The sequence below is a fragment of the Youngimonas ophiurae (nom. illeg.) genome (assembly GCF_049803795.1).
Taxonomy (GTDB): Bacteria; Pseudomonadota; Alphaproteobacteria; order Rhodobacterales; family Rhodobacteraceae; genus Thalassobius.
Genome location: NZ_JBNAGJ010000004.1, coordinates 278,808 through 365,000, shown reverse-complemented (window position 1 = coordinate 365,000; position 86,193 = coordinate 278,808). Strand labels below are relative to the sequence as shown.

Genomic DNA, 86,193 nt, shown 5'->3' with positions numbered 1-86,193 from the left:
CCAGAACAGAAACGTCGCCCAGGCCGCGCCGCCAAGATAGATCAGCCAGGGCGGCACAGTCCGCAGCATCCCAGTTACCTGTTGCATCCTGCCTCAGAAATTCCGTTTCAGGTCCATGCCATCATAAAGACCGGCCACCTGATCCGCATAGCCATTGAACATCAAAGTGTCCTGACGACTGGCGAACAGCCCGCCTCCGATCTTGCGTTCGGTTGCCTGAGACCAGCGCGGATGATCCACCTGCGGGTTCACGTTACTATAGAACCCATATTCGGACGGGATAAGCTTGTTCCAGCTGGTGGGCGGCTGTTTATCGGTCAGGGTAATACGCACCACGGATTTGATGGATTTGAACCCATATTTCCACGGCACCACCAGACGTAGAGGCGCGCCGTTCTGGTTGGGCAGGTCTTTGCCATACAGCCCCGTCGCCATGATCGTCAGCGGATGGCGGGCCTCGTCCAGGCGCAGACCTTCGACATAGGGCCAGTCCAGAATGGCGCTGCTTTGCCCGCGCATTTCCGCAGGCCGGTACAGAGTCTCAAAGGCAACGTATTTCGCGCCGTCCTGCACACCGGCCAGATCCAGCAGATCGGACAGTTCAAACCCGTTCCAGGGCACGACCATGGACCAGGCCTCGACGCAGCGGAAACGGTAGATGCGTTCCTCGATCGTCATTTGCGGCAGAATATCGGCCAGATCGTAATCACCGGGTTTATCCACCATCCCGTCGATCTTCAGCGTCCAGGGCGTCGTGGTCAGAGCCTTGGCATAGCGGGCCGGGTCATCCTTGCCGGTGCCGAATTCGTAGAAGTTATTATATGAGGTGATGTCTTCCCAGCTGTTCGGCTCCAGCGTTTCGGCCCGTGCGGCCCCTGCGGCGCCGGCCAATCCCATCCCGGCCAACCCCGCCATGATCTGGCGGCGGTTCATATATATGGGCTGGGGCGTGACATCGTCCCCAGTCAGATCGTTTTTCCAGCGATTGGCCATCTTGTCCCCTCTCATGAGCATTTAAGAGAAGATAGGCCGGACACATCTGCCCGGCCTAACAACATTATCTCACGATGGCGTGCCCTGACTGTAACTTGGGCGGATTTTGTTGAGCGGGATCGAGTCCCCGTTCCCCTGCACGATCCGCACATGCCGCCGCCGCATCTGGCGCGGCTCGGCCACGCCGACGGAATGCGCGATCATTTCCACCTCTTTGGTGATGGATTTGGCATAGTTGGCGACCTTCAGCCATTTATCCTCGACCACCAGGCCGCGTTGCAGACTGGGATCATGGGTGGTGATCCCGGTGGGGCAGGTGTTCTTGTTGCATTTCAGCGCCTGGATACAGCCCAGAGAGAACATGAACCCCCGCGCCGAGGCCACGAAATCCGCCCCCGCGCAGATTGCCCAGGCCACATCGCCCGGATTGACCAGCTTACCGCTGGCGATGATGCGGATACGATCCTTCAGCCCATAGCGATCCCGCAGATCGACGATCCGCAGCAGCGCCTCGCGCAGGGGCATCCCGACCAGATCAATCAAGGGCATGGGGGCCGCGCCGGTGCCGCCCTCGCCGCCATCAATGGCGATGAAATCCGGCGCGCTGTCGGCTCCGCGTTCCTCAATCAGCTGGAACAGTTCCTCCCACGCGTCGGACGAGCCGATCACCGTCTTGAACCCGCACGGTTTGCCCGAAACCCGACGGATGTGCCCGATCATATCCAGCAGATCCCCGAAGTCGTCGATCTCGGCGTGGCGATTGGGCGAGATACTGTCCCGCCCCACCGGAATGCCCCGGATCGCGCTGACCTCTTCGTCCACCTTTTCCCCCGGCAGGATGCCGCCCTTGCCGGGTTTCGCGCCCTGGGCCAGTTTCAGCTCGAACATCTTCACCTGAGGGTGTTCGGCCATCTTGCGCAGCTTTTCGTCGTCCAGCCCGCCATGTTCATTGCGCACCCCATATTTGGCCGTGCCGATCTGATAGACGATATCGCAGCCGCCCTTCAGATGATGCGGAGCCAGCCCGCCCTCGCCCGTATTCAGCCAGATACCGGCACGCGCGGCGCCGCGGCTCAGCGCCTCGATCGCCGGACGCGACAGCGCGCCATAGCTCATACCCGAAATGTTGAAAATCGACTTGGCACTATAAGGGATCGCCGCCGTCGGCCCGATGATCATCGGCTGAGTCGTGGCGAATTCATCATCCAGAGGCGGAAAGCACGCATTCACGAAAATCGGCGTGCCAGGAATAGATAGGTTCCGGGTGGACCCAAAAGCCACCGTATTCCCCTTGCCGCTGGTCGAATGATACACCCAATCACGCTGCGCCCGGTTAAAGGGCATTTCCTCGCGGTCCATGGCAAAGAAATACTGCCGGAAAAACTCGCCCAAAGTGGTGAACAGGTGCCGGAAACGACCGATCACCGGATAGTTGCGCCGCACCGCATCGCCCGTCTGCGTCCGGTCCACCAGATACAGCAACACCGCAATCAAAGCGGCCGCCCCCAGTGCAAATACAAAAAGAAGCGCCAGAACGATCAACACATTCAAAGCGAAGTCCATCACATATTCCTTTTGATATATATCAAGATTTGCTGCAAAGCTTCGTGTAGGATTTAACTTTGCAGCGTGCTCGTATGATGCGCACGACCCTAGCACCCGGAGGAGAATATACAATGAAAGCTCTTGCACTTGCGGCAGGAATTGCGCTGGCCGCAGGCAGCGCCCTGGCGGAGGATCTGATTCGCTATACAACGGACGAAAGCTTTGACGATGTGGTGTTCGGCCTGGAAAGCGCCATTCTGGATCAGGGTCTGGTGGTCGATGGCACCTCGCATGTTGGCGAAATGCTGGAACGCACCCGCGCCGATGTCGGATCCGAGATCACGGTGTTTCTAAAGGCCGATGTCTATTCCTTCTGCTCGGCGAAACTGTCGCGCAAGGTGATGGAGGCCGATCCGATGAATATCCGCTTCTGCCCCTATGACATATTCGTCGCGCAAATGCCCGACCGCCCGGATGAAACCATCATCGGCTATCGCGCCTTCCCCGAGGGCCCGATGCAAGAGGTTCAGGCCCTTCTGGATACCATTGTCCGGTCGGCCATCGGGCTGGACTGACCCCTGCCACCAGAAGGCCGGATACGGCTCCGCGCCTTCTGGTTTTTCGGCTTTTGCCCGGCGGATCAGGTGCCTGAGATCATCGCCGCCACATCCACCGCATAACGATCCGTCATCCCTGACACGAAATCCGTCAGGGAATGCAGCGCGGTATAGGCATCCGTCACCCCGCGCAGATCCAGATCCACGGCGCGCGCCAGCTGCCGTTCATAAGTGGGCAGGGCGTCCTCTTGCCATCCCTTAACCGCCAGAGCCTGATAAACCGGCAGCAGCCCGTTCAGCACCGTATGGGTCACGTTGCGCCCACGCACCTCCAGCTTGGTCTTGCGCGGCGCGGTGAAAAGCTGGTTATGCGCGATCCGTTCGATGGCCGCAAATTCATCCGCCTTCGAGGACGCCGCCACCAAAGAGCCCGAAAACTGCCCCGTCATGATGGCCTGGTAATTGTCCTTGAAGGCCTGAACGCAGGCCTGAATCGCGGCACCGATGCTGCGGGCGCGCAGATAGGCGATTTGCTCTTGCTGGGTATAGCCGGACTGATCCTGATTGGGCTTACCGCCCAAGGCCTCCAGACAGCCGATGACCTGCTCAAAGCTCAAATCGCCCGCGGCGAACCCGTCTTCCAGATCAACGATATTATAGCAAATGTCATCCGCGGCCTCGACCAGAAAGACCAGAGGATGCCGCCGCCACCAAGCCTCCTGCGCCGTGCCTTCCCGCAACAGGCCCAGCCGCGCGGCGATCTGTGCGAAATATTCGGCCTCGCTGTGAAAGACGCCGAATTTCTTTAGGCCGCAATAATCAGCGCCGCTGTTCACCTGCACATGCGCCGTCACCGGATATTTCGAGAACGCCCCCAACACCCCCAAAGACAGCCGCATCCCGCCCGCGCCGCGATACATCTCTAGCCGGGTCAGAATGCGGAACCCCTGAGCATTGCCTTCGAAATCGCGGAACTCGGCCTGCAAATCCCGGTCAACATCCGCGAAAATGCCCTGCCCCCTGTCGAACCGATCCGCGAACCAATGGCCAATCGCCTTTTCGCCGGAATGGCCAAAGGCAGGATTGCCGATGTCATGCGCCAGGCAGGCGGCGCTTACCATACCGGCCAGTTTATGCTGTTCGCCCGGTGCGATTGCCTTGGTTTCCTCCAGCCAGTGCCCCACGGCCATCCCCAGGGAACGCCCGGCGCTGGCCGTTTCCGCGCTGTGGATCAGCCGGTGATGGATATGGTCATGGCTGGACAACGGATGCACCTGAGTTTTATTCGCCAGCCTGCGAAACGGGGCCGAGAACACGATCCGGTCCGCGTCCTGCACATAGATCGGCCGGTGCGGCTGTTCGGCATAGTCTTTGTCACCGAACCGGACCGAACTCAGCAGCCGCGCCCATTCCATTTCACTCATGACATCTCTCCTGCACTCTGAACCCTGTATGGCGCGCGTGGCGGGCGCCGCTTCATAAAGAAAAGCCCGCCGTTTCCAGCGGGCTTTGATGTTAATGCACAACCGTGTCCTGCGGCGGTTCCTGGTTGGTATTGCCGACACGTTCACCGATGATCAGCCCCTCGGGGCCTGCGGTGACGGGTACGGCGGTCCCGTCCTTGATGTCACCCGCCAGCAGCAGCTCGGCCAGAGGATCCTGCAAGGCGCGCTGGATCACCCGTTTCAGCGGGCGGGCCCCGAACACCGGGTCGTACCCTTCATCCGCCAGCCATTTGCGCGCGGGTTCGTCCAGAGCCAAGCTGATCTTGCGCTGCGCCAGACGTTTGCTCAGCAGACCCAGCTGGATGTCCACGATCCCGTCCATATCCGCGCGGGCAAGGCGATCGAAGATGATCAGCTCGTCCAGGCGGTTCAGGAATTCGGGGCGGAAGTGCGCCCGAACGGCATCCATCACGTCGCGTTTGGCATCCGCACTGTCCGCGCCTTCGGGCAATTGGCTCAGCGCCTGCGCCCCAAGGTTCGAGGTCAGGATGATCAGCGTCTGCTTGAAGTCCACCGTGCGGCCCTGACCATCGGTCAGAACGCCGTCATCCAGCACTTGCAGCAGCACGTTGAACACGTCGGGGTGGGCTTTTTCCACCTCATCGAACAGCACCACCTGATAGGGGCGGCGGCGCACGGCCTCGGTCAGGACACCGCCTTCGTCATAGCCGACATAGCCCGGAGGCGCCCCGATCAGACGCGCGACCGAGTGTTTCTCCATGAACTCGGACATATCAATGCGCACCATGGCGCTGTCGTCGTCGAACAGGAACTCGGCCACGGCTTTGGTCAGCTCGGTTTTCCCCACGCCGGTCGGTCCCAGGAACAGGAAACTGCCCAGCGGACGGTTTTCATCGTTCAGCCCGGCGCGCGCCCGGCGCACCGCGTTGGCGACAGCCCGTACAGCGGCATTCTGGCCGATGACGCGCTTGTGCAGGCCGTCCTCCATGGACAGCAGCTTCTCGCGCTCGCCTTCCAGCATTTTTGCCGTCGGGATACCCGTCCAGCGTTCCACCACCTGAGCGATCTGCTCGGGGCGGACGGCCTCTTCGACCATAACGCCTTCTTCCTCGGCGGCTTCGGCCTCGGACAGCTGTTTTTCCAGATGCGGGATCACGCCATAGGACAGCTCGCCGGCCTTGGCCAGATTGCCCTCGCGCTTGGCGATTTCCAGATCGGCGCGGGCCTTGTCCAGCTGTTCCTTCAGATCACGCGCGCCAGCGAGTTTATCGCGTTCTGCCTGCCATTTGGCGGTCAATTCGGCACTGCGGTCTTGCAGATCGGCCAGTTCCTTTTCCAGCGTCTCCAGACGGTCCTTGCTGGCGGCGTCATCCTCCAGCTTCAGGGCCTCCACCTCGATCTGCATTTGCAGGATGTTGCGGTCCAGCTGGTCCAGCTCTTCGGGTTTGCTGTCCACCTCCATCCGCAGACGGCTGGCGGCCTCGTCCACAAGGTCAATCGCCTTATCCGGCAGGAAACGGTCGGTGATATAGCGATGGCTAAGCGTCGCCGCCGTCACCAGCGCCGAATCCGAGATTCGCACCCCGTGGTGCAGCTCGTATTTTTCCTTGATGCCGCGCAGGATGCTGATCGTGTCCTCGACCGTGGGTTCCTCGACCACGACGGGCTGGAACCGGCGGGCCAGGGCCGCGTCTTTTTCCACGTATTTGCGGTACTCATCCAGCGTGGTCGCGCCGATACAGTGCAGCTCACCGCGGGCAAGCGCCGGTTTGATCAGGTTGGCCGCGTCCATCGCACCGTCGGTTTTACCCGCGCCCACCAGAGTGTGCATCTCGTCGATGAACAGGATGATTTCCCCGGCGGCCTCGGTGACCTCGGTCAGGACGGCCTTCAGGCGCTCTTCGAATTCGCCGCGATATTTCGCCCCGGCGATCAGCGCGCCCATGTCCAGCGCCAGCAGTTTCTTGTTGCGCAAAGATTCAGGCACGTCACCGTTGACGATCCGCAGGGCCATGCCCTCGGCAATCGCGGTCTTACCCACACCGGGTTCGCCGATCAGCACCGGGTTGTTCTTGGTCCGACGGCTGAGCACCTGCATCGAGCGGCGGATTTCCTCGTCCCGGCCAATGATCGGGTCGATCTTGCCCTGCTCGGCCGCTTCGGTCAGATCGCGCGCGTATTTCTTCAGCGCGTCATAGCCTTCCTCGGCCGAGGCACTGTCTGCCGTCCGCCCCTTGCGGATGTCATTGATCGCGCCGTTCAGCTTCTGAGGCGTCACGCCCCCGGCCTCCAGCGCGTCCTTGGCCTTGGATTTGACCATGGCCAGCGCCATCAGCACACGCTCCACCGGAACAAAGCTATCGCCGGCTTTCTTGGCGATACCTTCGGCCTCGGCCAGAACCTTGCCGGCCAGATTATCCAGATAGACCTGCCCGGCGTCACCGGACACTTTGGGCAGTTTTTCAACGGCGGCATTCACCGCCTCAATCACCGCAGCGGCATTCCCGCCCGCGCGGTTGATCAGATTGGCGCTAAGCCCCTGATCGTCGTCCATCAGCGCTTTGAGTATATGTTCGGGCAGCAGGCGTTGATGGCCTTCGCGCATGGCGATCGTCTGAGCAGCCTGAATGAAGCCGCGCGACCGCTCCGTGAACTTGTTCAAGTCCATGGTTCTCTCCTTCTCATAAGCGTCCGGCTTGTGATGCCCGCCCATGCGGCACATCCAGTTTCGGACCTTATCGTTAAGGTGGCAATCGGCCTGCGCCGCTTCAAGCCCTGCACCGCCCAAAATAGTGAAAATTTTCGGGGCCACGGATTTGGAAACCGGCTGTTAAAGTCCGGCCCCTAAAACAAAGGCACAAAGCAAGGGGGCACGGCATGGATGTAATCGAAGTTAGCATTTCCCAGATGCGCGAAACACCTGCCTGCCGGCGGGTCTGTGGTGTCGTGTCCCTTGTCAGCGGCGGCCGGAACATCGTACTGCAATGCGATGCGCCGATCCCGGACACCGGGCGCAGCCGGGCCGCATTGTTGCGTGATGCCTTTCGCCAGTTGGACCGGATGCCCGAGCACCGCAATCAGGCCCAGCGGCCACAACGCAAGCTGATCGCCGCACCGCAGATGTCGCGGGATGCTTGACGCTTCGGGGGGATATCGCGAAAAGGGCACAATTCAATCGTAGGAGCTGCCCATGTCCCCCCGCCAACCCGATGACCGCCTGATCGTTGCCCTGGACGTCCCCAATGTCGTGGCGGGGATGGAATTGGCCGAGACGCTGAATGATGCGGTCTCTTTTTACAAAATCGGGCTGGGGATGCTGACCGGCGGCGGTCTGGCTCTGGCGAACGAGCTGAAGCAGGAACACGGCAAGCGTATTTTTCTGGATATGAAGTTCTTCGATATCGGCGCCACGGTCGAGCGCGCGGTGCGGGGCGTTGCGCAGTTCGATCTGGATTTCCTGACGGTCCACGGCGACCCGCACGTCGTCCGCGCCGCCAAAGAGGGTGCTGCGGGCAAAGATCTGAAAATTCTGGCGGTGACCATCCTGACCTCGCTGGACCGGGACGATCTGGATGCCGGGCTGATCAAACCCGGTGAAATGAAGGATCTGGTTCTCGAACGGGCGGCAAATGCGCTCGAGGCCGGGGCCGATGGCGTAATCGCCAGCCCGCAAGAGGCCGCTTTGATCCGCGCCCTGCCCCAGGCTGAAAATCGCCTGATCGTCACCCCCGGCGTGCGCCCGGCGGGCGCAGCCCTGGGCGATCAGAAACGCGTCGCGACCCCGGCGCAGGCCCTGCACGATGGTGCCGATCACATCGTGGTCGGCCGCCCGATCTATGCCGCCGAAGACCCGCGCGCCGCCACGCAGGCCATCCTGTCCGAAATCGCCAAAGTCTAAACCGCGGCCTGGGCCAGATACATTTTCACCCGCGCCGCAAAATGAGGGATGGCGCGGGGATGATCGAAATAGGCCTGCGCCGGCATCAGCTGCCAGTATTGCCCCTCATCCCCCAGCCGTATCTCTGCGGCCCGCGCCTCGGGCAGGTGTGCGGCAAAAAACCAGACCGGCTCTCCGGTGCTGGCACGGAAACAGCGTTTCCAGACAAGATCCTGATCAGAAAGGGTGATTCCCAGTTCCTCGCGCGTTTCACGCAGGGCGCAGGCCTCGGGGGTTTCGCGCCCCTCGCGCCCGCCGCCGGGCAGATCCAAATGGCCAGCCCAGACCAGACCGGGCCGATCATCGCGCATGATAACCGCCAGTTTCGACCCAACAAACAGCGCCAGTTTCGCGCCCCGGAATTCTGTATTTTCGCTCATGCCTGAGATATAATCCCGCGTATGTGACTTGCCCATGATCCTCACGAAACTCTGATCCATGCCCGCCCTGTGCCGAGATTGCCTGACCCGTTTCGAAACGGGCACCCGCTGCCCCGAATGCGGGCGCCCACGCGTGATTGCGCATCCGGAACTGTTCGATTTGTCCATCGCACATATGGATTGCGATGCCTTCTATGCCAGCGTCGAGAAACGTGAAAATCCCGAACTGGCGGACAAACCCGTCATTATCGGAGGCGGCAAACGCGGGGTGGTGTCCACGGCCTGCTATGTGGCGCGCATTCGCGGGGTGCGCTCGGCGATGCCAATGTTCAAGGCGCTGAAACTGTGCCCCGACGCGGTGGTGATCGCGCCCCGGATGCAGCTGTATGTCGAAGTCAGCCGCGCCATTCGCGCCATGATGGAGGAACTGACGCCCTCGATTCAGCCGCTCTCGCTGGACGAGGCTTTTATGGATCTCAGCGGCACCGAACGCCTACACGGGGCCCCACCCGCAGTGATGCTGGCCCGGCTGACCAAACGCATGAAGGATGAATTGGGGGTGACTGGCTCGATCGGGCTGAGCCACAACAAATTCCTGGCCAAGGTTGCCTCGGATCTGGATAAACCGCACGGGTTTTCCGTGATTGGCCGGGCCGAAACCGCCGATTTCCTGCACGATAAGCCCGTGCGGATGATCTGGGGCGTCGGCCAGGCCACGCAATCGGCGCTGGAAAGGGCCGGCATTCGCACCTTCACCGATTTGCTGCGCTGGGATCGCAAAGAGCTGCATCACAGATTCGGAGGCATGGGCGACAGGCTGTATTTTCTGGCCCGCGGGCAGGATCGGCGCGCGGTGTCCGCCCATGACCCGATCAAATCCATCTCGAATGAAACCACATTTTTCGAGGACACCGCCAATCCCGACATTCTGGATGGCCATCTGTGGCGCCTGTCCGAAAAAGTCGCCGACCGCGCCAAGGCACGGGGGCTGGCCGGGCGGGTGGTGTCGCTGAAACTGAAACGCGCCGATCACAGCCTGATTTCCCGCCGCCAAAGCCAGCACGAACCCGTCCAACTGGCCGACCGCATCTATCGCGTGGCCCGCGCCTTGTTCGACCGGGTGCCGGGGGATGGCCCCTACCGTCTGATAGGCGTCGGCCTGTCCGAACTGCACCCCGAAACGGAAACCGAACTGGCTCCGGACCTGCTGGACCCCGACGCCCGGACCCGCAGCCGCGCCGAACGCGCCACCGATGAGATTCGCAAAAGATTCGGCAAGGATGCCATCGTCAAAGGGCGCGCCCTGCGCTGATCACTCGGCCGCCAGTTTGCGCTGCGACGCGCCGAAATCCGTGATTTTGGCCACCACCCGCGTGATCAGTTCCTGCATCTTCTGGAAATTATTGTTCGGCCGGATCAGCGCCTCGTTCATATAAAGCGAGCGGTCAATCTCAACCTGAATCACATGCTGGCGCCGCGACGGACGCCCATAATGCTGCGCCGTATATGCCCCCGCAAAGGGCACGTTGCGCGATACGTTCAGCCCCTCATCCACAAAGGCCTGTTCGATCACATCCATCACCAAAGACGCCGAAGCCGCGCCGAATCTGTCGCCCAGCACCACCTCGGGGCGGCGTGTGCCGGTGCGAACCAGCCCGTCCAGCGCCTCGTGCGGCATCGAGTGACAATCGACCAGAATCGCCTCGTCGAACTGATCATGCGATTCGGACAGAAGCGATTGCAGACAGGCATGATAGGGATACCAATAGCCATCCAGGCGAGCGCGGACCTCGGACATATCCAGTTTTCCGCGATAAATGCAGCGCGAATTGGCCACCACGCGCGGCACCACCCCCAGGCCGGACACGATTCGCGGGTTATAGGTTGTGGTCTTCAGTCCGCGAATCAACGCGGGGTCCAGCTCATCCGGGCTGCGATTCATGTCGATATAGGCCCGCGGGGCGCCTGCCTCCAGAAAAGGTGCCCCATGATCGGGCACGGCCTGGAACAATTGATCGACAAAAGCATCCTCGGATGAGCGAATCATATGTTCATCCAGCACCGATTGCCGCAAAAAGCGGGCAGGATAGGCCCGACTGCTATGAGGAGACGCGAAAATCACGCTGGTCGTGCGTGTTTTCGGCATCATCAGGCGAAAGGCGGGCTGGGACATTGTCACTCCTGTTACAGGAAATATCATAGACTGAATATTCTTGTGACCAAAAGCCCTTGATCCCCCCGCCGACTCCTTTTATAGAGCGCGAACCGGCGCGGAATTCCGCGCCCCTTTCTTTAGGGGCACGGGGCCAAATCGGATAAATACGGGCGATTAGCTCAGCGGTAGAGCACTTCGTTGACATCGAAGGGGTCACAAGTTCGATCCTTGTATCGCCCACCATTTCTTTCGCTTCTGACGAAGCGACCCGCAACCCAAGGCGCCCGGCGCCGCGAATGAAGGAGAGGACCATGAAGGTCAAGAACTCGCTCCGCTCGCTCAAGCAGCGTCACCGCGATTGCCGTATCGTGCGCCGCAAAGGCCGCGTCTACGTGATCAACAAAACTCAGCGTCGTTTCAAAGCCCGCCAGGGTTAAGGAACCGTTCAGAGTTTGAGCAAAAGACCGCCCCGGTTCATCCTGGGCGGTCTTTTTCTTTGCGAATGCAGCATTTTTGACTCCGGTCAAGAAACCGACACGGGTCTTATGCCATAGCCGATGTGAAACAGGCCGATTGATAGGTGTCTCATGTCCACGCAAACGCAGCCCCGCCCCACCGCCGAAGTGCAACTGCCCGCAAAGGTGCCTCAGGTTCCGGCCCTCCGGCTGCCAACGCCCGAGCAGCACAAATACGAAACCTATGACAAGGTGATCCGGGCCTCGATGGCGCGCATGACCTCGGGGTTGTCACCCTATGCGGCGGCGGCGGCCTGGACGGACTGGCTGGCGCATCTGGCCACTGCACCGGGCCGACAGCTGGAAATGATCGAGCAGGCCCAGAAAAATGCGGCCAAGCTGGGCAGCTATCTGACCAGCCAAACCCGAGGCACGGCCGAAGCCCCTTTCCGCCCCAAAGCCTCGGACCATCGTTTTACCCATCCCGATTGGCAGAAACCGCCCTTCAACATGTTAGAGCAAAGCTTTCTGGCAGCGCAGGATTGGTGGGATCGGGCCACCTGCTGCGTGCCCGGCGCGCAGAAACAAAACATGGACCGCGTGTCCTTTATGGTGCGGCAGATGCTGGACCTGATCGCGCCCTCCAATATTCCTGCGCTCAACCCGGAAATTCTGCAAACCGCCCGCGATACCAAGGGGCAATCCATCATCGACGGGTTTGAATTGCTGCGTCAGGATCTTGAAGATCTGGCGACAGGCGAGACTCATGCCGACACTGGCGATTTCGTAGTCGGGCGGACCCTGGCCTGCACCCCCGGCAAGGTCGTGTATCGCAATGAACTGCTGGAGCTGATCCAATACGCCCCGCAGACAGATACCGTGCAGGCCGAGCCGATCCTGATCGTGCCCGCCTGGATCATGAAATACTATATCCTGGATCTCAGCCCGCATAATTCGCTGATCAACTATCTGGTCGCTCAGGGCTTTACCGTCTTCGCGATTTCCTGGGTCAACCCGTCCGAATCCCAACGGAATCTGGAGCTGGACGATTACCGCACCCAAGGCGTCATGGCCGCGCTGGACGCAATTTCCCAGATCGTGCCCGATCAGAAAATCCACGCCTGCGGCTATTGTCTGGGGGGGACGATCCTGTCGATCTCGGCCGCGACGATGGCGCGGGATGAGGATAACCGGCTGGCCTCGGTCACGCTGCTGGCTGCGCAAACGGATTTCACCGAAGCCGGAGAACTGATGCTGTTTCTGGACGAAAGTCAGGTCGCGTATCTGGATGATATGATGTGGGATCAGGGCTATCTGGATCAACGACAGATGAGCGGCGCCTTTCAGGCCCTGCGCGCCGAAGATCTGATCTGGACCCGCGCGGTGCGCCGTTATCTGATGGGGGTGGATGAAAAGGCCGCCGACATCTCGGTCTGGAATCAGGATGCAACGCGAATGCCCTATCGGATGCACTCGCAATATCTGCGCAGCCTGTTCATGGAAAATCGTTTAACCGCAGGCCGTTACGCCGTCGAAGGCCACGTCATTGCGCTGAAGGACGTAAAGGTGCCCTTTTTCGTTGTCGGCACCGAGAAAGACCATATCGCGCCCTGGAAATCCGTCTACAAGACCGCTCTGTTCACCGACGGAGACCTGACTTTCATCCTGGCCAAAGGCGGGCATAATGGCGGGATCGTCAGCGAGCCGGGGCACCCGCGCCGACACTATCGTCAGGGCCATCGCGCGGCTGGCGCGCTCTATATGGATCCGGATACATGGCTGGCCAGTCATGACACGCAGGACGGATCATGGTGGCCGCAATGGCGCGACTGGCTGACCGCAGTTCAGTCAGAAACCGCCACCGTGGCCCCACCTCCCATGGGCACCAAGGGCCTGCCACCACTGGCGGACGCCCCCGGCACCTATGTGTTCCAGAAATAGGCCTATCGGCTGACCCGCGCCATCAGCCGCACCATCGTCGCCTGCGAGACAAAGCCCGACACGGGCAGATCGCTGGCGCGCTGGAACTTGCGGATGGCCCGACGGGTTTTCTTATTGAAAGTGCCGTCCACCTTGCCCGGATCGAACCCTGCCTCGGCCAGGGTGCGTTCAACCAGCAGCCGCGTCACGGGAATCCCGGCGACGACCTGTTCCTCGGCCCGGTGTTTTTCGATCAGGTCGGCCTTGCGGTCCTCTTCTTGCAGCTCGGCGATCCGGTCGCGAGCGGTTTCAGCGAAACTGCTATGCGGATATTGCGCCATGAAGCGGCGGTAGGCTTCGATCGTGTCCTGCGTGCGTGCCTCGTTCCAGGCGTTGCGCATAGTCACGTCCGCCTCGCGGCGGCGGCGGCGCTCCAGTTCCTCCAGGCGTTCGCGTGCGTCATCGGAATAGAGCCCATCGGGGAAGCGGCGCAGGTATTCACGCAGCCCACGTTCATCGCCCCGCCCCCCTGTCGTGCGCCAGAATTCACGATCCCGGCGTTCCTCTTCGGCGCGACGGCGGCGCTCTTCTTCTTCCAGGGCCCGCGCGCGGCGCAGCGCATCCTGCCGCAAAGTGGCCAGTTGGCTGCGATTCACATAGCCCGTGTCCGTCCACCCTTTCGAGCGCTGATACGCGGCAATCGCCTGCCGTGTGCCTCGCCCGAAAATCCCGTCGATTCCGCGTGTGTCAAACCCCAGCAAAGTCAATTGCCGCTGGATCTCGCGCCGGGCATCGCGCGACAGATTCAGAGCCTGTTCGGCGGCCTCGGCCTCGCGGGCGGGACGTTCCAGAATGGCCTGTATCCGGCGGCGTGCCTCGTTGTGGAACAGCCCCGAGGGGAAGCGATTCATATAGGCGCGATACGCCTCGATCGTGTCGATGTCACGCACCGCGCTCCAATAGGATGTGTCGCCATCAACGGCCTGATCCCCGGCCTGATCCCCGGCCCCGCCCAAGGGCGCATCGGGCAGGAAACCGACAAGATGCACCCCCAATCCGGCCTGTTCCGCCAGCCCCGCCAAAGAGCTGCCGCCCCCCAGAATCCTGTCGCGCAACACCGGCGTCACCCGATTTGCGGCGCCGCGCAGGCCTGTCACGCCTTGTGGTAATTCCAGCGCTCCGGCCCCTTTTTGCAGCCATGCCCCCACCGAAGGCCGCCCCGTTTGCGAGGGCGTCAACACGATCAGAGCCTTCCCCGCCTGAGGCCCCAGCATCGCGGCCAGCGTATTCACGGACAGCCCGTATTGCCCCACATTCAGCGCATTCACCGCGCTGAACTCACGCGAGAGCAGCCAGCTATCCGTCGGCCCCTTGGCCATGTGCCCCGACAGAATCACAATGGCACGGTTTACCGAATTGGCGTTCAGCGCCTCATTGAAATCCTGTGCCGCCTGCGCCATGGATCGCGCAGTCCAATCCTGCCCGCCAAAGACCCGGAAGCCCTGCCGCCGCAGCATCTGGGCATAGGAATCGAAGTCAGCGGTATCCTCGGCATCGGACACCCGGTCATAATCGCGATTGGCCAGAACCAACGCATAATCCTGCGCCCAGGATGGCAGGGCCGTGGACACATATAGCGCCACGGCCCCAAGAAATGAGCGATACGAAAACATGGCAGGCCTCCCTTACGGTTCCGGCCCCAGCTTAGTCGTAAGTGCGTTGATCTTCGATCACTTTTCCGTCGTTGGGCAATGAGCCGGGGGCCACGACCTCGATCTTGCCCTTCAGTTTGAGCGCATCCACCACCGAGCCCGCATAGGTTTCGGCACTGCCGCCATTTGCCTCGATCTGGACGGTCATCGTGTCCATTTCGCCCTCGCGTCCGGCGATGACACGGGCCTTCACGATCTCAGCATGTTTCGAGACCAGCGCAGCCACCTGTTCAGGACGCACGAACATGCCCTTGATCTTGGTGGTCTGATCGGCGCGACCCATCCAGCCCTTGATGCGGATATTGCTGCGCCCGCAGGGGCTTTGGCCCGGCAGAATAGCGCTCAGATCGCCCGTAGCGAAACGGATCAGCGGATAATCGGGGTTCAGCGTGGTCACCACGACCTCGCCGACCTGACCGGGTGCGACGGGATCCCCCGTGCCCGGCGTGACGATTTCCACGATGACCTGCTCATCCACGATCATGCCTTCCATCGCTTCGGATTCATACGCGATGTTGCCCAGATCGGCCGTGGCATAGCTTTGCAGGCAGGCGATTCCGCGATCGGCATATTCCTGCCGCAACGACGGGAACAGAGCGCCGCCGCCCACCGCTGCCTTGGTGATGCTCAGCTTCAGCCCCATGGTTTCGGCCTTATCCAGAATCACCTTTAGATAATCGGGGGTGCCCGCATAGGCGGTGGCCCCCACATCTGCGGCCGCCCGTGCCTGCAATTCTGTCTGGCCGGTGCCTGCGGGCAGCACCGCCGCGCCCACGGCGCGCGCCCCGGATTCAAAGATCATCCCGGCCGGAGTCAGATGATAGCCAAAGCAGTTCTGAACGATATCGCCCTGCCCGATTCCGCAGGCGTGCAGGAAACGGCCCATGCGCCACCAGTCATGCTCGACCCCGCCGGGTTCATAAATCGGGCCGGGGGATTGGAAAATATGCGCGAACCCGTTGGCCGGGCGTGTCGTCAGCCCGCCAAAAGGCGCGGCCTGGGCCTGAGCCTGCCCAAGATCCGATTTGCGCAGCACCGGAAGGGCTGCCAGATCCTGGACAGAAACGATCCGGGCCGCGTCCACTTCGGACAGGCGCCCGCCATATCCGGGCACCCCCTGCGCACGGGCGATCTGCTGCGGCAGAGCCTGGGCCAAGGCAGCGGCGCGCTCGTCCGCGCTGCGCGTTTCAAGATCGTCATAATAGCGGGTCATATATACAGGTCTCCCTGCCGGGAAAGGCATTGCCCAAAATTACCCGGTCATCTCTGGCTGTGTGGCGGGGGGCCGATGCCCACCCAGATCATGTGTTCGGTGCTGGACGTCAGCTGAGCCAGCGTTTACGGCGACGATAAGACCGCACATCGCGGAAGGATTTGCGCCCCTCATCCGACATGCCCAGATAGAATTCCTTCACATCCGGGTTTTCGCGCAGATCCTTGGCCGGGCCGTCCATCACAACGCGCCCCGATTCCAGGATGTAGCCGTAATGCGCAAAGCGCAGCGCCACGTTGGTGTTCTGTTCGGCCAAAAGGAAGGTCACGCCTTCTTTCTCGTTCAGGTTCTTCACGATGTTGAAGATTTCCTCGACCAGCTGCGGTGCCAGCCCCATCGAGGGCTCGTCCAGCAAAATGGTTTCGGGTTTCGACATGATGGCGCGGCCGATGGCGACCATCTGCTGCTCACCGCCCGAGGTATAGCCCGCCTGGCTGCGCCGGCGTTCCTTCAGCCGGGGGAAGTATTTGTACACCATCTCCAGATCGGCATCTATATCCCCGCGCGAGGCATTGCGGGTATAGGCCCCCGTCAGCAGGTTTTCCTCGACCGTCAGGTGTTCGAAACAATGGCGGCCCTCCATCACCTGGATCACGCCTTTTTTCACCAGCTCGGCCGGGTTCAAAGCCTGCACGCCATCGCCCCGATACAGGATGTTGCCCTTGGTCACCTCGCCGCGTTCGGAATGCAGCAGGTTGGAAATCGCCTTGAGCGTGGTGGTCTTGCCCGCGCCGTTCCCGCCCAGCAAGGCGGTGATCCCGCCTTTGGGCACTTTCAGGCTGACCCCTTTGAGAACAAGGATCACGTGGTTGTAGATCACCTCGATGTTGTTGACCTCCAGAAGGGTCTCATCGGTGGGTCCTGCGTCCAGCATCTGCGTCTACTTTCTGAGTTTCGTTCGGGTGGATCCCGGCCACGACAGGCGCGGCCGGGACAACTGTCAGGGCTTAGTTACAGCCCGGAGTGATGTTGTTTTCCTTGGCATAGGCCTCAGAGTCGGCAGCGATCAGCGGTTGCAGAACCTCTTGATCCGACTGGATATAATCGGTGATCATCGACCAGGTGCCCGCTTTCGCATCCCACTGGGTAACCGCGCCATAGCCGTCACCACCGTGGTTTTCGCAGGTCACTTTGAACGAGGGGCCAAAGTTCGGCAGACCCAGGGCGGTCATCTTCTCTTCGGTCATTTCCAGGTTCTCCATACCGTCGCGCATCTGCGCGGGGGTGATGGCACCCGTGCCGTGGATACCCTGCGCGGTTTTCGCCGCTTCGGCGGCCAGCATCGCGGCATAGAGACCACGGTTATACAGCACCGAGCCGATCTGATCGCCCGCGCCGGCAGCCTTCCCCGCATCGACAACGTATTTCTGGATGTCGTCAAACACCGGATAGTCCGACCCCACATTATGGAAGGTCAGCGCCTTATAGCCATCGGCACGCTCGCCCGCGGGTTTCACGTCATTTTCCGAACCCGACCACCAGATACCGATGAAGTTTTCCATCGGGAAACGGATGTTGATGGCTTCTTGGATGGCGACCTGGTTCATCACGCCCCAGCCCCACATCAGCACATAGTCAGGACGCTCGCGGCGGATTTGCAGCCACTGGGATTTCTGCTCCTGACCGGGGTGGTCAACGGCCAGCAGGGTCAGATCATAGCCGTGCTTCTTGGCCAGTTCTTCCAGGGTGCGGATCGGTTCCTTACCATAGGCCGAGTTGTGATAGACCAGCGCGACTTTCTTACCTTCCAGGCTGCCGCCGTTCACGTCCAGCAGGTGCTTGATCGCGATCGAGGCGCCGTCCCAGTAGTTCGCCGGATAGTTAAAGATGTTGCGGAACACGGCACCGTTCTTGGCCGAGGTCCGGCCATACCCGCCCGAGTGCACGGCGATGCCGTCTGCGGTGGCTTTGGGGATCAGCTGATAGGTGATGCCGGTGGACAGCGGCTCATAGACCAGCGCGTCCGAGCCCTTGGTGGATTCGTAACATTCCACGCCTTTTTCGGTGTTATAGCCGGTTTCACATTCCAGCAGGTTCACCTTTTCTCCGCCGATACCGCCGTCGCGCTCGTTCAGCAGGGTGAAGTAATCGGCATAGCCGTCCGCAAAGGGGATGCCGTTTGCGGCATACGGCCCCGTACGGTAGCTGAGCGAGGTAAAGGTCAGGTCTGCCATCGCCGGGCCTGCGGCCACAATGGCGGCAACGGCGGCAGAGATCAGTTTCGTTTTCATCGGTATGGTTCCTCCCTTTGGTCGTATCCGATGGTTTCCAGATCCGAGGTTATGCCCCGGTATGTTGGCTGGCCCCGCCTTAGTGCGGGAAGGGCCAGAGCCGTAGTTTTTCCTTGGCGACGCGCCACAGCTGCGCCAGCCCGTGTGGCTCTGCGATCAGGAAAATGATGATCAGAGCGCCCACGATTATGAATTCCAGATGCGCCGCCATATCCGTGGGCCAGCCCAGGGTGCCCACCAGCACGTTCTTCAGCAGCACCGGCAGCAGCACCAGAAAGGCCGCCCCGGCAAAGGCCCCAAAGATCGAGCCCAGACCGCCGATGATGATCATGAACAGCACCAGGAACGATTTGTTGATGCCAAAGGCCTCGCCGACCTCGACCGCGCCCAGATAGACCGCAAAGAACAGCGCGCCAGACACCCCGATAAAGAACGAGCTAACCGCAAAGGCGCTGAGCTTGGAGCGCAGGGGATCCACGCCGATGATCTCGGCCGCGATGTCCATATCCCGAATGGCCATCCATTTACGTCCCACCGACCCGCGGGTCAGATTCCGCGCGATGATGGCGCTGATCGTCACGAAAACCAGACAGAACAGATAGGACGCCCAGGCCGAGGTGTTCGCGCCGGTCACAGCAATGCCGAACACGGTGCGCTCGGGCGAGCTGATCTGCCCCGAGGCCGAGTAGTTGTAGAACCACGGCACCTTGTTGAACAGCCACACCAGAAAGAACTGCGCCGCCAGGGTGGCCACCGCCAGATAGAAGCCCTTGATCCGCAGGCTGGGCAGACCGAACAGAACCCCCACGATGGCTGTCACGCCTCCTGCCAGCAATACGTGGAAAAAGATGTTCACCTCGGGAAAGGCGGTCATCAGCTTGTAGACCGCATAGGCGCCCACAGCCATGAAGCCCCCGGTGCCCAGCGACACCTGCCCGCAATAGCCCACCAGAATGTTCAGCCCAATCGCCGCAATCGCGTAGATCAGGAAGGGCATGAACACCGCGTTCACCCAGTAGTCATTGATAATGAACGGAATTACGCAGAAGGCTGCGAACAGGACAAAATAGTACCGATAGCGATCGAACTTGATCGGAAAGGTCTGGTTGTCGTCGGTGTAGGACGTTTTGAAATCGCCCGCTTCACGATAGAACATGGTTTCTTACCCCTGCTCATTGGCGTGGGTGAACCCCAGCGCAGTATTGTTAAGCGCGTGTCCACGCGACAATTTCAGATAGGCCGCCACCCCGGTCAGGAACCCAAGACCCGCCAGAGCCGCCGCCGTCAGGACTTGGGATTGGGTCAGCTCGCTGGCGGTCAGGGCGATGTAGCCAAAGGCCCAGAACCCCGCCCAAGAGACCACGTTGATAATGGCAATCAGCTTTTGCATGGTCAGACCCTCTCGATGATTTTTTCGCCGAACAGGCCTTGCGGGCGGAACACCAGGAACACCAGAGCCAGCACATAGGCGAACCAGTTCTCGGTTGCGCCGCCCACCATCGGACCGATGAGGAATTCAAAGAGTTTCTCCCCCACGCCGATGATCAGGCCGCCGACAATGGCCCCAGGGATCGAGGTGAACCCGCCCAGCATCAGCACCGGCAGCGCCTTCAGCGCGATCAGCGACAGGCTGAACTGCACGCCCGATTTGGCGCCCCACATGATGCCCGCAACCAGCGCGACAAAGCCCGCGACCGACCACACCATCACCCAGATGAAGTTCAGCGAAATGCCAACCGACAGCGCCGCCTGATGGTCATCGGCCACAGCACGCATGGCGCGGCCTTGCTTGGTGTATTGGCTGAACAGCACCAGCGCGACCACCAGAATGGCGGCGATAACCGTGGCCACCAGATCCAGCTGATCCAGGAAGAAGCCATAGAAATTCGGGTTTCCGAAGCCCAGCCACTGGGTGTTTTCCTCGATCCAGAAGCTGCCGCCCTGAGGCAGGCCCACGTCCAGTTTCTTGATGTCCGAGCCCCACATCAGGTCTCCGAAACCTTCCATGAAGTAGGCCAGGCCGATGGTGGCCATGAACAGGATGATCGGTTCCTGATTCACCAGATGACGGAAGATGAATTTTTGCACGGCCCAGGCCAGCAGGACCATCACCGCCATGGTAAACAAGATCGCCAGAACGGCCGGAACGTGCCAGCCAAAGTGATGCACCTCGGTGCCGAACACCGCGTTGATCAGGTGGCTGAAAGGCACTTGGCCTTCCATGATGCCCACCAGGGTCAGCGCCGCGAACAGCGCCATAACACCCTGAGCATAGTTAAAAATGCCCGAAGCCTTGTAGATCAGCACGAACCCCAGCGCCACCAGCGCATAGAGAACGCCCGCCATCAGCCCGTTCAGGACAACCTCGGTACCAAAAAGGAGTTGTTCAGGCATGGATCGTGCCTCCGGTCGGAATGGTCAGGAAAGTGGCGAAATCAGTCATGGCTCACCCCCAGATAGGCGTCGATGACGTCTTGGTTGCTGCGCACCTCGTCGGGGGTGCCGTCGCCGATCTTCTTGCCGTAATCCATGACGACCACGCGGTCCGACAGATCCATCACCACGCCCATATCGTGTTCAATCAGGGCAATCGTGGTGCCGAATTCATCGTTCACATCCAGAATAAAGCGGCTCATGTCCTCTTTTTCCTCGACGTTCATGCCGGCCATGGGTTCGTCCAGCAGCAGCAGGCTGGGTTCGGCCGCCAGGGCACGGGCCAGCTCGACCCGTTTTTTCAGACCATAGGGCAGACGCGCCACGGGGGTTTTGCGGATGGACTGGATTTCCAGAAAGTCGATGACTTTTTCAACGACTTCACGGTTCTCCACCTCTTCCTTCTCGGCGGCGCCTTTCCAGATCGCCTGCTGGAACATGTTGGTTTTCATGTGGTTCAGACGGCCGGTCATCACGTTGTCCAGCACGGTCATGCCTTCGAACAGCGCAATGTTCTGGAAGGTGCGGGCGATGCCCAGACGGGCGACCTCGTAGGGTTTCATGGCCGGACGGCGCGCGCCCTTGTACCAGACCTCGCCTTCCTGCGGGACATAGAACCCCGAGATCACGTTCAGCATCGAGGATTTCCCGGCCCCGTTCGGGCCGATGATGGCACGGATCTCGCCTTCCTTGATGTCAAAGCTGATGTCGGTGATCGCCTTCACCCCGCCGAAACGCAGCGTGATGTTTTTCATCTCCATCAGAGTGCCGCCGATTTTGCGACCGTCTGCGGTAACGTAGCCTTCTTCTTGCATAGCCTGGTTCATTCTGCGGCCACCTTTTGTGTTTTCACCGGCACCACAGCGGCGTCGATCAATTGCAGCGTCGCACTGATCGAGCCCTTGCGGCCGTCCTCGTAGGTCACTTCGGTGGTGGTGTAGATTTCGTCCTTACCGTCATACAAAGCCCCGATCAGATCATCGAATTTCTCTTCGACGATGCGGCGGCGCACCTTGCGGGTACGGGTCATTTCGCCGTCATCCGCGTCCAGTTCCTTGTGCAAAACCAGGAAACGGTGGATCTGACAGCCCGACAGCATCGTGTCCTCGGCAACCGAGCGGTTCACCTCTTCGACGTGATCTTTGATGGCTTGCAGCACCTTGGGATGGCCCGCCAGTTCCTGATAGCTGGAGTAGGCGATGTTATTGCGTTCAGCCCAGTTGCCGACGGCGCTCATGTCGATGTTGATGAAGGCCATACATTTATCGCGGCCATTGCCGAACAGGACGGCCTCCAGCACGTTGGGGAAGAACTTGAGCTTATTCTCAACGTATTTGGGCGCGAACATGCTGCCATCGGCCATTTTGCCAACGTCCTTGGCGCGGTCGATGATCCGCAGATGGCCCGAATCCGTCTCGATAAAACCCGCGTCCCCGGTGGCAACCCAGCCCTCGGCATCCTTGGTCGAGGCCGTGCTTTCGGGGTTTTTATAGTAGGATTCGAAAACACCGGGGCTGCGGTAGAACACCTCGCCATTGTCGTCGATGCGCAGTTCCACACCCGGCGCGGGCACGCCGACCGTATCGTTGCGCACCTCGCCATCGGGCTGCACGGTGATGAACACCGTCGCCTCGGTCTGACCATAGAGCTGTTTGAGATTGATCCCCAACGAGCGGTAGAATTCGAAAATCTCGGGCCCGATTGCCTCACCCGCGGTATAGCCAACGCGCACGCGGCTTAGACCCAGGGTGTTTTTCAGCGGCCCAAAGACAAACAGATTCCCAAGCGCGTATTTCACCCGGTCCAGAAAGCCGACGGGCTTACCATCCAGAATGGCCGGGCCCACCTTTTTCGCGTGGGCCATATAGTGGTGGAACATGCGCTGCTTCAGCTTGCCCGCGTCCTCCATCCGGATCATCACGTTGGTCAGCTGGGTTTCGAAAACGCGCGGCGGGGCGAAATAGTAGGTCGGCCCGATCTCGCGCAGATCCGAGGCCATGGTCTCGGCGCTTTCGGGGCAGTTCACGCAGAACCCGCACCAATAGGCCTGCCCGATCGAGAAGATGAAATCCCCAACCCAGGCCATCGGCAGATAGGCCAGGATTTCCTCGTCCGGGCGCAGGTGATCGAATTCAGACGAATTTTTCGCGCTTTCGATCACGTTGCGGTTCGACAGAACCACGCCTTTGGGTTTGCCCGTGGTGCCCGAAGTATAGAGCATCACGCACTGGCTGTCGTAATCCAGCTTGGCCTTGCGGCGGTCCAGTTCGGGCGTCAGTTCATCGCGCGCGGCAAACCCCTGTTCCTGAACGTGGCTGAATTCATGCAGCTGGCTGTGGTCGTATTTGCGCATCCCGCGCGGATCGACGTAGATCATGTGCTCGAACTGATGCAGACGGTCCTGCACCTCGATCACCTTATCGACCTGTTCCTGATCCTCGGCGATGACGAAACGCGCGCCGCAGTGATCCAGCACATAGGCCATCTCTTCGGCGGCGCTGTCCTGATACAGGGGCACCGGAATCGCGCCCACAGACTGGGCTGCGACCATAGACCAATAGAAATGCGGGCGATTGCGACCGATGATAGCGATGAAATCGCCCTCGTTCACGCCCATGTTGATCAGCCCGCGAGCAAGATTGTTGATCTCGCGCTTGGCCTGGCTCCACGTCCAGCTCTGCCAGATGCCGAACTCTTTTTCCCGATAAGCGGGGCGATCCCCGAACTCGGTGGCGTTACGCTGCAAAAGCGCCGGTATGGACGCCAGTCCACCGGCCGCCTGTGACGACTGTGCCAATTCTGTTCCTCCCAAATGGCCGTTATTTGTGGCCTGCGACCGTCAGCAAACGACGATTCTCCCGTTTGCTAGGGTGCGCAGTTATCTTGAACCGTCAACTTTTTCCTGAACATTTCGAAAATCCTACGAATTGTAACAGGGCCGACATCTTCGCGTTTTCCACGTTGAATCCTACAGGACAAAGGCTTTCCCTGCACGTCCAAAAGGTGCTAATCAATTGAAATATAAGAGGTCATACTGGGAGGCAGGCCTTTGCACCGATATATGGACGCGCTGACAATGGCGGGGCTGAATCTGATTCAGCAGGCCTTGTCGATCTATGACAGCGATTTGAATCTTGTCGTCTGCAATCGCAGGTTTCAGGAAATGTTCGACCTGCCAGCCGAGCTGATCACCCCCGGCGCCAGCTTCGCGCAAACCATTCGTTTTCTGACCCAGCGGGGGGAATATGGCGATGTCGAAGACCCCGAACAGGTCGTTTCGCACCGGGTCGAGCAGGCGCGGGCCTTTGCTCCGCATTACATTGAACGCATCCGCCCGAACGGCAAACGGATCTCGATCGAGGGCAACCCCTTGCCACAGGGGGGCTGGGTGGCCGTTTATACCGACATCACCCGCACCAAGCAGCAAGAGGAATTGCTGCGCGCGCGCTCAGAAGAGCTGACCGACAAGGTGCTGGCCTATGCCGAGGAGCTGGCCACCGCGAACCGCAAGCTGCAATCCACCATCGCCGCGCTGGAAGAAACCAAACGCTATGTCACCGAGGCCGAGGCCCGCACGCGCCTGACAACCGAAATGATGCCCGCCCATATCGCGCATGTGGGGCTGGACCGGCGCTATACGTTCTCGAATCGGCGGCTGAATTCGGTGATGCCGGGCCGCCCCACCGAGATTGTCGGGCTTTATATCGGCGATGCCCTGGGCGAGGCCGCCTATACCGCGATCAGGCCCCATCTGGACGAGGCTTTCGCCGGGCAGGCCTCGGCCTTCGAATTCACTGACGAGGACAGCTCGCGCCGGATCCGCACCTCATTCACGCCCGATCTGGACACCCGCGGAAACGTCACCGGCGTCTATATCATGTCGGTGGACATCACGCAGGAAACCCAGGTGCGCTCGGCGCTTCAGCAGACCCGGCGGCGGGAAATGGCCGCGCAGCTGACCAGCGGCATGGCGCATGATTTTTCCAACCTGCTGACGATCATGCTGGGCAGCCAATCCCGTCTGCAAAAAATGGACCTGCCCAGCCCCGCGCACGAGTTGGTAACCGCAACCCTGTCCGCCGCCCAGCGCGGAGGCACCCTGCTGAACCGTTTGGCCGACATCACCGGCGCGCGCGATTGGAACCCGCAGAAGGCCAGCCTCAGCTCGCTTCTGAAGGATCTGAAAACCCTGGCCCTGCCTGCTCTGCCCGAAACGATGCGGCTGCATGTGAATAATCTGGTGCGCGATGACATGCTGATGCTGGACACCGGGATGCTTCAGGATTCGCTGCTGAACCTGATCCTGAACGCGCGCGATGCCTGTCGCGGCGCGGGGCGGATCACGCTGACCGTTGCCCCCGTGCAGGGCCTGTGGATCGAATTCATGGTAACGGACACCGGCCCCGGATTTTCGGAAACGGCGATGGCGCGCGCGCTGGAACCGTTTTTCACCACCAAAGGCGATGAAGGCTCGGGGCTCGGGCTGGCCATGGTCTATGACATGACCAAACTGGCTGGCGGCCGCGTCCGCCTGAACAACACCGAGGACGGCGGCGGTCAGGTTGTGCTGCGCCTGCCCCTGCGTCTGGTCGCCCCGGAAATTCCCCCCGGCCTGATCCTGCTGGTCGAAGACAGCCCCGAACTGCGCACCGGGATTCGCGAAATGCTGACCGACATGGGCCATACCGTGATTGAGGCCGCCAGCGCCGAGGAGGCCCTGTTGCTGAATTCCGAACTGCCCGAGATCACCCGCATCCTGTCGGACATCACCCTGGCCGGAGAGATGACCGGCGTCGATCTGCTGCGCGCCCTTCCCAATCCGCACCCGCCCTGCTACCTCATGACATCGCTTGCGCCCGAGGATGCGCTGTATCAGGCCGGCTCTGAACTGACCTCCGTCCTGCGCAAACCGTTTTCGACCGCGCAACTGACCACCCTTTTCGCAACCACGATGGCACCGCAATGACTCTGGCACCGCTTGTCACCATTCTGGACGATGAACCCGCGATCCGCACCATGCTGGCTGACGCGCTGCAAGAGGCGGGGTTTCGTACGCTCAGCTTTGGCCGTGCCACCGAATTCGAGGCAGCGCTGAAATCCGCCGCCCCCGATGTCTGCCTGGTGGATCTGTCCCTGCCTGACCGCGACGGGCTGTCGCTGGTGCATCGGCTGGCGCTGGAACAGGGGGCGACGGTGATCATCATCTCGGGGCGGGCGCAGGTGCAGGACCGTGTAACCGGACTGGAACTGGGGGCCGATGACTATATCATCAAACCCTTCGATCCATCCGAGGTGGTCGCCCGAATCCGTGCCCGCCTGCGCCGCGAAAAACCCACAACTCAGACCGGCAACTCAGCGATGTTCAACGGCTGGACGGCCCATTTCGACAGCTACATGCTGGTTGATGACAGCGGGGCCGAAACCCCGTTTTCCCACGCCGAGGGCGAGGTTTTGCGCCTGTTCCTTGAGCGCCCCAAACGTCTGATCTCGCGTGCGTTGATGCAGGAAACGCTGGGCGGCGCTGCGGGTGAAAGCTTTGATCGCGCAATGGATGTGCGCATCTCGCGCCTGCGGACCAAGCTGAAGGAAGACCCAAAAAACCCGCGCCTGATCAAGACAATCTACGGCGCAGGCTATATTTTCCTGGGCGATGTACATTGGAATTGACCTGAGATTCACCAGCTGGATCAGGCTCTTGCGCTGATTCGGCTGGCAGGGTACGATTCTGTCATGCTCAGCTGCCTTATGTACCGCCCCTGCCCCAAATCCGGCCGCCGCCGCTATTATCGCGTCGAGCTAAGCTATAACCTGTTCGAGGAAATCTCGGTTTTGCGGGAATGGGGATTGGCCGGCGGGCGCGGTGCATCGCGCATCGATATTTACGGCAGCCTGCGCCTGGCCTCGGAGGCCGCGGACCGTGTGCGCAATGCAACGCTGAAACGGGGCTATTCACGCGCCGCCTGAAGACACAGCGAAAACCGGGGCACAATTCCAGATGTATTTGCGAAAATGGGCCCCCCGCGTTCTTTCCGCACGCCGAGAGGAAGGCGCGCTGCATTCCGGTTGCACCCGCCCAAGGCTTTGCCTACCCCTGTAGGCAAGCAGCCAACCGGAGTTCCCATGTCCACCATTACTCTTGTCCGCCATGGTCAGGCCAACACGGCCGCTCAGGATGAAGACAGTTATGACAACCTCAGCGATCTGGGGCGGCAGCAAGCGGCCTGGCTGGGCGATCATCTGGACGACACACACGAACATTTCGAGCGCGTCTATTGCGGCACATTGCGCCGTCACCGGCAAACCGCAACGCAAATGCGCGCCCAGGCCCGCGCCGACATTCAGCAGGACGCCCGGCTGAACGAGATGGAGTTCTTCACCCTGGCCAATCTGCTACGCGATCAGCAGGGCATTGCCATGCCCCAATCCCGCGAGCAATTCGTCACCTATATGCCGATGTTGCTGTCCAAATGGCAGGCAGGCGAGATTGAAACACCCCCAGAAACCTTTCAGCAATTCGAAACCCGCGTAAACGAGGCGCTGATCGACATTGCCGCCGGGCGCGGCCCCGCTCTTGTGGTGACGTCGGGCGGGCTGATCGGTATGGCGTTTCGGCAGGCAATGGGGCTGGACATCACCGCATTTTCACGGACTTGCATTGCGATCATGAATACCTCAGTGCATCGTCTACACCCGATTGGCGATCGACTGTCGATGACTCAGTTCAATGCCACCCCGCATCTGGACCGGCCAGACCGGCAATTCGCCCAGACACACCTGTAACCAACTCGCAAAGGACCAACCGATGACGCATCTCTGGGTACGCGCCGAACAACGCCCCAACGAGGACCGGGTCGGCCTGACCCCCGAAGGCACGGCCGAACTGATCGCCGCCGGTATTCGCGTCACGGTCGAACGCAGCAGCACCCGCGCCATTCCCCTACAAGGTTACATCGACGCGGGCGCCGAAATCGCCGCGGAAAACAGCTGGCCGCAAGCGCCTTTGGATGCGATCATCTTCGGCCTGAAGGAGCTGCCCGAGGACGGCACTCCGCTGCCCCATAAACACATCATGTTCGGCCACGCCTATAAGGGCCAGCATTCCGGCAAGGCGCTGCTTGCGCGGTTCAAGGCCGGGGGCGGGACGCTATTCGATCTGGAATATCTGGTGGATGAAACCGGCCGCCGCGTCGCCGCCTTTGGCTATTGGGCGGGCTATGCAGGGGCGGCTGTCACGCTGAAAACCTGGGCCGCGCAACAACGCGGGCAGATTTGCGGCCCCGTCGGTGTTTACCCCAGCAAGGATGCTCTGAACGCTGAACTTCTGTCTGAACTGGACGCGCTGAATGTCCCGCGCCCCACCGCCATGGTGATTGGTGCCCTTGGACGTGTCGGCACTGGCGCGGCGGATTTGTGTACCGCGATGGGCGTTGACGTCACCAAGTGGGACATGGCGGAAACCGCCAGCGGGGGGCCTTTCCCCGAAATCCTGCAGCACAACCTGTTCCTGAACTGTATCTTTGCCCGCCCCGGCACGCCTGTTTTCGTCCCCACCGAGACCCTGACAGCGCCGCGCGCGCTGACGGCCATTGGCGATGTGGCCTGTGATCCCGACAGCGATTACAACCCCGTGCCGATCTATGACCGGGCCACCACCTGGGACGCCCCCGCCCTGCGCGTGGCAACCGACCCGGTGATGGATGTGATGGCGATTGATAACCTGCCCTCGATGCTGCCCGTCGAAAGCTCGCAGGATTACGCCGAACAGCTGCTGCCCTCGCTCAGGACGCTGACGGATCTGACGTCGGGCGTCTGGGGCCGCGCCGAGATTGAATTCAACAAACACGTATCGGAGGTCTGATCATGATCCATTGGTGTGGCACCGGCCTGTCGGCCATTCCCGGTCTGCGGCGTCTGCTGATGGCGGGGCACCCCGTCACCGTCTGGAACCGGACCACCGCAAAAGCGGCCGAGGCCGTCGGAGACCTGACCCAGGACATCCGCGCCTTTACCCTTGACGCGCTAGAGGCCCAGCTGGCCCCCGGTGACATCGTTGTCTCGATGCTGCCTGCCGATATGCACGTCCCGCTGGCCAAACTGTGTTTGCAGCACGGCGCGGATTTCGTGTCTTCCTCGTATATTTCGCCGGAAATGGCCGCTCTGGACCAGGCCGCGCGCGAAAAGGGCCTGCGTTTCGTGAACGAGGTCGGGCTGGATCCGGGCATTGACCATCTGATGGCCCATGCGCTGGTGGCCGATTACCGTGCCTCTGGGGCCTATGATGCGGGCAACACGCTGTCGTTCCTCTCGTATTGCGGAGGGGTGCCGAAAATCCCCAATCCGTTCCGCTATAAATTCAGCTGGTCTCCGCTTGGTGTGCTCAAGGCGTTGCGCTCTCCGTCCCGTTCGATTCGGGATTTCGCCCAATTGCAGGTGAACCGGCCCTGGGATGCGATCAGCAGCTATACCGCCCCCCTGCCCCAGCCCGAAACCTTCGAGGTCTACCCAAACCGCGACTCGCTGCCCTTTATGCAGGATTACAAATTCGACAGCGATTGGCAGGTGAAGGAATTCGTGCGCGGCACCCTGCGCCTGAACGGCTGGGCCGAGGCCTGGTCGAATGTCTTCCAAGAGATTGAAACATTAGAGGGCCCGGCGGGCGAGGCGCGGCTCAAGGAAATGTCCGATCAGTTCTGGGCCGAAAACGCCTATGACCAGGACGAGCCCGACCGCGTGGTGCTGTGTGTCAGCCTGAAGGCAGAAAAGGACGGGCAGCCCGTCTGGCACAAAACCTATGTGATGGATGCCTGGGGCGATGCGCGCGGCACGGCGATGGCGCGGCTTGTTTCCGTTCCGGTGTCTTTGGCGATTGAATCGGTGCTGGCGCGGGCAATCCCCGCCGGTGTGTCTGCTGCGCCCTCGGATCCGAAACTGGTGGATGCCTGGATGGAGGAAATCGGCAAACTGGCCCAGCATCTGGAAATCGTCACCGAAGCCTGACCCAAAAGAGAAACGCCCGCCAATTTGGCGGGCGCATTCCGTCCGTGAGTGGACTTAGCGATACGAGAAGTTGCCTTCGACGGTATCGGCAAACGATCCGCCAAAGACGTAGCTGTTCACCGCACCATTTTCGGCGATGGCACCTTCGCGCGGGTTCAGGACGTCACCGGCCTCGGCCATCAGTTTCTGGCCATAGGTCACGCTGACATAACCCGATTTGGCGATGGCTTCGTCACGCGGATGCAGGATGGACTCGGCCGGGATGCTGCGGGTCATGATCGTGTCATTGGCGTAGCCCTGTTCCGCAACAGCGGCAGAAGCAAAACCCAGAGCGGCGACAGCAGAGATAAGTGCGAATTTCATTTCGATTTCCTTTCGGTTTGTGAGTGATCGTGTTGTCGATCTGAACCCGAAATGGGACCGAAAAGCCGCAGCTTCAAGCAATCCAACCCCCTGAAAACCGTGCGAAAATTCAGCCGACCTCTGCATTTGTGCACGACACAAGAATGTGAGCGCACAATGCGCGTTTTTCCTGAGGTTTTACCCCGGTTGGCCTGTCCGCAGGGCTGTAATTTCACGTCATGTCACGAAAAGCGTGAGCAGGCTTTTCCGCCTTGAAACGACAAAACGGGCCGCTTGGGCCCGTTTCCAATCGCGATTTCGCCTGGATTACCCCCCCCGGATCAGGTCATCCTCTTCCTCAAGCGCGGACAGGCCCAGCTCTTCAAGCCCCGATTCCAGGTGGTCGGGCAGATGCGGCGTGCCGATCAGATAATCCGGCGTGGGCACCGTGGCCTCGGACTGGGCGGTGGCGCGGGCCTCTTGGAATTCGTCCGCATCAAAGCTGCCGCGCCCGATCCACATCAGCGCCACCAGATCGGTCTGTTCCTCTTCGGTCAGACGTTCAAGAAAGGCGCGCAGCTCGCCCTCGGCGCGGTCCAGCTCGCGCGCCATCAGAATGACATTGGCAACCTTGGTTAATGTGATCTCAAGCATGGCGGTTCCTCCTGTCTACGCAGGGCAGTTTCGCCAGAGTCAGGCCACGCGTCCTTGATCTGAGGCAAATCCGCGTTCAGCGTCCTTTCGGCCGGTCGATCCGCACGATGGAACCGTCCTGATCTGGCGCCAGTTCCTCGAAATCGAAATTGTCCAGACGGCGGGCGCGGCGTCCGGCCTTGTCGGCGCTGATCTTGATCTCCGAGATGTCCTTGGCCGCCTGCCCGAAATGACGATCCAGATTTTCCACGCGGGTGCCCAGCCGTTCGACATCGGCGAACAGCATGGCCAGTTCCTTGCGGATCGCGCCGGCCTGTTCGCGCATCCGGGCGTCCTTCAGAATGGCGCGCATCGTGTTCAGCGTCGCCATGCAGGTGGTGGGCGACACGATCCAGACCCGCCGGTCGAACCCTTCGCGCACCAATTCGGGAAAACGCGCGTGCAGCTCGGCATAGACGGCTTCGGAGGGCAGGAACATCAGCGCGCCATCGGCGGTTTCCCCCTCGATCTGGTATTTGTCCGAGATCGCCTTGATATGGGTCCGCACGGCCTGGCGCAGCATGGTGGCGGCACGGTTGAACTGATCCTGGGTTTCGGCCCGGATCAGCGCCTCATAGGGTTCCAGCGGGAATTTGCTGTCAATCACGATGGGCCCCGGCGGGTTGGGCAGATGGATCAGGCAATCGGCGCGTTTGCCGTTGGACAGGGTGGCCTGCCAGGTGAAACTGTCTGCGGGCAGGGCCTTGCTGACAATATCGCGCAGCTGAATCTCGCCGAACGCGCCGCGGGTCTGTTTGTTGGACAGAATGTCCTGCAAGCTCAGCACATCGCCGGACAGTTTGGTGATATTGTCCTGCGCCTTGTCGATGGCTTGCAGACGCTGCTGTAGCTCGCCCAGCGAATGGGCAGTGCGCCGGGCGGATCCTTGCAGGTTCTCATTCATGCTGTGATTGACCTGCGCCAGGCGTTTCTCCATCAGTTGCAGCATGTTTGCCTGGCTGGCCGCCTGCGCCTCGGACACATGAGTCAGCCCGCCCGCCAGTTGCTGCTGCCCGTCCGATAGCATCTGCACCCGCTGCCCCAGCTGCTGCATCTGCTGCGACAAAGGCGCGGCCATGCGGGCCGATTGACCGGCGGCGCGCACAGCCATGATCAGCAGGATCAGCACCAGCAGGATCACGGCGCCAGCGGCCAGCAGAGCGATCATAAAAGGATCGCTCAGGTCATAAAACTGTCCGTTGATTGTCATGTTGTCCGTCCGAATAGGCGTTCGATATCGGCCAGCCGCAGCTCTACATAGGTGGGGCGGCCGTGGTTGCATTGACCAGAATGAGGCGTGGCCTCCATTTCGCGCAGCAGGGCGTTCATTTCCTCGGCCCGCATCCGCCGCCCCGACCGGATCGAGCCATGGCAGGCCACGCGGGACAGGATTGCCTCGATCCGGGCCTGCACCGTCTGGCTGGAGCCCAGATCGGCCAGCTCATCCAGAATGTCCAGAACCATCACGCGGGCGTTTACCTCGCCCAGGATCGCAGGCGTTTCGCGCACGGCCAGCGCACCACCCCCGAAGGGCTCCAGGTAAAGCCCCAGTTTTTGCAGTTCCTCAGCCAGCTCCAGAATACGGGCGCAATCGGCCTCGGACAGCTCGACGATTTCAGGGATCAGCAGCGCCTGCGAGGGCACGCCGTTTTCCGCCATCTGTGCCTTTAGCTTTTCATAGACCAGCCGTTCATGCGCCGCGTGCTGATCAACGATCACCATGCCGGTTTCCGTCTGCGCGATGATATAGTTTTCATGCACCTGCGCGCGGGCGGCGCCCAGCGGCAGACGCTCCAGCGGAGTTTCCTGTGGGGTGTCCACCACCTCTTCGACGCGGGCGCTGTAAGTGTCGCCCAGATCGGCAAAGCCCGGCGCGGGGGCCTGCGCCTGATAGCTGGCGCGCATCGCCCCCATTGACGGGCGATCCATCTGATAAACGCGCGCCGGAGCGTCCACGGGTTCGGGCCGGAAAGCCCCCAGCGTCGCCCCCGCCACCGTGGTCGAGGCCCGGTGCCCCGCCTCGGCCAGCGCGTGACGCAGGGCGGACACGATCAGCCCACGTACTACACCCGGATCGCGAAACCGGACCTCGGATTTGGCAGGGTGCACGTTCACATCCACCTTATGCGGGTCGCATTCGATGAACAGCGCCGCAGCGGGGTGCCGATCCCGGCTGAGGAAATCGAAATAGGCCCCACGTAGCGCCCCGATCAGCAGTTTGTCACGCACCGGGCGGCCATTGACGAACAGGAACTGCGCGACGGCCGAGCCACGCGAATATGTGGGCAGCGCGGCATATCCTGTCAGCAGGAAACCATCGCGCTCGGCGTCGATTTTCAGGGCGTTTTCGGCAAATTCCGTCCCCAGAATGCGCGCCAGACGGCCATGTAGCGCATCGAACAGACCGCCGCTTTCGGGATCAGCGCGGAAAGTCACGCGCCCCTCGCCCCCGCCCGAGACATCGCGCAGGGTGAAGCCTACGAAGGGCTCGGCCATGGCCAGGCGTTTGACGGTGTCGGTGATGGCCTGCATCTCGGCCCGGTCGGTGCGCAGGAATTTCAGACGAGCGGGCGTGGCATAGAACAGATCGCGCAGTTCAACGACCGTGCCAGCCGTCAGCGCAGCGGGTTTGACAGCGGACATCACCCCACCCGCAACGGCGATCTGCGCCGCGTCCTGCCCGGCGGCGCGGCTGGTGATCGTCAGGCGGCCCACCGCCCCCAACGAGGGCAGAGCCTCGCCCCGGAACCCGAAACTATGGATGTTCAGCAGGTCCGTTCCATCGATTTTCGAGGTCGCATGGCGTGACAGCGCCAAGGGCAGCTGACCGGGCGCGATCCCGCAGCCGTCATCGGTGATCTTGATCAGGGTCTTGCCGCCGTCGGCGATGGCAATGTCGATCCGGCGCGCGCCCGCATCCAGCGCGTTTTCCACCAGTTCCTTAACGGCCGAGGCCGGACGCTCAACGACTTCACCCGCCGCAATTCGGTTAATTGCGGCGTCGTCCAGCTGTCGGATGACGGGCTGATCTGTGGATATCTTGGGGTTGGCCTGGGACATACCGCAATTTGTAGCACGCCCCGCGGCGATTCTGCCAACGCGTTTTCTGGGCCGGTTCATCGCCCCTCTGGTCTAGCCTTTCAGCGCCGCGCGATACCAGGCCACCAGCTGCGCGCGCTCTTCGGGCTCCATCCACGATAGGTTCGCCGGGGGCATCGCGTGGGTCACTCCGGCCTGCATATAGATCGCGCGCGCATGGCGGGCCATCTGCGCCTCGGTCTCAAGCACGACACCCTTGGGCGCGTGGCGCAGCCCGTCCCAGGCGGGCTCTTGTGCGTGGCACATCGAGCAACGGCCCATCACGATGTCATAGGCATCCTCGAACCCGTCGGCCTGAACGAACCGGGTCTCAATGGCTGACAGTTCCTCGGGGGGCTCGCGCCACATCGGGGCCAGCGACAGCGCCATCACCGCCACGAACAGACCCGCCGTCAGCCCCCATGTCCACCAGGGCATCCCCTGCCGCGCGTGCATGGTGTTAAAGAAATGCCGGATCGTAACCCCCATCAGAAACACCAAAGCCGCGATGATCCAGTTATACTCTATGGCAAAAGCCAGCGGATAATGGTTCGACAGCATCATGAAGATCACCGGCAGCGTCAGATAATTGTTATGAGTGCTGCGCTGTTTTGCGATTTTCCCGTATTTCGGATCGGGTTTACGCCCGCCCATCAGGTCAGCCACCACGATTTTCTGATTGGGGATGATGATAAAGAACACGTTGGCAGACATGATCGTCGCCGTGAACGCCCCCAGGTGCAGCAGCGCCGCCCGGCCAGAAAAAACGCTGGTATAGAAATAGGACATCGCCACCAGCACGACAAACAACGCTACCATCAGCAGAGTCTGGTTGGCGTTCACGAAAACCTTGCACAGGGTGTTGTAGACCCCCCAACCAAAGGCCAGCGAGACCACGGAAATGGCAATCGCCTGCCAGGCCTCAAGCTCCAGAACGGTCGGGTCCACCAGATAGAATTCGGCCCCCATGTAGTAAACCACCGCCAGCAGCGCGAATCCCGTCAGCCAGGTGGCGTAGCTTTCCCATTTGAACCACACCAGCCCGTCGGGCATGTTTTCCGGCGCGACCAGGTATTTCTGGATGTGATAGAAACCGCCCCCGTGGACCTGCCATTCCTCTCCGTCTGCGCCGCTGGTCAGATTGCGATCGCGGTGCAGGCCCAGATCCAGCGCGATGAAATAAAACGAAGACCCGATCCAGGCGATCGCGGTCACCACATGCAGCCAGCGCAGGGCAAACTCCAGCCATTCGGTGATGACGATCCAATCCAGCATGGGCCTCTCCTGTCTGTTTTGCGCAGGCTATCGCAGCGCGGACTTGTTTGTTAATCCTGCTAATCACAGCAACAGTTTCAAGAGATGGCTGATAATGTCCTACGTGAACAACATCCGCATGTTCGTCCGCGTCTATGAATTGGGCGGCATGAGCGCGGCGGCGCGGGATCAGCGATGCTCGCCCGCGGTGGCGTCTTCGCGGATTGCCGAGCTGGAAAAGCACCTGGGTGTGCGGCTGTTCAATCGCACCACCCGCGCGCTCAGCGCCACCGAACACGGCGAGCTGTTCTATGACGGGGCCCTGCGCATTCTGGATGCAATCGACACCGCCGAGGCCGCCGTGATGGAGGCCACCCAATCGCCGCGCGGAACGCTGTTCGTGGCCGCGCCTCTGGGTGTCGGGCGCAGGTTCATCGCCCCAGCCGTGCCCGCCTTTAAACGCGCCTATCCGCAGATCGACATCCGGTTGCGCCTGTCGGATCGGGTGGTGGATGTCACCGGCGAGGGGCTGGATCTGGCCTTTCATCTGGGGCCTTTGTCGGACAGCGATCTGAAAATACGGGTGATCGCGGATTGCCCACGGATTTTATGCGCGGCTCCGTCCTATGTGGCGCGGCGCGGGATGCCGGCGGACGGGCAGGCTCTGGTGGATCAGGCGCATGACTGTCTGAACCTGCGCTTTCCCGGCGCTAAAGAGTTTCAATGGACGCTGCAAACCCAGGCCGGCCCGCGACGCTTTGAAATCCGGGGGCCATTTGAAACCGACGATGGCGATGTCCTGACCGGGTGGGCGCTGGATGGGGCCGGGATCGTCCTGAAACCGATATTCGAGGTGGCCGAGCATCTGCGCTCTGGGGCGCTGGTGCCCGTTGCCCCCCAAACGCCGCCCCTGCCCACGCAACTGGCCTCGCTTACGCCCAGCAGGAAATTGCGCGATCCCAAGGTGCAGCTGTTCTCGGATTTCATCACGGCCCATTGCAAAGAGGCGCTGGCGGCCGTTCCGCAGGATTTCCCGGCCAGCCGATCCGAATGAAAAAACCCAGGCGCAGCGCGCCTGGGTCAGTGTCGAAAAGCTGATCAGGAAGGAGAAATCAGCCTTTGGAGAATTCGGGGTACGCTTCCATACCCAGTTCAGCCATATCCAGGCCGTTGATCTCGGTTTCTTCGTCAACACGCAGGCCCATGACAATCTTCAGGATGAACCAGACGACTGCCGACATGACCACGGTGGCCAGGCCAATGACGATGATACCGTACAGCTGAGCACCGATGGTTGCGTCACCGTTGGTGAAGACAACAGCGATGGTGCCCCAGATACCGGCGATCAGGTGGACCGGGATGGCACCAACCACGTCGTCGATTTTCAGCTTGTCCAGCATCGGAACCGCGAAGACCACGATCACACCGCCGACCATACCGATCAGGGTAGCTGCGCCCAGGGTGGGGGTCAGCGGCTCGGCGGTGATCGACACCAGACCGGCCAGCGCGCCGTTCAGCACCATGGTCAGGTCAGGCTTTTTGTACAGGATCTGCGTCAGGATCAGGGCCGCGATAGCGCCGCCTGCTGCTGCGGTGTTGGTGTTCGAGAAGATACGCGACACATCGGCAACGTCACCAACCGAGCCCATGGCCAGCTGCGAACCGCCGTTGAAGCCGAACCAACCCAGCCACAGGATGAACGTCCCCAGGGTTGCCAGCGTCAGGTTCGAGCCGGGCATCGGGATGGTTTTGCCATCTTTGTACTTGCCGATACGCGGGCCCAGGATGATCGCGCCAGTCAGAGCAGCCCAGCCGCCGACCGAGTGCACGATGGTCGAACCAGCGAAGTCCGAGAAGCCAGCCTCGCCCACGAAACCGCCGCCCCAGGTCCACGATGCGGTGAACGGGTAGATGATGGCCGTCAGGATGATGGTGAAGATCAGGAAGGGCCACAGCTTGATACGCTCGGCCAGGGTGCCCGACACGATCGAGGCAGTGGCAGCACAGAACATCAGCTGGAAGAAGAAGTCCGAGCCGGTCGAGGCATAGGAGTAATCGTCAGCTGCGTCAGCGGTCACGCCCACGGCTTCCAGAACACCGGGGCCCCAGACGCCGGACAGGATACCTTCGACCGACCAGGTGCCCAGCGGGTACATCAGGTTATAACCGATCAGGTAGTAGAAGATGGCGGCCAGACCGAACAGCGCCATGTTCTTGGTCAGCTGCATGGCCACGTTTTTCGAACGCACCAGGCCTGCTTCCAGCATGGCAAAGCCAGCAGCCATGAAGAACACCAGGAAGCCGCCCACAAGGAACAGCAGCGAGTTCAGGATGAAGACGGTATCGGTCGAGGGGTTCACGCCCGCAACCGGCCCTTCTTCTGCAAGACCCAGGCTGGGCAGCGCGGTCAGCGCGGCGGCCAGGGCCAGTTTTTTCGTCAGGTTCATAGTCATTTCCTTAGTTTCCCCCGTCCGCGTCTTACAGCGCGTCATCGTTCGATTCGCCGGTACGCACGCGAACTGCCTGTGCGACATCCAGCACGAAAATCTTGCCGTCACCGATTTTGCCGGTACGTGCAGTGTTGGTGATGGTTTCGACGACCTGATCGGCCATCGAGGCATTCACCACGATTTCCAGTTTGATTTTCGGCACGAAATTCACGGCGTATTCGGCACCGCGATAGATTTCCGTGTGGCCCGACTGCGAACCGAAACCTTTAATCTCGGTCACCATCATGCCGCGCACGCCGATTTCGGTCAGCGCTTCGCGAACCTCCTCCAGCTTGAACGGTTTGATCGTAGCAATGATGAGTTTCACCTTGATCCCCTTGTCGTTATGCTGCGGGCACCCCCGCTGATTGCACTCGCAGAGAAACACGAGGTTCAGCAGTCGGGGGAAGGGAACAGCCCAAAAATGCGACTAAAACCGAAGGTGTTTGCTTATTTTTTAATCATTACAGCATATCTGCACAAATATAAGGCTTAATGAAAACCGCATTTGGGATGCAGCTAAACCTCAACATTCCCGGAATCACCGGGTATGATGTGAAAAAATTGGGCTCGGGCAGGGCAAGAGATGAGTGATTCAGGGCGTAAGAAGCCGCCGTTGGTGGCGGAAAAACGGTATAAAAACCCTAAAAAAACGGTAAAGACGGCGAAAAAACCGGCTGCCACGCGCAAACCGCGCAAAAAGGCGCCCGCCAAAAAGACGCGCAGAAACCCCATCATAGCAGCGATTCTGGGGCTGTTTCGCTGGGTGCTGCGCCTGATCTGGGGCTTTTCCTGGCGGATCGGGCTGATTGTCTGCCTGCTGATCGCAATGGCCGTCGGGTATTTCTACACCACTTTGCCGCCTGTAAACGAATTGCTGGACGGGCGCGCCAAGGGCTCGGTCACGATGATGGACCGGGACGAGAAGATCTTTGCCTGGCGCGGCGACACCTTTGGCGGGGCGGTGACGGCCGAATCCGTCAGCCCGCATCTGAAGAACGCCGTCATCGCGACCGAGGACAAACGATTCTATCTGCATTTCGGACTCAGCCCCCGCGGCATTGCCAGCGCCATCCGCATCAACCTGCGCGAAGGGCGCGGGCCGCTTTCGGGGCATGGCGGATCCACCATCACGCAGCAGACCGCGAAACTGCTATGCCTGGGCGTTGTCTACGATGACACCCAATGGGACAGCGAGGCCGCCTACGAGGCCGACTGCCGCCGGGGCTCTTTGTGGCGCAAGGCGAAAGAGGCGATTTACTCCATGGCGATGGAGGCCAAATACACCAAGGATGAGATCCTCAGCATCTATCTGAACCGCGCCTATATGGGCGGCGGCGCATACGGGGCCGAGGCCGCCGCGCAGCGTTTCTTTGCCAAACCCGCCGCCGCACTGAACCCGGCCGAGGCCGCGATGATTGCCGGGCTGCTGACCGCGCCCACGTCCCTGTCCCCCACCAACAATCTGAAACGGTCACAGAACCGGGCCGGGGTGGTGATCGGGCTGATGCAGGAACAGGGCTATCTGTCGGATCGCGCCGCCCAGGCCGCGCTGGACACCCCTGCCCAGCTGTCCGAGGCCGCCGAGGCCCGCGCCGGCGGCTATTTCGCCGATTGGGTGATGTCCTCGGGGCCCGAGTTTTTCACCCGCAGCTCGGCCTCGGATGTGGTGATCAAGACCACGCTGGACCAGCGCCTGCAAACCGCCGCCGAGGACGCGCTGGCCTATATTTTCGAAAACAAGGTCAAGGAAGGTTCCAAGGCGCAGGCCGCCATTGTTGTCATGAGCGCGGACGGGGCCGTGCGCGCCATGGTGGGCGGCCGCAAGACCAAGGTCGCCGGGGCGTTCAACCGCGCCACCCAGGCGCTGCGGCAGACGGGATCCTCGTTCAAACCCTTTGTCTATGCCACTGCGCTGGAGCTGGGCTGGTCGGCCAATGACACGATTGTGGACGAACAGATCACCATCAACATTCCCGGCTCGGGCGCCTGGACACCACAGAACTATGACCGCAAATTCCACGGGCGCGTCACCCTGACCGAGGCTTTGCGGACCTCTCTGAACATCCCGGCGGTGAAACTGGCGCAGGATGTGGGGCTGGAAAATGTACGCAAGATTGCCGCCGATTTCGGGCTGGAATCGGATCTGGCGCAGGGACCGGCGCTGGCGCTGGGGGCCTCGGAATCCACGCTGATTGAAATGACGGGCGCTTATGCCGGGATTCTGAATGGCGGCAGTTCAGTTAAGCCCTACGGGCTGATCGAATTGCGGATGCAGGGCGATGATGAGCCCGTGATGACCGCCACCGGCGGGATCGGCGAGCGGGTGATCCGCGAAGAGGCCGCGCAAGAGCTGATCTGGATGATGCACAAGGTTGCAACCGAGGGCACCGGGCGGCGGGCGCTGCTGGGGGATCGTCCGATCGCGGGCAAGACCGGCACCACTCAGGCCGCGCGCGATGCCTGGTTCATTGGGTTCAGCGCCGACTATGTGGCCGGGGTGTGGATGGGCTATGATGACAATACGCCTTTGACCGGGGTGACGGGCTCGGGGCTACCCGCCGAGATCTGGCACGAAACGATGACGCGTGTGCACGAAGGCGTGCCCGTCTCGCCGCTGCCGATGCTGGAGGGGGGCTCGCGGCCCAAAAGGACGCCCAGCGATGACCGGGACCGGACCAAGAAGGGGATCGAAAGACTGCTGGACGATCTGCTGGGCGGGGGTGGCAACCGCTGATCCGGGGGGGCGTTTCCGGGCCTTGATCCAAAGGAGCGCTAACGCGCGCTTGTCTGCTCGTCGTCGGCTTTGCCGCCGTCTCGGGCTGCCGGACGGTGACGCATCTTAGCCCCCGCAGTGTGAAGACGAGAAAGCCGCCCCAGCGCCCGGCAATCACCAGGGTGATTTATAGAGGCTTGCGCAGGGACGGCGGTCTGGTTTGAAGCGGGCCGGATCAGCCGGTTTTCTTCAAATCCGTGATCATCTGGTCGATATCGCCTTTGCGGCGATCCAGCATGGCGCCGATTTCTTCGCGTTCGGTCAGCAGCATGTTGATGCCTTCAATATACATGTTGAAGAACAGATCCTTGCCGGTGCGATCCGAAACATGGAAGTCCAGCTCGAACGGGGCTTCGCCGCGCAGGTGGGCGATGGTGCGCACCTGATAGAAGCTTTTGACCTTTTGCACGCCCTGCACTTCGAGCCGCCCCCCGATGAATTCACGGAACCGTTTGCCGTATTTGCGCGAGACATAGCCGGTGAAGGCCTCGGTGAAGGATTTCTTCTGTGCGCTGCTGGCGCGGCGACCGTCCACGCCCATGGCATAGGCGGCGATATAGGGCAGATCGGCATATTTGCGGAAAATCACCTCGAAATCGCCAATCATCGCCCGTTCGGATTTGCCCGAGTCGATGACCCGGTTGATCTCGGACACCAGCGCATTCACCAGCGTTTCAGCCTGCGCGTTGTTCAAAGCCAGAGCCTGCCCCGGCAGCGCCAGGCTGGCCCCGGTAGCGGCCAGAAAAATTCGGCGGGAAAAATACGACATTTAAGTACCCTTCTTAAAACCCATCCGTGTCGATGTCTTCTGGGGCGATATAGGTATCCTCGGTGGCCATTCCCAGTTCGTGCCGGCGATTTTGCAGGTACATGGTCCGTCCCTGCGCGTAGCTGTCGGCGCTTTCATAGAGGATGGAATCGACGATATCCGCATAGCGGCCCCGGTCTCCTACTTTTGCCGCAACTTCGGCGACCTTGCCAATGTTGCGTTCGCGCGTCGGCAAAACATAGCTGAGCGGGTTGGTGAACAGATCCACCACCTTGCCCGCAGCGTCGCGTTCGGTGGACGGGCCAAGCGCGGGGAGCTCTACATAGGCGCCCTCGGGGGCACCCCAGACATGCAGGGTTTCGCCGAAATCGGATTCGTCCGGATACAGCCCCAGATCCGAGGCCGCGTCGAACAGCCCGCCAAAGCCCAGTGTCACGTTGATCACGAAGCGGGTCACGTTCCGCGCCACGCCCGGCACATCCCCCTGAAGCGCGTGGTTCACAGCCGAGGACGGCTCGCCCAGGTTTTCCGCGAAATTACCGACGCTGATCGCGATGCCCTCGGGGACGACGGTCACATAGCCCTTGGCGGCAGGCCGCACCAGAGCCCGGTCCAGGGCGCGGTTGAATTCGTGGGTTTTACGGTTGCCCTCTTCATAGGGATCGAAAATCTCGCCTTGCGGATGGTCGGGCCCCGCAACGGTGCACCCGGCCAAAGCCGCAATCAACACGGCCGCGCCCAACTTAGGCAAAACGGAAGAAGGGATATTGTAATGCTGTACCGGCACGTTTTTTTCCAATATCAGTCGTTTGGTGATCTATTTAGTCGAAGTATTAAGGAAGCCCAGCCACCCTGTCCGGCAAGTCAATTCTCTGTGGCAGATGTGTGACAGAGCTTTGGGCGTTGCAATTACAGCAAAACGCCACAAACCGAAAGGGCAGGCCATGGGAAAACCGGACCTCAGAGAATGAAGAACCCAAAAATAGAAGCTGGCAAAGACGAGCTGCGCGCCGCGCGACGCGAGAGTCGCGGGCTCTTTTGGACCGTCGGACTCTTCAGTTTTTTCGTGAACCTGCTGATGCTGACCGGGCCGCTCTACATGCTGCAGGTCTATGACCGGGTGCTGGGCAGCCGGTCGTTTGAAACATTGTTCGGGCTGACCCTGATTGTCGGGTTCCTGTATGGGATGATGGGATTGCTGGACTTCTCGCGCGCAAGGATCATGGCGCGGGTGGGTTCGCGGTTTCAGGCGCGGCTGGATCAACGTGTGTTTGACGCCGTGATCCGAAAATCCTCGATCGCGCCGGACGAAAGCAGCGCCACCGGGCTGCGCGATCTGGAATCGATCCAGCGATTGCTGATTTCTCCGCCGCTGATGGCGCTGTTCGATATGCCCTGGACCCCCATTTTCCTGGCCGGGATTTTGCTGTTTCACCCCTGGCTGGGCTATCTGGCAATCGGAGGCGGGGCGATCCTGATCCTGCTGACCATCCTGAATCAGGCCACCACGCGCCTGCCCGTCGCCCGCGCCAATATGGCCACCGTTCAGTCCGAGCAGATCTCGGGGCAAATGGTGAATGAAGCGGAAATGGTGCAGGCCATGGGAATGCGCGAGGCCAGCTTTCATCGCTGGCAGACAGCCCGCGATCAGGCGCTGCGACAATCGCTGGCGGCCTCGGATATGGGGGGGCTGTTCAGCGTCCTGACCAAGACCTTCCGCCTGTTCCTGCAATCGGCCATGCTGGGGCTGGGCGCCTATCTGGTGCTGGTGGGCGAACTAAGCCCCGGTGCAATGATTGCGGGCTCCATCCTGATGGGCCGCGCCTTGGCCCCGATCGAGCTGGCCATCGGTCAATGGCCCCTGTTCCAGCGCGCCGCCAAAGGTTGGGAAAGCCTGGCGCTGCTGCTGGGCACCGTCCCGCCCGAACAGCCGCGCACCGCCCTGCCCACGCCCCAGGCCAAGCTGGAGGTGCAGCAATTGACGCTGGTCCCGCCCGGACAATCGCAGGCCACGCTGCGGATGGTGAATTTCGTGGTGCAGCCGGGGCAGGCTCTGGGCGTCATTGGCACCTCGGGCGCGGGGAAATCCACGCTGGCGCGCGCAATCACCGGGCTGTGGCGGCCCGCAGGTGGGAAAATCCGTCTGGATGGGGCATCGATCGAGCAATACGACCCCTCCGTTCTGGGCCAGCTGATCGGCTATCTGCCACAACGGGTAGAGCTGTTCGACGGCACGATTGCCGAAAACATCGCCCGCCTGTCCCCCACCCCGGATGCGGCCAAAATCGTCGCCGCCGCGAAAAAGGCCGACGCCCACGCGATGATCCTGAAGATGCCCGAGGGGTACGACACCCGCGTTGCGGCCTCGGGCGGGCGTCTGTCGGGCGGTCAGATCCAACGGATCGGCCTGGCGCGCGCAATGTATTCGGACCCGGTGATCCTGGTTCTGGACGAGCCGAACTCAAATCTGGATAACGAAGGCAGCCAGGCCCTGAACAACGCCATCCGCGCCATGAAATCCGAGGGCAAATCCGTGCTGATCATGGCCCACCGCCCCGCCGCCATTCAGGAATGCGATCTGCTGCTGATGCTGGACGGCGGCCAGGTCCGCGCCTTTGGCCCCAAAGACGATGTACTTAAAAAAGTCGTACAGAACCGACAGGCCCTGGCGCGCGGCGATAATCAGGGGGGCGTCCAATGACCCGGACAGACACCACGAAATTCCCGGTGCGCGGCCCGCTGACGCTGGGGCTGGCAGCGCTGGTGGTGCTGCTCGCCGGTTTCGGCGGCTGGGCGGCGCTGACGAATATCTCGGGCGCGGTGATTGCCTCGGGGCAGGTCGAGGTAGACCAGAACCGGCAGGTCGTGCAGCATCCCGACGGCGGCGTCATTCAGGATATTCTGGTGGACGAGGGCGATTTCGTCGAGGCCGGACAGATGCTGATCCGCCTGGATCCGGACGATCTGCAAACCCAGCTGACAATCATCGAAGGCCAGCTTTACGAGCTGATGGCCCGCCGTGGCCGCCTGGAGGCCGAGCGCGACGGCCGCGCTGACATCCGGTTCGATCCCCGCCTGCAAGAGGCCGGCGCGGCCGACCCCAAGGTGCTGGAACTGATGCAGGGGCAGGCGCAACTGTTGCAGGCGCGCTTGGATTCTGTGCGTCAGGAGATCGCGCAACTGGAAAAACGCCGCGGGCAGATCAGCAGCCAGATCGAGGGCATCGACGCGCAGCGCAGCGCACTGTCCGCACAGCTGGACCTGATCCAAGAGGAACTGGCCAGCCAGCGCACCCTGCTGGAAAAGGGCCTGGCGCAGGCCGCGCGGGTTCTTTCCCTGCAAAGAGAGGAGGCAAAGCTGGCCGGGCAGGTCGGGCAACTGGCCTCGGAACGGGCGCAGGCCGAGGGGCGGATCACCGAGATTGAGCTGGAAATCCTGAAAAAGGACACGCTGCGCCGCGAAGAGGCCCTGACCACCCTGCGCGACCTGCAATATCGCGAGCTGGAATCGGCAGAAAACCGACGCGCGACGCTGCAAAAACTACAGCGTCTGAACCTGCGGGCACCGGTGTCCGGAGTCGTGTATGGGCTACAGTTTTTCGCCCCCCGTTCGGTCATCAAACCCGCCGATCCCGTGCTGTTTCTTGTGCCTCAGGACCGGCCTCTGGTGGTGGCCGCGCAGGTGCCTCCGATTCATGTGGATCAGATTTTCCTTGGGCAGGACGTGACATTGCGGTTTTCGACATTCGATCAGCGGGACACCCCGGAATTGTTTGGCAAAGTCGCGCAAATCTCGGCGGATGCGTTTACTGATCAGGCCACCCAGGCCGCTTTTTACCGGATTGAGGTTCTGCCCAACGAGGGAGAGCTGTCGCGCCTGCCGGACGGGGCCAAACTGCTGCCCGGAATGCCCGTCGAGACCTTCATCCGCACCAAGGACCGCACGCCTCTGGCCTATCTGATCAAGCCCCTGTCGGACTATTTCACCAAGGCCTTCCGCGAATAGGCGTCTTGCATTCGCCGGGCGGTGCGCTAGCCTGCGCGCACGTTCAAACGCAAGGATACGGACATGACCGGAACCATCGAAACCCGCCTGGCTGAACTGGGCATCACCCTGCCCGACGCGCCAGCCCCGGCTGCGAATTATGTGCCCTATGTGATCGTGGGGGACATGGTGTATGTGTCCGGCCAGGTATCTGCGGATGCGAATGGGTTCATCACCGGAAAACTGGGCGACGACCTGCTGACCGCCGATGGCGCTGCCGCCGCAAAAACCTGTGCAATCAGCCTGTTAGCGCAGCTAAAGGCCGCCTGCGGGGGGGATATAGACCGGCTGGAAAGGGTGGTCAAACTGGTCGGTTTCGTGAACTCGACACCCGATTATGTGGAACAGCCCCAGGTGGTTAACGGGGCCTCGGATTTCCTGGTCGAGGCCCTGGGCGACAAGGGCCGCCATGCGCGCTCGGCGGTGTCCGCCGCCGCCCTGCCGCTGGGCGTGGCCGTCGAAATCGAAGCCATTTTCCAGATCAAATGAGCCCCCTGCCACGGGGGTTCCTGAAAGCCCCGATCGCGCATCGCGCCTATCATGACATCCGCGCCGGCCGGGTGGAAAACTCGGTCAGCGCGATCCGGGCCGCGATAGACGCGGGCTATGGGATTGAGATTGACCTGCAACTGTCCAAAGACGGGCAGGCGATGGTGTTTCACGACTATGACCTGGGGCGCCTGACGGGTGAAAACGGCCCGATCCGGGGGCGAACGGCCAAGGAGTTGGCGCAGATCGCCTTAGCGGGCGGGGCGGACACGATCCGCACGTTCCCTGAGATGCTGGATCTGATCGGCGGGCGCGTGCCTCTGCTGGTCGAGCTAAAGGATCAGGACGGCGCAATGGGCGCAAATGTTGGCCTGCTGGAGCGCGCAACCGCCCAGGCCCTGACCGGATACACCGGCAAGGTGGCGGTGATGTCTTTCAACCCGCACTCTATGCTGCAAATGCAGATTCTTGCGCCTGACGTGCCGCGCGGGCTGACCACCAGCGCCTATACCCCCGCGGATTGGCAGCTGCTGCCCGCCCGCACCCGCGACAGGCTGCGCGAAATCCCCGACTATGACTCGGTCGGAGCCTGTTTCATCAGTCACGAAGCCGCCGACCTGCCTCGCCCGCGCGTTGTGGATCTGAAAAACCGCGGTGCCCATGTGCTGTGCTGGACCATCCGCTCGGCTCAGGCCGAGGCAGAAGCCCGCAAGATCGCGGAAAATGTGACCTTCGAGGGCTACGCCGCCGCGATCCCCGCTTGATCCGGGGCAATTTTGGCTCAGATACTGCCAAAAGGGACGCAAGGGACAGATGGCGCAAGAGACTATAGAGATTCAGGTGCTTGGCAGCCTTGGCCAGGTAGACCCCTCTGCGTGGGACGCCTGCGCCCGCGCGGGCGATGGCCGCGCGCCGGACCCTTTCACGACCTATCGGTTTCTGTCTGCGCTGGAAAACAGCGGCTCCGTCGGGCCAGGCACGGGGTGGCAGCCGCAATATCTGCTGGCCAAACGCGGGGACACGCTGATCGCCTGCGCGCCGCTTTATGCCAAATCCCACAGCCAGGGCGAATATGTCTTTGATCATTCCTGGGCCCACGCCTATGAGCGCGCAGGCGGGCGCTATTATCCCAAGCTGCAACTGGCCGTGCCCTTCACGCCCGTCACCGGCCCGCGTTTCCTGACCCTGCCGGGCGCGGAACTGGCCGGCATGTCCGCCTTAATCCAGGGCGCGGTGCAACTGGCCTCGGAACACCAGGTCTCATCCCTGCATGTGACCTTCTGCACGCAGGCGGAATCGCTGGCAGGCCAGCAGATGGGCCTGCTGCACCGCACCGGGCAGCAGTTTCACTGGCTTAATGACGGCTACACGGATTTTGACGGATTTCTGGCCGCCCTGTCCTCGCGCAAGCGTAAAACCATTCGCAAGGAACGCCGTGTCGCGCAGGGCTTTGGCGGCAGCATCCGGCAATTGACAGGGGACGACATCAAAGCGCATCACTGGGATGCCTTCTGGCAATTCTATCAGGACACCGGCGCGCGCAAATGGGGCTCGCCCTATTTGACCCGCGCGTTTTTCGAAATCGCCCACGACACAATGCGCGACGACACCCTGCTGGTGCTGGCCGAACAGGACGGCGTGCCCATCGCTGGGGCGCTGAACTTCATCGGGCAGGATACGCTGTTTGGCCGCTACTGGGGCTGCATTCAGGATTATCCCTGCCTGCATTTCGAAGCGTGCTATTATCAGGCCATCGACTATGCCATCGCCCAGGGCCTGCAAAAAGTCGAGGCCGGTGCCCAGGGCGATCACAAGCTAGCCCGCGGCTACCTGCCGGTGGAAACGCATTCGCTGCACTGGATCGCGGATGCCGGCTTTGCCCGCGCGGTAGAGCAATTCCTGCAAGGCGAACGCCAGGCCGTAGCCCAAGAAATCGACATCCTGACAGACTATGGCCCCTTCAAGAGGGCCCAAACAGAGGATCACCAATGACCGAAAGACTCAGCGATACAGGACGCAAGACCATGCTGGATCCGCTTCTGGAAACGGGCTGGCACCTGCTGGACGGCCGCGACGCCATAACCAAGACCTATGCGTTCTCTGACTTCACCGAAGCCTTCGCTTTCATGACCCGCGCGGCTATGTGGGCCGAAAAATGGAACCACCACCCCGAATGGACCAACATCTGGAACCGCGTCACCGTCACGCTGACCACCCATGACGTGGGCGGCCTTAGCGCACAGGACGTGAAACTGGCCCGAAAACTGGATCAACTGACAACATGACCTTCTCTGACATCCTTGGCATCGAAATCACCAATGGCATCACCCTGGGCGATATGCTCACGGCCGAGTTCCTGACCACCGTCCTGGGCAACGTGCTGGCCGCAATCGCCATCGTGATCCTTGGTTTCGTGGTCGCCGGATGGGCGCGCCGCCGGATCATCAGGCTGGGTCTGAAATACGACTCCCTCGACGATACGCTGTTCACCTTTCTGGGCAATATCCTGCGCTATGTGATCCTGATCTTTGCCGGGCTGTTCATCCTGAACACCTTTGGCATTCAGACCACATCCTTTGTTGCCATCATCGGCGCGGCGGGCCTGGCGATTGGCCTGGCGCTTCAGGGCACGCTGTCCAATGTGGCAGCCGGCGTGATGATCATCCTCTTCCGCCCGATCAAACTGGGGGACTTCGTCCAGATCGGCGGGGAAACCGGCACCGTCAAATCCATTTCCCTGAACTATACCGAGCTGGCCAGCGCCGCGAATGTCCAGATCATCATCCCCAATGCCCGAGTCTGGGGCAACACGATCACCAATTTCTCGATCTACCCGACCCGCCGGGCCGAATGGACCTTCGGAGTCAGCTACGAGTCCGATCTCAAACTGGCCGAAACCGTGATCCGCACCACAATCATGGCCGATCCGCGCGCCAAAACCGACCCAGCCCCATTTATCCAGGTCAACAACCTGGGCGATTTCTCAGTCGATTTCCTGGTCCGGGTCTGGGTGGATTCACCCGACTTCTTCGCCTTTCAGGCCGATATGAAACGCGCCGTCAAAGAGGCCCTGGACACCGCCGGAATCGATATTCCCTTCCCCACCCGAACGCTCATCCAGACCTCCTGATCCCAAAGGGGCCGCGCCCATCGCAGGCCCGGCCCCTTCTTTGCTCTGAAAATACTCAATCGCAGCACGCAGCAGAACACCGCCCGCGCGGTTCTGTCAGATCTCTGCCAGCAGCGCCTCACCGCTGGAAATCTCACACCCCCGGCTCGTTTCGGGATGAAACACTTTCACCACCCCATCCTCGACATACATCGCATAGCGCAGCGAGCGCCCGTAAAAGCCCACAATTTCAGCATCGAAGCTCTGACCGATACTTTTGGCATAGCTGCCATCGGCATCCGACAGGCAGGTAATCCCCGCCTCCTGCGCCCCCGAGGCCTCGCCCCACATCTTCATCACAAACGGATCATTCACCGCCAGGCAAATGATCTCGTCCACGCCTTTTTCCGCAAACCCGTCTTTTGTGCGAATAAAACTGGGCATATGCGCCACATGGCAAGTGGTTGAAAACGCCCCCGGTACGGCGAAAATCACCACCTTGCGCCCTTTCAGTTTCTCGGCCAGCGCCACGGTGGCGGGCCCCTCCTCGGTCATCACCAGAAAATTCGCATCTGGCAGGCGGTCTCCGACTGCTATCGTCATTTTTCGTCCTTCGTTGCACTCCTCACGCCGCACGATATAGGGTGCGCGCACAGGACGGCCAGCCCGGCCGCATCGGAGATTTGGATATGGACAAGATTGTCGTCGTGGGCGCAGGTCAGGCCGGAGCCTCGGTGGTTGCCAAATTGCGCAATGCAGGTTTCGAAGGCACGCTGACCCTCGTGGGCGAGGAAACCGCCCCCCCCTATCAGCGCCCCCCCCTGTCCAAGAAATACCTGCTGGGCGAAATGGAGCTGGAGCGGCTCTATCTGCGCCCGCTCAGTTTCTATCAGGACAACCGGATTGACCTGCGATTGGGGGCGCGGGTCTCGGGCATTGATCGTGCCGGCAAAACCATCAGCGTGGGCGATCGGACGATCCCCTATGACGCGCTGGTTCTGGCCACTGGCTCTTGTCCCCGCCACCTGCCCGCCGCAATCGGAGGCACCCTGGACGGCGTTTATGTGGTCCGCGGCCTGACCGATGTCGATGCCATGGCCCCCGAATTCAAGGACGGCGCCAAGGTGCTGATCGTCGGAGGCGGGTATATCGGGCTCGAAGCCGCTGCCGTCGCCGCCACCAAAGGCCTGAACGTCACCCTGGTGGAAATGGCCGACCGTATCCTGCAACGCGTCGCCGCGCCCGAAACCAGCCGCTATTTCCGCGAATTGCACATCAGCCACGGCGTGAACATCCGCGAAGGCGTGGGCCTGGAAACCCTGCTGGGTCAGGGCCACGTCACCGGCGCGCGCCTGACCGACGGCTCCGAACTGGAGGCGGATTTCGTCATCGTCGGCGTCGGCATCACCCCCGCCACCGCCCTGGCCGAAACCGCAGGCTTGGACATCGAAAACGGCATCAAAACAGACGCCCAGGGCCGCACCAGCGATCCGGCCATCTGGGCGGCAGGCGATTGCGCCTCTTTCCCCTATCGCACAGGCCGCATCCGCCTGGAATCCGTCCCCAATGCCATTGATCAGGCCGAATGCGTGGCCGAAAACATCCTGGGCGCGGGGAAAACCTATATCCCCAAACCCTGGTTCTGGTCCGATCAGTACGACGTGAAACTACAGATCGCCGGGCTGAATTCAGGCTATGACCGCGTGATCACCCGCCCCGGCGACAAACCCGGCGCGGTCTCTTTCTGGTACTATCGGGGTGAAACCCTCCTGGCCGTGGACGCCGCCAATGACCCGCGCGCCTACATGATCGGCAAACGCCTGATCGACGCAGGCAAATCCCCCGATCCGAACGCCGTTGCCAGCCCCGACACCGACCTGAAGTCCCTGATGAAATGAGAATCGTCGCAGGCAGTTTCAAAGGACGCGCCCTGGCCGCCGTCGGCAAGGGCGACCCCGGTGCCCATCTGCGCCCCACCACCGATCGCACCCGCGAAAGCCTGTTCAACATGCTGGCCGGAGGCCGCTTCGGCGATCCCATCACCGATGCCCGCGTACTGGATCTCTTCGCCGGCACCGGCGCATTAGGGCTCGAGTCCCTCTCGCGCGGTGCCGCCCACGCCACCTTCGTGGACGATGGCAATAAATCCAACGCGCTCCTGCGCCAGAACATCCAGATTTGCCAGGCCAAATCTCAGTCCAGGATCATCCGCCGCGATGCCCGTAAACTGCCGCCAAATCCCGACGCCCCCTATACCCTGATCTTCCTCGATCCCCCCTACGGCAAATCCTTAGGCGAACGCGCCCTCCAGACCGCCCTGGAAAACGGCTGGATCGCCCCGGACGCCCTCATCGTCTGGGAAGAAAACACCGCCATCACACCGCCTCCACAGCTCACCCAGCTCGACGCCCGGCGCTATGGCGACACCACGATCACCCTTCTGACCGCCCGATCCGCTTCTTTCTGATCCCAATACTCCGGGGGAATGCGCCACAGGCGCAGGGGGCAGCGCCCCTATTTCACCAACACCACAGGCACCTTACAGGTCCGGATCATCTGCGTGGTGGTCGAACCGATGATCATCGCGCGAATACGCGAATGGCCATAGGCGCCCATCACCAGCAGGTCATAGCCCTCGGCCTCCACCAGCTCGCCCAGCGCGGTTTCCGGCGCACCGTCCACCACCTTGATTTCGGCCCTATGCCCCCCCGCCGACAGAGTCGCGCGCGCATCTTCCAGCCCGCGCTGCACGGCCTCACTGGGCTTGCCCACCGTCACCAGCGTGCAGGCCAGCCCGGCAAACAACGGATCGCGCGCCACGTAATCCACCGCCTTCATCGCAGACACGCCGCCGTCATAGGCAATCAGCACGGTCTCGATTGGCTTGAACGCGCGATTGGCCACAAACACAGGCGCTTTGGTCGCCCGCGCCACGCGCTCCAGGTTTGACCCCAGATGCATCTTGGCAAAATCCGCGGCCTCGCCCCGCTTGCCGATCACGATCAAAGAGGCACCCTCTTCCTGTTCGGTCACGGTTTCTACCATGTCCCCGTTGCGCAGGCGCAGGGCCACATCCGTCACCCCATCCGCGGCCACGATCTCTTTGGCGTCATCCAGAATAGCCCGGCCCTGAGCCTGCGCCAGCTTGGCGCGCTGCGCATCCAGCTCGGCCAGCTCGCCCATGATTTTCGTCCGAGCGCCCAGCCGCAGATTGCCGCTCAGATCCCCCGAGCCCCCCTCGCGACGGCCCAAAACGTGGAACAGTTCCACCGGCGCGCCGGTGCGCCCCGCGATCCAGGCTACGTGGTGGCAGACGCTCTCGGAATAGGCCGAGCCATCCACCAATGCGATGATCTTTCCGGTCATGGCTCTCTCCTTAATGTGCCAGCAGCTTATCCATCGCGCCGGGTTTGTCATGTTCGCCCAGACGGTCCACAATGGTTTCAGACGCCTTGTTCATGCCGATGATCTCAACCTCCGCACCCTCGCGGCGGAATTTGAGCACAGCCATGTCCAAAGCCGCAACCGAGGAAATATCCCAGATATGCGCGCGGCTGACGTCGATCACGACGCGCTCCAGCGCCTCACGGAAATCGAACGCTTTCATGAAATCCTCGGACGAGGCAAAGAACAGCTGCCCCTCGACGATATAGCGCCGCTCGCGCCCGTCATCCGACAGCTCGGACCGTACGCCAAACAGCTGCGCAATTTTCCAGGCAAAGAAGATGCCCGACAGCAGCACCCCCACCAGAACACCGATCGCCAGGTTATGAGTAAAGACCACGAACACCACGGTCGCCACCATCACAATGGAACTGCTGGGCGGGTGATCGCGCAGCGATTTCAACGAGGACCAGCTAAACGTGCCCACCGACACCATGATCATGATCGCCACCAATGCGGCCATCGGAATGCGCGCCACCAGATCGCCCAGAAACACCACCAGGATCAGCAGCACGGCACCCGCGACAAAGGTCGAAAGCCGCCCGCGCCCGCCCGATTTCACGTTGATCATCGACTGGCCGATCATGGCGCACCCCGCCATGCCGCCGATAAACCCGGTGCAGAAATTCGCCACACCCTGGCCCACGCATTCCTGGTTCTTACTGGATGTCGTATCGGTCAGTTCATCCACCAGGTTCTGAGTCATCAGGCTTTCCAGCAGGCCCACAGCGGCCACTGCGGCCGAATAGGGCAGGATGATCATCAGGGTCTCAAAGGTCAGCGGAATATCGGGCAACAGGAAAATCGGCAGCGTGTCAGGCAGCTCACCCATATCCCCAACCGTGCGCAGATCCAGCCCCATGGACAGCGAAACCGTGGTCAGGATGATGATACACACCAATGGCGAGGGCACAGCCTTCGTCAACAGCGGAAACAGGTAAATGATCCCCAGCCCGGCCGCGACCATCACATAGGTCAAAGGCGGCACGTTGATCAGCTCGGGCAGCTGCGCCATGAAAATCAGGATCGCCAAAGCATTCACGAACCCCGTCATCACTGAACGCGACACGAACCGCATCACATAGCCCAGCCGCAAAATCCCGGCCCCTACCTGCAAAACACCGGCCAGAATCGTCGCCGCCAGCAGGTACTGTAACCCGTGTTCCTTGACCAAGGTCACCATCAATACCGCCGTCGCAGCGGTGGCCGCAGAAATCATCCCCGGACGCCCGCCCACAATCGCCGTAATCACCGCAATGGAAAACGACGCATACAGCCCCACCTTCGGATCCACGCCAGCAATGATCGAAAACGCAATCGCCTCGGGAATCAGCGCCAGGGCCACAACCAGCCCCGACAGCAAATCGCCCTTCACATTCCGGGTCCACTCGCGCCCGTAAGAAGCAAAAGAAATCATCGGCTACCGGCCTCCGTCATAAGGCCCGCAAACTGCCTCTTCGCCAGCCGCAGGCCCAGTCCATCATCTGTCAGCATATCCAGCCCGGCCCATTCAGCCAGTCCACGCGTTTCCCCCGCGCTTATACGCCCGCCCCATTTTCCGCAACAGCTTGCAACCGGCGCGCGGCGCTTTAACCGCGATTGCGCCTTCTTTGCTCTGCAAATACTCAGGCAAGCCGGGTCAATCAGACACCATACGTCGGATGGAACATCCCCGCCGGAGACAGGGTGAAAATCTCAAACCCATCCGCTGTCACCCCGATCGAGTGCTCAAACTGCGCGCTCAAAGATTTGTCGCGCGTCACCGCCGTCCAGTCATCGGACAGCACCTTGGTTTCGGGGCGGCCCAGGTTCACCATCGGCTCGATGGTAAAGAACATGCCCTCTTCCAGAACCGGCCCGGTGCCCGGACGGCCATAATGCAGCACATTGGGCGGCGCGTGGAACACCCGGCCCAGACCGTGGCCGCAGAAATCGCGCACCACGCTCATCCGGTGCCCCTCGACATAGGACTGGATCGCGTGGCCGATATCGCCAAAGGTGTTCCCCGGCTTCACCGTCTCGATCCCCTTGAACAGGGCATCATGGGTCACCTGGATCAGGCGCTCGGCCTTGCGGCTCAGCTTGCCAGCCACATACATCCGCGAGGTATCGCCAAACCAGCCGTCCACGATCACCGTGACGTCGATGTTCAGGATATCTCCGTCCTTGAGCTTCTTGTCACCGGGGATGCCGTGGCAGACCACGTGGTTGATGCTGATACAGCTGGCGTGCTTATAGCCCTTGTATCCGATCGTCGCGGATTTCGAGCCCTTCTCGATCACCTTGTCCTCGATGATCTTGTCGATCTGGCCGGTGGTCTGGCCGGGATAGACGTGTTCAGCGATCTCATCCAGGATCTCGGCGGCGATACGGCCGGCGGCGTGCATGCCTGCGAAATCCACCTCTTGGTGGATACGGATACCCTCGCGGGTGACGCGGCCATCATGCTTGTCTTTCAACAGTCTTCTCCGTCGCAGGATCATTTTTTCCAACTTCTACAATGAACCGCCCCGCAGGGCCAGAGCAGCTAAGGCCGCAGCGGCAGGGCCTGTCCCAGAGTGACACCCTGAGGCGAAATTTGCGTGCCGAACACCAGCACCTCGACCCCTTGCGCCCGGGCCTGCGCAAAGGCGGCGGCATAGGTCGGATCAATGTCAGCGGCCAGCGCGAAACCCTGCGCATCCGTTCGCTGCACCAAATAGAGCATCACCGCACGGTGGCCAGCCTTGGCCATTTCGGCCAGTTCGCCCAGGTGTTTGGTGCCCCGCGCGGTCACGCTGTCGGGAAATTCAGCCAGACCGGGCTGGCGGGACAGGGTGACGGATTTGACCTCGACATAGGTATCCGGGCCGCCGCCCGTCAGCAGGAAATCAATGCGGCTGCTGGCACCGTATTTCACCTCGGCGCGCACCTGATCATAACCGGTCAGGCCAGGCACCTGCCCTGCCTCCAGCGCGCTGCGCAACGCGCGATTGGGCACCGAGGTATCGACGCCGGTGAAATGCCCATTCTCATGTTCCACCAGACGCCAGCCGAATTTCAGCTTTTTCTTTGGGTCGTCATTGGGTTCCAGCCAGATTCGCATCCCCGGATCAGCCAGCCCCATCATCGAGCCGGGATTGGCACAATGCGCGGTCACGATCTGCCCGTCCTCCAGCCGGCAATCGGCCAGAAATCGCTTATATCGCTTGATCAGAGTGGCAGGTACAAGAGGGGTAGGAAAGCGCATCCCTCGCGCCTATACCGGAGTGGGAGAATGCGCAAGATGAGGGGGCAGAAAGAATGGCAAATCCAACAGCGGCCATGCTGGTAATCGGGGATGAAATCCTGTCAGGCCGGACCCGTGACAGCAACATGCACTTTCTGGCCAAAGAGCTGACCCGCACCGGCATTGACCTGAAAGAAACGCGCGTGGTGTCCGACGATCCGCAGGCGATCACCGGCGCGGTTCAGGCGCTGGCTGCGGCTTATGACACCGTGTTTACCTCGGGCGGGATCGGGCCCACCCATGACGATATTACCGCCGAATGCGTGGCCGCGGCCTTTGACACGCCGATCGGCATCCGCGATGACGCCCGCGCCCTGCTGGCCGCCCATTACCAGCGCACCGGGGCCGAGCTGAACGAGGCACGCCTGCGCATGGCCCGCATTCCGGAAGGGGCGGCGCTGATTGACAATCCGGTCTCGGTGGCGCCTGGGTTCACCATTCAGAACGTGCATGTGATGGCCGGTGTCCCCGCCGTATTCGAGGCCATGGTGGCCAGCGTCCTACCAACGCTGACGGGCGGGCAGCCGCTGCTGTCTCAGACCCTGCGAATCGAACGGGGCGAGGGTGAGATCGCGGGCCCTCTGGCGGATCTGGCGGCCGATTTCCCTGATCTGTCCATCGGATCTTATCCGTTTCAAAGCAACGGCATATACGGGGCCAACATCGTGATCCGGGGCCAGGACGGCGCGCAGGTCGATGCCGCCATGACCCGTCTGTCGGAGATGTTCGCATGAGCTTGCCCGACGATACGCAGCTCTATGACGTCATCGACGGCACCTGGCCCGCCGTCAGCGAACGCCCCGAGGGCCCCTGGATCATCCGCGAGGGCCAGGGCGGCGGACAGCGTGTCTCGGCCACAGTGGCCACCGGGCCTGTCACCGCCCAAGACCTGGCACAGGCCGAAACCGCCATGCAGGCGCTGAACCAGCCGCGCCTGTTCCAGATCCGCGCCGGCCAGAACGATCTGGACTCCCTGCTAGAGCAAAACGGCTATGTCATCGTCGATCCGGTGAACCTGTGGGTTGCCCCTGTCGCGGATTTGGCCACCGAATTCCCGCCCCCCGTCACCGCCTTCGCGGTATGGGAGCCTCTGGCAATTCAGATCGACATCTGGGCCAAGGGCGATATCGGCCCCGGACGCATCGCCGTGATGGAACGCGCAGCCCAGCCGAAAACCGCTCTGTTGGGGCGTCTGAACGATTCCCCCGCCGGGTGTGCCTATGTCGGCATCCATGGGGACACGGCGATGCTGCACGCGATGTATGTGCTGCCGCATCAGCGCAAACAGGGCATGGCCCGCTGGTTCATGCGACTGGGGGCATTCTGGGCGCGCGATAACGGGGCGCGCTATTTCTCGGTTGTCTGCACACAAGACAACGCTGCGGCCAATGGCTTATATTCAGATTTGGGAATGACCAAAGTCGGCCAGTACCATTACCGCAAGCACAAAGAAGATTTATAAAATGACCTCCAAAGACATGTTGACCGCCCTGGACCTGCACCCCGTTGATCCTCTGCCCGAGGACACGGCGAAATATTTTGCCATCTGCGAGGAAAAACTGGGCCTGGTGCCCAACGTGCTGAAGGCGAACGCCTGCGACATCGAAATGCTGAACGCGTTCACCGCGCTCTATAACAAGATCATGCTGGCCGACAGCGGCCTGTCCAAACTGGAACGCGAGATGATCGCCGTCACCGTGTCCTCGGAAAACAAGTGTTTCTACTGCCTGACGGCCCATGGCGCCGCCGTGCGCGAACTGTCCGGCGATCCCATTCTGGGCGAAATGCTGGTGATGAACTATCGCGTCGCCGATCTGTCCCCGAAACAGCGCGCCATGCTGGATTTCAGCGTGTTGGTCACCAAGGCCAGCGCCACCATTCTGGAAAAGGACCGTCAGGCCCTGCGCGACGTCGGCTGGACAGACAAGGACATCTGGGACATCGCCAACACCGCCGCGTTTTATAACATGACAAACCGCGTGTCCTCGTCCCTGGATATGCGCCCGAATACCGAGTACCACTCGCAATCCCGTTGATGCTGCGCCCCTTCGCCCTTTTCTGCGCTTTGATGACGGCTCTGCCAGCCGGGGCGCTGTCGCTGGAATTGCCCGCAGCAGCCACCCCCCTGGCCGAAGAGATCAGCCCGATGGACAGCTATGCGCTGCCGCTGGGCCCGTTTCAGGACGGGGCCGTGCCGGTGCAGCCGCTTGAAGGCGAGATCACCCGGCAAAGCTGGCAGATTGCGGCGCAGGGGCTGACCTCTTTGCAACTGTTCGCCCCCTTGCGTGAACAGTTGCTAACCGAGGGCTACACCCTGCTGTTCGAATGCGGCGGCGAGGCCTGCGGCGGTTTCGATTTCCGGTTCGCAACCGAAGTCCTGCCCGCCCCTGACATGCATGTAGACCTGACAGATTTCCGGTTCCTGGCGGCCCGGCGCGGCAAGGACATGCACCTGACCTTACTGGTCAGCCGGACCGAAAACGCCGGTTTCGTGCAAATGATCCGTGTCGCGCAGACCCCGGCCAGGGCTGGCGTTCCTACCGTGCAGATCGCGACGCCCACCGCGCTGCCCGACACCGATCTAAGCGCGCAGCTGTCTCAGTTCGGTCATGTGGTTCTGTCGGATCTGGCCTTCGAGACGGGCTCTTCCGCGCTGTCGGGCGGCCCGTTTGCCTCGTTGCAGGCGCTGGCGGCCTTTCTGCGCGCGGATCCGTCCCGCCGGGTGGCTCTGGTCGGGCATACCGATACGGTTGGCACCCTGGAAAACAACGTGGCTTTGTCCAAGCGCCGGGCGGCGGCTGTCCTTGAGCGCCTGGCCACGGCGCATGACGTCCCCCGCGCGCAGATGGAGGCCCAGGGCATGGGCTATCTGTCGCCCGTCGCCCCGAACCAGACAGATGCCGGCCGCGAGGCAAACCGCCGTGTCGAAGTGGTGCTGCTGAACACCGAATAAACCAAGGCCGGGGGGGGCGATTGCCCCACCCATGGCGTCTAATTCCGGATCAGAATGGCCCGAAAATCGTTGACATTGGTGCCGGTCGGGCCCGGTTCGAACAACGCTCCGATTGCCTGAAACGCGGTCCAGGCATCATTGCCAGCCAATGCCTGCGCCGGGTCAATCCCGGCCCGACGCATCGCGGCAGCAGACGCGCCATCGGCAAAAGCACCCGCATTTTCCTCGGACCCGTCAATCCCGTCAGTATCCGCAGCCAAAGCCGTTATCCCCTCCGCCCCGTCAATTTCCCGCGCCAGAGACAACAGGAACTCTGAATTCCGCCCGCCTTTGCCCGATCCGCGCAGGGTAACCGTGGTTTCCCCCCCCGAAAGCAATAGAACAGGCGGCGCGAAGGGGCGCGACTTCATGGCCACCTCGCGGGCAATGGCCGCGTGAACCTTGGCCACCTCGCGGGCTTCTCCCTCGATCGCATCGGACAGGATTGCCGCAGGGATACCCTGGGATTCGGCCAGTGCCGCCGCGGCCTCAAGCGATTTGGCCGCCGAGGCAATCACATGGGTTTCATTGCGCTGAAACGCCAGCGCATCAGGGGCGGGCGCATCCTGAGCAGCATCGCGCAGAAAGGCGGCAATCCGGGCGGGCAGCTGTATGCCGTAATCGCGCACCGCCGCCAGGGCCTCGGCCCGGCCCACCGCATCCGGCACCGTCGGCCCCGAAGCCACCTGCGCCGGATCGTCCCCCGGCACATCCGACACGATCAGGCTGACCACACGCGCGGGCGCGGCGGCGGCGGCCAGCCGTCCGCCCTTGATCCGGCTGACCTGTTTGCGCACCGCATTCATCGCGCCGATGGGCGCCCCGCTGGCCAGCAGTGCCTCGTTCAGCGCGATCTCATCCGCCAGGGTCAGCCCCTCGGCCGGCGCGGCCAGCAAAGCCGAGCCCCCACCACAGATCAGAGCCACCACCAGATCGTCCGCACCAAGCCCCGAAACCGCGGAAAACAGCGCCTCGGAGGCAGCGAGTCCCGCCTCATCGGGGACAGGATGCGCGGCCTCTAGCACGCGCACATCGCGGCACGCACAGCCATAGCCGTACCGCGTGACAACCACCCCCTCCAGCGGCCCCTGCCATAGTTGCTCGAACGCGGCGGCCAGTTGCGCCGCGCCCTTGCCCGCCCCGATCACAACCGTGCGCCCCTTCGGAGCTGCGGGCAAATGCGCCGCCAAAGCCCGCGCAGGATCCGCCGCCTGAATGGCCGCATCAAACAATTGGGTCAGGAAATCTTGGTCAGTCATAGGCGCTCCGGGTTCTGAGGCCAACAGACCGCGAGAGCCCCGCAACCGCAAGCCCCTTTGCACAAGTCCCGGTGTCTGGAGCGCCTCTGCCGGGGGGCTGTCGGGGGCTCTGGCCCGGCTGCTCAAATTCTACGCAGGCGGCGAGGAAACTGCGCGCCAGAGATCTGGACATATAGAACATGCCATCTGGACATATTCCAAATCCCCCGATCAAGTGTGTAATGCCCGCATCTTTTGCGCTACGGCGCACCCTTCTTGCATCGGAGCATATCGAAATGGACGGCACTCTGGAAAACGATATCCGCGCGGTGGTGGACGCCGACCGCGCTCATGTCTGGCACCACCTGACCCAGCACAAACCCTTTGAAACCGCAGACCCGCGCATCATCATCGAGGGCAAGGGAATGCGTGTCTGGGATCAGAACGGCAAGGAATACCTGGACGCCGTGTCCGGCGGGGTCTGGACGGTGAATGTGGGCTACGGCCGTGAACAGATCGCCGATGCCGTGCGCGATCAGATCATGAAGCTGTGCTATTTCGCGCAATCTGCCGGCTCGGTCCCCGGATCGCAATTCGCCGAAAAGCTGATCGAGAAGATGCCAGGGCTTAGCCGCGTCTACTATACCAACTCGGGGTCCGAGGCCAACGAGAAGGCCTTCAAGATGATCCGCCAGATCGCGCATAAGAAATACGGCGGTAAAAAGCACAAGATCCTGTACCGCGACCGCGATTATCACGGCGGCACCCTGGCCACCATGTCAGCGGGCGGGCAGGACGAACGCGGGATGCAATACGGCCCCTTTGCCCCCGGTTTCGTGCGCGTGCCGCACTGCATGGAATACCGCAAGGAAGAGCTGGGGCTGGGCCATCTGTCGGGCCGCGAATTCGGCATTGCCGCCGCCAATCTGATCGAGGACGTCATCCTGCGCGAAGGCCCCGACACGATCGGCGGCCTGTGCCTGGAACCTGTCACCGCTGGTGGCGGCGTCATCACCCCGCCCGAAGGGTACTGGGAACGCGTACAGGAGATCTGCAAGAAATACGACATCCTGCTGCATATTGACGAGGTCGTCTGCGGCATCGGGCGCACCGGCACGCACTGGTTTGGCTATCAGCACTACGGCATCAAACCCGATTTCGTAACCATGGCCAAGGGCGTGGCCAGCGGCTATGCGGCCATCGCCATCTGCGTGACCACCGAAGAGGTGTTCGAGATGTTCAAATCCGACCCCACCGACAAGCTGGACCATTTCCGCGATATTTCCACCTTCGGGGGCTGCACGGCAGGCCCTGCCGCCGCGCTGGAAAATATGAAAATCATCGAGGACGAACACCTGCTGGACAACTGCACCCAGATGGGCGCGCGCCTGATGGCCAATTTCGAGGCGCTGAAGGAAAAGCACGAAATCATCGGCGATGTGCGCGGCCTGGGGCTGTTTCAGGGGATCGAACTGGTAAAGGACCGCACGACCAAGGAACCCGTGTCCGAACAGGACATTGCCGCCGTGGTGGCCGAATGCGGGGCGAATGGCGTGATCATCGGGGCGGCGAACCGCTCGGTTCCGGAACGCAATAATGCGCTTTATTTCTCGCCCGCGCTGATCGTCACGCCGCAGGACATCGACCTGATCAGCGAGACGGTAGACAAAGCGCTGACAAAGATCTTCGGCTGACGCCGCTTCGCCGCACACATGCCTGAAAGGGCCGGAGGCAGCTCCGGCCTTTTGCATTTCGAATGCCGCCCGGTTCGCAAAACCGGCCCCTACCCGGCACCGGAAATCCCGCGTCCTCTGCGGTGCTACTCGGCCCGGTCAATCAGCTCTACCAACGCGGTCAACATCCGGTTCAGCGGAACGGACAGGCCGTGTTTCTCTGCGCGCCGGACAATCTCTGCGTTCAGAAAACCGATCTCGGTCGGGCGGCCACGCATGATATCCTGCGCGGTCGAGGAAAACTGCCCCGGCATCCAGTCCGGCACGCCTTTGACCGTCGGGATGGTGTCTGCGGGAATCCGTATGCCCTCGGCCTGTGCGACAGCCAGACATTCGGCCACGATATCGTCCAGCAGCCGGGGAATGCCGTCGCCCGCATAAAGCGGCCCATAGGGCAAACGCGTCACCGCAGAGAGAGCATTATAAGCGCAATTCACCACCAGCTTGCCCCAAAGCAGCCCCATCACATCCTCTGAAACCTGCGTTTCAATACCGGCGTCCTGCAAAATCGCGGCAGCCCCGGCCGCCCTGTCACCACCGATCGCCAGATCGCCGCGTCCCTGGTGCTTGACCACCCCTGGCGCGGCCATGCCGCTGGCCACATACACAACCGCGGCAATGACAGAATGCCCGGTTGCCTGCGCCAGGGTCTCGGGGTTGGAAATGCCGTTCTGCAAGCTCAGCAACATCGCATCGGGGCTCAGGAAAGGCGCAATCTGGCGTCCCGCGGCGGCTGTATCCCCCGATTTGACGCAGAACAGCACCATCTCGGCGCCGGTTATCGCGTCCGGCCGGTCCGAGGCCTGCACCCTGCACACATGCTGTTGCCCCGCCTTATCCAGAATCAGACCATCCGCGCGCACGGCCTGAACCAGCGCCGGGCGGCCGATCAGCACCACCTCATGCCCCGCCATGGACAGCATCGCCCCATAGTAACACCCAACGGCCCCGGCCCCCATAATCGCAATCTTCACGGCGTCCTCCTGTTTTGCAAGACTGTGCCGCAACCGCTGCCGCTTGTCACGCCAGATTGCCCTGCCGATAAGTCCAGTTTAGGCTGACCCCATGACCATTTCGGCGGATACGTTTTTCCTGGACCCACTGGCGCAGGGCACATTGCAGGCGCAGATTCAGCAGATGATCGCGCAGGGGATTCTCTCGGGGCAGATCACACGCGGCGAGAAGCTGCCCTCCTCGCGTGGGCTGGCCAAACACCTGGGCGTCAGCCGTATCACCGTGACCCTGGCCTATACCGAGCTGGTCGCCAATGACTATCTGACAGCGCGCGGACGGTCGGGCTACTATGTCTCGGATACCGCGCCCGAGCCCCCCGCACAGCCGCCAACCATCACCCGGCGCGACGCCGTGGACTGGAGCCGCGCCATCGGCCAGAAATTCACCGGAGGCGCCACGCCCGAGCGCCCCAAAGACTGGTCGCAGTTCAAGTTTCCCTTCATCTACGGACAGACGGACCCGGCGCTGTTCGATCATGCAAACTGGCGCCTTTGCGCCCTTAAGGCATTGGGGCAAAAGGATTTCACCTCTCTGACCACAGATTATTACGATCGGGACGATCCCAAGCTGATCGAGTTTATCCTGCGTCACAGCCTGCCCCGGCGCGGGATCGTGGCCCGCCCCCAAGAGGTACTGCTGACCCTGGGCGCGCAGAATGCGCTGTGGCTGGCCGCGCAGGTGCTGCTGACGCAAAGACGCGTGGCCGCCGTGGAAACCCCCTGCTATCCGGCGCTGCGCGATATCCTGACGCAATCGCGCTGCCACATGCGCCCGGTGGATGTCGATCAGCGCGGGCTGCCTCCGCAGAATATTCCCCAGGCGGACGTGATTTTCACCACGCCGTCGCATCAATGTCCGACCGCCGCCACCATGCCGCTGGAGCGCCGCCATGCCCTGCTGCAACGGGCGCGCGAAATGGATGCCCTGATCGTCGAGGACGACTATGAATTCGAGATGTCCTTTCTGTCCAAACCCTCTCCGGCCCTGAAATCGCTGGATGAGGACGGGCGGGTGATCTATGTCGGCAGCTTCTCGAAATCGCTGTTTCCGGGGCTTCGGCTGGGCTATCTGGTCGGATCCGAGGCCTTCATCCGCGAGGCCCGCGCCCTGCGTGCCAGCGTGCTGCGCCATCCGCCCGGACATATCCAGCGCACAGCGGCCTATTTTCTGTCGCTTGGGCACTACGACGCGCAGATCCACCGGATGGGCACGATACTGGCGCAGCGCCGTCAGGTGATGGAACAGGCGCTGCATGAACACGGGCTGGAAATCGCGGGCAGCGGCACTTTTGGAGGCTCATCCATCTGGATGCGGGCCCCCGCCGGCGTCGATACCCGCCACCTGACCCGACAGTTGATGGATCGGGGCGTGCTGATCGAGGCAGGGGAGCATTTCTTTCCAACCGGCACACCGCCACCGAATTTCTATCGGCTTGCCTATTCCTCGATCCCGTCCGAACGCATCCCCGAGGGCATTTCAAGGATCGCCCAGGCCCTGACCCGGCTGCATGGTTAATCGGCAGGCACCCCCCATAATACAGTGTCCGCTACGACACCTCTGGCGCAATGACACAGGTTTGTTACCCTGACCGCTCATTTCAGAAGTTGCCCGGCGCAGCGAAAGGTCAATTGAATGCAGCTTACCGTCCGTGATCCATTTCCGTTTCTGTCCCCGATCTCGGCCAAAGCGCCGCAAAGATTGCTGGACCAGGCCCACGATCTGCCCAAACCCCGCGTTGCGCTGGTGAATGCCGGCTCGGTCAACGCGCTGGAGGGCATCCGCGAGGCCGCAGAACTGGGCCTGGCGGACCCGGTGTTGATTGGCGACATTGAAAAAATCAAAGCAACCGCGGACGAGATCGAATGGGATATTTCCCAGTTGCCCCAGATCGACGCCCCGCACGCCACCGCCGCCCCCAAAGCCGCAGAACTGGCCCGCAATGGCCAGGTGCAGGCGATCATGAAAGGACAGATTCATACCTCGACCTTCCTAAAGGGGCTGTTGCCGTCCTCGGCGGGGCTGCGCGCACCGGGCACGCGCTGCGGACATGTGTTTCACATCACCACGCCGACCTCGGACCGGCCCCTGCTGATGACGGATGGCGCGCTGAATGTGGATCCGGATGTGGAAACCCGCAAGGAATGCCTGAAACATGCGGTCAAACTGGCGCATCAGCTGGGCATCAAGGAACCCAAGGCCGGCATTCTGTCCGCCACCGAGGATCCGATCCCGTCGCTGCCAAACTCGGTCGAGGCGCGCGAGATTGCCGATTGGGCCAAAACCGCCCTGCCCCATTGCACCGTCAGCGGCCCCATGGCGATGGATCTGATCCTGTCCAAAGAGGCCGCGCTGGCCAAGGGGTTCGATTCGCCGGTCAGCGGGGATGCGGACATCATCCTCAGCCCCAATATCACCACCGCGAATGCCCTGTTCAAACTGATGGTCCTGGGCATGGGCTGCTGCGCGGCGGGGCTGGTGCTGGGGGCAAAAGTGCCGATCCTTTTGACCTCGCGCGCGCAGGCGGCCCCGGCACGGATTGCCTCGGCCGCGCTGGGGGTCATCGCCGCCGGAGCACCGGAATGATCCTGGTTGTGAATGCGGGGTCCAGCTCGATCAAGATCGAGCTGTTCGATATGGGCCTGACCGCCATCCTTGAGGGCAAAGTCACCGAGATCGGCGGCAATGCCAGAATCAAACTGGGCGCGCTGGACCAGCCGGTCTACGCCCCCGATCACAAGGCCGCGTTCAAATCCATTCTGGAAGCGCTGAGCGCACAGGGCCATCCCGCCAGCGCCATGCAGGCCGCCGCGCACCGGATCGTCCATGGCGGCCCCGATCTGCACGCCCCGGTACATCTGACGCCCCGGATCATGCAGCAGGTCGCGGGTTACAACCATTTGGCTCCGCTCCATAATCCGCATAATCTATCTGCTATTCAGGCGCTGGCCGAACTGGTGCCGGACCTGCCGCAATACGCCAGTTTCGACACTGCCTTTCATGCGGGGCATTCCGATCTGGTCACCACCTATGCCATTCCCAAATCCGAACGGGACAAGGGCATTCGCCGCTATGGGTTTCACGGGCTCAGCTATGCCAGCCTGGTCGAGAAACTGGGCCACGCCCTGCCGCGCCGCATGTTGGCGCTGCATCTGGGCAATGGCTCGTCCCTATGCGCGATCAAAGACGGCGCATCCGTGGCCAGTTCCATGGGCTATTCCCCAGTCGAGGGGCTGGTGATGGGCACCCGTCCCGGTGCCTTCGATTCCATGGCCGTGCTGCGCATGGTCGAAGATCACGGCACAGACGAAACCCTGCGCCTGCTGAACAAGGAAAGCGGGCTGAAGGGGCTGGGCGGGACAAATAACATGATCGAGCTGCTGGCCTCGGACCGTGCCGAAGCGGCATTCGCAATCGAGCATTACTGCTATTGGGCGGCGCGTCAGGCAGGTTCGGCGATTGTGGCGATGGGCGGCGTGGACGCCATCGCCTTTACCGGCGGGATCGGCGAAAACGCCGCGCCGATCCGCAGCCGCATCTTGCAACATCTGGATTTTCTGGGGGATCTGCCGGTGCATATCGTCCCCGCGGACGAAGAGCGCCAGATCGCCCGCGATGCCCTGCGGCTGATGAAAGCCGCCACCTAACCTTCGCCCCGGTCCTTGGGCAAGGCCTGCTCAACGGCTCATTTGGTGCTTTTTTCCAGCGCGTCCAAACGGGCCTTCAGCGCTTCGTTTTCCTCGCGGGCCTTCTGCGCCATCAGGCGCACGGCCTCGAACTCTTCGCGGGTGACGAAATCGCGATCCGCCAGCCAGCGATCCATCAGGCTTTTCATCGCCGTCTCGGCCTCGTCCTTGGCGCCCTGGGCCACGCCCATTGCGTTGGTCATCAATTGGGACATATCGTCCAGAAATTTGTTCCGGGTCTGCATCCTGCGTCTCCACCGTTACAGTTTGACACCTATATGGGCCGCAAAGGGCCGGGCCACAAGGTTGACTTCCCCGCCATAGCAGAGGCACAGAGACGCATATGACATTCGCGATCCCATTTCCGCAAATTTCGCCCGAGATTTTCTCGATCTCGCTGTTCGGAATTGACTTTGCCCTGCGTTGGTACGCGCTGGCCTATATTGCCGGCATTCTGATCGGCTGGCGGCTGGTACTCAGCGCCATTCGCCGCCCGGCGCTGTGGCGCGATGGCCCCCCGATGACGGCTGCACAGGTCGAGGATCTGCTGACCTGGATGATTTTGGGCATCATCCTGGGCGGGCGTCTGGGATTCGTGCTGTTTTACCGCCCCGGCTATTATCTGGACCACCCGGCCGAGATTTTGCAGATCTGGAGCGGCGGCATGTCCTTTCACGGGGGATTTCTGGGCGTGGTGATTGCCGCGCTGATCTTTACCAAACGCCACAACATCCCGCGCCTGCCCACTGCGGATTTACTGGCGCTGGCCGTTCCAATCGGGCTGATGCTGGGCCGGATCGCCAATTTCATCAACGCCGAGCTATGGGGCCGTCCCACCGATCTGCCCTGGGGCGTTGTGTTCCCCGGTGCCTCGGCTCAGGCCTGCGAAGGCGTGGTGGGTCTCTGCGCGCGCCATCCCTCGCAGCTCTATGAGGCCTTTCTGGAGGGGGTCGTCCTGGCCTCGGTTCTGTTGTGGCTGGCTTTCCGCTCTGGGGCGCTGAAAAAGCCGGGGCTGCTGCTGGGCGTTTTCCTGACTGGCTATGGGCTGGCCCGCGTGATCGTGGAACATTTCCGTCAGGCCGACGATCAGTTCATCACGCTGGAGAACCCGATGGGCCATATCCTGCGACTGGGCGAATGGGGGCTGACGATGGGGCAGCTGCTGTCCTTGCCCATGGTGGCGGTTGGTCTGGGGGTTCTGTTTTATGTGCGGCGCTCAAAATGAGCCTGACCGACCACCTGATCGCCCGCATCCGCCGCACCGGCCCGCTGTCGGTGGCGGATTATATGGCCGAATGCCTGCTGCACCCGACGCTTGGCTATTATACCACCCGCGATCCTTTGGGCGCGGCGGGGGATTTCACCACGGCGCCGGAAATCAGCCAGATGTTTGGCGAATTGATCGGGCTATCGCTGGCCCAAAGCTGGATGGATCAGGGCGCGCCCGCCGCTTTCGTTCTGGCCGAGGCCGGGCCGGGGCGCGGCACTTTGATGGCGGATATTCTGCGTGCCACGCGGGCGGTGCCGGGGTTCCATGCGGGCCTGCACCTACACCTGATCGAGGCCTCGCCGACCTTGCGCGCCGCGCAGGCCGATCGGCTGGCCGGCCACGCGCCTGAATGGCACGACAGCCTGTCCGAACTGCCCTCGGATTTACCTGTGTTCTTTGTGGCCAACGAATTTTTCGACGCGCTGCCCATCCGGCAATTCATCCGCGACGGCGCGGGATGGCGCGAGCGGCGGATCGCGCAAACCGAGGGGGCCCTGTCCTTTGCCCTGACCGAGCCCACGCCCCAGCCATCGCTGGATCACCGTCTGGATGACACCAAGGATGGCGATCTGGTGGAACTATGCCCCGCCGCCACGGCCATAAGTGCCCAGATCGCTCAGCATATCGCCCAAAATGGCGGCGCGGCGCTGTTCATTGATTACGGCGACTGGCGCTCTTTGGGGGACACGCTGCAAGCGCTACACGCGCATCAGCACGTTGACCCGCTGACCGATCCGGGCAATTGCGATCTGACCGCCCATGTCGATTTCGAGGCCCTGGTCCAGGGCCTGCCCTGCCCGCACACGCGCCTGACCCCCCAAGGCGTTTTTCTGGAACGCCTGGGGATCACCCAGCGCGCACAATCCCTGGCCAGCCGTCTGGAGGGCGAGCCGCTGAACGCGCTGATCGCGGCACATCGGCGCTTGACGCACCCGGCGGAAATGGGGACGCTCTTCAAAGTGATCGGGCTCTATCCGGACGGACAGACGCCCCCACCCGGACTGGAAACCTAAAAGAAAATGACCCTTGAAATCCTGACCTCCGATCTGCTGCACGGCACGCGCCATGGGTTCTTCACCCGTCGGGGCGGGGCCTCTTCGGGGATCTTCGACGGGCTGAACTGTGGCTTCGGATCCTCGGATCAACGCGAGATCGTCACGATCAATCGCGCCCGTGTGGCTCAGGCGATGGATGTCCCGCACAGCCATCTGGTGACGATCCACCAGACCCATTCACCGAACGTCGAGGTGATTACGGCTGCGGATCAGGAAACCGGCCCCGCCGATGCGATGGTCACGAATGTGCCGGGGCTGGCCCTGGGCATTCTGACGGCCGATTGCCAGCCGGTTCTGTTTGCGGACACGCAGGCGGGCGTTGTTGGCGCGGCCCATGCAGGCTGGCGCGGCGCGCTGGACGGGGTGCTGGAGGCGACGGTCTCGGCGATGGAAAGCCTGGGCGCCGACCGGGCACATATTCACGCGGTGATCGGCCCTTCGATCAGCCAGAAAGCCTACGAAGTCGGGCCCGAATTTTTTGACGATTTCCTGGCCGAGACCCCCGATAACGCACGGTTCTTTGCCTCTGGTCAGGGGGATCGGATGATGTTTGACCTGCCCGCCTTTGGGCTGTCCAGGCTGCGTGCCTGCGGCGTCGGTCAGGCCGAGTGGATCAGGCATTGCACCTATTCCGATCCGGATCGGTTCTATTCCTATCGCCGCACCACCCATGCGGGTGAGGCCGATTATGGCCGCCTGATCTCTGCCATTCGCGTCTAGGCCTGCCGCCTTAGTATTTCCCCAATGTGACGTCCATCGCGCCCAAACAATGCCGCATTGGCAAGGCAGATTGTTTCTGAAGCAAGACACTCAAAGCCGCAGGAGCACCAAAATGGCCCGCAAGCAAAAACGCTGGATGAAATCCGTGATCGAAACCTCGAAATCCGACATGCCCGCCATGCCCTGGGCGCGCAAGGCCCAGAATTCGAAGGCGACATCGAAACCGGCAAAACGCCGCGCCAGCTGATCCTGCGCACAGAATCAATGCGCCCCACTGAAAACAAGACCGCCTTCGGGCGGTCTCTTTTTTGGTCCTGACGTCTGGCCGAATCGAAATGTGGCGCAGCCGTCCACGCCAGGGAAACAATCATGGGGCGAATCCCTGATTTCCCCTGAATCCGCGACACAATAGGCTGAAAGCTTTGACAATGCGGGGACAAAGCCTGCATTATTTCCTGACTAGCAGATGGAAACCTGTCCTTCTGTCGTTGTCGGTGGGGGCCGACGCGGATGTGACGAACCTGGAATAGGTGCGTACATGAATAAGTTTGCCCCCGTCTTTGACGCGGTCACCCGTCCCTCTCTCACGTCGCGGAACACTCCGGCGATGGCGCGGCGGCCCGGTGTCACCCGGCGCTATGACATCTCATTTCTGAACGATGACATGACGCCCGAATTCCGGCAAACTGTTGCACCCTCTCTGCCCTCGTTCGAGGCAGCCTTCTCGGCTTTTGGTCGCGGATTGCTGCTGAGCACATCCCAAGGCCCCTGCGCCATCGAAGATCTGCAACCCGGAATGCTGGTTGAAACGGTCGAACACGGTCCTCTTCCCGTGCAATGGATCGGATCCATGCAGATCATCCCCAACGTGCCGGCCGATCGGCCCGAGCTGTCCCGACTGGTCCGAATCATGGCGGATCGGTTTGGCATCGGCCGGCCCGTTGTGGATATGATCCTGGGGCCGGGTGCGCGACTGTTACAAGGAGAAGGCCCAGACGCGATCTATGTCCCCGCGCAGGATATGGTGGATGGCGACGGGGTGTTCCAACTGACACCGCCCGCCCCGACGCGGGTGTATCATATCGCCCTGCCGCAGCAGGCGACGATCCTGGCGGGCGGCTTGCAGCTGGAATCCTATCACCCCGGCCCCCACCGGGCCGAGATGCTGGGCCCGGAAATGCTGCGGCTTTATCTCAGCCTGTTCCCGCATGTGACGAATCTGTCTGGCTTTGGCAGCATGGCGCATCCGCGCACAGACAGCACGCACCAGTTGCAGGCCGAACTTTACTGATCAGGCCGAGCGGTTCAGCCGCTCTTCGAGCACATCGAAAGGCACGCCCGGATCGTCCTTAGCGTTCCGAATCACCAAAGATGTCTTCACGCTGGCCACATTATCGGCTGCGGTCAGTTGCTCGGTCAGGAAGGATTGAAAGGTGCTCAGGTCCGGGGCCACGCATTTCAGAATGAAATCGACCTCACCATTAAGCATGTGACATTCACGAACCAGCGGCCAATCCTGGCAGCGCTGTTCAAAGGCGCTCAGGTCCACCTCCGCCTGGCTTTGCAGCCCCACCATGGCGAACACCTGCACCTCAAAGCCCAGCTCACGCGAATCAACCCTGGCGTGATAGCCCTGGATAAAGCCCTCCTCCTCCAGCGAGCGCACACGGCGCAGGCAGGGCGGCGCAGAAATCCCGACGCGTTTGGCCAATTCGACGTTGGTCATACGACCGTTCGCCTGAAGCTCGGCCAGAATTTTGCGATCAATGGGATCAAGACGCGAGGTCGGCATAACTATCCTCCTATGCAACGGTTTCTTATATCACCCTTCACTGGCGCGCAATATTCTTTCGCCCAAAGGCAAGATAGTTACGTTTTCCTCAAATCATATGCACATTTCCTGATCGCGTCCTCAAACCGGGGATGTGACTGAACGGGGGGTTTTCGCAGCCCGTTGTGCAGATTATATGCGTAGGCAGCCAACTCATGCGGAAAAGGGAAAAACATGGCCGAAACGCGACACACCAAGGTTCTGATCATCGGCTCGGGGCCCGCAGGCTATACTGCTGGCGTTTATGCCTCTCGTGCCATGCTGAACCCGATCCTGGTGCAGGGGATCGAACCCGGCGGGCAACTGACAACCACCACCGAGGTTGAAAACTATCCCGGCTTCACCGAAATTCAGGGCCCCGATCTGATGATCAAAATGCAGGAACACGCATCGGCGATGGGCTGCGAGATCATCGGCGACATCATCACCGATCTGGACACCTCGGCCCGTCCGTTCAAGGCAACGGGCGACAGCGGCACCGTTTACACGGCCGACGCGGTGATCCTGTGCACCGGCGCACGCGCGAAATGGCTGGGGCTGGACAGCGAAGAAGCCTACAAAGGCTTTGGCGTCTCGGCCTGCGCCACCTGCGACGGGTTCTTTTATCGCGGGCAGGAAATCGTGGTCATCGGCGGCGGCAACACTGCGGTCGAAGAGGCGCTGTTCCTGACGAACTTTGCCTCTAAGGTGACCCTGATCCACCGCCGCGACGAACTGCGCGCCGAGAAGATCCTGATCGACCGCCTGATGAAAAACGAAAAGATCGAGCCCCTGTGGGATCACGTACTGGAAGACGTCCTCGGCGAGGATACCCCCAAAGGCGTCACCGGCGTGCGGGTGAAGAATGTGAAAACCGATGTGGTTTCGGAAATCCCCTGCAAGGGCGTCTTTGTTGCCATCGGCCACGCCCCCGCCAACGAACTGGTCAAGGACGTGCTGGAGTTGCACAACGGCGGCTATGTCAGCGTGAAGCCCGGCACCACCGAAACCTCGATCCCCGGTATTTTCGCCGCCGGAGATCTGACAGACCACAAATACCGTCAGGCGATCACCTCGGCGGGGATGGGCTGCATGGCCGCGCTGGATGCGGAACGCTTCTTGGCGGAACAAGAATAATCCCGCCCGATTGTTCCCAAAGCCCGGCCTTTGCGCCGGGCTTTTCCCATCGCATCGGCGGAATGTGGCCAAATCTCCTTATTCCCAGCGGGGATAAAAGTTTGTTCTTTTCTGAACGAACCTCATCACCTATATGTTCATCCATGAACAAACCTTGAGCCCCTGCGATGACCGCATCCAAAACGAAACCCAACGTCGCGGAAGAAGACCTGCTTTTCCGCCTTCTGCGCCAGCTGGATCAGGCGCCGGAAGCCTCGCAGCGCGCGACGGCCCAGACGCTTGGGGTGTCTTTGGGGCGGCTGAACACGCAGCTGCGCGCCGCCACGGACGCAGGTTTCATCAAGATCACCGAACATTCAAGCCAGGACAAACGGCAGCGCTATGCCTATGCGATCACCGCGCGTGGGGCCGCTGAAAAATCCCGGCTGACCGATCAGTTTTTGGCCCGGAAACTGGCCGAATACGATGCCCTCCATGCCGAGTTGACCGGCACCTCCAGCGGCTTTGCGCCATTGAAAAACAGGAATAAATTCGTGCAAAACAACCTTGCCCCCATCCCCGAGCTATATGTCTCTCATGACTCGGCCCAAAAGCTGAAAATCGAAGCAGCCGGCCTGACCAGCTGGGATCTGACCCCGCGCCAGATCTGCGATCTGGAACTGCTGATGAACGGTGGCTTCAACCCGCTGAAAGGCTTCATGGGCGAGCACGACTATAACAGCGTCGTCGAAAACATGCGCCTGGAAGACGGCAGCCTGTGGCCGATGCCGATCACTCTGGATGTCAGCGTCGAGTTTGCCGATCAGCTGGAAATCGGCCAGGACATCGCCCTGCGCGATCAGGAAGGCGTCATTCTGGCCACCATGACCGTCACCGACCGCTGGGAGCCGAACAAATCCAACGAGGCCGAGAAGGTTTTTGGCGCGGATGACGTGGCGCACCCTGCCGTGAACTATCTGCACAACACTGCCGGTCGCATCTATCTGGGCGGCCCCGTCGTCGGCATCCAGCAGCCCGTGCATTACGATTTCCGCGCCCGCCGCGACACTCCGAACGAGCTGCGCGCCTATTTCCGCAAACTGGGCTGGCGCAAAATCGTGGCCTTCCAGACCCGGAACCCGCTGCACCGTGCGCATCAGGAACTGACCTTCCGCGCCGCGCGCGAAGCTCAGGCCAACCTGCTGATCCACCCCGTTGTCGGCATGACCAAACCAGGTGACGTGGACCACTTCACCCGCGTGCGCTGCTACGAGGCCGTGCTGGACAAATATCCCCAGTCCACCACCACCATGTCGCTGCTGAACCTGGCCATGCGGATGGCCGGCCCGCGCGAGGCCGTCTGGCACGGCCTGATCCGCGCCAACCACGGCTGCACGCATTTCATCGTTGGCCGCGACCACGCCGGCCCCGGCAAAAACAGCCAGGGCGAAGATTTCTACGGCCCCTATGACGCGCAGGATCTGTTCCGCAAACACCAGGATGAAATCGGCATCGAAATGGTTGATTTCAAACACATGGTCTGGGTGTCAGAGCGCGCGCAATACGAAGCCATGGACGAAATCAAAGACAAGGATGACGTCACCATCCTGAATATCTCGGGGACCGAACTGCGCCGCCGTCTGCGCGAAGGACTGGAAATCCCTGAATGGTTCTCGTTCCCTGAGGTGGTCAAGGAACTGCGCCGCACCTCTCCGCCGCGTAGCAAACAGGGTTTCACCGTGTTCTTCACCGGCCTGTCCGGATCCGGCAAATCCACCATCGCCAACGCGCTGATGGTCAAGCTGATGGAAATGGGCGGCCGCCCCGTGACCCTGCTGGACGGTGACATCGTGCGTAAAAACCTGTCGTCCGAGCTGGGCTTCAGCAAAGAGCACCGCGATCTGAACATCCGCCGCATCGGCTATGTGGCCTCTGAGATCACGAAAAACGGCGGGATCGCCATCTGTGCGCCCATCGCGCCCTACACCGCAACCCGCCGCGCCGTACGCGAGGACATCGAACAGTATGGCGCCTTCGTCGAGGTCCATGTCGCGACCAGCCTGGAAGAGTGCGAACGCCGCGACCGCAAGGGCCTGTACAAACTGGCCCGCGAAGGCAAAATCAAGGAGTTCACCGGGATTTCCGATCCCTATGAAAGCCCCACGAAGGCCGAGCTGGTCGTCGAAACGGAAAACGTGGATGTCGATAACTGCGCCCACCAGGTTCTGCTGAAACTGGAATCGATGGGTCTGATCTCGGGCACCTAAGCCTGCATCCGGAAACAAACAAGCGCCCCGCCAATCTGGTGGGGCGTTTTGCGTTGTCAGCGCAGATGGCGCCGCAGCAGCCACAGATAAAACAAATGCCCCAGGATGAACGAAACCGCCGAGATGCCCTGCGCCTCTCGCAGACCCTGCTGGGCGGGAATAAAGCCAACGCCCAGCATCGTCACGAAGGCCAGAGCCGGTAAGAACGCCAGCGCCACCATGCGCGGCGCGCTCCAACCTGCGTGCCCCGTCAGCGAAAACTGCATCGGCAGCCGGTCTGCATGGGGTAACATCTGGTGCGCCCGGATCGACAACAGGGTCAAAACGGCCGCCACAAAGGCAGCGACAAGCATCCTCGCCTAGTGTACCGTTACCGGCGCGAAATCGTGCTGACGCGCCAGGCTAAAGGCCAGTTGGCGGTCATTGACCAGCGCCAGACGCTCGCCCTCGGCGCTGTGCACCGCATAGAGCGTGGTCTGCCCCTGCGCCTGTGCACGCAGTTCCTCGGGCAGGTCGGCCACCTCGACGGACCGGACATAGACGATCCGCCCCTCTGTTTCCGAGCCGAAATCATATTTAGTATCCATGACTTACCCCTTTCTGATCTGAATGCTTTGCACAACGGTGTCGGGCTGGACCCGGTTCAGATCCACATGCAGCAGACCGTTTTCCATCACGGCCTCGCCCACCTCGACCCCATCGGCCAGAACGAACGAGCGCTGAAACTGCCGCGCCGCGATCCCGCGATGCAAAAAGACCCGGCCGTCCTGATCTTCTTTTTGGCGTCCGCGAATGACCAGTTGACGGTCCTCTAGCGTGATCGCCAGATCCTCTTCGGCGAAACCGGCGACGGCCAGCGTGATCCGAAAGGAATTCTCCGAGGTTTGTTCGATATTGAAAGGGGGATAGCCTTCGTTGCCGGATTTGGCATTGCGTTCCAGCAGGCGTTCCAGCTGGTCAAATCCCAACAGATACGGGTGCGACCCCAGGGTAAGCTTCGTCATCGGCACGTCCTTAGTCTAAGCGACAGTCCATTTTCCGGATCCCGTTTCGGCAACCCGTCCTCAGAAATATGGGCATGGCGGGGCCAGGGCGCAAGACCTTTGCGAAAAGCTTCGTTTTCAGTATCTTAAAACCACAGCCAACAATAAGAATCAGAGCCATGAACGCCCCTTCAGACATTTCGATGAAAACCGATGACGTCTTGCGGGTGGAGCTTGAGGTTTTTCGCCAGGAACACCGCGATCTGGACGAGGCGATCACCGCCATGGTGGACCGCGGCACCGCCGATCAGCTGACGATCCAGCGCCTAAAGAAGAAAAAGCTGCGCCTGAAGGACATGATCGCCCTGATCGAGGACCGTTTGACGCCGGATATCATTGCGTAAACGCCTGCCTTGGCTATAGTGCGCGCTCGCAGATAAGGGGCGCAGAATGACTGACGTAAAAGTGGGCATTATCATGGGCAGCCAATCGGACTGGCCCACCATGAAAGAAGCAGCCGATGTGCTGGACGAGCTGGGCATCGCCTATGAGGCAAAGATCGTCTCGGCGCACCGCACGCCTGATCGTCTGTGGACCTATGGCAAAACCGCCGTTGATCGTGGCCTGCATGTGATCATCGCCGGCGCGGGCGGGGCGGCGCATCTGCCGGGCATGATGGCCTCGAAGACGCGGGTGCCGGTGATCGGCGTCCCGGTGCAAACCAAGGCCCTGTCCGGCGTCGATAGCCTCTATTCCATCCTGCAAATGCCGCGCGGCTTTCCCGTGGCCACCATGGCCATTGGCGGTGCAGGCGCGAAAAACGCGGGCCTGATGGCCGCCGGCATTCTGGCCACTAATGACCCTGAAATCGCCCAGCGGCTGGATGCCTGGCGCGATGCCCTGTCTGCCTCGATCCCGCAGGAGCCTTCGGATGACTGACGCACTGCAAACCGGCGCAACCATTGGCATTCTGGGCGGCGGCCAGCTGGGCCGTATGCTGTCTGTCGCGGCCGCGCGGCTGGGGCTCAAGACCCACATCTTTGAACCGGGCGCCAACCCGCCCGCCGCTGACGTGGCCCATACCGTGACCACCGCCGCCTACGAGGACGAGGCCGCCCTGCGCGCCTTTGCCGCCACCGTGGACGTGATCACGTATGAGTTTGAAAACATCCCCACCTCGGCGCTGGACATTCTGGAATCGCTCAAACCGATCCGCCCGAACCGCCGCGCGCTGGCCGTCAGCCAGGACCGCCTGACCGAGAAGGCCTTCCTGACCGAGCTGGGCCTGCAAACCGCCCCCTTTGCCGCCGTCGATGATGACATTGACCTGGCCGAGGCCATCGCGGAAATCGGCACCCCTGCCATTCTGAAAACCCGCCGCTTTGGCTATGACGGTAAGGGCCAATCGCGCCTGAAATCCGCCGATGATGCCGAAAAGGCGCTGGCGGATATGGCCGGTGCGCCCGCGATCCTCGAAGGTTTTGTCAACTTCACCCACGAGGTCTCGGTGATCGGCACCCGCGCTGCGGACGGGCAGGTCTCCTGCTTTGACCCCGGCGAAAACGTCCACCGCGATGGGATTTTGCACACCACCACCGTGCCCGCCAACCTGACCGGCAGCCAGAAAATGGATGCCGTGCTGCTGACCGGCAAGATCCTGAACGCGCTGAAATATGTCGGCACCATGGGGGTGGAACTGTTTGTCACGCCGCGGGGCCTGATCGTGAATGAAATCGCCCCGCGCGTGCATAATTCCGGCCATTGGACGCAAAACGGCTGCGCCATCGACCAGTTCGAGCAACACATCCGCGCCGTTGCGGGCTGGCCTCTGGGCGATGGCTCGCGTCATTCGGACGTGGTGATGGAGAACCTGATCGGAGACGACATGGACCGCGTTCCCGAAATTTCCGCCGAGCCGAACGCCGCGCTGCATCTATACGGTAAGGCCGAGACGAAACCTGGCCGTAAAATGGGCCACGTGAACCGCATAACAGGCTGATTTTCAGGCGATAAAACGGGTGGCGGCCTCTCCGGCCAGATGTGTCACCCGCCCGCCTGCAATCGTTGCGCCAACGCGGCCATGCTGATCCAAAACCACCAGATCGGCGCGTTTTCCTGGCTCTAGGCTACCGCGATCCGACAGCCCCAACAGCCGCGCCGGACCGCTGGAGACCAGCCCCCAATCCCCCAGCATCAGCGCCGCCTGCAACGGCGCAGGATAGTGATAATCCGAGGCCAGCGCATTCCCGATCCCGTCGCCAATCAACTGGGCCGCGCTGACATTTCCAGAATGCGAGCCCCCGCGCACCACATTCGGTGCCCCCAGAATGACAGGATCACCGGCAGCCGCCGCAGCCTCGGCCGCCTCTTGGGTTTCGGGGAATTCAGCAACGCGCAGCCCCAGCCTGCGGGCCGTCGCCCGGCCCTGCGCCGTGCAGTCATCGTGGCTGCCCATGATCACCCCCATTTCCCCCAGTCGCGCAGCCAGCCCGGCCATCGCTGCCGGCACCTGAGGACCGGCCTCATGCAGCCGCTTCAGCAGCGCATGATGCGCCTCGGGCGAGCGCCCGCTTTTCAGCGCCTGCCCCGTCAAACGCGGAGGCCGCTTGCCCTTGGCCAGGGCGTCATGCGGCAGGTGATCATTGAACACCACAAAGCCAATACCGTGACGCTGCACCAGATCGGCAATCGCGTCGTAATCATCCAGAAGATGGGTTTCAAACCGCAATTGCACGCGCATATCCGTGCCTAATGTCCGATAGCGCGCCAGGGCTTCGATCATACGGCGGGCGAAATCAGGGCCGCGCATTCCGCCTTCCCAGCTCCAGAATTGCGCCAGCATGGCGGTGGTGATCCCGTTCGCCGCCAGATCGGCCTCGGCCGAGGCCAGACCCACCGCCAGATCCGTCATCGCCCCACGGCGCGGTGCCAGATGGCGTTCGAACCCGTCCCCATGCGCGTCAATAATCCCCGGCAGGATGCGAAATCCGGACAGATCAATGCGCCGCCCCACGGGCGCCTGCGCAATCACCCCGCCCGCAATCGACAGCGGCGCGTAATCCACACCGCCAGGGCGCAAAACCTGCGCATTTTCAAAGGTCAGAGAAAGGCTCATCTATTTCTCAGGCAGCGTCAGAAACGCCCACCCCCATGTCATATCGGGATCGAATGCCCCTTTCTCGATGAATTCCGGAACCTGCGCAATCATCAGAGGATTGTTCATGATGAAAGTATGGATGACGGGCAACACGATATGATCCGCCATTCCGGCAACGCGGGTCCAGCCGGCTGAAACCTTCCCATCGGCCGGGCCGTTGATCCAGTCAAACGGCTCCAACTGGCCCAATGTCCACCAGCTCGGCCCCGGCATTCAGAGGCGACAACATCACGTCACAATCGCGAATAGGCTGCGGGATAGACCAGTTCCGCCATGATGCCGGCGTTTTCAGACCGGATCGGATAGAGCAACGTGTTTTCCCGCGAAAAAGGAGTCTCCAGCGCCTCGGCACTGCTGCGGGTAAAGCCGAAGCGCTGATAATACCGGGCGTTGCCCAGCACCGTCACCGCGCCGGCGTCCACCTTGCGCGCTTCGTCCAGAATCGCCCGGACCAGATCGCTGCCAATCCCCTGCCCGCGCCGCTCGGGGGACACCGCAATCGAGGACAGAATGAACCAGGCTGGCGGATGACGGTGGCGCGTCAGGCTGACATGGCCGTGCACTTTGCCCCCGTCCTCCCAGACCAGCTCCGCAGCGATATCGCCCGCTTCTCGCAGGGCTTGCACCAGCCAGGCCTCGTAGCTGCGTTTGTAGGAGCGGCCCATCAAGGCCGCCACCTGGAAATAATCTGACGGCAACAGGGCCCGGATCATTCGAAAAACTCTTCCAAAACAAGCTACTAGAGCAACCGTTCTATAGAGTATCGTGCCAGCCGCCGATGGCAAGGCTCGCCATCAAGTTTTCCACACTTTTTACGAGAATATTAACGTAACGAAATTCACGTCAATCACAGCCGTGCTAAACCAACCCGTGAGACTTGAGACTATTGCGGATTTTCAAAGCGGCCTGATTGTGCAGCTTGGGGTTTGGCAAATCCGCAGCGGCAAATGCCTCCATCTGTCCGAAAACCATGCCTTTTGTGCCCGCTTCCTGTGCCTCATCGTCCGGTGTAATGGCAATCACATCGGCGCATCTTTTCCGCACCGGCTCAAGCAGGCGTTCATCCAAAAACGGATCAAGCCTTTGTTCTTCCTTCGGTTTTTGCATCCACACCACGAATGTTGGCCGGTCGATCCGCCGTACCATTCCAATCAACGAGGTCAGCCAGATCTTGCGGCAATCCCGTACGATCTTCTCAAACGCCCGCGGAGACGTGCGCCGCAATTTCCGCAACAAGTGACCGACAAAGTGAAACTCGGTAAAGTCCAGTTGCGGGTACATCGTCGTCAACGCAGGGCGCACTTTGATGAACCTGTCATTTCTGCGCGGATGAACTGCGTAAAAATTATTCGTTACATATTGTGGCCCCATCACCTGCAAAACCGCAAACTCAGCCCCCCGAGCGATATTCAGCACCGTCGGATCCGTGCGAAACGTCTCGATCCCGGCATTGACTACCCCCAGATTCACGCTGGTCAGGCCGGTCCAATCCTCCACCAAAGACGGATAGGGCCGCGCAATGAATTTCCCGTAAGTCTCTGTTCCGCCGATGAAAACGCCGTATGGCGCATCCAGTGATCGTTCTGGCCCCCGAAAATGAAGCCGGTCCTGGCCGTAGCCACATGTCAGATAATCCAGGGCCCCCGCCCCGGTATGTTCATAGGTCATCTCACCCACCATATTTTCACCCAAGTCAGAGAGTCGCGCACAGAACTTGACAATTCGCTAATGGGCGAATTTGAGTAACATTTCGCACATATGCTGCGTATGCAGCGTAGTGTTGGGCGTGAACATGACGCCCGAACCGAGGAAGGAACTCTTATGGAAATCAAGACTGTCGGCGTGATTGGCGCAGGCCAGATGGGCAACGGAATTGCACATGTGATGGCAATGGCGGGCTACGACGTTCTGCTGAATGACATCAGCCAGGATTCGTTGGATAAGGCCCTGAAAACCATCGAAAAAAACATGGACCGCCAGGTCAGCAAAGACCAGATCACCGCCGCAGCCAAAGAGGGCGCCCTGGCACGCATTTCGGCCACGGCAACGCTGTCCGATCTTGGCAAAACCGATCTGGTCATCGAATCGGCCACCGAAAAAGAAGCGGTCAAAAGCGCGATTTTCGAACAGCTGATCCCTCATCTGGAGCCGCACACGATCCTGACGTCGAACACCTCGTCGATCTCGATCACGCGTCTGGCCAGCCGCACAGACCGGCCCGAAAAATTCATGGGGCTGCACTTCATGAATCCGGTTCCGGTGATGAAACTGGTCGAGCTGATCCGCGGAATCGCCACCGACGATGACACCTATCAAACCTGTCTGGAAATCGTGTCCAGGCTGAACAAAACCGCCGCCTCAGCCGAGGATTTTCCCGCCTTCATCGTGAACCGCATCCTGGTGCCGATGATCAACGAGGCCTGCTATACCCTGTACGAGGGCGTGGGCGACGTGGCCTCGATCGACAGCGCGATGAAACTGGGGGCGAACCACCCGATGGGCCCTCTGGAACTGGCGGATTTCATCGGTCTGGACACCTGTCTGTCGATCATGCAGGTGCTGTATGATGGGCTGGCGGATACCAAATACCGCCCCTGCCCCCTGCTGGTGAAATACGTCGAGGCCGGATGGCTGGGCCGCAAAACCAAACGCGGGTTCTATGACTACACCGGAGAAACGCCCGTTCCCACGCGTTAAACAATCAAGGCGCTCGGCCCCGTCGGGCGCTTAGTCATCCGTCAAAGACAGGGTATGCTCGCGCAGCCAGGCCATGAACCCGCGTGGATCCGTGCTAAGCAGCGCCATCTGATCATCCGTCAGCGGCGCGCCAACAATCGGTTTTTGCGGCTTATTACAACTGTGAACGATTTCGTGCAGCAGCAGGCTCTGGCGCAAAACCGGAGAAATCCTGTTCGCGATCTGATACCAGCGCGAATTCGATCCGGGGAAAAAGATCGGCACCACCCGCGCACCCGAGCGGCGGATCATCTGCGCGGTGAACACGTTCCACTCGGCCTCGATTGCCGGGCCGAACCAGGTCTTGGACGCGCTGACGACGCCAGAGGGAAACACCGAAATAACACCGCCCTGTTTCAGGTTGGCCATGGCCTGGGCCCGCATTTCAACAAATTTGCGCTGCGCATCGTCCTCATGTGGGAAGGGCACCGGGATCAGAAAGGACGAGGCCTCTGCGTCGATGCCCGTCAGCAGCGCACGGGTCAGAATCTTATAATCCTTCCGGCGGCGTCCGATCAGATCCGCCAGAATCATCCCGTCCACCATGCCATGCGGGTGATTGGCCACAACCACAACGGGGCCTTCGGCGGGGATGCGATCAATCTGCGTCTGCGGCGTTTGCAGCGAAATACCCATCACATCCAGCGCTGCCCGCCAGAACGGTTGCCCCTGCGGCGCGCCCTGTTTTTCGAATTTCCGGATCATCCGCAGGATCGTCAGCTTGCCGGTCAGCCACTCGATCGTTTTGATGATGGTCGCGGTCAAAGAGCTGTCAAACGTGCTGGCATAGGTCAGGCTCCGGCGGTCATACGTGTTATGCACGACCTGAGGGCTGTCCTGAATCTTGGCCGAAGTGTTTTCCACGTTCACCGCACTGTTCCCGCTGCGCCGCGTGGGCGCTTACATGTCTTCTCCGAAACGGTCGGCCACCAATGTTTCCAGCGCCTGCGCAAGCGCGCCGGCATCTGGCCCCGACGTCCGCACCTCAATAGAGGTTCCCTTGGAGGCTGCCAACATCAAAAGCCCCATAATACTGTCCCCCGAGGCGGACATCCCATCCCGAGTGATTTCAGCATTGGCATCGAACCCCTCGACCACCTCGACCAGCTTGGCCGATGCGCGGGCGTGAAGCCCCTTTTCGTTGATGATTTGCAGGGTACGCGAATTATTGTCGGTCATGTTCACTAATCTTTAGAGATATTCTGACTGTCTATATACTTACGGCCGGCCTCGGTTGCAGCACGAACGGCGGTGGCGACGTCCATATGGCGGCTTTTGGCCAGCTTGATCAGCATCGGCAGATTTGCCCCATACAGAATCCGGCGCCCATGGGGCTGGCACGCCATCAAAGACAGGTTCGAGGGCGAGCCACCAAACATATCGGTCACGACAACCACGCCTTCGCCGCCATCCACGGCATCTGCGGCCTCGCAGATTTCACGCTGTTTCTGGGTGCGGTCGTGCTCATTCTCGATCGAGATCGCCTGAATCCCGCTCTGCGCTCCGACGACATGCTCCACGGCGGCCAGGTATTCCTTGGCCAGCCCCCCATGCGCGACGATGACGATGCCGATCACGCTTTGTCTTCCTTCATATTCGCGCTCATTACTCCGGATCCGGGTGCTGGCGGCATAGCGTTTGCCTTCCGCTCGATTTCCCGATGCCTAGTTGACACCTGCCACCCCCGATCCGCAAGGGCCTTTGACAGCTTTTCTGCCATTGTCACCGAGCGATGCTGCCCCCCGGTACAGCCAAAACCAATCGCGAAATGCGCTTTACCCTCATCCCGGTAGGCGGGCAGCAACATTTCCGTAAGGTCAAGAACTCGCTGGAAAAACCCATCAAAACGATTGTCAGCACCGACATAGGCGGCCACCGGCGGCGCCCGCCCGTCAAGCCCCCGCAACGCGGCATCCCAATACGGGTTGCGCAGGAACCGGCAGTCGAAGACCATGTCCATCCCGCGTGGCAATCCGCGTTTATAGGAAAACGAATTCACCGACACCGCCAGACTGCGCCCTTTGGCCCCGGCGAACAGGCGCTCGACCTCGGCTTTCAGGTCATGTGGCGTCATTTCAGAACTGTCGATCAGAATATCCGCGCGCGCCATGATCGGCACCAGCAGATCGCATTCGCGCTGAATGCCCTGATCGGGGCTCTCGGCCGGGGCCAAAGGGTGCCGTCTGCGCGTTTCGGAAAACCGCCGTAACAACACATCCTGCCGGCAATCCAGATAGAGCACCTCGGGTCGGATGTTGGGAATAGCGGACAGGTGATCAATCGTTTCGATCAGCGCATTCACCGAGAAATCCCGGTTCCGGACGTCCAGCCCCAGCGCAACATCACTGCCCAGCGGCGGCCCTTCCAGCAGACGCGGCAGAAGCGTTAACGGCAAGTTATCGATCGCTTCGAACCCCAGATCCTCAAGCGTCCGGATCGCCGTCGTCCGCCCCGCACCAGAGGGCCCAGTGATCAGAACGATCCGTTTGCGGGTCTGATTTTTGCTCTGCTCGGTCATGGGTTGGAAATCACGCCTGCCGTCCGGCCCTCAAATACTGAAGAATCGCCGCAGCAAAATGCGGATGTGCAGCATTGTGAACGATTGGCAAAGAAACGCCCAGACAAACCTTTTCACGCTGAGGTGGCAATCTGTGAGTTTCACGCTGATCCAGATCGACCCATAACGCCAGCCGCGTAGCCCCGGCCGGTTTTGCATTCAAGAGCCCGACGCCCCGCGCTTCGATCAGGCCGCTGATCGTGCCCACCGCATCGACCCAAAGCAAGGCCTCCTGACGCCAAACCCTGCAACCGTCATCGGCAACCAACCTTGCACCATAAGCCATCAATTGCAGCGCCAGGCCGGATTTTCCCGTGCCGCTTTTGCCCAAAATGCAAACGGCGGCCCCATCGAAGGCCACCGCGCTTGCATGTAAAATACGGCCCGTTTCCGGCACGTCAGACCGGCAAGCCGACAACGAAACGCGCCCCCAGCGGCTCGGAAGTCGGATCGGCATCCGTTGGGCGAATATTCTCGGCCCAGATCACACCGCCATGCGCCTCGATGATCTGTTTGGAAATCGCCAGACCCAGCCCCGAATTATTCCCGAACTGGTTTTCAGGGCGCTCCGAATAGAAGCGTTTGAACACTTTGGTAAGCGCCTGCTCCGGAATGCCCGGCCCCGTATCCTCGACCACGACCAGCACGCGATTGTCACGCTGGCGCGCCCATACCCGGATCGCATCTCCGTCTTCGCAGAAGCTGATCGCATTGGTGATCAGATTGACGAACACCTGCGCCAGCCGCGCTTCGAGCCCGTGAATACGGATCGGCTCTTCGGGGATGTCCATGATGAACTCGACCCCTTTTTCCTCAGCTTGCTGCCCCAGGTATTCACCAAGGTTTCCGATCATTTTCAACAGGTTAAAGCTTTCCTGCTCTTCTTTGACCAGCTCACTATCCAGGCGCGACGCGTTCGATATATCACTGACAAGACGGTCCAGGCGCCGTACGTCGTGATCAATCACATCCAGCAGTTTTTCGCGCTGATCGTCGCGCTGCGCGACCCGCAAGGTCCCCACGGCCGAGCGCAAACTGGCCAGCGGATTCTTAATCTCATGCGCGACATCGGCCGCGAACTGTTCATTGCTGTCGATGCGGTCATACAGGGCCGAAACCATCCCACGCAGCGCAGAAGAAAGCCGCCCGATCTCATCCGGGCGCGCAGACAGGTCGGGGATGCGAATGCGCCCCGCAGCGCTGTTACGGCGATCCTTGGCCCCGCCCAGTTCTGCCGCAGTGGCCAAATCGGCAAGCGGGTTGGCAATGGTCGAGGCCAGAACGATGCTCAGACCAATAGAGACCAGCGTGGCAATCAGGAACATCTGAAGAATGCGCTCGCGCTCCCCTCGGACCAGTTGATCAATCTCGCCAGTGGCGCTGGTCAGCGCAATCACCCCGACAATCTGCCCCGCCTGTATAATCGGCGTCGCGGCCGCGAAATAGCTGCCCTCGGCCGTTTGCAGGCCGGTTTCGATCTGAGCGCCGCCATCCACTGTTGCGCCCACCATTCCCGTGACCAGCTGCTCGATCGTTGGCATCGCGCTACGATCCCGCGGGCCGTTGATCAACGCGTCGAACTTGTCCCAGACCCGCGCCAAAGCGTCCGAAATCAGGGTCGAGCCCCCGTCCCCGGAATCCTGCGCCCGCGCGACACCCTTCCCCTGATCCGAGGCAATCAGCGCCCCGGTTCCGTCGAACACATAGACCTCAACGCCTTTGCGCAGGTCCAGGCCCTCCAGCGTGTCGGGCACGTCAATTCCGTCACCCGAGGCCAAACTGACCGGCGCGCCTTTGGGCAGTTGTGCCTCAACCACGTCGGACACCAGCTCGGCCTGTGCGATCAACGCATTCGCACGGTCCACAACCAGAGAATCCCGAGACGAATTCAACAGCAGCACACCCGCCACCAGAACATTGAGCGCGATCAGGTTAAAGGTGATGATCTTTCGGGTCAGCGGCGAACGATTGAGCGTGAGGAAACCACGCCGGTCACGCCGGGCGCGGATTTCCTTTTCAACGGTGCTTTCCGGGGCGACAAATTCATCGCCCA

Annotated in this window: 89 protein-coding genes and 1 tRNA gene (2 of these 90 running past the window's edge); 43 read left to right on the top strand and 47 right to left on the bottom strand. The window is 61.3% G+C overall.

Annotated elements, in window-relative coordinates; genetic code table 11:
* The 3 genes from msrQ to ACP15O_RS11725 all read right to left on the bottom strand — a co-directional run.
* A protein-coding gene (gene msrQ / locus ACP15O_RS11735) for a protein-methionine-sulfoxide reductase heme-binding subunit MsrQ (RefSeq protein ID WP_425096282.1) crosses the window boundary here: on the bottom strand, positions 1-87 show its beginning. The gene continues 513 nt to the left of window position 1, outside the view; the window shows 87 of its 600 coding nt (coding positions 1-87); the start codon lies at positions 85-87; the stop codon falls past the left edge of the window.
* 6 nt (positions 88-93) lie between these two features.
* A complete protein-coding gene (msrP, locus tag ACP15O_RS11730; protein ID WP_425096281.1) occupies positions 94-993 on the bottom strand; it encodes a protein-methionine-sulfoxide reductase catalytic subunit MsrP in 900 nt (299 codons plus the stop codon).
* A gap of 69 nt (positions 994-1,062) precedes the next feature.
* Positions 1,063-2,556, bottom strand: a complete 1,494-nt coding sequence (locus tag ACP15O_RS11725) for an FMN-binding glutamate synthase family protein (RefSeq protein ID WP_425096280.1) — start codon at positions 2,554-2,556, stop codon at positions 1,063-1,065.
* 113 nt (positions 2,557-2,669) lie between these two features.
* Between ACP15O_RS11725 and ACP15O_RS11720 the strand changes: the two genes are divergently transcribed.
* On the top strand, positions 2,670-3,113 hold the full coding sequence (locus tag ACP15O_RS11720; RefSeq protein ID WP_425096279.1) for a DUF302 domain-containing protein: 444 nt from the start codon (positions 2,670-2,672) through the stop codon (positions 3,111-3,113).
* A gap of 65 nt (positions 3,114-3,178) precedes the next feature.
* Here ACP15O_RS11720 and dgt read toward each other — a convergent pair whose 3' ends face one another.
* Together dgt and clpB are read right to left on the bottom strand one after the other, a co-directional pair.
* A complete protein-coding gene (gene dgt, locus ACP15O_RS11715) occupies positions 3,179-4,519 on the bottom strand; it encodes a dGTP triphosphohydrolase (protein WP_425096278.1) in 1,341 nt (446 codons plus the stop codon).
* A 91-nt stretch (positions 4,520-4,610) separates the two neighbouring features.
* Complete coding sequence (clpB, locus tag ACP15O_RS11710; RefSeq protein ID WP_425096277.1) at positions 4,611-7,229, bottom strand: ATP-dependent chaperone ClpB; 2,619 nt, start codon at positions 7,227-7,229, stop codon at positions 4,611-4,613.
* A 209-nt stretch (positions 7,230-7,438) separates the two neighbouring features.
* Here clpB and ACP15O_RS11705 point away from each other — a divergent pair, with 209 nt between their 5' ends.
* Complete coding sequence (locus ACP15O_RS11705) at positions 7,439-7,699, top strand: hypothetical protein (protein ID WP_425096276.1); 261 nt, start codon at positions 7,439-7,441, stop codon at positions 7,697-7,699.
* 52 nt (positions 7,700-7,751) lie between these two features.
* The gene (gene pyrF / locus ACP15O_RS11700) at positions 7,752-8,459 is read left to right on the top strand and encodes an orotidine-5'-phosphate decarboxylase (protein ID WP_425096275.1); all 708 of its coding nucleotides are present in this window, start codon (positions 7,752-7,754) and stop codon (positions 8,457-8,459) included.
* Here pyrF and ACP15O_RS11695 read toward each other — a convergent pair.
* Complete coding sequence (locus ACP15O_RS11695; RefSeq protein ID WP_425096274.1) at positions 8,456-8,878, bottom strand: NUDIX hydrolase; 423 nt, start codon at positions 8,876-8,878, stop codon at positions 8,456-8,458. The two genes, pyrF and ACP15O_RS11695, sit on opposite strands and share 4 nt — an antisense overlap.
* A 58-nt stretch (positions 8,879-8,936) precedes the next feature.
* On the opposite strand from ACP15O_RS11695, the gene ACP15O_RS11690 reads away from it, so the two are divergent.
* The gene (locus ACP15O_RS11690) at positions 8,937-10,190 is read left to right on the top strand and encodes a DNA polymerase IV (RefSeq protein ID WP_425096273.1); all 1,254 of its coding nucleotides are present in this window, start codon (positions 8,937-8,939) and stop codon (positions 10,188-10,190) included.
* Here the strand turns inward: ACP15O_RS11690 and ACP15O_RS11685 are convergent, their stop codons facing one another.
* Positions 10,191-11,051 carry an N-formylglutamate amidohydrolase gene (locus ACP15O_RS11685; RefSeq protein ID WP_425096272.1) on the bottom strand — a complete coding sequence of 287 codons (861 nt, stop codon included), beginning with the start codon at positions 11,049-11,051 and terminating at the stop codon, positions 10,191-10,193.
* A gap of 150 nt (positions 11,052-11,201) precedes the next feature.
* On the opposite strand from ACP15O_RS11685, the gene ACP15O_RS11680 reads away from it, so the two are divergent.
* From ACP15O_RS11680 to ACP15O_RS11670, 3 genes are all read left to right on the top strand, one after another.
* A tRNA-Val gene (locus ACP15O_RS11680) sits at positions 11,202-11,276 on the top strand.
* Between the two features lie 68 nt (positions 11,277-11,344).
* Positions 11,345-11,470, top strand: a complete 126-nt coding sequence (gene ykgO, locus ACP15O_RS11675; RefSeq protein WP_035255927.1) for a type B 50S ribosomal protein L36 — start codon at positions 11,345-11,347, stop codon at positions 11,468-11,470.
* Positions 11,471-11,620: 150 nt separating this feature from the next.
* Positions 11,621-13,429, top strand: coding sequence for a PHA/PHB synthase family protein (locus ACP15O_RS11670; RefSeq protein ID WP_425096271.1), 1,809 nt, complete (start codon positions 11,621-11,623; stop codon positions 13,427-13,429).
* Positions 13,430-13,431: 2 nt separating this feature from the next.
* Here the strand turns inward: ACP15O_RS11670 and ACP15O_RS11665 are convergent, their stop codons facing one another.
* The 9 genes from ACP15O_RS11665 to ACP15O_RS11625 form a co-directional block, all read right to left on the bottom strand.
* The gene (locus ACP15O_RS11665; RefSeq protein WP_425096270.1) at positions 13,432-15,081 is read right to left on the bottom strand and encodes a peptidoglycan-binding domain-containing protein; all 1,650 of its coding nucleotides are present in this window, start codon (positions 15,079-15,081) and stop codon (positions 13,432-13,434) included.
* Positions 15,082-15,112: 31 nt separating this feature from the next.
* Entirely contained in the window at positions 15,113-16,333 is a 1,221-nt protein-coding gene (locus tag ACP15O_RS11660; protein ID WP_425096269.1) for a phenylacetate--CoA ligase family protein, read from the bottom strand.
* Between the two features lie 109 nt (positions 16,334-16,442).
* Positions 16,443-17,267: an ABC transporter ATP-binding protein gene (locus tag ACP15O_RS11655; RefSeq protein ID WP_425096268.1), complete on the bottom strand. Its 825-nt coding sequence runs from the start codon at positions 17,265-17,267 to the stop codon at positions 16,443-16,445.
* Positions 17,268-17,340: 73 nt separating this feature from the next.
* A complete protein-coding gene (locus ACP15O_RS11650) occupies positions 17,341-18,624 on the bottom strand; it encodes an ABC transporter substrate-binding protein (RefSeq protein WP_425096267.1) in 1,284 nt (427 codons plus the stop codon).
* Positions 18,625-18,703: 79 nt separating this feature from the next.
* On the bottom strand, positions 18,704-19,780 hold the full coding sequence (locus tag ACP15O_RS11645) for a branched-chain amino acid ABC transporter permease (protein ID WP_425096266.1): 1,077 nt from the start codon (positions 19,778-19,780) through the stop codon (positions 18,704-18,706).
* A gap of 6 nt (positions 19,781-19,786) precedes the next feature.
* On the bottom strand, positions 19,787-20,014 hold the full coding sequence (locus ACP15O_RS11640) for a hypothetical protein (RefSeq protein WP_425096265.1): 228 nt from the start codon (positions 20,012-20,014) through the stop codon (positions 19,787-19,789).
* Between the two features lie 2 nt (positions 20,015-20,016).
* Positions 20,017-21,018 (bottom strand): branched-chain amino acid ABC transporter permease, encoded by a 1,002-nt coding sequence (locus ACP15O_RS11635; protein ID WP_425096264.1) that lies wholly within the window; start codon positions 21,016-21,018, stop codon positions 20,017-20,019.
* A 41-nt stretch (positions 21,019-21,059) separates the two neighbouring features.
* The gene (locus ACP15O_RS11630; protein ID WP_425096263.1) at positions 21,060-21,884 is read right to left on the bottom strand and encodes an ABC transporter ATP-binding protein; all 825 of its coding nucleotides are present in this window, start codon (positions 21,882-21,884) and stop codon (positions 21,060-21,062) included.
* Positions 21,881-23,824 (bottom strand): AMP-binding protein, encoded by a 1,944-nt coding sequence (locus tag ACP15O_RS11625; protein ID WP_425096296.1) that lies wholly within the window; start codon positions 23,822-23,824, stop codon positions 21,881-21,883. The genes ACP15O_RS11630 and ACP15O_RS11625 overlap by 4 nt, the downstream gene beginning before the upstream one ends.
* A gap of 294 nt (positions 23,825-24,118) precedes the next feature.
* On the opposite strand from ACP15O_RS11625, the gene ACP15O_RS11620 reads away from it, so the two are divergent.
* The 6 genes from ACP15O_RS11620 to ACP15O_RS11595 all read left to right on the top strand — a co-directional run bounded on the left by ACP15O_RS11620 (position 24,119) and on the right by ACP15O_RS11595 (position 30,054).
* Positions 24,119-26,023, top strand: coding sequence for a hybrid sensor histidine kinase/response regulator (locus tag ACP15O_RS11620; RefSeq protein ID WP_425096262.1), 1,905 nt, complete (start codon positions 24,119-24,121; stop codon positions 26,021-26,023).
* Positions 26,020-26,724 (top strand): response regulator transcription factor, encoded by a 705-nt coding sequence (locus ACP15O_RS11615; protein ID WP_425096261.1) that lies wholly within the window; start codon positions 26,020-26,022, stop codon positions 26,722-26,724. Before ACP15O_RS11620 ends, ACP15O_RS11615 begins: the two co-directional genes overlap by 4 nt.
* A gap of 63 nt (positions 26,725-26,787) precedes the next feature.
* Positions 26,788-27,021: a WGR domain-containing protein gene (locus tag ACP15O_RS11610; protein ID WP_425096260.1), complete on the top strand. Its 234-nt coding sequence runs from the start codon at positions 26,788-26,790 to the stop codon at positions 27,019-27,021.
* A gap of 156 nt (positions 27,022-27,177) precedes the next feature.
* Positions 27,178-27,837 carry a histidine phosphatase family protein gene (locus ACP15O_RS11605; protein WP_425096259.1) on the top strand — a complete coding sequence of 220 codons (660 nt, stop codon included), beginning with the start codon at positions 27,178-27,180 and terminating at the stop codon, positions 27,835-27,837.
* Positions 27,838-27,859: 22 nt separating this feature from the next.
* Positions 27,860-28,915: a saccharopine dehydrogenase gene (locus ACP15O_RS11600; protein WP_425096258.1), complete on the top strand. Its 1,056-nt coding sequence runs from the start codon at positions 27,860-27,862 to the stop codon at positions 28,913-28,915.
* Positions 28,915-30,054, top strand: a complete 1,140-nt coding sequence (locus tag ACP15O_RS11595) for a saccharopine dehydrogenase family protein (RefSeq protein WP_425096295.1) — start codon at positions 28,915-28,917, stop codon at positions 30,052-30,054. The genes ACP15O_RS11600 and ACP15O_RS11595 overlap by 1 nt, the downstream gene beginning before the upstream one ends.
* A 54-nt stretch (positions 30,055-30,108) precedes the next feature.
* Here the strand turns inward: ACP15O_RS11595 and ACP15O_RS11590 are convergent, their stop codons facing one another.
* The 5 genes from ACP15O_RS11590 to ACP15O_RS11570 all read right to left on the bottom strand — a co-directional run bounded on the left by ACP15O_RS11590 (position 30,109) and on the right by ACP15O_RS11570 (position 35,442).
* Positions 30,109-30,417 carry a hypothetical protein gene (locus ACP15O_RS11590; protein ID WP_425096257.1) on the bottom strand — a complete coding sequence of 103 codons (309 nt, stop codon included), beginning with the start codon at positions 30,415-30,417 and terminating at the stop codon, positions 30,109-30,111.
* Positions 30,418-30,723: 306 nt separating this feature from the next.
* Positions 30,724-31,050: a DUF3775 domain-containing protein gene (locus tag ACP15O_RS11585; RefSeq protein ID WP_425096256.1), complete on the bottom strand. Its 327-nt coding sequence runs from the start codon at positions 31,048-31,050 to the stop codon at positions 30,724-30,726.
* 76 nt (positions 31,051-31,126) lie between these two features.
* Positions 31,127-32,299 (bottom strand): DNA recombination protein RmuC, encoded by a 1,173-nt coding sequence (locus ACP15O_RS11580; protein WP_425096255.1) that lies wholly within the window; start codon positions 32,297-32,299, stop codon positions 31,127-31,129.
* On the bottom strand, positions 32,296-34,149 hold the full coding sequence (mutL, locus tag ACP15O_RS11575) for a DNA mismatch repair endonuclease MutL (RefSeq protein ID WP_425096254.1): 1,854 nt from the start codon (positions 34,147-34,149) through the stop codon (positions 32,296-32,298). Before mutL ends, ACP15O_RS11580 begins: the two co-directional genes overlap by 4 nt.
* A 72-nt stretch (positions 34,150-34,221) precedes the next feature.
* Entirely contained in the window at positions 34,222-35,442 is a 1,221-nt protein-coding gene (locus tag ACP15O_RS11570) for a urate hydroxylase PuuD (RefSeq protein WP_425096253.1), read from the bottom strand.
* A 94-nt stretch (positions 35,443-35,536) separates the two neighbouring features.
* Here ACP15O_RS11570 and ACP15O_RS11565 point away from each other — a divergent pair, with 94 nt between their 5' ends.
* Positions 35,537-36,475, top strand: a complete 939-nt coding sequence (locus ACP15O_RS11565; protein WP_425096252.1) for a LysR family transcriptional regulator — start codon at positions 35,537-35,539, stop codon at positions 36,473-36,475.
* A 58-nt stretch (positions 36,476-36,533) separates the two neighbouring features.
* Here ACP15O_RS11565 and ACP15O_RS11560 read toward each other — a convergent pair whose 3' ends face one another.
* Together ACP15O_RS11560 and ACP15O_RS11555 are read right to left on the bottom strand one after the other, a co-directional pair.
* The gene (locus ACP15O_RS11560) at positions 36,534-37,868 is read right to left on the bottom strand and encodes an ammonium transporter (protein ID WP_425096251.1); all 1,335 of its coding nucleotides are present in this window, start codon (positions 37,866-37,868) and stop codon (positions 36,534-36,536) included.
* 31 nt (positions 37,869-37,899) lie between these two features.
* A complete protein-coding gene (locus tag ACP15O_RS11555; protein WP_319827750.1) occupies positions 37,900-38,238 on the bottom strand; it encodes a P-II family nitrogen regulator in 339 nt (112 codons plus the stop codon).
* Between the two features lie 258 nt (positions 38,239-38,496).
* Between ACP15O_RS11555 and ACP15O_RS11550 the strand changes: the two genes are divergently transcribed.
* Positions 38,497-40,647, top strand: coding sequence for a transglycosylase domain-containing protein (locus ACP15O_RS11550; RefSeq protein WP_425096250.1), 2,151 nt, complete (start codon positions 38,497-38,499; stop codon positions 40,645-40,647).
* A gap of 214 nt (positions 40,648-40,861) precedes the next feature.
* On the opposite strand, the gene ACP15O_RS11545 is transcribed toward ACP15O_RS11550, so the two are convergent.
* Both ACP15O_RS11545 and ACP15O_RS11540 read right to left on the bottom strand, forming a co-directional pair.
* Positions 40,862-41,455 carry an MlaC/ttg2D family ABC transporter substrate-binding protein gene (locus tag ACP15O_RS11545; protein WP_425096249.1) on the bottom strand — a complete coding sequence of 198 codons (594 nt, stop codon included), beginning with the start codon at positions 41,453-41,455 and terminating at the stop codon, positions 40,862-40,864.
* Positions 41,456-41,468: 13 nt separating this feature from the next.
* Positions 41,469-42,242 carry an MlaA family lipoprotein gene (locus tag ACP15O_RS11540; RefSeq protein ID WP_425096248.1) on the bottom strand — a complete coding sequence of 258 codons (774 nt, stop codon included), beginning with the start codon at positions 42,240-42,242 and terminating at the stop codon, positions 41,469-41,471.
* 180 nt (positions 42,243-42,422) lie between these two features.
* Between ACP15O_RS11540 and ACP15O_RS11535 the strand changes: the two genes are divergently transcribed.
* The 7 genes from ACP15O_RS11535 to ACP15O_RS11505 all read left to right on the top strand — a co-directional run bounded on the left by ACP15O_RS11535 (position 42,423) and on the right by ACP15O_RS11505 (position 49,118).
* Positions 42,423-44,156: a type I secretion system permease/ATPase gene (locus tag ACP15O_RS11535; RefSeq protein WP_425096247.1), complete on the top strand. Its 1,734-nt coding sequence runs from the start codon at positions 42,423-42,425 to the stop codon at positions 44,154-44,156.
* Complete coding sequence (locus ACP15O_RS11530) at positions 44,153-45,460, top strand: HlyD family type I secretion periplasmic adaptor subunit (RefSeq protein ID WP_425096246.1); 1,308 nt, start codon at positions 44,153-44,155, stop codon at positions 45,458-45,460. The genes ACP15O_RS11535 and ACP15O_RS11530 overlap by 4 nt, the downstream gene beginning before the upstream one ends.
* 63 nt (positions 45,461-45,523) lie before the next feature.
* Positions 45,524-45,988: a RidA family protein gene (locus tag ACP15O_RS11525; RefSeq protein ID WP_425096245.1), complete on the top strand. Its 465-nt coding sequence runs from the start codon at positions 45,524-45,526 to the stop codon at positions 45,986-45,988.
* Positions 45,985-46,752: a glycerophosphodiester phosphodiesterase family protein gene (locus tag ACP15O_RS11520; RefSeq protein WP_425096244.1), complete on the top strand. Its 768-nt coding sequence runs from the start codon at positions 45,985-45,987 to the stop codon at positions 46,750-46,752. Before ACP15O_RS11525 ends, ACP15O_RS11520 begins: the two co-directional genes overlap by 4 nt.
* A gap of 49 nt (positions 46,753-46,801) precedes the next feature.
* Entirely contained in the window at positions 46,802-47,980 is a 1,179-nt protein-coding gene (locus ACP15O_RS11515) for a GNAT family N-acetyltransferase (protein WP_425096243.1), read from the top strand.
* Entirely contained in the window at positions 47,977-48,273 is a 297-nt protein-coding gene (locus tag ACP15O_RS11510; RefSeq protein WP_425096242.1) for a 4a-hydroxytetrahydrobiopterin dehydratase, read from the top strand. The genes ACP15O_RS11515 and ACP15O_RS11510 overlap by 4 nt, the downstream gene beginning before the upstream one ends.
* The gene (locus tag ACP15O_RS11505; protein WP_425096241.1) at positions 48,270-49,118 is read left to right on the top strand and encodes a mechanosensitive ion channel family protein; all 849 of its coding nucleotides are present in this window, start codon (positions 48,270-48,272) and stop codon (positions 49,116-49,118) included. Before ACP15O_RS11510 ends, ACP15O_RS11505 begins: the two co-directional genes overlap by 4 nt.
* A 96-nt stretch (positions 49,119-49,214) precedes the next feature.
* Here ACP15O_RS11505 and ACP15O_RS11500 read toward each other — a convergent pair whose 3' ends face one another.
* A complete protein-coding gene (locus ACP15O_RS11500; protein WP_425096240.1) occupies positions 49,215-49,700 on the bottom strand; it encodes a peroxiredoxin in 486 nt (161 codons plus the stop codon).
* An 86-nt stretch (positions 49,701-49,786) separates the two neighbouring features.
* Between ACP15O_RS11500 and ACP15O_RS11495 the strand changes: the two genes are divergently transcribed.
* Both ACP15O_RS11495 and rsmD read left to right on the top strand, forming a co-directional pair.
* A complete protein-coding gene (locus tag ACP15O_RS11495; protein WP_425096239.1) occupies positions 49,787-50,995 on the top strand; it encodes an NAD(P)/FAD-dependent oxidoreductase in 1,209 nt (402 codons plus the stop codon).
* Positions 50,992-51,564 carry a 16S rRNA (guanine(966)-N(2))-methyltransferase RsmD gene (gene rsmD / locus ACP15O_RS11490; RefSeq protein WP_425096238.1) on the top strand — a complete coding sequence of 191 codons (573 nt, stop codon included), beginning with the start codon at positions 50,992-50,994 and terminating at the stop codon, positions 51,562-51,564. The genes ACP15O_RS11495 and rsmD overlap by 4 nt, the downstream gene beginning before the upstream one ends.
* Positions 51,565-51,611: 47 nt before the next feature.
* Here rsmD and ACP15O_RS11485 read toward each other — a convergent pair whose 3' ends face one another.
* From ACP15O_RS11485 to sfsA, 4 genes are all read right to left on the bottom strand, one after another.
* Entirely contained in the window at positions 51,612-52,463 is an 852-nt protein-coding gene (locus ACP15O_RS11485; protein WP_425096237.1) for a universal stress protein, read from the bottom strand.
* A 10-nt stretch (positions 52,464-52,473) separates the two neighbouring features.
* Positions 52,474-53,958 carry a SulP family inorganic anion transporter gene (locus tag ACP15O_RS11480; protein ID WP_425096236.1) on the bottom strand — a complete coding sequence of 495 codons (1,485 nt, stop codon included), beginning with the start codon at positions 53,956-53,958 and terminating at the stop codon, positions 52,474-52,476.
* 226 nt (positions 53,959-54,184) lie between these two features.
* The gene (map, locus tag ACP15O_RS11475) at positions 54,185-55,024 is read right to left on the bottom strand and encodes a type I methionyl aminopeptidase (protein WP_425096235.1); all 840 of its coding nucleotides are present in this window, start codon (positions 55,022-55,024) and stop codon (positions 54,185-54,187) included.
* 44 nt (positions 55,025-55,068) lie between these two features.
* Complete coding sequence (gene sfsA, locus ACP15O_RS11470; protein ID WP_425096234.1) at positions 55,069-55,770, bottom strand: DNA/RNA nuclease SfsA; 702 nt, start codon at positions 55,768-55,770, stop codon at positions 55,069-55,071.
* 53 nt (positions 55,771-55,823) lie between these two features.
* Between sfsA and ACP15O_RS11465 the strand changes: the two genes are divergently transcribed.
* Genes ACP15O_RS11465 through ACP15O_RS11450 form a run of 4 tightly spaced genes read left to right on the top strand, consistent with a single transcriptional unit; the run spans position 55,824 to position 58,762 of the window.
* A complete protein-coding gene (locus ACP15O_RS11465; RefSeq protein ID WP_425096233.1) occupies positions 55,824-56,543 on the top strand; it encodes a competence/damage-inducible protein A in 720 nt (239 codons plus the stop codon).
* The gene (locus ACP15O_RS11460) at positions 56,540-57,271 is read left to right on the top strand and encodes a GNAT family N-acetyltransferase (RefSeq protein ID WP_425096232.1); all 732 of its coding nucleotides are present in this window, start codon (positions 56,540-56,542) and stop codon (positions 57,269-57,271) included. Before ACP15O_RS11465 ends, ACP15O_RS11460 begins: the two co-directional genes overlap by 4 nt.
* A 1-nt stretch (position 57,272) precedes the next feature.
* Positions 57,273-57,845 (top strand): peroxidase-related enzyme, encoded by a 573-nt coding sequence (locus ACP15O_RS11455; RefSeq protein WP_425096231.1) that lies wholly within the window; start codon positions 57,273-57,275, stop codon positions 57,843-57,845.
* Between the two features lie 32 nt (positions 57,846-57,877).
* Positions 57,878-58,762 (top strand): OmpA family protein, encoded by an 885-nt coding sequence (locus ACP15O_RS11450; RefSeq protein WP_425096230.1) that lies wholly within the window; start codon positions 57,878-57,880, stop codon positions 58,760-58,762.
* Between the two features lie 38 nt (positions 58,763-58,800).
* Here ACP15O_RS11450 and ACP15O_RS11445 read toward each other — a convergent pair whose 3' ends face one another.
* Positions 58,801-60,060, bottom strand: coding sequence for a glycerate kinase type-2 family protein (locus tag ACP15O_RS11445; protein ID WP_425096229.1), 1,260 nt, complete (start codon positions 60,058-60,060; stop codon positions 58,801-58,803).
* A 275-nt stretch (positions 60,061-60,335) separates the two neighbouring features.
* Here ACP15O_RS11445 and ACP15O_RS11440 point away from each other — a divergent pair, with 275 nt between their 5' ends.
* Positions 60,336-61,733: an aminotransferase family protein gene (locus tag ACP15O_RS11440; RefSeq protein WP_425096228.1), complete on the top strand. Its 1,398-nt coding sequence runs from the start codon at positions 60,336-60,338 to the stop codon at positions 61,731-61,733.
* Positions 61,734-61,858: 125 nt separating this feature from the next.
* On the opposite strand, the gene ACP15O_RS11435 is transcribed toward ACP15O_RS11440, so the two are convergent.
* Positions 61,859-62,746, bottom strand: coding sequence for a ketopantoate reductase family protein (locus ACP15O_RS11435; protein WP_425096227.1), 888 nt, complete (start codon positions 62,744-62,746; stop codon positions 61,859-61,861).
* Positions 62,747-62,837: 91 nt separating this feature from the next.
* On the opposite strand from ACP15O_RS11435, the gene pdxR reads away from it, so the two are divergent.
* The 3 genes from pdxR (at position 62,838) to ACP15O_RS11420 (ending at position 66,430) form a co-directional block, all read left to right on the top strand.
* Positions 62,838-64,301, top strand: a complete 1,464-nt coding sequence (gene pdxR / locus ACP15O_RS11430; protein WP_425096226.1) for a MocR-like pyridoxine biosynthesis transcription factor PdxR — start codon at positions 62,838-62,840, stop codon at positions 64,299-64,301.
* 117 nt (positions 64,302-64,418) lie between these two features.
* Positions 64,419-65,369 (top strand): phosphate acyltransferase, encoded by a 951-nt coding sequence (locus tag ACP15O_RS11425; RefSeq protein WP_425096225.1) that lies wholly within the window; start codon positions 64,419-64,421, stop codon positions 65,367-65,369.
* Complete coding sequence (locus ACP15O_RS11420) at positions 65,366-66,430, top strand: acetate/propionate family kinase (protein ID WP_425096224.1); 1,065 nt, start codon at positions 65,366-65,368, stop codon at positions 66,428-66,430. Before ACP15O_RS11425 ends, ACP15O_RS11420 begins: the two co-directional genes overlap by 4 nt.
* Before the next feature lie 38 nt (positions 66,431-66,468).
* Here the strand turns inward: ACP15O_RS11420 and ACP15O_RS11415 are convergent, their stop codons facing one another.
* The gene (locus tag ACP15O_RS11415; protein WP_425096223.1) at positions 66,469-66,714 is read right to left on the bottom strand and encodes an accessory factor UbiK family protein; all 246 of its coding nucleotides are present in this window, start codon (positions 66,712-66,714) and stop codon (positions 66,469-66,471) included.
* A 98-nt stretch (positions 66,715-66,812) separates the two neighbouring features.
* Between ACP15O_RS11415 and lgt the strand changes: the two genes are divergently transcribed.
* The 5 genes from lgt (at position 66,813) to ACP15O_RS11390 (ending at position 70,805) form a co-directional block, all read left to right on the top strand.
* Positions 66,813-67,694, top strand: a complete 882-nt coding sequence (gene lgt, locus ACP15O_RS11410) for a prolipoprotein diacylglyceryl transferase (protein ID WP_425096222.1) — start codon at positions 66,813-66,815, stop codon at positions 67,692-67,694.
* Complete coding sequence (locus tag ACP15O_RS11405) at positions 67,691-68,752, top strand: class I SAM-dependent methyltransferase (RefSeq protein ID WP_425096221.1); 1,062 nt, start codon at positions 67,691-67,693, stop codon at positions 68,750-68,752. Before lgt ends, ACP15O_RS11405 begins: the two co-directional genes overlap by 4 nt.
* Positions 68,753-68,758: 6 nt before the next feature.
* The gene (gene pgeF / locus ACP15O_RS11400) at positions 68,759-69,514 is read left to right on the top strand and encodes a peptidoglycan editing factor PgeF (protein ID WP_425096220.1); all 756 of its coding nucleotides are present in this window, start codon (positions 68,759-68,761) and stop codon (positions 69,512-69,514) included.
* 112 nt (positions 69,515-69,626) lie between these two features.
* A complete protein-coding gene (locus tag ACP15O_RS11395; RefSeq protein WP_425096219.1) occupies positions 69,627-69,761 on the top strand; it encodes a hypothetical protein in 135 nt (44 codons plus the stop codon).
* Positions 69,762-70,052: 291 nt separating this feature from the next.
* On the top strand, positions 70,053-70,805 hold the full coding sequence (locus ACP15O_RS11390) for a Hint domain-containing protein (RefSeq protein ID WP_425096218.1): 753 nt from the start codon (positions 70,053-70,055) through the stop codon (positions 70,803-70,805).
* Here the strand turns inward: ACP15O_RS11390 and ACP15O_RS11385 are convergent, their stop codons facing one another.
* Complete coding sequence (locus ACP15O_RS11385; RefSeq protein ID WP_425096217.1) at positions 70,806-71,306, bottom strand: Lrp/AsnC family transcriptional regulator; 501 nt, start codon at positions 71,304-71,306, stop codon at positions 70,806-70,808.
* A 213-nt stretch (positions 71,307-71,519) separates the two neighbouring features.
* Here ACP15O_RS11385 and trxB point away from each other — a divergent pair, with 213 nt between their 5' ends.
* Both trxB and ACP15O_RS11375 read left to right on the top strand, forming a co-directional pair.
* The gene (gene trxB, locus ACP15O_RS11380; RefSeq protein ID WP_425096216.1) at positions 71,520-72,461 is read left to right on the top strand and encodes a thioredoxin-disulfide reductase; all 942 of its coding nucleotides are present in this window, start codon (positions 71,520-71,522) and stop codon (positions 72,459-72,461) included.
* 167 nt (positions 72,462-72,628) lie between these two features.
* Positions 72,629-74,707 (top strand): bifunctional sulfate adenylyltransferase/adenylylsulfate kinase, encoded by a 2,079-nt coding sequence (locus ACP15O_RS11375; RefSeq protein WP_425096215.1) that lies wholly within the window; start codon positions 72,629-72,631, stop codon positions 74,705-74,707.
* 56 nt (positions 74,708-74,763) lie between these two features.
* Here the strand turns inward: ACP15O_RS11375 and ACP15O_RS11370 are convergent, their stop codons facing one another.
* The 3 genes from ACP15O_RS11370 to ACP15O_RS11360 all read right to left on the bottom strand — a co-directional run bounded on the left by ACP15O_RS11370 (position 74,764) and on the right by ACP15O_RS11360 (position 75,711).
* Positions 74,764-75,000, bottom strand: a complete 237-nt coding sequence (locus tag ACP15O_RS11370) for a hypothetical protein (RefSeq protein ID WP_425096214.1) — start codon at positions 74,998-75,000, stop codon at positions 74,764-74,766.
* Between the two features lie 66 nt (positions 75,001-75,066).
* Positions 75,067-75,294, bottom strand: a complete 228-nt coding sequence (locus tag ACP15O_RS11365) for a DUF1150 family protein (RefSeq protein ID WP_425096213.1) — start codon at positions 75,292-75,294, stop codon at positions 75,067-75,069.
* Between the two features lie 3 nt (positions 75,295-75,297).
* A complete protein-coding gene (locus ACP15O_RS11360; protein WP_425096212.1) occupies positions 75,298-75,711 on the bottom strand; it encodes an Hsp20 family protein in 414 nt (137 codons plus the stop codon).
* 158 nt (positions 75,712-75,869) lie between these two features.
* Between ACP15O_RS11360 and ACP15O_RS11355 the strand changes: the two genes are divergently transcribed.
* Genes ACP15O_RS11355 through ACP15O_RS11345 form a run of 3 tightly spaced genes read left to right on the top strand, consistent with a single transcriptional unit; the run spans position 75,870 to position 77,689 of the window.
* Positions 75,870-76,094, top strand: a complete 225-nt coding sequence (locus ACP15O_RS11355) for a YdcH family protein (RefSeq protein ID WP_425096211.1) — start codon at positions 75,870-75,872, stop codon at positions 76,092-76,094.
* A gap of 46 nt (positions 76,095-76,140) precedes the next feature.
* Positions 76,141-76,629: a 5-(carboxyamino)imidazole ribonucleotide mutase gene (gene purE, locus ACP15O_RS11350; protein WP_425096210.1), complete on the top strand. Its 489-nt coding sequence runs from the start codon at positions 76,141-76,143 to the stop codon at positions 76,627-76,629.
* Positions 76,622-77,689 carry a 5-(carboxyamino)imidazole ribonucleotide synthase gene (locus ACP15O_RS11345; protein ID WP_425096209.1) on the top strand — a complete coding sequence of 356 codons (1,068 nt, stop codon included), beginning with the start codon at positions 76,622-76,624 and terminating at the stop codon, positions 77,687-77,689. The genes purE and ACP15O_RS11345 overlap by 8 nt, the downstream gene beginning before the upstream one ends.
* A 3-nt stretch (positions 77,690-77,692) precedes the next feature.
* On the opposite strand, the gene ACP15O_RS11340 is transcribed toward ACP15O_RS11345, so the two are convergent.
* The 4 genes from ACP15O_RS11340 to ACP15O_RS11325 form a co-directional block, all read right to left on the bottom strand.
* Positions 77,693-78,805: an alpha-D-ribose 1-methylphosphonate 5-triphosphate diphosphatase gene (locus ACP15O_RS11340; RefSeq protein ID WP_425096208.1), complete on the bottom strand. Its 1,113-nt coding sequence runs from the start codon at positions 78,803-78,805 to the stop codon at positions 77,693-77,695.
* The gene (locus ACP15O_RS11335; protein ID WP_425096207.1) at positions 78,806-79,060 is read right to left on the bottom strand and encodes a hypothetical protein; all 255 of its coding nucleotides are present in this window, start codon (positions 79,058-79,060) and stop codon (positions 78,806-78,808) included.
* Between the two features lie 20 nt (positions 79,061-79,080).
* Positions 79,081-79,560, bottom strand: a complete 480-nt coding sequence (locus tag ACP15O_RS11330) for a GNAT family N-acetyltransferase (protein ID WP_425096206.1) — start codon at positions 79,558-79,560, stop codon at positions 79,081-79,083.
* 145 nt (positions 79,561-79,705) lie between these two features.
* Positions 79,706-80,515 carry a DUF6473 family protein gene (locus ACP15O_RS11325; RefSeq protein WP_425096205.1) on the bottom strand — a complete coding sequence of 270 codons (810 nt, stop codon included), beginning with the start codon at positions 80,513-80,515 and terminating at the stop codon, positions 79,706-79,708.
* Positions 80,516-80,668: 153 nt separating this feature from the next.
* Here ACP15O_RS11325 and ACP15O_RS11320 point away from each other — a divergent pair, with 153 nt between their 5' ends.
* Positions 80,669-81,544, top strand: a complete 876-nt coding sequence (locus ACP15O_RS11320; RefSeq protein WP_425096204.1) for a 3-hydroxybutyryl-CoA dehydrogenase — start codon at positions 80,669-80,671, stop codon at positions 81,542-81,544.
* 30 nt (positions 81,545-81,574) lie between these two features.
* On the opposite strand, the gene ACP15O_RS11315 is transcribed toward ACP15O_RS11320, so the two are convergent.
* The 6 genes in view from ACP15O_RS11315 to ACP15O_RS11290 are tightly spaced (at most 30 nt apart) and all read right to left on the bottom strand, a layout consistent with a single transcriptional unit that may run on beyond the window.
* The gene (locus ACP15O_RS11315; RefSeq protein ID WP_425096203.1) at positions 81,575-82,453 is read right to left on the bottom strand and encodes a lysophospholipid acyltransferase family protein; all 879 of its coding nucleotides are present in this window, start codon (positions 82,451-82,453) and stop codon (positions 81,575-81,577) included.
* A 30-nt stretch (positions 82,454-82,483) separates the two neighbouring features.
* Positions 82,484-82,762 carry an HPr family phosphocarrier protein gene (locus tag ACP15O_RS11310; protein ID WP_425096202.1) on the bottom strand — a complete coding sequence of 93 codons (279 nt, stop codon included), beginning with the start codon at positions 82,760-82,762 and terminating at the stop codon, positions 82,484-82,486.
* Between the two features lie 5 nt (positions 82,763-82,767).
* Positions 82,768-83,160, bottom strand: a complete 393-nt coding sequence (locus ACP15O_RS11305; RefSeq protein WP_425096201.1) for a PTS sugar transporter subunit IIA — start codon at positions 83,158-83,160, stop codon at positions 82,768-82,770.
* A complete protein-coding gene (gene rapZ, locus ACP15O_RS11300; protein WP_425096200.1) occupies positions 83,157-84,101 on the bottom strand; it encodes an RNase adapter RapZ in 945 nt (314 codons plus the stop codon). Before rapZ ends, ACP15O_RS11305 begins: the two co-directional genes overlap by 4 nt.
* A gap of 10 nt (positions 84,102-84,111) precedes the next feature.
* The gene (locus ACP15O_RS11295) at positions 84,112-84,537 is read right to left on the bottom strand and encodes an HPr kinase/phosphorylase (RefSeq protein WP_425096199.1); all 426 of its coding nucleotides are present in this window, start codon (positions 84,535-84,537) and stop codon (positions 84,112-84,114) included.
* Position 84,538: 1 nt separating this feature from the next.
* Positions 84,539-86,193 carry the 3' portion of a sensor N-terminal transmembrane domain-containing protein gene (locus ACP15O_RS11290; protein ID WP_425096198.1) on the bottom strand. The gene runs 64 nt beyond the window's last position, so 1,655 of the gene's 1,719 nt are visible here — the last part of the coding sequence; its start codon lies off the right edge, out of view; its stop codon occupies positions 84,539-84,541.

Bases quoted from the DNA above. Each gene is read 5' to 3' on its own strand.
- dgt (WP_425096278.1), bottom strand. From the start codon at position 4,519: ATGAGTGAAATGGAATGGGCGCGGCTGCTGAGTTCGGTCCGGTTCGGT.
- ACP15O_RS11500 (WP_425096240.1), bottom strand. From the start codon at position 49,700: ATGACGATAGCAGTCGGAGACCGCCTGCCAGATGCGAATTTTCTGGTG.
- ACP15O_RS11660 (WP_425096269.1), bottom strand. From the start codon at position 16,333: ATGACCCGCTATTATGACGATCTTGAAACGCGCAGCGCGGACGAGCGC.
- clpB (WP_425096277.1), bottom strand. From the start codon at position 7,229: ATGGACTTGAACAAGTTCACGGAGCGGTCGCGCGGCTTCATTCAGGCT.
- ACP15O_RS11550 (WP_425096250.1), top strand. From the start codon at position 38,497: ATGAGTGATTCAGGGCGTAAGAAGCCGCCGTTGGTGGCGGAAAAACGG.
- ACP15O_RS11485 (WP_425096237.1), bottom strand. From the start codon at position 52,463: ATGACCGGAAAGATCATCGCATTGGTGGATGGCTCGGCCTATTCCGAG.
- ACP15O_RS11365 (WP_425096213.1), bottom strand. From the start codon at position 75,294: ATGGATACTAAATATGATTTCGGCTCGGAAACAGAGGGGCGGATCGTC.
- ACP15O_RS11335 (WP_425096207.1), bottom strand. From the start codon at position 79,060: ATGCCGGGGCCGAGCTGGTGGACATTGGGCCAGTTGGAGCCGTTTGAC.
- ACP15O_RS11415 (WP_425096223.1), bottom strand. From the start codon at position 66,714: ATGCAGACCCGGAACAAATTTCTGGACGATATGTCCCAATTGATGACC.
- ACP15O_RS11385 (WP_425096217.1), bottom strand. From the start codon at position 71,306: ATGCCGACCTCGCGTCTTGATCCCATTGATCGCAAAATTCTGGCCGAG.
- ACP15O_RS11670 (WP_425096271.1), top strand. From the start codon at position 11,621: ATGTCCACGCAAACGCAGCCCCGCCCCACCGCCGAAGTGCAACTGCCC.
- ACP15O_RS11495 (WP_425096239.1), top strand. From the start codon at position 49,787: ATGGACAAGATTGTCGTCGTGGGCGCAGGTCAGGCCGGAGCCTCGGTG.
- ACP15O_RS11580 (WP_425096255.1), bottom strand. From the start codon at position 32,299: ATGACAATCAACGGACAGTTTTATGACCTGAGCGATCCTTTTATGATC.
- ACP15O_RS11330 (WP_425096206.1), bottom strand. From the start codon at position 79,560: ATGATCCGGGCCCTGTTGCCGTCAGATTATTTCCAGGTGGCGGCCTTG.
- pyrF (WP_425096275.1), top strand. From the start codon at position 7,752: ATGTCCCCCCGCCAACCCGATGACCGCCTGATCGTTGCCCTGGACGTC.
- ACP15O_RS11420 (WP_425096224.1), top strand. From the start codon at position 65,366: ATGATCCTGGTTGTGAATGCGGGGTCCAGCTCGATCAAGATCGAGCTG.
- ACP15O_RS11395 (WP_425096219.1), top strand. From the start codon at position 69,627: ATGGCCCGCAAGCAAAAACGCTGGATGAAATCCGTGATCGAAACCTCG.
- ACP15O_RS11520 (WP_425096244.1), top strand. From the start codon at position 45,985: ATGAGCCCCCTGCCACGGGGGTTCCTGAAAGCCCCGATCGCGCATCGC.
- ACP15O_RS11705 (WP_425096276.1), top strand. From the start codon at position 7,439: ATGGATGTAATCGAAGTTAGCATTTCCCAGATGCGCGAAACACCTGCC.
- ACP15O_RS11425 (WP_425096225.1), top strand. From the start codon at position 64,419: ATGCAGCTTACCGTCCGTGATCCATTTCCGTTTCTGTCCCCGATCTCG.
- ACP15O_RS11480 (WP_425096236.1), bottom strand. From the start codon at position 53,958: ATGATTTCTTTTGCTTCTTACGGGCGCGAGTGGACCCGGAATGTGAAG.
- ACP15O_RS11645 (WP_425096266.1), bottom strand. From the start codon at position 19,780: ATGTTCTATCGTGAAGCGGGCGATTTCAAAACGTCCTACACCGACGAC.
- rsmD (WP_425096238.1), top strand. From the start codon at position 50,992: ATGAGAATCGTCGCAGGCAGTTTCAAAGGACGCGCCCTGGCCGCCGTC.
- ACP15O_RS11615 (WP_425096261.1), top strand. From the start codon at position 26,020: ATGACTCTGGCACCGCTTGTCACCATTCTGGACGATGAACCCGCGATC.
- ACP15O_RS11590 (WP_425096257.1), bottom strand. From the start codon at position 30,417: ATGAAATTCGCACTTATCTCTGCTGTCGCCGCTCTGGGTTTTGCTTCT.
- ACP15O_RS11445 (WP_425096229.1), bottom strand. From the start codon at position 60,060: ATGACTGACCAAGATTTCCTGACCCAATTGTTTGATGCGGCCATTCAG.
- ACP15O_RS11525 (WP_425096245.1), top strand. From the start codon at position 45,524: ATGACCGGAACCATCGAAACCCGCCTGGCTGAACTGGGCATCACCCTG.
- purE (WP_425096210.1), top strand. From the start codon at position 76,141: ATGACTGACGTAAAAGTGGGCATTATCATGGGCAGCCAATCGGACTGG.
- ACP15O_RS11375 (WP_425096215.1), top strand. From the start codon at position 72,629: ATGACCGCATCCAAAACGAAACCCAACGTCGCGGAAGAAGACCTGCTT.
- ACP15O_RS11450 (WP_425096230.1), top strand. From the start codon at position 57,878: ATGACGGCTCTGCCAGCCGGGGCGCTGTCGCTGGAATTGCCCGCAGCA.
- ACP15O_RS11535 (WP_425096247.1), top strand. From the start codon at position 42,423: ATGAAGAACCCAAAAATAGAAGCTGGCAAAGACGAGCTGCGCGCCGCG.
- ACP15O_RS11360 (WP_425096212.1), bottom strand. From the start codon at position 75,711: ATGACGAAGCTTACCCTGGGGTCGCACCCGTATCTGTTGGGATTTGAC.
- ACP15O_RS11570 (WP_425096253.1), bottom strand. From the start codon at position 35,442: ATGCTGGATTGGATCGTCATCACCGAATGGCTGGAGTTTGCCCTGCGC.
- ACP15O_RS11510 (WP_425096242.1), top strand. From the start codon at position 47,977: ATGACCGAAAGACTCAGCGATACAGGACGCAAGACCATGCTGGATCCG.
- ACP15O_RS11545 (WP_425096249.1), bottom strand. From the start codon at position 41,455: ATGTCGTATTTTTCCCGCCGAATTTTTCTGGCCGCTACCGGGGCCAGC.
- ACP15O_RS11505 (WP_425096241.1), top strand. From the start codon at position 48,270: ATGACCTTCTCTGACATCCTTGGCATCGAAATCACCAATGGCATCACC.
- mutL (WP_425096254.1), bottom strand. From the start codon at position 34,149: ATGTCCCAGGCCAACCCCAAGATATCCACAGATCAGCCCGTCATCCGA.
- ACP15O_RS11725 (WP_425096280.1), bottom strand. From the start codon at position 2,556: ATGGACTTCGCTTTGAATGTGTTGATCGTTCTGGCGCTTCTTTTTGTA.
- ACP15O_RS11325 (WP_425096205.1), bottom strand. From the start codon at position 80,515: ATGACCTATGAACATACCGGGGCGGGGGCCCTGGATTATCTGACATGT.
- ACP15O_RS11635 (WP_425096264.1), bottom strand. From the start codon at position 21,018: ATGCCTGAACAACTCCTTTTTGGTACCGAGGTTGTCCTGAACGGGCTG.
- ACP15O_RS11655 (WP_425096268.1), bottom strand. From the start codon at position 17,267: ATGCTGGACGCAGGACCCACCGATGAGACCCTTCTGGAGGTCAACAAC.
- ACP15O_RS11630 (WP_425096263.1), bottom strand. From the start codon at position 21,884: ATGAACCAGGCTATGCAAGAAGAAGGCTACGTTACCGCAGACGGTCGC.
- msrP (WP_425096281.1), bottom strand. From the start codon at position 993: ATGGCCAATCGCTGGAAAAACGATCTGACTGGGGACGATGTCACGCCC.
- ykgO (WP_035255927.1), top strand. From the start codon at position 11,345: ATGAAGGTCAAGAACTCGCTCCGCTCGCTCAAGCAGCGTCACCGCGAT.
- ACP15O_RS11345 (WP_425096209.1), top strand. From the start codon at position 76,622: ATGACTGACGCACTGCAAACCGGCGCAACCATTGGCATTCTGGGCGGC.
- ACP15O_RS11620 (WP_425096262.1), top strand. From the start codon at position 24,119: ATGGACGCGCTGACAATGGCGGGGCTGAATCTGATTCAGCAGGCCTTG.
- ACP15O_RS11695 (WP_425096274.1), bottom strand. From the start codon at position 8,878: ATGAGCGAAAATACAGAATTCCGGGGCGCGAAACTGGCGCTGTTTGTT.
- ACP15O_RS11600 (WP_425096258.1), top strand. From the start codon at position 27,860: ATGACGCATCTCTGGGTACGCGCCGAACAACGCCCCAACGAGGACCGG.
- ACP15O_RS11370 (WP_425096214.1), bottom strand. From the start codon at position 75,000: ATGTTACCCCATGCAGACCGGCTGCCGATGCAGTTTTCGCTGACGGGG.
- ACP15O_RS11455 (WP_425096231.1), top strand. From the start codon at position 57,273: ATGACCTCCAAAGACATGTTGACCGCCCTGGACCTGCACCCCGTTGAT.
- ACP15O_RS11665 (WP_425096270.1), bottom strand. From the start codon at position 15,081: ATGTTTTCGTATCGCTCATTTCTTGGGGCCGTGGCGCTATATGTGTCC.
- ACP15O_RS11355 (WP_425096211.1), top strand. From the start codon at position 75,870: ATGAACGCCCCTTCAGACATTTCGATGAAAACCGATGACGTCTTGCGG.
- ACP15O_RS11530 (WP_425096246.1), top strand. From the start codon at position 44,153: ATGACCCGGACAGACACCACGAAATTCCCGGTGCGCGGCCCGCTGACG.
- ACP15O_RS11515 (WP_425096243.1), top strand. From the start codon at position 46,802: ATGGCGCAAGAGACTATAGAGATTCAGGTGCTTGGCAGCCTTGGCCAG.
- map (WP_425096235.1), bottom strand. From the start codon at position 55,024: ATGATCCTGCGACGGAGAAGACTGTTGAAAGACAAGCATGATGGCCGC.
- ACP15O_RS11565 (WP_425096252.1), top strand. From the start codon at position 35,537: ATGTCCTACGTGAACAACATCCGCATGTTCGTCCGCGTCTATGAATTG.
- ACP15O_RS11465 (WP_425096233.1), top strand. From the start codon at position 55,824: ATGGCAAATCCAACAGCGGCCATGCTGGTAATCGGGGATGAAATCCTG.
- pgeF (WP_425096220.1), top strand. From the start codon at position 68,759: ATGACCCTTGAAATCCTGACCTCCGATCTGCTGCACGGCACGCGCCAT.
- ACP15O_RS11720 (WP_425096279.1), top strand. From the start codon at position 2,670: ATGAAAGCTCTTGCACTTGCGGCAGGAATTGCGCTGGCCGCAGGCAGC.
- rapZ (WP_425096200.1), bottom strand. From the start codon at position 84,101: ATGACCGAGCAGAGCAAAAATCAGACCCGCAAACGGATCGTTCTGATC.
- ACP15O_RS11605 (WP_425096259.1), top strand. From the start codon at position 27,178: ATGTCCACCATTACTCTTGTCCGCCATGGTCAGGCCAACACGGCCGCT.
- ACP15O_RS11405 (WP_425096221.1), top strand. From the start codon at position 67,691: ATGAGCCTGACCGACCACCTGATCGCCCGCATCCGCCGCACCGGCCCG.
- ACP15O_RS11685 (WP_425096272.1), bottom strand. From the start codon at position 11,051: ATGTCCCAGCCCGCCTTTCGCCTGATGATGCCGAAAACACGCACGACC.
- lgt (WP_425096222.1), top strand. From the start codon at position 66,813: ATGACATTCGCGATCCCATTTCCGCAAATTTCGCCCGAGATTTTCTCG.
- ACP15O_RS11560 (WP_425096251.1), bottom strand. From the start codon at position 37,868: ATGAACCTGACGAAAAAACTGGCCCTGGCCGCCGCGCTGACCGCGCTG.
- ACP15O_RS11640 (WP_425096265.1), bottom strand. From the start codon at position 20,014: ATGCAAAAGCTGATTGCCATTATCAACGTGGTCTCTTGGGCGGGGTTC.
- ACP15O_RS11460 (WP_425096232.1), top strand. From the start codon at position 56,540: ATGAGCTTGCCCGACGATACGCAGCTCTATGACGTCATCGACGGCACC.
- ACP15O_RS11310 (WP_425096202.1), bottom strand. From the start codon at position 82,762: ATGACCGACAATAATTCGCGTACCCTGCAAATCATCAACGAAAAGGGG.
- ACP15O_RS11585 (WP_425096256.1), bottom strand. From the start codon at position 31,050: ATGCTTGAGATCACATTAACCAAGGTTGCCAATGTCATTCTGATGGCG.
- ACP15O_RS11610 (WP_425096260.1), top strand. From the start codon at position 26,788: ATGCTCAGCTGCCTTATGTACCGCCCCTGCCCCAAATCCGGCCGCCGC.
- ACP15O_RS11390 (WP_425096218.1), top strand. From the start codon at position 70,053: ATGAATAAGTTTGCCCCCGTCTTTGACGCGGTCACCCGTCCCTCTCTC.
- ACP15O_RS11650 (WP_425096267.1), bottom strand. From the start codon at position 18,624: ATGAAAACGAAACTGATCTCTGCCGCCGTTGCCGCCATTGTGGCCGCA.
- sfsA (WP_425096234.1), bottom strand. From the start codon at position 55,770: ATGCGCTTTCCTACCCCTCTTGTACCTGCCACTCTGATCAAGCGATAT.
- trxB (WP_425096216.1), top strand. From the start codon at position 71,520: ATGGCCGAAACGCGACACACCAAGGTTCTGATCATCGGCTCGGGGCCC.
- ACP15O_RS11320 (WP_425096204.1), top strand. From the start codon at position 80,669: ATGGAAATCAAGACTGTCGGCGTGATTGGCGCAGGCCAGATGGGCAAC.
- pdxR (WP_425096226.1), top strand. From the start codon at position 62,838: ATGACCATTTCGGCGGATACGTTTTTCCTGGACCCACTGGCGCAGGGC.
- ACP15O_RS11690 (WP_425096273.1), top strand. From the start codon at position 8,937: ATGCCCGCCCTGTGCCGAGATTGCCTGACCCGTTTCGAAACGGGCACC.
- ACP15O_RS11440 (WP_425096228.1), top strand. From the start codon at position 60,336: ATGGACGGCACTCTGGAAAACGATATCCGCGCGGTGGTGGACGCCGAC.
- ACP15O_RS11340 (WP_425096208.1), bottom strand. From the start codon at position 78,805: ATGAGCCTTTCTCTGACCTTTGAAAATGCGCAGGTTTTGCGCCCTGGC.